Raw genomic sequence first — 115,343 nt, 5'->3', positions numbered from 1 at the left:
GCGATCCCGCTCGGCGCGGCCAGTGGTCTCGCCTGGCTTCTCGCCGTCGTCGCGCTGGTCGTCACCGTCCGCGCGTTGCTCGTGCGCACCGCGCTGCGGCAGGCCCGCTCCCAGCGAGTCCTGCGTTCGCTGCAACCCCAGATGGACGCCATTCGCCGCACCCACCGCGACGATCCGCGCGCCCAGGCCGAGAAGATCCGGCTGCTCCAGCGCGAGCACAACGTCAGCATGTTCGCCGGGTTCGTACCGCTGATCGCGCAGGGGCTGGTCTTCCTCGGTCTGTTCCACGTCTTGCGCTCGTTCGACCGGACCGGCGCCTACGCGGTCGGCCCGTTCACCTCGACGGACAGCCCGCTGTCGGTCGAGGTGAACAACGCGACCGCCAACTACCTGTTCGGCGCACCCGAGGTCCGCGCGTTCCTCGACGCCAGATTGTTCGGCGCACCGCTGTCGGCGACCCTGTCCGGCGCGGGTGAAGTTGTCGTCGCGGTCGCCGCGCTCGCCATCCCGCTGGTACTGATCGCCGCCCTCGCCACGCACTTCACGGCCCGGCTCACCCCGGCGGTCGGCGACAACAGCACAGCCGCGATCATGCGCACCTTGTCGCTGTGGGTGTTCCCGGCGGGTGCGCTCGTCAGCGGCGCCATCCTGCCTGTCGTCGTGCTCACCTATTTCGCCACCAACGCCCTGTGGACCTGCGGCCAGCAGTATCTGATCCAGCGCACCCTCGCCGCCGAGGAATCGGCGAAGAAGGCGCTGGTCACCACGGCAGCCAGAGCCGCCGCTCCGCGACCGGGGGTGAAGCCCCAGCGCCGGAAACGGTGAATCACGGGCCGAGATGCGGGGACCGTGATGCCCCGCACTCGCGGCCGATGACCGCGCGCCGGTCAGCGCTCCCGGCGGATACCCTCGGGCAGTGTCAGCGAATCCGGAAGACGAACTGCTCGCCGTCTACGACGCCGAGGGGCTGGTGATCGGCGAGGCCGATCGGGGCACCGTGTACCGCGAGGGCCTGTGGCACGCGAGCGCGGGCGTTCTCGTGCGATCGTCCGACGGAACCCGCGTGTACGTCCACCGGCGCACCGACACCAAACTCGTCTTCGCGGGCATGCACGACTGCCTCGCGGGCGGGGTGGTCGACGCGGGTGAGACACCGTCCGACACCGCGATCCGCGAACTCCGCGAGGAGCTCGGCATCGTCGTCCCCGTCGGCACGGTACTTCCGTTGCGCGCCACCGCGTCCTGGGACGGTGAGTGGGCGGGGCGCGCCTTGCGTTGCCACCTGTTCGGTTACGAGTACCGCTCCGACGGTCCGTTCGTCCACCAGCCGTCCGAGATCGCGGACGGCTGGTGGTGGACCGATGCCGAACTGCGTGCGCACCTGCGTGATCCGGCATGGCCGTTCGTTCCCGACACGCGGGCAGTCCTGGACGGCCTGCTCATCGGCGACGACGGCTCGCGACCCTGACTCAGTCGAGCGCGCGCAGCGATTGCTCGTCGCGCGCCACCACCGCACCGCCGTCGGCGGTGAGCACGATGGGCCGCTGGATCAGCTTCGGATGCTGCGCCAGAGCATTCAGCCACCGGTCCCGATCCGCCTCGGTGCGCCCCCATTGCGCCATTCCGAGATCCTTGGCGATCTGCTCGCCGGTGCGGGTGATCTCCCACGGCTGCGCACCCAGCCGCGTGAGCACCGCCCGCAGCTCCTCGACGGTCGGCGGATCATCGAGGTAGCGGCGCACGGTGTACTCCACGCCGGCCGCGTCGAGGTGCGCGGTGGCGTTGCGGCTCTTCGTGCAGCGTGGGTTGTGCCAGATCTCGGTCTGCCCGGATGTCATCTTCGCAGCGTAGGTCACCCGCACTGCGGGCACGCTCGCACGTGGCGATACTGGGACCATGAGCGATTCCGCGTCTCCCGAAAACCCTTACGGCACACCGACGACCACCGGCCCCGAGCCGATCCGCTCCTTTCAGTCCCCGCTCAATACCGTCATCCGCGGCCTGCTGAAGGTGCCGGTGCTGTCCGGCATCGTCGGCAAACGACTGGCCACCCTGCATGTCGTCGGCCGCAAATCCGGTGCCGTCTACGACGTCCCGGTGGCCTACACCGTGCACGGCGGCGACTTGCTGATCGGCACGGCGCTGCGGCCGTGGGTGAAGAATCTCCAGGGCGGCGCGCAGGTGCGCCTGTCACGTGGCGGCGCACCCGAAACCTTCACCGCCACCGTGTACACCGACGAACAACACGTCCTGGAGCTGTTCGCGGTGATCGCGCGCGACAACAAGCAGAACGCGAAGTTCAACGGCATCGGCTACCTCCCCGACGGCGAACCGTCCAAGGCCGACATCTACCAGACCTGGCAGCAGGGCGGTGTGGTCATCGGCCTGACTCCGCGCTGAACGCACGGCGACGGTCCATCGGCCGTGCGATGGACCGTCGCGCGTGGGTGACTACTTACCGCCTTCGGTCGGGGTGACCTGCGTGGGCTGGTAGTTCGCGCCCGTCACGTCCACGCCCGCGGCCTTCAACCGGTCGAGCGCCTTGGTGACGTACTCGCTGGTGTAGGCGTCGGCATCGGGGTCTTTGGTGAGAACCGTCGCGCCTTCGGCGTTCTTGGTGTTCTTGGCGATCGTCACTGTGCGGTCCCATGCGGACTTGTCGATGGTGCCGATGCCCGCGGGTGAGGGCCAGATCAGCTTGTTCACCTCGTTGATCTGCCACTGCTGGTGCCCGGCGCCGAGCGTGGCGCCCGCGGCGACGGTGATGTCGCGGCACTTGTCGAGGTTGTCGCGGCAGAACGCCCAGCCCTGGAGCGAGGCGGTCAGGAACTTCACTGTCTGATCCTGGTACTCGCTGTCCTTCAGCTTCTCGGTGTTGGCCCACAGCGCGTCCTGCAGCATGGCCACACCTTCGTCGTTCCAGTCGATGGTGTTGAAATCGTCTGCGGTGTAGAGCTTTCCGGTGGCCGGGTTCTCGGTTTCGAGCAGCTGGGCGTACTCGTTGTAGGACATGGCCTGGGCGGCGGCGATGTCCTTGGCGAGGAAGGCGTTCATGTCGAACTGCTGCTGGACCAGTTTCACGTCCTTGGCCGGATCTATGCCTGCCTTGGTCATCCCGGCGAAGAGCTCGAATTCGTTGCCGTAGCCCCAGTTTCCGACGGTCTTGCCGCGCAGCGCGGCGGGCCCGGCGATGTTCTCGGACTTGAACGAGACCTGTTTGGTGCCCGATTTCTGGAAGATCTGGGCGATCTCGGTGATCCCGGCACCCGCCTCCCGCGATGCGAGGGCCTTGGGCACCCAGGCGACCGCGTAGTCGGCCTGGCCCTGGGCGAGCACCGTCTGCGGCACGATGTCGGTGCCTCCGTCGAGGATCTCCACCGACAGGCCCTGTTCCTTGTAGAACCCCTGGTCCACCGCGGCCAGGTAGCCCGCGAACTGCCCCTGTTTGAACCATTGCAGCTGCAGGGTCACCTTGGTGAGGCCGTCGGCGGTGGTCTCGGAGCCGCTGTCGGTGGTACTACAGCCGGTCAACGCGGCGGCGGCCACGGCGGCCAGCGCCACCGCGGTACGCAACCGGAGTGCGGTCTTGGTCATGGAGATCTCCCTCATCGGATCGTGGACAGCAGTGGGGTTCGGGGTCGGCGGGTGAGTTGTTCGAGCAGCAGCACAGCGGCCAGGAACACCAGGCCCACGCACATCGCACCGACGACGTAGGCCCAGGCCCGCGGATAGGCGGTGTTGGCGGCGGCGGAGGTGATCCGGCTGCCGAGTCCGTTCTGCAGGCCGCCGAAGTATTCGGCGATGATGGCCGCGATGACCGCGCCGGGTGCGGCGATCCGCAGTCCGGTGAACAGGTGCGGCAGTGCGGCGGGCAAGCGCACGGTGCGGGTGATCTGCCACCCCGACGCGGCGTAGGAGGTCATCAGGTCGGCCTGCACCTTCGGCACCTGCCGCAGTCCGCGTGCGGTGCTGACGAAGACCGGGAAGAACACGACGATGGTGACGACGAGCCGTCGCGGCGTCTCGGTGGTCGTGGAGTACATCGAGTTCAGCAGTGGTGCCAGCGCCACGATCGGTACCGCGGCGGCCGCCGCGGCCAACGGTGTGAGCAGCCCGTCGATCAGCTGGAACCGCACCGCGAGTACGGCGGCGGTCAGGCCCAGGATCGTGCCCGCGACGAAGCCGATCAGCGCGTTCGCGCCAGTGGCGAGGGAGGCATCCAGGATGCGGCCCGCGTTCTCGGCGAACTGAGCGGCTATCGCGCTCGGTGCCGGCAGCAGGAACGACGGCACGCCGGCCACCACGGTGAGCACCTGCCACAACGCCAGGACGACGACACCCACCACCAGCGGTGGCAGCCAGGTCTTCATCGCAGATCCTGTCCGGCCGCGGCCGTCTCGTCGTGCTCGCCGCGCAGTGCCGCGCGCACCGCGGCGACGGCGGCGAAGAACTCGCCGGAGGCACGAACATCGGTGCCCGCCTCGCGATCCCAGCCGCCGGTCGCCACGACGTCACTGATCCGGCCCGGCCGTGCGGACAGCACCACCACCCGGTCCGACAGGTACACCGCCTCCGGAATCGAGTGGGTGACGAACACGACGGCGGCGCCGGTCTCCCCCGCGATGCGCAGCAACTCGCCCTGCATGTGTTCCCTGGTCATCTCGTCGAGCGCACCGAACGGTTCGTCCATCAGCAGCAGCGACGGTTTGCGCGCCAGCGCGCGGGCGATCGCGACGCGCTGTTGCATGCCGCCGGACAGTTCGGCCGGATACCGGTCGGCGAACTCGCTGAGCCCGGCCATGGCGAGCAGTTCGGCACTGCGTGCCTTGCGCTGCGCCTTCGACACCTTGTGCAATTCCAGGGGCAGTTCGACATTGGCTGCGACCGTGCGCCAGTCGAGCAGACCGGCCTGCTGGAACGCGATGCCGTAGTCCTGGTCGATCCGTGCCTGTCGCGCGGGCTTGCCGTGCACGGTGACAGTGCCGCTGCTGGGTGTCTCGAGGTCGGCGACGATCCGCAGCAGGGTGGACTTGCCGCAGCCGGAAGGTCCGATGAGCGAGACGAATTCGCCCGCCGCGACGGTGAGCGAGACATCCGACAGTGCCGTCACCGCACCGGCGGCGAAGGTCTTGCCGAGGCGGCTCAGCTCGACCGCAGCCGAGACCGGCGGCACCGGGCTGCCGGGTTCGGCGGCTGAGGTGGTCATGGGTACTTCTTCCTGGAACGTTGTCGTGGAGAGTGTTTCGGCGGCGCTCATCGGCCCTCGCTCGCTGTGCCGGTGCCCGGCGGGTGGCTGTAGCGGCGCAGCGCCAGCTCCACCAGACCGACCAGCGCGGTGAGGACGACGCCGAGCAGCGCGGCGGCCAGCACGGCGGCGTACAGCCGGGCCGAATCGCCGGTGGCCTGCTGGGAGAACACGATGATCTGTCGCCCGATCCCGCCGGCGGTACCGGTGGAGATCTCGGCGACGACCGCGCCGATCACCGCGGCGGCGGCGGCCAGCCGTAGCGCCGGAATCAACGAGGGAACGGCGGCGGGAAACCGCAAGCGTGTCAACGTCGCCCACCACCCGGCCGAGCAGCTACGCATCAATTCGACCGAGGCCGCCGACGGCGCCTGTAGCCCGCGCAGCATTCCGATGGCGATCGGGAAGAAGGCGAGATAGGCCGCGATCACCACGATGCTCATCCACGGCCGCCACGGCTCACCGCCGATGGACAGTTTGCCGCCCCATGCCGCCACCAGCGGGGCGAGCGCGATCAGCGGAACCGTCTGCGACAGCACCACATACGGCAGCAGTCCGCGTTCCAGCCAGCCGAACCGCTGCATCGCTACCGCCAGCGCCACGCCGACCACGGCGCCGAGCAGTAACGCGAGCAGCGACAGACCCAACGTGAACATCGCCGTGCGCAGCAGTGTCTCGCCGACGGTGCCCTTGCCGTCCGCGTCGCCGAGCACGGTGAACACCGCCCAGACGTGCGGGAGCGCGCCGTCGCCGGTGCGCGGAAGTACTCGGGTGCCCGCGATGCTCACACCGTCGGCGGGCACCAGCTCCTTCACCAGTTCCCAGATCACCGCCACGAGCACGAACGCGCTCACCGCGTAGACCGCGCGCAGCACCCGGGTCCGACCGGGTGTGGAGGCTCGGATCTTCTGCGGGACAACAGCTGTCGCCGGATCGATGGTCACCGTGGTCACCGGCGCTCTCCCACCCGCCGCTGCCCGGCGATCATGACAGACCGGCCGCTCGGATCGCGGTGACCTGCCGATTCAGCCGCGGCAACACCTGCTCGCCATAGGCCTCGAGCGTGGCCGTTTTGGCATCGTGCTGCAGATACACCGCGAACTGGGCGACGCCGAGCTGCTCGAGCTCCCACAACCGGGCCAGCTGCTCGTCGGGGGTCCCGATCAGGCAGAACCGGTCCACGATCTCGTCGGGCACGAAATCGGCGTGCGTGTTGCCCGCGCGCCCGTGCTGGTTGTAGTCGTAGCCCTGCCTACCGGCGATGTAGTCGGTCAGCGCCGCCGGAACATCGCCGCCCGTACCGTATTTCGCGACGATGTCGGCGACGTGGTTGCCGACCATGCCGCCGAACCAGCGACACTGGTCCCGGGCGTGTTCCAACCCGGCCTGCGATCCATCGGTGACGTAGGCGGGCGCGGCGACACAGATCTTCACCGACAGCGGATCTCGGCCCGCCGCCTCCGCCGACGCACGCACCTTGCCGATGGTCCATGCGGTGATGTCGGGGTCGGCGAGTTGCAGGATGAACCCGTCGGCGACCTGTCCGGTGAGCTCGAGGGCCTTGGGCCCGTATCCGGCCACCCACACCTCGAGCCGCGAATCGGCGGCCCACGGGAACCGCACCTCGATGTCACCGACCCGGGCGCTGCGACCGTTGCCCAGTTCCCTGATCACCTCGACCGATTCGCGCAGGGTGGCCAACGTCGTCGGCTTGTCCCCGACTGTGCGGACCGCCGAGTCACCCCGCCCGATGCCGCAGATCGTGCGGTTGCCGAACATCTCGTTGAGCGTGGCGAACACGGACGCGGTCACCGTCTGGTCCCGGGTGGCCGGGTTGGTGACCATGGGCCCCACGGTCACCTTCCGGGTCGCGGCCAGGATCTGGCTGTAGATCACATAGGGCTCCTGCCAGAGCAGGTGCGAGTCGAAGGTCCACACGTGCGAGAACCCGTGGGTTTCGGCCACTCTGGCCAGTTCGATCACCCGCGACGAGGGTGGCGTGCACTGCAGGACGACTCCGATGTCCATCGGCACTCTCCGTTTCGACAGTTGGTTTCTACAGAAGGTTCTGTGACAGGCCGCGCCGGATGAACCGGCCGTGCCCGGCGCGCCCGTGGTAAGCGCCGTCGTCGACGATCACCCGGCCGCGCGACAGGACCGTGTCGACATGACCGTCGATCTCGAAGCCCTCCCACGCGGAGTGATCCATGTTCATGTGATGGGTCTTGCCGAGACCGATGCTGGTGTGCCCGTCGGGGTCATAGATCACGATGTCGGCGTCGGCGCCCGGGCTGATCACGCCCTTACGCGGGTACATGCCGAACATCCGGGCCGGCGTGGTGCAGCAGACCTCCACCCACCGTTCGAGCGAGATCCGCCCGTCCTTGACGCCCTGGAACAGCAGATCCATCCGGTGCTCGACTCCGCCGATCCCGTTCGGGATCTTGCTGAAATCGCCCACGCCGAGCTCTTTCTGGTCCTTCATGCAGAACGGGCAGTGGTCGGTGCTCACCGCGGTGACGTCACCGGTGCGGATGAAGCGCCACAGCTCGTCCTGATGGCCCTCGGCGCGCGAGCGCAGCGGTGTCGAGCAGACCCACTTGGCGCCCTCGAAACCCGGTGCGCCCAGCTGTTCTTCGAGCGAGAGGTACAGGTACTGCGGACAGGTCTCGGCGAACACGTTCTGCCCGTTGTCCCGCGCTGTCACGATCTGCTGCATCGCCTGTTTCGCCGAGACGTGCACCACGTACAGCGGGGCACCGGTCAACTGCGCCAGCATGATCGCGCGATGGGTGGCCTCCTCTTCCATCTGCCACGGACGGCTGGTGCCGTGGAAGTAGGGCGAAGTGTCACCGCGGGCGAGAGACTGTTCGACGAGGACGTCGATGGCGATGCCGTTCTCCGCGTGCATCATCATCAGCGCGCCCAGGTCTCCCGCGGACTGCATGGCGCGCAGGATCTGGCCGTCGTCGGAGTAGAAGACGCCCGGGTAGGCCATGAACAGTTTGAAGCTGGTGACGCCTTCGCTGACGAGTTCGCTCATCCCTTTGAGGGATTCGTCGTTGACGTCGCCGATGATCTGATGGAACCCGTAGTCGATCGCGCACAGTCCGGAGGCCTTGCCGTGCCATTCGGCGAGGGTGTCCTGCACCCGCTGGCCCGGTTTCTGCACCGCGAAGTCGACGATGGTGGTGGTGCCGCCCCAGGCCGCGGCCCTGGTCCCGGTTTCGAAGGTGTCGCTGGCCTCGGTGCCGCCGAACGGCAGCTGCATGTGCGTGTGCCCGTCGACACCGCCGGGGATCACGTACTTGCCGGTCGCGTCGATCACCGTCTCGGCGTCGGCGGCCAGATCGGCGCCGAGCGCGGTCGAACCCGGTTGCAGGACAGCGACGATCGTCTCGTCGTCGATCAGCACGTCGAGCAGCTGGGACCCGGTGGCGCTCACCACCGTCCCGCCGTGGATGAAGGTGCGCATCAGGGGTTCACCAACGGTCCGTAGGCCTCCGGGCGACGGTCGCGATAGAACGCCCATCTCTCGCGCACGATCTTGATCAGATCCATATCGAGATCACGAACAACCAATTCCGGCGAAGTGTCGGAGGCGACCTCACCGACGAACTTCCCCTCGGGGTCGACGAAATAGCTCGTACCGTAGAAGTCGTCGTCGCCGTATTCGCTCTCGATACCGACCCGGTTGATCGCACCGACGTAATACTCGTTGGCCACCGCCGAGGCCGGCTGCTCGAGTTTCCACAAATAGCTGGAAAGCCCCCTCGACGTCGCCGACGGATTGAACACGATTTCCGCGCCCGCGAGGCCCAGCGCCCGCCAGCCCTCCGGGAAATGGCGGTCGTAACAGATATAGACGCCGACTTTGCCGACCGCGGTATCGAATACCGGCCAGCCGAGATTGCCCGGCCGGAAGTAGAACTTCTCCCAGAAGCCGGTCACCTGCGGGATGTGGTGTTTGCGGTATTTGCCGAGGTAGGAGCCGTCGGCGTCGATCACCGCCGCCGTGTTGTAGAGCAGCCCGTCCATCTCGCGCTCGTACACCGGCAACACCATCACCATGTTCAGCTCGGCGGCCAGAGCGGCGAACCGTTCGGTCGTCGGGCCCGGTACCGATTCGGCGTACTCGTAGAACTTGGTGTCCTGTAGCTGGCAGAAATACGGGCCATAGAACAACTCCTGGAAGCAGATCACCTGCGCACCCTGCGCCGCCGCCTCCCGTGCGTAGTCCTCGTGCGCCTCGGTCATTGATTCTTTGTCACCGGTCCAGGTGGTCTGGACGAGCGCCGCTCTGACGATTCCCATGCTTTGTTATACTGCACCTACAACTGATTCTGTTGTGTTACAAGAGTGCGGAAACAGTTTCGGTGCCGTAAACCCTGGCGGTGCACCCCGGATCGGCCGCGCACGACCCCGCAGAATGAGTCAATGACCGAAGCCTCGCCGACCGCACTGCCCGCGGACTTCGCCGGGGACCTCGACGAACGAACCGCCGCCGGGATCGCCGCCGCGATCGGTCGCCGCATCCGCTCGGGCGCACTCGCTCCCGGCACCCGGCTGCCCACCGTGCGCGAGGTGGCCCGCGAACTCCGGGTCTCCCCCGCCACCGTCAGCCAGGCCTGGCGCGCGCTGGCCGCGACCGGCGCGATCACCGCGCGCGGACGGGCGGGCACCTTCGTCGGGGAGAGACCCGAGGCTCCGATCGGCCGGTATCAGCGCCTGCACTCGCACTCCGACAACGCCTTTCGCGTCGACCTGTCGCACGGCACCCCCGATCCGGCGCTGCTGCCCGACCTGGCCGCCGCACTGCACGCGCTCTCGCGCGATACCGCGCCGGGCGATCTCTCGGCCCACTATCTCGGCGAGGCGGTGCTGCCCGCGCTCGCCGAGGCGCTGCGCGCCGACTGGCCGTGGCCGTGCGAACGGCTGACCGTCCTCGACGGCGCTCTGGACGCGGTGGACCGGCTCCTCGCCGCCCACGTGCGCTTCGGCGACCCGGTGATCGTCGAGGATCCGTGTTTCCCGCCGTTCCTCGACCTGCTGGCCCGCCTCGGCGCGCGCCCGGTCGCCGTCCGCCTCGACGAATCCGGTTTCCGGCCCGAGGAATTCGCGCGCGCGTTCGACGGACCCGCACCGCGCGTGGTGATCCTGCAGCCGCGCGCCAACAACCCGACCGGCGCCTCCCTCGGCGCGGCCAGAGTCCGCGAACTGGCCGCGATACTGGGCTCGCACCCGGCGCTGATCATCGAGGACGACCACTCCGCGGGCATCGCGACCACCCCGCTGCGCTCCCTGGCCGCGCGCTTCCCCGATCGCGGTGTCTACATCCGCTCCTACTCCAAGTCCCACGGCGCCGATCTGCGGCTGGCCGTCGCGGGTGGGCCCGCGGCACTGCTGGATCCGGTGGTCGAACGCCGGATGCTCGGGCCGGGGTGGTCCAGCCGACTACTGCAGCGCGTGCTGCTGACAATGCTCCACGACGCCGGGGCCCGAGCCACCGTCGCGGGCGCGCGCCTCGAATACCGTAGGCGCGCCACCGTTCTGCGCCGCGCGCTGGCCCGCCACGATGTCGTCGTGGCCGCGGGCGACGGCATCAATCTCTGGCTCCCGGTCTCCGACGAGAACGCCGCGATGATCAGCCTCGCCGCCGCGGGTATCAAGGCCGCGCCGGGCGGCCCGTTCGAAGCGGGCGAGCGGCCGCCCAGCGACCATCTGCGTCTGACGCTGGGCGCCCTCGGCGACACCGATATCGCCTGGCTCGCCGCCGAACTCGCCGCCGCGGCCACCGCCACCCCGACCTACCGGCGCATCCGCAGATCCTGACGTACGGCTGTGCGCGGTCGCGCTACATCGCACGCAGGTCGGTCCACATCTGCGACCACGGCCGCGCCGGCTGTTCGCAGCGCCAGATCGTCACATCACGGGTGGCGCCCTCGTAGCCCAGCCGGGCGTCGGCCCGGCCGATCGGCGTCACCGCTGCGAAGTGCGCGCGCAACTCCTCGTATTGCGCCCCGACATAGACCACCGTGGTCGCCGAATCCGGTGGAATGCCGAGATAGCCGTACCCACGACTCGGGCTGTACACCGCGGGCCAGCCGTACTGCTGCCGATAGGTGTCGAGAGCCCCTGCCTGCCAATAGGATTCGGCGACGATCACCGCGTTGGCGCGCTCAGCAGGTGACAGGGTGCGGTACGCGAGGTCGGTCGACGCGGCCAGGTCGGACCAGCCGAACTTGCCGTGCAGCAGCAGGTCCGCGCCACCGGTGCTCGGCGGGATCGAGGACTCCGGCTGCCAGGGCAGCGACCACGCGGCGAGCGCGACCGACAGCGCGATCACCGGAACCGCGGCGATCCGCTGCCAGGTGGCCTTCGCCTCGACCAACCCGATCGCCCCGGCCGCCATCGCGACCGGATAGATGCCGACGGCGTAGTAGGGCCGTCCGCCGGTCGCCACGAACGCGACCACGAGCAGCACGACCACCAGCCCGAAGAACCGGTAGGGGCGAAGCGATTCCGCGCGGAACAACCGGATCGTGCCGTAGACCAGCAGGATCGCGCCGAGCAGTCCCGCCGCGAGCAGCGCGACCGGCACGAAGATCAACCGCCCGCCGATCATCTCCTGCTCGGCACTGACCACACCGCCCATCGCGAGCTGCGGCCATCCGTTCGCCGACTGCCACAGCAGGCTGGGCACCATCGCGACCGCGGTGATCGCGGCGCCGATCCACAGCGCGGGCCTGCGCAACAGCTCACGGGGTCCGTAGACGAGCACGCTGATTCCGACGCAGATCCAGAAGAACGGGATGAGCCATTTGACCTGCATGTCGATCGCGGTGACGACCCCGGCCATGATCAGCAGCACATCGGCGCGAGTCCGGACCCAGCGCACGAGCAGCCAGGTGATGAGCACCCACAGCGGTCCGTCGATCGCATTGGTGGAGAGCTGGCTGCCCTGCACGAACAGGAACGGTGACGTCGCGTAGGCGAGCGCGCTGATCAGCTGCGCGCCGCGTCCGCCGCCGAATTCCCGCGCGATCGCCGCGGCGAGCACGATGCCGGCCACCGTGATCAGCAGGGCCGGAAGTCGCAGCGCCACCAGCGAACCGGGTGCGACCGAATCCATCAGGCGAGCGATCAGCGGCAGTAGCGGGCCCTGGTCGGCGTAGCTGACCGCCAGGTGGTGCCCGCCCGCCGCGAGGAAGTACAACTCGTCGCCGAAGAAGCCGTACTGCCCGAGCACGGCGAACAGTCCGACCGCGGCCACCAGCGCGATCGCGCCGACGCCGAGCACCGCGAACGGCGGAACCTCCCGTGTCGCATCGGGTTGGGTTGATTCCGTCGTCGTTGTCATCGGTCGTCGTCCTTCCTCGTCACCGCGTCGTACATCTCGATGAGATGCGTGCGGTAGTGGCGCACATCGAAATCGGTTTCCCGCACCGCCCGGTTCGCGATTCCGTCGATCGAGTCCCGGATCAGACGCGCCAGCACGGTCGGGTCGAAATCGCCGAACTCGCCGGCGCGCTGCCCCTCGGCCAGCGCCGAGACCAGCGGCGCGATGATCTCCCGGTCACCGTCGGGGGTGTCGAATCGCAGCGAACCGTCCGGGCCGCGCAGGTTGAGCACGATGTCGCCGACGGCGGCGACGTAGCTCTTGTTGTCGTCGATGAATTGCAGATTCGACGACAGGTAGGCGTGCAGGACGGCGCGGTAGCCGTCGGCGATCGCGGCGGTGAGGATCGGCGACATGAACTCGGCACCGGAGACGAACAGCTGCGTCACGACCTGTGACATCAGCTCGTCTTTGCCGTCGAAATGGTAGGAGATCACGCCCTTGGAGATACCGGCGTGCTCGGCGATCCGGGCCAGCGACGCGTTGCCGTACCCGACCTCGGAGATCACTTCGACGGTGGCCGCGATGATCTGGCGCCGTCGCGCTTCCTCGATGAACGAGCGCTGTTGTCCATCCGGCTTGTTTTCTGGCCGCATGGTCAGAATTTAGCACGATCGGCCTGTAACCGCGCCCTAGATGACGTCAGCCTGGGCCGATACGGCAGAATGAGGGACCCCTCCCCCGGAAAGGCAGCAGTGGTGACGCTCGACATGGCACTCGGCGACGCGGTCGCGCGCATTCCGACGCCGTAGCGACCGACCGAGAATCGGCCGTCGCGTCCGGCGTCGGCGTATTCGAGTCACCAGTACCGTCGATCACCGGGAGCAGCCCGTGTCCACCATCGCCTGGACCGAAGACCACAGTCAACACTCCGCCGTCTGGCATTCGGAGAACGGCGCGCCCGCACCGCGCACCGTCTCCACCGCCGATGACCGGCTCTCGGCCGATCACGCGTTTCGCCGCATCAGGGCCGGTGAGGCGCTGCTGTGGCAGGGCGATTACAACAATGGTCGCCAACTGTTACAGGCGCTGGGCCGACGCGCCGATCGCAAGCCGGCGAAGAAGCCCGCCACCGGTGATCTCGGCGCGCTCTACGAGCACGAGCGAATCCGAAGACGTACGCGGGCGGGCATTCTCGGCAGTCTCCTGATCCGGCTGGGCAAGGGCTACGAGCTCGAGCTGCGCCGGGCTCCCGATGTGGCGGCGGCGTGCGAGGCGGCGTACGGTCCGGCGAACGCCGAACGCGTGGTCACCTTCACCGAACTGCTCGGTGTGGTGAGTGCCTATCGCTGGCAGCAGCAGGGTGTCGAAGTACCCGCGCTCGGAGCGCGCGTGTACCCCGGCTACGGCGTGTTCTCCCCCACCCGAAGTGAATACGTCGATCTCGTCGCCGACGCGCCGCTGGATCCCGAGATCCGCACCGCGTTCGATCTCGGCACCGGCACGGGCGTGCTGGCCGCGCTGCTCGCCACCCGCGGCGTCCCCGAGATCGTCGCCACCGACATCAACCCGCGGGCGTTGCGGTGCGCCAAGGACAACGCCGAACGGCTCGGCTTCGGCCGGATGATCGCCGTGACCGGACCCGCCCTGTACCCACCCGGCCGCGCCGATCTCGTGGTGTGCAATCCGCCCTGGCTGCCCGGCGTGCCGACCTCGGACCTGGAACGTGGTGTCTACGACCAGGACCAGTCGATGCTCACCGAGTTCGCCCGCGACCTGCGCGCACACCTCACCCCCCACGGAGAGGGCTGGCTGGTGCTGTCCGACCTCGCCGAACTACTCGGCCTGCGCCCGGCCGACCACATTCCGCGCCTGCTCGACGACTCGGGTCTCTACGTGCTCGGCAAGCTCACCACACGTCCACGTCACCCCCGCGCGACCGATCGCGACGACCCGCTCGCCGCGGCGCGCACCGCCGAGACGACCACGCTGTGGCGTTTGCGGGCTCGCTAGCCCCGAATGCACGGAATTCTGTGTCGATCACACGACGAGCGGACCGGATCCGGTGGTCTCTCCCCACGCGGACGGGTGCGGCTGGCAGGATGCGCGGTACATCGTCCGGCAGCACCCGCTCTCGAGGAGATCCCGCCAAGGTGACCAGCATTTCGCAGGACCGACCCTTCATTCGCGCGCTCGTCGGCGTCGGCATCGCCGCGGCCGCCCTGGTGGCACTCGCCCCCGCCGCGCAGACCGCACCGATGCGTCAGGCAGTGATCCCCGGCTGCACACCCGCCGTCGCGGGCCAGCCCAACGGCAAGCAGTGGCCCACCGAGCCCGCGATCACCATCGACACCGCGGCGAGCCACACCGCCACCCTCGAAACCACCTGCGGGACAGTCACGATCGCGCTCGACGCCGCCGCGGCCCCGCGCACGGTGAACTCGTTCGCTTTCCTGGCGGGCGAGGGCTACTTCGACCACACCCGCTGCCACCGGCTCACCACCCAGGGCATCTTCGTGCTCCAGTGCGGCGACCCCACCGCCACCGGCATGGGCGGCCCCGGCTACAAGTTCACCGACGAGAACCTCGCGGGCGCGGTCTACCCGGCGGGCACCGTGGCGATGGCCAACGCGGGCCCCGGCACCAACGGCAGCCAGTTCTTCCTGGTCTACCGCGACACCCAGCTGCCCCCGAACTACACCCCCTTCGGCACCATCACCGAGGGCCTCGACGCCCTGACCAACATCGCCAACGCCGGCGTTGCGGGTGGCGGCGCCGACGGCACCCCGGTGGCCGATGTGGTCTTCAACGCCGTGACCACCACACAGGGCTGATCAACCACGGGCTGATCGACGACGAGGGCCGCGCCTCCCGTTTCGGGAGACGCGGCCCTCGTCGCAGCAGGGCTGGTTCGATCAGCCGGCGCTGATCGAACTGAACAGGTTCTGGATGGTCTGCAGGATGATCTCGGTCAGCAATTCAGCGGCGGAACCGGCCATGACAACGCTCCTCGTAAGTCCTCATCAGGTGAAACGAACAAGTGAAGCGTGCCCTATTCACTTGCCACCGCGCAGCGTTTCGGTGAAAAAAAGTGAACAGAAACGCGAAGGCCGCGCCCCACCGGGACGCGGCCTTCGCAGATCGTGACTACAGGTACTGACCGGTGTTGGACTCGGTGTCGATCGCCCGGCTGGCCGAGGCGTTCTTGCCCGTGACGAGCGTGCGGATGTAGACGATCCGCTCGCCCTTCTTGCCCGAGATCCGTGCCCAGTCATCGGGATTGGTGGTGTTGGGCAGATCTTCGTTCTCGGCGAACTCGTCGACGATCGAGTCGAACAGGTGCTGGATCCGCAGACCCGGGTTACCCGTGTCGAGCACCGACTTGATCGCGTACTTCTTCGCCCGGTCCACGATGTTCTGGATCATCGCGCCGGAGTTGAAGTCCTTGAAGTACAGGACTTCCTTGTCACCGTTGGCGTAGGTGACCTCCAGGAACCGGTTGTCGTCGCTCTCGGCGTACATCCGCTCGACGACCTTCTCGATCATCGCCTCGACGCACGCCTGCTTGTCGCCGTCGAACTCGCGCAGATCGCTCTCGTGCAGCGGCAGCGTCTCGGTGAGGTACTTCGAGAAGATGTCCTGCGCCGACTCCGCGTCGGGGCGCTCGATCTTGATCTTCACATCGAGACGGCCCGGCCGCAGGATCGCGGGGTCGATCATGTCCTCACGGTTGGAGGCACCGATCACGATGACGTTCTCGAGGCCCTCCACACCGTCGATCTCCGAAAGCAGCTGCGGCACAACGGTGGTCTCCACATCGGAGGAGACGCCGGAACCACGGGTGCGGAAGATCGAGTCCATCTCGTCGAAGAACACGATCACCGGGGTGCCCTCGGAAGCCTTCTCGCGTGCGCGCTGGAAGATGATCCGAATGTGGCGCTCGGTCTCGCCGACGAACTTGTTGAGCAGCTCGGGGCCCTTGATGTTGAGGAAGAACGACTTGGCTTCCTTGGCATCCTGACCACGCGATTCGGCGATCTTCTTGGCGAGGGAGTTGGCCACCGCCTTGGCGATCAGCGTCTTACCGCAGCCGGGCGGACCGTAGAGCAGCACGCCCTTGGGCGGGCGGAGCGCGTACTCACGGAACAGATCCTTGTGCAGGAACGGCAGTTCCACCGCGTCGCGGATCTGCTCGATCTGACGGCCGAGGCCACCGATGTCGGTGTAGTCGACGTCGGGAACCTCTTCCAGCACAAGGTCTTCGACCTCGGCCTTGGGAACGCGCTCGAACGCGAAGCCCGCCTTGGTGTCGACCAGCAGCGAATCACCCGGGCGCAGTTTGCGAATCGGCGAATCGGGGTCTGCCATGTCGTCGTATTCGGCGATCTTGGACAGCGGACCCGACAGCCATACCACCCGCTCTTCGTCGGCGTGACCGACCACGAGGGCGCGCCTGCCGTCGTCGAGAATCTCACGCAGCGTGCCGATTTCGCCGATGGCGTCGAAATTTCCGGCCTCGACGACGGTGAGTGCCTCGTTGAGGCGCACGGTCTGGCCGTATTCCAGTGCGTCGGCGTCGATGTTGGGCGAGCAGGTGAGGCGCATCTTGCGACCGGAGGTGAAGACGTCGACCGTCTGATCCTCGTAGGCGTGGATGACGATGCCGTACCCGCTCGGCGGTTGGCCGAGGCGATCGACTTCCTCGCGCAACGCGATCAGCTGTTGGCGCGCTTCTTTGAGCGTGTCCATCAACTTGCCGTTGCGGATGGTCAGCGAATCGATCCTGGCTTCCAATTCGCGTGCGCGATCCGGCGAATCGGCGAGTTGCCTGCGAAGAGCAGCCGACTCGGCGCGTACCGCCTCGAGCTCTCGCCAGGCCGCCGAATCCGAATTCTCGTTGGGGCTCATGATGCTGCTCCTCCCAGTCCCGGTCTATCAACGCTACCGGGCGCGGTCCGTTCTCGCTTTCCGACATGGTTTCGTCGTGATCACATCTTGTACGGTCGGTACGACATCAACCACACATTTGCACCTGTTAGGCTCCCCTAACACCCCGTACGGGGCACTCGCCCAACGAGTCGAAAGGTTGCTGTCCATGCTCCTTCCTCCCCGCACGATCCGTGTCACCGTCGCCGCCGCCGCTGCGGCGCTCGCCGTCACCGTCGGACTGACCGGTTGCGGCGATTCCGACGATTCCTCGACGAATGCCACCACGAGCAGTACCAGTATCGCGGCCGCTCCGTCCAGCGTTTCGGCAACTCCGGCACCTTCGGGTGACAACGCCGCTGCCCCCACCGCTGATTCCCTGAAGGCGACGCTGATCAAGTTCGCCGATCCCGGGGTATCCACCGACGACAAGGCGAAACTGATCGTCAACGGCGACGCGCACAAGTCCAACATCGATCAGATGAACGGCATGCTCGCCGGCTACACCCTGACCTTCGCCGTCGACAACGTCGCGACCAGTGGTGACACCGCCACCGCCGATGTGACGATCACCTCGCCGCACGGCACGGCGCCCGCGTTCCCGGTCACCTGGCAGCAGGAGGGCGGCACGTGGAAGCTCTCCGACGCCAGCGGCTGCCTGCTGCTCGGCTTCGCCCAGGCCCCCTGCACGCCCGCCTGACCGATCGGCACGGCCCGGATGGTCCGCCGGTACCACCCCGGCCGTGCGGTCGCTGTGCACCGCACGTAGGCCACAAGATCACCCGGGCTGGATCGATGGTCGCCGACCACCGGCGCGACCAGCGGTCCACACCGCGTAGTTCCACTCAGCGACCGGGGTAGTTCCGCGCTGTGCCCATGGCGCGAATTCTGCGATGGTCTCCGGCATGAGCGTTGTTCCCAGTGTCGCGGTGGTCGCCGCGAACACCCCGGCCGATCGTGACCGGTTTCTGGATCTGCTGCGGATCTCGTCGCTGGTGGTGGTCGTCGCCGGTCACTGCCTGATGCTGACCGTGACGGTGTCGGGCACCGAGGTGCGTTTCGGCAATGTGCTCGCCGATCTGGCGATGCTGCGCCCGCTCACCTGGGTTCTGCAGGTGCTTCCGCTGTTCTTCTTCGCGGGCGTGGCCGCGGGTGCGCGCAGCATCGGGCCCGGGACATCGTGGGGCGCTTGGCTTTTCCGGCGCACCCAGCGGCTGGTCCGACCGCTCGGCTACTTCGTGGCCGCCTCGGTGGCGCTGCTGGTGGTGGCCGATCTGGTGCTCGCGCCGGGGTGGCATCGTCCGCTCGCGGTGACGAGCGTGCAGCTGCTGTGGTTTCTCGGCACGTACCTGGCGGTGCTGACGTTCGTGCCGCTGCTCGCGGCGCGGATCACCAGCGGTCGCCGGATGTTCGCCGCGGTCGCGGTGATCGTGGCCGGCACGGCGATCGTCGACGCGGTGCGGTTCAGCCGCGGGCCGATGGAGCTCGGCTACCTGAACATGTTCGTCTGGCTGGTGCCCGCGGTGCTCGGGATCGGGTACCTGCGTGGTCTGCTGCACCGGTGGACCGCGGCGGTGCTGGCCGGTGTGGTTCTCGCCGTCGACGTGCTCTTGGTCCTGATCGGCCCCTACGAGGTGAGCATGGTCACCGTGCCGGGCCAACGGCTGTCGAACCTGGCGCCGCCCTCGCTGCTGCTGGCCGGGCACGCGGTGATGCTGTGCTGCGCCGCCGTCGCCGTGGCGCCCTGGCTGCGTCGTCTCGCCGCCCGCCCGCGGGTCTGGTGGTTGACCGTCATCGGCAACACCGGCGCCATGACGCTGTATCTGTGGCACATGCCCGCCCTGCTCACCGTGCTGGTGCTCAGTCATCTGGCGGGCGCCGACCGCACCGCACCCACCGAGTCCGGGTTCTGGCTGCTCACGGCGGTACAGCTCACCGCGACCACCGCGCTCACCGTCCTGCTGTTCCTCGGCCTGCGTGGCCTCGAGAACACACCGCTGCGCTGGTGGGACGGGCCGGTCGCGGCGGTGCGCGGCGTCCGCTCGGCCGCCACCGTGCTTGCCGGGATCGCCGCCGGGATCGCGATCCTGCAAGCCACCCGATGGGGCCTCACCGTGGACGGTGCAATCTGGTTCGCAGGCGCGGCGGCGGCGTTGCTCGCCGCCCGCCTGCTCACCCGTGCGTGATCAGCCCTTGGACGGACGGCGCTGCGGCTTGGGCGTGACGGTGCCCTCGGCCAGCCGCCGCGCGCTCACCAGGAACGCGGTATGGCCCTGCATGCGATGCTCCGGGCGCACGGCCAGACCGACGACGTGCCAGCCACGCACCATCGACTCCCACGAGCGCGGTTCGGTCCAGCATTCCTGCTCACGCAGCGCCTCGACCACCTTGGACAGCTGGGTGACGGTGGCGACGTACACCACCAGCACCCCACCGGGAACCAGCGCCTTCGACACCGCGGGCAACGCGTCCCACGGCGCCAGCATGTCGAGCACGACGCGATCGACCTGCGGGCCCTCGTACTGCGCCACGTCGGCGATCGTGATCGACCAGTTCGCCGGCCGCTCGCCGAAGAAGGTCTCCACATTGCGAACGGCGTGCTCGGCGTGGTCGTCGCGGATCTCGTAGGAGATCACCTCGCCCTCGGGCCCGACCGCGCGCAGCAGCGAACAGGTCAGCGCACCCGAACCGGCGCCGGCTTCCAGTACCCGCGCGCCCGGGAACACATCGCCCTCGTGCACGATCTGGGCGGCGTCCTTGGGGTAGATCACCGCGGCGCCACGCGGCATCGACAGCACATAGTCGGTGAGCAGCGGGCGAAGGGCCAGATACGGGGTGCCGTTGACCGACTTCACCACGGTGCCCTCGTCGTTGCCGATGAGGTCGTCGTGCTTGATGCCGCCGCGATGGGTATGGAATTCCTTACCCTCCTCGAGCACCACGGTGAAGAGGCGTCCCTTACCGTCGGTCAGCTGCACGCGGTCCCCGATAGCGAATGGACCGGTTCGTCTGGCCGTCATTGATCTCCCGTTCTTCGAATGGACCTGTCAGCCTGCCAGGCGCGGCGATCCACGCGATCGACGGGTCAGCTATTTCGCGGCGGCCGCGCGATCGTGTCGGTGTGTGCGGTTAACCTGCGAAACATGTCAGTGCCCTTGTCCGTACCCCTGACCGACGACACCGCCGACGCGCCGGTACATCGGTCGCGTCCGGCGTTGTCTCCTTCGCGGGCAAGCGATTTCAAGCAGTGTCCGCTGAAGTACCGGTTGCGGGCGATCGATCGGGTGCCCGAACCGCCGTCGCGAGCGGCGGTGCGCGGGACCGTGGTGCACGCGGTGCTGGAGGATCTGTTCGGATTGCCCGCGGCCGAGCGTCAGCCGGCACGGGCCGCCGAGTTGGTACCGGGGGCGTGGGAGCGTGTGCGCGCGGAGCGCGACGGGGTGGACGAACTGGTCGCCGAGGGTGGCCCGGAGGCGCTGTTCGACGAGGTGCGCAAGCTGGTCGCGAGCTACTACGAGCTCGAGGACCCGCGCCGATTCGAGCCACACGCGCTGGAGGAACGGGTCGAGGTCGACCTCGACGGCGATATTCCGCTGCGCGGTTTCGTCGACCGAATCGACGTGGCGCCCAACGGCCTGCTGCGCGTTGTCGACTACAAGACCGGTCGCTCCCCCGGCCCCCTGCACGAGGCGCGAGCGCTGTTCCAGCTCAAGTTCTACGCGCTGATGATCCTGCGCACCCGCGACATCGTCCCGGCCCAGCTGCGCCTGATCTATCTGGCCGACAAGAACATTCTCACCTACACACCCGAGCGCGAGGAACTGGACCGCTTTCAGCGCATCCTCACCGCGCTCTGGCAAGCCATCATCGACGCGGGCCGAACCGGGGACTTCCCGCCCACACGCAATTCGATGTGCAAGTTCTGCGACTTCAAACCCCTGTGCCCCGAATACGGCGGCACACCGCCGCCGTACCCGGGGTGGCCGGTCCAGGCCCCGGTCCCTGCCGACCTGGTGACCGAACGTCTCCCCGAAGACGTGTGACGACTGAACTGCCCGCATCGGCACATCGGCGCGGTTGTCCGGGCTAGGCTGCGAACACCCTATGCAACTCGTTGAATATGAGAGGAGCTGACCGATGCATCCTTTCCGCACCGCGGTCGAGGCGCGCGACGAAGCGGCCATCGAGGCATTGCTGGCCGAGAATGTGGTCTTCACCAGCCCCGTCGCCTTCCAGCCCTACCCCGGCAAGGCCATCACCGCGGCCATCTTGCGCGCGGTGATCCGCGTCTTCGAAGACTTCCGCTATGTGCGCGAGATCGGCGAGGGGCGCGATCACGCCCTGGTGTTCGAGGCCACCGTGGACGGCAAGCAACTCACCGGGTGCGATTTCGTCCACCTCGATGAGAACGGCAAGATCGACGAATTGATGGTGATGGTCCGTCCGCTCTCGGCCGCGACCGCCCTGGCCGCGCGGATGGGCGCGCAGTTCGAACAGATCAAGGCCGAGGCGACCGCGAGCAGCCGGGCTGATTCCTGAGGCTGCCCGCGGCAGGTACTCAGACCGCGAAGTCGCGGAACAGCAGCACCGAAAGACCCAGGCCCACAGCGAGATTCACGACCGCCGCCGATCCGAAGACCACGATCGGCCGCCAGCCGGCTTCGCGCAACCCGCGCAGCGAGAACTCCAGGCCGATGGAGACGAAGGCCAGGATCAGGAACCAGGTCCGCAGGTCGTTGATGACGGCGATGTGCGCGGCGCCCGTCAACTTGTCGACCGACTGCAGATACAGCGTGCCGATGATCGAGGCGGCGATGAATCCGAGCACGAATTTCGGGAACCTGGCCCAGAATTCGCCGATGCTCGGACGGGCGGCGCCCTCGGTGCGATCCACGCGGAACGCGAACCAGGCGGTGAGAGCGATCGCTACGAGACCGATGAGCGCGTTCTGCGTGGTCTTGACGATCGTCGCGATCTGCAACGACTGCTCACCCGCCAGCGCACCCGCGGCAGCCACCGCGGCGGTGGTGTCGATATTGCCACCGATCCACGCGCCTGCCACCGCATCGGAGAGCCCGAAAACGTCAGCGAGCCAGGGCAACAGGAAGATCGAGGGCAACGCGAAGATGATCACCAGCGACGCCGCGTAGGCGATCTGCTCGCGTCGCGCCTGCACCGCACCCGCGGCCGCGATGGCCGCGCTCACCCCGCAGATCGATACCGCCGACGACAGCAGCGCCCGCAACTTGTCGTCGAGACCGAGCACCCCGCCCAGCCACCAGGTGAACCCGAAGACGATGGTGATCAACGCCAGCGCCTGCACGATCGACGGAGCGGCCGCCGTGACCAGGATCTTCAGATTGATCGAGGCGCCGAGCAGCACCACCCCGGTCTTGATGAAGAACTCGGTCCGGAACCCCGCCGACAGCCGGTCCCGCAGGCCGATCTTGCTCAGCACCACATTGCCGATCAACCCGATCGCGATCGCGTACACCGGATACTCGACCGTCTTCGCGACCCGCTTGAAGGGTGTCTCCGCGGCCCACTGCGGAACATGAGTGTCGAAGAACCGGGTCAACGCGCCCAGCGCTAGCACCAGCAGGATCCCGGCCACGATGTCGCGCACCGCGGGCCGCGAATTCGCCTGCAACGCCGCGGTTTCCGACGTGGTCCTGGTCTCCCCCATCACGGCACCAGCCAATCCGGGATCGCTCCGACCAGCACCAGGCCGATCAGGACGAGCCCGACGACGGTCGCCAACCAGTCTTCGTTCCAGCTGAATGCGCTGCCCGGCCGCGGCTCGGGCCCTGTCTGCGACACGGTGACTCCTTGCTGTTCCTCATCGAGAAAACGCAAGGTAGCAACGGAATCGCGAAGGCACACCGATTGTGTTCAGCCTGAGCGGATCTCGCCGCTGACCGCATAATCGGTTGCATGATGAAAGAGGGGCAGGCGGCCTACTGCAGGCGGCGTTCCTCTTCTTCTTGCAGGCGACGGCGCTCTTCTTCGCGCTCCACCTGCTCCTTCTCGATCTTTTCCTCGTGCTCGTTCTTGTTCGACATGTTCGCCCCGATCACTGATTGTCCGGACAAATCTGCCGTCCAGTTTACGCTCGGCGGGTTCGGCGACGGCGGTCGTGGCCGAGCGCGCAGTAGCGGTCTGCCCATGTACGCGGCCCATGCCGCGAGCATGGACAGCGCGGCGGCAGGCATCGATACCAGACCGATCTCGCTCATCTGCTCGAGCCACTCGGGCGCCGCACTGCCCTCGCTGTCGACCCCGAGAATCTTCGACACCGGGGATTGCCATGCGGCACTGTCGCCGCCATCGGCCAGGAACCAGCAGAACAACGTCAGACTCAGCAGGTGCGCCCAGAGCGCGACCACCACCAATCCCTGTCGAACGCGGGAGGCAGACAGGAATCGCGCGTCGACGACGAGCCCCTTCGCGATCCACCAGCCCGCGCCGAGACACCCCAACCACACCGGCGCCCCGAAGAAGATGAAGAACGCGAACATCCACCCGACTGGCCCATATCCCCGCACGATCCAGTCGACAACGACCATAGAACCCGGCATCCGAGGAGAAGAAATGATCCGCGCTTTGTCCACAGTTGTTGCCACCGCAGCGATCACGCTGGCGATGGCAGGTTGTCCCACCATCGCCTCGGCCGACTCGATCGAAGGGCCTGCCGTGGCCCAGCCCGTGATCGGCGGCGCGCCGACGCCTCCGTTCGACCCGGTGTGCCCCCTGTGCTTCATCCGCGAGGCGCTCGAAAGCTTCTCCGCGAAGTAAACAGTCGGCGTACAGCTGCCCCGACTTCCGTGGCTTTCCGATGACAGAATCATGCCCGTAGGATGTCTGTCGCGGATGAAAGCGATTGCGGCACAGCGGGGGAGGTTGACATGATGTCCGACGGCGACGGCCGCGACCGGCTACGCGCTGAAATCGCCGCGTTCTATGCGGGATTCGGGCAGCCGGCGGCCCTGCTCGCCGCGTTCCGACAGGCCGCGCTCCTCGTTCCCTTGACCGCAGATGATCGCGTCTTCTTCTCTCAGGTAGGCGGCGTCGACTGGTTGTGCGCCTTCACCAGCATCGAGGAGTACGCCCGATTCATGGTGACTCGCGGTCGTCTGCAGGACGACGGCATCGACGCGAACCAGGAATACCGCCACCACTGGCTGTTCGGCCGTCGACTACAGGAATACGTCGACTCCCGCACCGAACCCGCCGGAATCGCGGTCGACATCGTGGGTTCGGCGCCGATGGCGTTTCCGCCGGATGTCGCCGGATAGTCGACGAATGGGGAGGGTTGTGCGATGACGAAGCTCGAGATCGATCCCGCGGTGCTGCAGCAGGCCGCGAAAGGTATCGAGGACACCATCGGTCAGCTGTCGGAATTGGGGATCGGCGAGACGGGCAATATGGGCCGAGGCTTCGCGCTGCTGACGCTCTCGACCCTCGAAGCAGGCAAACACACGGTGCAGAAGACCTTCGAGGAGTTCACCGAACGGTGGTCCTGGGGTGTGCGCGCACTGGTCCAAGGGGGCAACTCGATCGCCCGGACACTCGGTTTGGCCGCGGGCCGGTACGACGAAATGGATTCCAAGGCCGAGGGCACACTCAAGAAGATGTGGACGCACCTGGCAGGCAACCCGCATCTTTCCGACGAGGAGATCACCAAGCGTTCCTGGGGCGATACCTTCGCCGACAACTCCTTCAACCACATCCGCAACGCGGACTACAGCACGAAGTCGTTTCAGGACGCCAACCAGACCATTCAGAACAACATGAAGGTGGTCGAGACGGTCGGTCCGCAGGCGCTGGCGAATGTCAGCCCGGTGAGCGGCCTCGTCACCGGTGAATCGCCCGGCTGGAACACCGGTGCCGCCCAACAGGCAGCCGACATCATGAAAGAGCAGCAAGGAGGGCAATAGTCCGTGGGACTCGGCGATTTCATCGACAAAGTCGGAAGCGCGATCGAGGACGGTGTCGAGGATCTCGTCGAGGGTGCGGGGCAGGTCATCGACGACGGCCTCGACGTGGTCGGCGACGCGGCCGGGTATGTCGGACTGGACAGCGTCGACGACGCACTCGACGATCTGGGCGACAACATCGCCTCCGCGACCGGCGGCGATGTCGAAGAGGAAGAACTCGGGCAGACCGATGACCCCAAAGAACTGATCCTGGGCGAACCATCTGAAATCGGTTCCACCGCGGAGACATTGAAGAAGATGGCCGCGGCGATCGAGTCGACCGGTCAGGCGCTGCAGAAGATCGACGCTGCCGATTGGACCGGCAAGGGCGCGGACGCGTTCAACGAGGTCTACGACAAACAGCCGAAACTCTGGTTCGACGGCGGCGATGCCATGACCGCGGCGGCCGACGCGATGGAGGCGTGGCAGAACGAGGTCAAAACCGCACAGGACAAGGCGGGCAACGCCATCGAACGATGGAAGGCCGCCCACGCCGAGGAAGTCCGGCAGAAGAACTGGTGGAACTCGCTGACCGGCGAGCAGCAAGCGCAGAATCCGCTGGTCGACACCTGGACATCCCTGCGCAACGAAGCGCGAGAGATCCTGCGTGGCGCTCGAATTCAGCGCGACAACGGAGCGTCGATCGCGGACGGTGCGTTGGCAGCGGCCACCGAGAAGGCACCGAAGGAACCCCCTTTCAGCGAACGATGGATCGCCAATATCTCCGATCTCGGTGGTGTGCTCGAGCACGGAGCGCTGAATTTCTACGCCGGCTTGCTGACCAGCCTGACCGGGCTCGTGCAGTTCGTGCGCCAGGTGAACCCGACCGACATCTACAACATCACCCACCCGGCTGACTACGTCGAAGGGTTGTCCAATCTCGGCACCGGACTCGTTGTCGCCGTGGCGGATCCCGGCGCGACCGTCGACGCGATCCTGAAGGATGCCAGGGCCAACCCGTTCGAGTTCGTCGGTGCGCTCACCGGCGATGCCCTGCTCACCGCCGCCACCGGTGGTGGGGGTAGTGCGAAAGTCGCCATCAATGCCTTGAAGAAGGTCACCAATGCGGGCCGACGACTTCCCGACGGCGGTTCCGGTCCGAGCCCGCACAACCCGAGCGCGCCCCGTCAGAACCCGGCCGACGAAAGCGCCCCGACCCGGCAGAACGACCCGGCGGGCCAGACCGACCAACGGCAAGGCGCCGGCCTTCCGACGTCCGATCGGGGGCCGGCACCGGAAGGACGTCCGGTCGAAGGGGCACCGCAACGAGAAGCACCGACCCAGCGCACCGAGGACACCGGAGACGGTTACTCGCCGACACCGGAACACTCCGAACCGCGGCACTCCGAACCGCCGGCCCGGACCGACCGCGACCAGCCGTCACCCACTACCGAACCCACCAGCAGCACACCCGATCCCGAACCGACCCGACAGCCCGAACCCACTCAGGCGCCGGACCGCACTCCCGACGCCGACCCGCAAACGAGTCGACCGGAACCGCGCCCGGAAGCGGCAGGCACATCGACCCCCGACTCGACGCCCTCCCAACGCGCGGATCAAACACCCACCCAACAGACCGACCACACATCAACCCAACGCACCGACCCGACCCCCACCCAACAAACCGACCACACACCGACGCAGCGCACCGATCCGACGCCCGATCAGCACACCGATCGCACCCCGACTCAACACACGGATCCAACGCCGACTCAACAGACCGACCACACACCGACCCAACGCACCGACCCAACGTCGACTAACCACACGAATCCGGATTCACCCGCGACAACGCACGGGGACTCGCCCCGCTCGCAAGCGGATCCCGACACGACCTCGCACAGGGATCAGGACACCGCACCGACTCAGCACACCGATCCCGACCGAACATCCCGCGAGGACGGCTCGGCGTCGGACAACCGGGTGAACCCGACCGCTGATCGAGCGCCGCACACGAACGACGCCCCGTCCGACGTCGACTCCCGACCGACGGTGCGCACGGATCCGACGCCACAGACCTCGAGCCCCACGCCGCCTGCCGCAGGCTGGCAACCCGGCCACAGCACCAACCCCGACAACGGCCCCGCACCCCGACCGACTCCCGACGCACACCCAGCGCGCACCCATCCCGGCGCGACCCCGGCCGGGCCGTCCCATACGCCGCAATCACCCCGCGTCGATTCGACACCACAACGGCCACACCACGATCCAGGCACCGAACCCCACAAGACGCCCGACTCTCCGCGTGCAGGCACAGCGCCCGACCCGGCCGGACGCGCGAACGGGCATTCGCCATTGACCGCCGGACCCCACCCGGATTCTCCGACCAGGTCGACACCAGGGCACACGCCAACACGCGCAGATGCCGAATCGCCGTCCCGTGCGCACCCCGATTCCGACGGCCGAGGACCGGACCACGACCCGGACAAACCCCGCGACCGCGCTGACGGACGCTCCCCCGAGCAGGAACCGGCGCCGAAAGATCGCACGCCCGACCGTGATCCGACCGAACACACCGACCGCACGCCCGACCGAGGGCCGAACGATCCGGCCACTCCCCGTGACCGCACCCCTGACCGCGATTCCGACACGCACACCGACCGCGACTCCCCCAGAGATCGCACCCCCGACCGTGATCACGAAACGGACCGCGACGCGGATCCTGACCGCCGGACGGCGCAGGATCGCGCCGATGCCGATCGCAACGCGCACGAGCACGCGCGGGAGTCCGGTGCGGAATCCGATCGAACACCGGACCAGAAGACCTGTTCCGAAGACCCCGTCGACATCGGCACCGGCGAGTTCCTGCTTCCTGAAACAGATCTCGATCTACCTGCTGTCCTGCCGATGACGCTGCGGCGGGCACACCATTCGAACTACCGGTTCGGTCGCTGGTTCGGCCCGTCTTGGTCCAGCACATTGGACGCGCGGATCGTCGTCGAGGACGCCGGTGTCACCTTCATCGGCGAGAACGCGATGATGCTCGCCTACCCACACTCCGAGGTCGGCGTCGCGACACAGCCGCTCACCGAAGGGCAACAGTGGTCGTTGACCCGCACCGACACCGGCGGCTATCGCGTGTGGGATCAGCGGCGAGAGGTGATCTGGCACTTCGCACCGGAACCGGGACACGACGGTCTCGAAGCTCGACATGGCAACTACGCGATCTCGGCCATCACCGACCGGCACCACAACCGTCTTCGTTTCCACTACGACGCCGACGGGGTACCGGTCGAGGTCACACACTCGGGCGGATATCGGGTCCGCATCGACTCGGACCGTACGCGGATCACCGGACTCGCGCTGATCTCGGACGATCCCGATCTGGGCGAGTTCGCTACGCCGGTACTGGAATTCACCTACGCAGACGCGGATCTGATCGCCGTCACCGACGCCGTGGGAGCACGACCCGCTACACCTACGACGCCGAACACCGGATGACGTCGTGGACCGACTCCAACGGCAATCAGATGGTCAATTCCTACGATGAGTTCGGTCGAGTCGTCTTCCAGCGCGGCACCGCGGGAATGCTGAACTGCGACTACATCTATCGGCAGCTTCCTGACGGCGCCGGCCGCCTCACCGCCGTCACCGATTCGCTCGGCGCCACCACTTCCCACGGTTTCGACCGCGAACTGCAACTGCGCGATCTCGTCGACCCCGCCGGCGGCCATACTCACATCGATTACAACGCCGACCGCAGGCCGCTGACCATCACCGGACCGGATGGAGCAACCACCCGATACCGATACAACGGCGCGGGTGACCCGACGACAATCATTCGACCCGACGGATATTCCACCGAGATCGACTATCTCTGGCGCAACCGTCCCACCACGATCACCTCCCCCGACGGTTCGATCTCGCGCCAGGAATGGTCGGCCACCGGCGACCTCACTGCCATCGTCGGCGCCACCGACGACGATCGCACCGAATTCACCTACCACCCGAATGGCGCGCTGGCCACCGTTGTCGAACCCAACGGCGCCCGAACCACCATCGAGGTGGACGCCGCCGGTCTCGTCGCCCAGGTCACCGAACCGGACGGCGCGGTAACCCGCTTCCGGCGCGACGCCGCCGGTCGACCTACCCAGATCACCGATTCCCTCGGTGCGGTGACCCGCTACGACTGGACTCCCACCGGAAATCTGCTCCGCAGAACAGATCCCGACGGCCACGGCGAAACGTGGACCTATGACGGCGAAGGCAACACACTCACACATACCGACCGCGTCGGTGGCCTCACCCGATTCTCCTACGGGACTTTCGATCTCCTGCACTCCCGTATCGATCCCGACGGCTCGATCACCCGGTACACCTGGGACACCGAACGCCGCCTGATCGCCGTTCACAACCCGATCGGCCAACGCTGGACCTACGAATACGACAGCGCCGGAAGACTTGTCGCGGAAACCGACTACAACGAGGCGACCACCCGATACACCCTCGACCGTGCCGGACGACTCGCCGCGATCACTGCCGCCACCGGCACGACTCGCCATTTCCGCCACGACCTTCTCGGCCGCGTCACCGAGATCACCACCGACGACGACTGGATCCGCTACACCCACGATCCCGCGGGACGTGTCCTGTCCGCCGTCAACGGGGTCGGTGCGACCGCCACCCACGCACTCGAATTCGCCTACGATGCAGCGGGAAGTCTCGCCTCGCAGCGACTCGACGATCAACCGCCGATGCTGTTCGAACACGATGACCGCGGTCATCGGACCCGCCGAACCACGCCCTCGGGCGCGGTGTCGAGGTGGCACCACGATTTCGTCGGTCGCATGGACCGTCTCAGTGCCGACGGCCACGACATCACCTTCGGCTACGACCCCCTGGGGCGCCTGACCAGCTGGCGGATCGGCGAACTGGCGATAACCCGCGGACACTCCGGCCTCGGCCAGTTGGCCGACCAGGAGGTTACCGCGTTTCCGGCGCAGGCGGTTTCGCTCGATTCGGGCTCGACCACCAGGCCCGCACCGCACCGGCTCCGCCGCGACGAATTCACCTATCGCCCGGACGGCTACCTCACCACCCACACCATCGCCCGTGCACAGACCGACCTCGTCCACCGCGACTACAGCCTCGACGCGGTCGGCCGAATCACCACTGTGTCCACCGACGGCGCCCCCACCGAACGCTATGCCTACGACGCACTCAGCAATATCGTCAGCTCGTCCACTCCTGCGGCCGGGACTTCGCCGGCGTCTGCGTCGCGTACCCCACCTGCCGACGACGACCGGCGCGAATATCGCGACAACCTCCTCGTCCGCGACGGCCGAACGCGGTTCCACTACGACCCCGCCGGACGCCTGATTCGCAAGACCACCGTCCGGCTTTCTCGCAAACCCGATGTCTGGCACTACCGATACAACGCTTTCGACCAGCTCACCGACGTGTGGACCCCTGACCATCAGTGGTGGCACTACACCTACGACGCCCTCGGCCGCCGCACCACCAAACAGCAGCTGACGACCGGCGGTGCCGTCCTCGAACGCGTCGACTACGTGTGGGACGGTGTACATCTCATCGAGCAGGCCACCCGCGCCGCTACCACTCGCTGGCACTATCAGCCCGGTTCGCACGCCCCACTCACGCAGTCGACCGACGGGGCCGCGATCGACCGCGAGTTCTACGCGATCATCACCGACCTGGTCGGCGCCCCGACCGAACTGATCGATCCCGGCACCGCTCACCCCGCGGCCACCGCGGGTGCCGACCTCTGGGGCCGAACCACCTGGCGCGGAAAGGCGAGCTCACCGCTGCGCTTTCCCGGACAGATCCACGACCCCGAAACCGGGTTGCACTACAACATGTTCCGGTACTACAACCCGGACACCGGCCAATACCTCACAGCGGACCCGCTGGGTCTGGCCCCAGCACCCAATCCCTACGCCTACACCACCAACCCGCTCCGGTTCGTCGACCCACTCGGGCTGACACCGGCCGCGTGCGAACGGTTCGAGAATTTCCGTAGACAGGTCACGCCCGACGAGCTCTCCGACGCGCCTGCCCCGTACGAGGGCGGCCGACCCGGGCACGCCTGGGACAAGCACATGGTCAGCCGCGAGGTTCAGGCATCCATCCTCAACAACCCGGATCGGATCTTCAGCGGGACCTACCACGGAACGAACCATATAACCGGTGAGCCCTATACCCGCCAGGTCGACATCTACTTCCGTGCGGGCCAGCGGGATACGACGAACAGTTTGGGTTCGGTGGTGATCACGGAAGCGGGCAACAAGAGCTCGGTCGTCACCGCCTATGGTTTGATCGACGGGCGTCCCGGGATTCGGAAGCGACCTGTCAACGCGGACAAGAATTGGGCGAACGACCCGGACTACGTCGAGATCCGCCTCCGGGACGATATCGACGAAGTGGTATTTCCCGACCGGGCGAGCTGGGAAGGAAACAACTGGCAGTGACGACCGACAGCGGCCAAGAGCACGATTCCCCCTCCGGCGGAGGAGACTCGACCATCGATCTCCTCGCTGCGTCCTTTGCCGCGCATCTCGGCCAGCAGGTCACCATCGTCGACTCCAGCGGGATGACACCGGATGGGTTCGCGTGCTTCATCCGAAGCCCTGCACCCACTGGGCCGACCCTCCAGGTGGCGTGGGAGGGAGTTCTCGGGATGAAGTACATCGACGGACGACCCGACATCAGCGTGTCGCTGTTCCTGTTCAGCCGGGGCCGGCGTCTGCGACTCGACGATCATCACCCCGGCAGCTATCTGGAGATCGTCTACGAGGGCCCGCTCGACGGCTCGGGCACCTGGCGTGACCTGGGCTGGCTGCACGACGGTTTCGGCGAGTTCGAAGCATACGACCGCTACGGCGAATAGGTACGCGGCCCCGATCGCGACGCAGAAAAGGGCGGGCCCTGGAGGGGCCCGCCCTTCACCTCTGAAGGCTCAGAAGGCTCGGCAGGAGCGGATGTCGGTGGCGAGGATGGCCTTGGCGCCGAGGTCGGCCAGCTGGTCCATCAGTTCGTTGCCCTGCTTGCGCGGAACGAGCGCACGCACGGCGACCCAGTCGGGGTCGGTGAGGGGCGAAACGGTCGGCGACTCGAGGCCAGGGGTGATGGCGACGGCCTGGTCGAACAGCGACTTGGGGCAGTCGTAGTCGAGCATCAGGTACTGCTGGGCGAAGACGACGCCCTGGATGCGGTTGATGAGCTGGTTGCGGGCGCGGTCGTCGCGGTCGGACCCGGTGCGTTCGATGAGAACGCCTTCGGAGTCGCACAGGGACTCGCCGAACGCGACCAGGTTGTGCTGACGCAGGGTGCGCCCGGAACCGACGACGTCGGCGATGGCGTCGGCGACACCGAGCTGGATCGAGATCTCGACCGCGCCGTCGAGGCGGATCACCTCGGCTTCGATGCCGAAGCGGGCGAGGTCGGCGCGGACCAGGTTGGGGTAGGAGGTGGCGATGCGCTTGCCCGCCAGATCCTCGACCTTCCAGTCCTCGCCCGCGGGGGCCGCGTAGCGGAAGCTGGAGCGGCCGAAGCCGAGCGAGAGCCGCTCGCTGACCGGGGAACCGGAGTCCAGCGCCAGGTCGCGGCCGGTGATGCCGAGGTCGAGCTCACCGGAGCCGACATAGATGGCGATGTCCTTGGGGCGCAGGAAGAAGAACTCGACCTGATTCGCGAGGTCGAGAACGGTCAACTCGCGGGAGTCGGTGCGTTTGCGGTAACCGGCCTCGCTCAGGAACGAGACGGCGGCTTCCGACAGCGAACCCTTGTTGGGAACTGCGACGCGCAACATGGGAATGGGGTCCTTTCGGGGAAGTGGAACGTGTCGATCGGGACGGATCAGCCGTCACAGATGTCGGTACACGTCCTCGAGCTTCAGCCCGCGACCCAGCATCATCACCTGGAGCCAGTACAGCAGCTGGGAGATCTCCTCGGCGAGCGCTTCATCGCTCTCGTGCTCGGCGGCCAGCCAGATCTCGCCTGCCTCCTCCAGGACCTTCTTGCCCTGGAAATGAACGCCTGCGTCCAGCGCGGCCACGGTGCCAGAGCCCTCGGGACGGGTCTGGGCACGCTCGGTCAGCTCGGCGAACAGGGATTCGAAGTTCTTCACGAGTAGAGATTGTTTCATACCCGGCCCAGCGGTTTTCCCGGCGCACCGCGCGGTGCGGCACGCCGGGAAACGATCACGCCGGTTGAGCGAGCAATTCGCGCAGGTCGGCTACGGCGGTGCGCAGGTGGTCGGCGAAGGCGTACATCTGGTCGGACACCGATTTGGGGGTGGCCAGGTAGATGTTCCACCGATCCGGCAGCAGCACGTAGGCGATGCCGATGCAGCGCGGGCTGGTCGAGCCGAAACCGAAGTAGCGGATGTACTTCGACGGGGCCGAGCTGGTCGAGAGGTAGTCGTCGCGCATGGTCGTCCAGCCGGGGCTGTCGAACAGCGCGATCCGCTCCTCGGCGACGCCGAGCTGTTCGCCGCGGCGGCGCTGGATCCACTCCAGTTCCCACAGGTGCTGCTCGGGCGCCTGCCCGGCTTGGCATTCCTTGGCCCGCGCGACGTGGGCGGACGCTGCGGTGCGCGCCGCGGCCAGCTTGGTCTCGGGGTCGGCGTCGTCGGAGACCATCGCGTCGACGAACGCCACCATCTCCGGGGTCACCACGCGCATGGCCTCGGTGCGGCCGTTGCGGAACTGCCGGGTGGCGATGGATTCGTAGGTGGCGCCGGTGAGCCCCTTGCTGCGCCGGTGGGCGAGCTGGTAGCTGAGCTGAGCGAAGGCATCGGGTGAGATGCCCAGCTTCTTGGCCTCGCCGGTGCCGAAGTCGTCGAACGACACCAGCGAGGTGGCCGTGTCGGCGGCGAAGCGGGCGAAGTCGGCGCCCGCCGCGGCGATGTCGGCGCGGGCGGCGGAGTCGAGCACGAACTCGATCGGTTCCACCGAGGGCAGCCCCTGCGACTGCGCGCCGCTGGTCGCCGCGTGATCCTGGGCGGTCCGCTCGAGCAGCGCGTCGACGAACGACAGCACGGTGGTGCCGTCGAGTCCGCAGTGCTCGATATTGATGCCGGCTTGACCGTCGGCGAAGACGATGAACGACACCGACTTGTCGAAGTAGCGGTTGCCGCTGTCACCGTGGAGCAGCTGATCGCAGGCGTGCAGTTCGTCGCGCGGGGCGAAGTCTTCCAGGCACACCGAGAACAGCGCCGTCTCCACCGCGTCGAAGGCCTCGACATTGGCGGGCTCGGAGCGCAGTACTTCCCGGCTCCGCGCCCATGCCGCACGAGCTTTCGTGGTGAGATGGCCGACCGAGGTGTCGGTCGCGGCGGGCTTGGTGCCGCCCTTGATGACCGCGCGCAGCCCGTCGACCACGTCGTCGAACGCGTACGGCGCGCCGTCGGGTCCGACGACGTCCATCCGGAAGATGTTGCCGCGGTAGAAGACCGCGATGTGCCGGGCATCCGAGGGGCCGGGCCATTCCGGGCTGTAGGGCTTGCGGACGCTGTCCTGGATCTCGCCGGGAATCCGGGTCTCGGAGAACAGGTACTTGTTCTGCCACATCGACAGGGCCTGCCCGCGCTGGGTCGCCGGCGCGATCTTCTCCGCGTCCAGCGCCAGCTTGTAGTCGACAGCCGCCCCGATGATCGCGGCGGCGCGCTCGGTCTGCCCGGCGATGGTCGACGCCGCCAGCGGGGTGTCGTCACGGAACAGGAACACGAAGTTGGCGTTGATCGCGATCCGGTCCCGACGGCCCAGATACCGCGACGGCCAGAATTCGTCGAGCCAGCTCCCGACGCCGGGGGTGGCGTCGTAGTCGGCCAGGGCGGCGTGCAGGGCGCGCCCCGCCCCACCGGGGCGCAGCAGCTCGGCTACCGCGCCCTCGGTGGTGGCGTAATCTTCGGCGCCGAGCAGGGGCTGACACCACTGCAGGAACCGCGCGCAACTGTCGTCCAGACTCGGCAGCGGTACCCGGGGCAGCGTGTCTTCGGCGGCGAACGTGGGTTGGTTCAATCCAAGTCCTCAGGTCTCGATGGGATGCGGGCGGGACAGGAACAGGTTGGCGTAGAGCCAGCCTTCGGCTTCGTGGTCGGTGGTGTCGATTCCCTTGGCCGCCAACGCATCCAGCACTTGTTCACGTTCCTGCGACGAGGCGAACCTCCGCTGCTGGAACATACCGGGACGTTGCTCGCTGCGGTAGCCGAGCGCGGCCAGTTCCTCGGCGATGGGACCGAAATCGAACATCCGCAACACGAAATGCGCCATCCACGGTCGCTTGCGCGGATCTGCTTGGGCGACCCTGGACAGGGTTTTCTCGGTGATGTAGCCGACGCATCCGGTGGAGATCACCAGATCGGCGGAGGCGAGCACACGGCGCTGCGCCTCGGTGGGCTCGGTGGCCTCGAGGTCGGCGTGCACGTAGTCGTGCAGGAGTCCGGCGGCGTGGGCGTAGGTCAGCGCCGGGCGTGCGGCGTCCATCCCGATGAAGCGTACGTCGGGCATCAGATCCCCGCGCAACCGCTCCCGGTCGGCGGCGATCAGCCCGATCTTGTCGGTGTCGGCGTGATCGCGGTAGTGCCCGGCCAATTCGTCGACAGTGGTGTCGCTGCGCAGCAGTGCCGCGTTCACCCCGTAGGAGCACCCGAGGTCGAGCACCGTCGGGATCCGGTCCGGCCGAGCGGCCCGCAGCTGGCGCAGTTGCTCGGCGAAGTGCGGCTTCGCCAGCTCCGGGATCCGGTAGTCCAGCTCGTTCATCCGCGCGAAATACGCACGGGGATCGGGACTTTCGTAGATGTCGTCGAAGGATGCTTTGCCGGTGGTGTGCAACGGAACGGACATGGGCGGTTCCTCTCAGTCGAGCAGTCGGTCACCTCGGACGGCGTCGGCCGCGGCGGCCACATGGTCGGGCAGGACACGGCCGAACAACTGCCTGGTGCGTTCGACCGTGCCGATCACCCCTGGACGGTCCGTGTAGGCGAAAATCGCCGAATGTCGTTGTCCCGCACCGGCCACCTCGGTGACGCGATGCAGGGAGAAGCGGCCCTTGAACAGCTGCAGATCGCCGGGGCGCAGTTCCAGCGCGCGAATGAACCGGGTGCCGTCACCGGTGAGCACGGCGCGCACGTCGTCGAGGTGCTCGGCGTGCGGGTCGCGGATATTGGGGCAGTACTCGAACACGCCGCCGGCATCGGGCTTGCGCGTGAGCATGCTGACGGTGAATTCATTGGTGTCGAAATGCCACGGATGCGACATCCCCGGCTCGACCACGTTCAGGCACAAACCCGCCAGCGGGTCGGCGAATTCGTGCAGGTCCTCGAGTTCGAAGCAGTCGGCGACGAAGCGCTGGAACACCGGGTCGGTGTAGAGGCGCTGGATCAGCGCCTCGGCCGGGATCCGGTCGCGGGCCACGAACGCGTTACCGCGGTCGAGCACGATCCGCGCCGGATGGTCGGCGGGCAGGTCGGCGTCGAGGGGAATGTTGTAGGCGTTGACCCGCTCAACCTTGTAGTGGGCGTGCGGTGCGATCGCCTCCCCCTCGGCGCGCAGCGTGTCGAGCAGCTGCGGACGGATGAACTCGCGCAGTACCGTACAGCCGTCCTCGGCCAGCTCGGCGCGGGCGGCGTCGATAGCCGCCTGCCTGCCCGAACCACCGAGATCGGTGAGTGGATACCGTGCGATGTCGACGATTTCGTCAAGCCCCCGCGTGCCCGTCATGTACCCAGTTTGCGGGAATATTCGGGCGAGCGCCCGTGTTTCGACAAATCGGGCATATCCCGGGCAGATCACAATCGGGCGAAATCAACTGTGCGGCAACAGTTTTCGTAGATTCAACCTGGGTTTCGGTACTATCACGGTAGGCTATTACGCCCTATCACGCGCCGCTGCCGAAAGATTCACACGTGCGTCGAGTGCGACTCGCAGATCGTCGACCGACAAACCGATCAGCGACTCCCGGAATACCCGCCCCGGCGCCTCGGGAACCGCGATCTCGCACGGAATCACGATCAGACCGCAGCCCGCGCCCTGTGCCGCGAGCGAACCGGTCGGCGAGTCCTCGATCGCGACACAGTCACCCGGGTCGACCCCGAGCAGTTCCGCGGCGCGGCGGTAGATGGCCGGATCGGGCTTGCCGTGCGCCACCTCGTCACCGCACACGGAGGTGTCGAAGAAGTCGCGGCCGAGGGTGTCGAGGCCGTATTCGGTGAGCGAGCGCTTGGTGTTGGTCACCAGCGCGGACTTCATGCCCGCCTCGCGCACCATCGCCAGCGCGTCCTTGGCGCCGGGACGCCACGGGATCGGGCCGAGCATCAACTCGGTGACCCGGCGTTCCAGGAACTCCCCCGCCTCGGCGATCGTCTGCGGCGACGGGTCGAGGCCGATACCGTCGAAGAGCATGCGCAGCGCGTTCGGACCGGAGGCACCGATCAGGGCGTGCCGGACTTCGTCGGTCAGCTCGCGACCGTGCTCACGGGCCAGTTCGCGAACCGCGATGTCCCACAGCTTCTCCGAATCGAGCAGCGTGCCGTCCATGTCCCACAGCACCGCGGCCGGTCGCGCGCTCACCTGTTACTCGCCTCGTTCTCGTCACACATCGCCGAAGTGCCCGGCGCTCGCCGGACCCCGTTCAGGGTAACGGGTCCGCCTCAGACGCCCGATCCCGCGATCTGCAGGTTGCCCGCGTCGCCGGAGACCTGGATCCAGCGATTCTCCGAGGTCACGGTGCCATTGGCGAGCTGATAGGTGAGCGTCACGACCGCGCGGTTCTGCCCGCTGGGGGTGATCGAGCCGACAGTCACCGACCGCACCGACGACCAGAACGACGAGTACTGCCCGAACCCGCCGGTCTGTGCCTGGTAGCCGGGGGCGAGCTGCGCCCACGCCCCGCCGATGTTGCCGGGCAGCATGCCGTAGTACCCGGCGATGAACTGGTTGATCCGGTCCGGGGTCGGCGGTCCGAACGGCGTGGTGGTGATGGTCGTGCTGGTCGGTTTCGCGGTGGTGGGGGTGGGCTTGGCGGACGTGCTGGTCGGGGTCGCACCGGTGCTCGTCGCACCGCTCGGCAGGGCCTCGGGCGGGGCCGACACGGTGATCGTTTCCTGTTCGGGCACGATGACGACCGTGCTCACCTTGCCGTCGACCACGGTCGTGACGGTGACCGGCGATGCCGGGACCTGCGCCTGCTGATCGGAGTCACCGCCCCGGTCGCGGGTGACCACCAGCACCACCAGCATGACCGTGAAGGCGGCGACGGCCGCGGCCAACAGCAGCACCGCGCGGCTGTTGTTCGCGCGGTCGGTGCGCGAGGGCGGGGCGGGGAACGCGGGATGCAGGCCGGAGCCGTCCGTCGGCCCGGCCGCGGCCTCGGCGCGCAGCTGCGCCTGAGCGCCGGCGCGTTCGACACCGTCCGAGGACTCGGCGTCGCGCGGCCGAACGAGGCCGGGATCGCCCGCCGCAGCCTGCCGCACAGCGCCTGCCTGCCCGACCCCGCCTGCCGCCGCTCGGCCGACGGCCCCGTCCGGTCGGTCCGCCGCGTTGCCGAGCGCGGCCGACGCCGCACTTGCGCTCACGTCCGAGGCCTGCGGGGCGCCCGAGGACGCGCCGGTCGAATTTCGACCCGAGATGGCCGAGCGGGCAGCCTTGGCCCGCGCGAGACCGCTGCCGAACAACGCCGCCGCGCCCGACTTCGCCGTCGCTCCCGCGTTCGCGGGTGCGCCGGCCGACCGAAGCTGCGTCGTGGCCGCCTCGCTCATCGGCAGAATCTTGGTAGCCGAGGCGGGCAGTGCCGGAACACGGCCCGCCGCAACGTCTTCCAGCGCCACACGGGCCTGCGCCATCGTCGGCCGGTCATCGGCCGACGCGGTCAGCAGCCACATCAGGACCGGGGCGAGCGGGCCCGCGTTCTTCGGCTCGGGCACCACACCGCGCGCGACGGCGTGCAGCACGGCCAGGGGGTTGTCGCCCTCACCGAACGGCGGAGCGCCTTCGGAGGCGGCGTACAGCGTGGAGCCGAGGGCGAATACGTCGGCGGCGGGTTTCGGGTTGTCGCCGCGCGCGATCTCGGGCGCCAGGTAGGCGGGGGTGCCCGCCAGGAAGCCCGTGGCGGTGACGGTGACGTCACCGGTCGCGTGCGAGATGCCGAAGTCGGTGAGTTTGACCGTGCCGTCGTCGCCGACGAGCAGATTGGCCGGTTTCACATCACGGTGCATGATCCCGGCGTCGTGCGCGGCGGACAGCGCCGCGGCGGCCTGGGCACCGATCCCCGCCACCTCGATCGGCGGCAACGTCACCCCGCCCGCCAGCTTCACCGCGAGGCTCGGCGCGTTCATGTATTCCATGACCAGCCACGGCTGGCCGTCCTCTTCGGCGACATCGAAGACGGTGATGGCGTTGGGATGGTGCAGACGGGCCGCGATCCGGCCCTCCCGCATCGCGCGCAGCTTTCCTTCGAGTGCTTGCGTACCGGTGAGACCGGGTGCGAGCAGCACTTGCTTCACCGCGACGGTGCGCCGCAACCGCACATCGGTGGCGCGCCACACGACTCCCATCGCGCCCGTGCCGATCGGGTCGGTGAGTCGATAGCGTCCCGCGATCAACCGATCCGATGTCATAGTGTGCCCCTCCTGCTTACCGCTGAGTCGTCTCGCCCTCCGCGCCACAGCGGGATGAAACTTTCGAAAATCCTACGTGCTGAACTGCTTCGATCCTGTTGCGGGACAGCCCGGTCCATGGACCCAGCGCCGCATCGTGACCAGACTCACATGCGCCGCAACGGCAATCGGACCGGTCCGCGGGACCGGTCCGATCTGCCGACGCGTGCATTTGTTGTGCCTGCAGTGTCTCAGGCGTTGAAGTATTTCGCCTCCGGATGCAGCAGCACGAACGCGTCCGTCGACTGTTCGGGGTGCAACTGCAGTTCCTCCGACAACGTCACCCCGACCCGGCCCGCGTCGAGCAGATCGACCAGCTTGGCACGATCTTCCAGGTCAGGGCAGGCACCGTAACCGAAGGAGTAGCGAGCGCCCCGGTAGCCGAGCTTGAAGTAGTCCTGGATGTCGGCGGGATCGTCGGCGGCGACGGACTTGCCGTCGACGGTCAGTTCTTCGCGCACCCGGCGATGCCAGTACTCGGCCAGCGCCTCGGTGAGCTGCACGCCGATTCCGTGCACCTCGAGGTAGTCGCGGTAGTTGTCGGCGGCGAACAACGCGTTCGCGAAGTCGGCGATCGGCTGACCCATCGTCACCAGCTGGAACGGCAACACGTCGACCTGCCCGGTCGCACGGGCCTGCTCGCGCGAGCGGATGAAGTCGGAGATGCACAGGAACCGGTCGCGCTGCTGACGCGGGAAGGTGAACCGATACCGTTCCGGCGCATCAGGATTCGGCTCGGTCAACACGATGACCTCATCGCCCTCCGACACCGCGGGGAAGTACCCGTAGACCAGGGCCGCGTGCTGGAGCACACCCTCGGTGGCGAGCCGGTCGAGCCAGGCGCGCAACCGCGGCCGGCCCTCGGTCTCCACCAGATCCTCATAGGTCGGCCCGTCCCCGGCACGCTGACCGCGCAGACCCCACTGACCGAGGAACAGCGCCCGCTCGTCGAGCAAACCCGAATACTCCGCCAGCGGCAGACCCTTGATCACCCGGGTGCCCCAGAACGGCGGCGTCGGCACGGGCAGATCCGTGGCCACATCAGAGCGTTCGGGCACCACGATCGGCGCCTCGGCGGCCTTGCGCTCGGCCGCGATTCGCTTGGACCGCTCATGCCGCGCCTTGCGCTCGGCGGCCTTCTCCTTGGCGGCGACCGCCGCCGGGCTGTCCGGGTCGAGCCCGCCGCCACGCTTGACGGTCATGATCTCGTCCATCAACCGCAGACCCTCGAAGGCGTCACGGGCGTAGTACACGTCGCCGTCGTAGACCGCGGTGAGGTCGTTCTCCACGTAGGACCGAGTCAGCGCGGCGCCGCCGAGCAGCACCGGGAACTGTTCGGCGACACCCTTGGAGTTGAGTTCGCCGAGGTTCTCCTTCATCACCACGGTCGACTTCACCAGCAGCCCGGACATGCCGATTACATCGGCCTTCTTGTCCTGCGCGGCGTCGAGAATGGTCGCGATGGGCTGCTTGATGCCGAGGTTCACCACCTCGTAGCCGTTGTTGGACAAGATGATGTCGACCAGGTTCTTGCCGATGTCGTGGACATCGCCCTTCACCGTGGCCAGCACGATCCGGCCCTTACCCGCGTCGTCGGTGGCTTCCATGTGCGGTTCCAGGTGCGCGACAGCGGTTTTCATCACCTCGGCCGACTGCAACACGAACGGCAGCTGCATCTGGCCCGAACCGAACAGCTCACCGACGGTCTTCATGCCCGAGAGCAGGGTCTCGTTGATGATCTGCAGCGGCGGCACGGTCTGCATCGCCTCGTCGAGATCGTCACCGAGACCGTTGCGTTCGCCGTCGACGATGCGCCGCTCGAGACGCTCGAACAACGGCAGCAGAGCCATTTCCTCGGCGCGCGAGGCCTTCGACGAGGCCGTCGAGACACCCTCGAACAACGCCATCAGCTTCTGCAGCGGGTCGTAGTCCTCGGTGCGGCGGTCATAGATCAGGTCGAGGGCGACCTGCTGGTGCTCGTCGGGGATCCGGCTCATCGGCAGGATCTTCGACGCGTGCACGATCGCCGAATCCAGTCCCGCTTCGACACATTCGTGCATGAACACCGAGTTCAGCACCTGCCGGGCGGCCGGGTTCAGACCGAAGGAGATATTCGACAGGCCCAGGGTGGTCTGCACCTGCGGGCGGCGGCGCTTGAGCTCGCGGATGGCCTTGATCGTCTCCTCGCCGTCCTTGCGCGACTCCTCCTGCCCGGTGCCGAGGGTGAAGGTCAGGGTGTCGATGATGATGTCGGACTCGGCCAGGCCCCAGTTGCCGGTGATGTCGTCGATGAGGCGCTCGGCGATCGCGACCTTGTGATCGGCGGTGCGAGCCTGACCCTCTTCGTCGATGGTCAGCGCGACGACGGCGGCACCGTGCTCGGAGACCAGCCGCATGATCTGCTGGAACCGCGAGTCCGGGCCCGCGCCGTCCTCGTAGTTCACCGAGTTCACCGCGCACCGGCCACCCAGGTGCTGCAGACCTGCCTGCAACACCGGCACTTCGGTGGAGTCGAGCATGATCGGCAGCGTCGAGGCGGTGGCCAGTCGTGAGGCCAGCTCGTTCATGTCGTCGGCACCGTCGCGGCCCACGTAGTCGACGCACAGGTCGAGCATGTGCGCGCCGTCGCGGGTCTGGTCCTTGGCGATCTCGAGGCAGCGCTGCCAGTCGGCGGCCAGCATCGCGTCACGGAAAGCCTTGGAGCCGTTGGCATTGGTGCGCTCGCCGATCATCATGATCGACGCGTCCTGCTCGAACGGCACCGCGGTGTACATGCTCGAGACGGCGGGCTCGTGCTCCGGGTGACGACGGTCTTCGATCGCGGGCAGCGTCTTCTCGACCTCGCGCACCGCCTCGGCGACCTGGCGAATGTGCTCCGGGGTGGTGCCACAGCAGCCACCGACCAGCGAGAGCCCGAACTCGGACACGAACCCGCTCATCGCGACGGCGAGCTCTTCGGGGGTGAGCGGGTACTCGGCGCCGTTGGCGCCGAGTACGGGCAGACCGGCGTTCGGCATCACCGACACCGGGATGTTCGCGTGGCGCGACAGGTGCCGCAGGTGCTCGCTCATCTCCGCGGGCCCGGTCGCGCAGTTCAGCCCGATCATGTCGATGCCGAGCGGTTCCAGCGCGGTCAGCGCCGCGCCGATCTCACTGCCGACCAGCATGGTGCCGGTGGTCTCCACGGTGACATGGGTGATGATCGGGATCCGGCGGCCCGCCGCGATCATGGCCCGGCGGCTGCCGGTGATCGCCGCCTTGACCTGGAGCAGGTCCTGGCAGGTCTCGATGAGGATGGCGTCGGCGCCGCCGTCGAGCATGCCGAGCGCGGCTTCGGTGTAGGCGTCGCGCAGCGAGACGAACGGCGCGTGGCCCAGGGTCGGCAGCTTCGTGCCGGGGCCCATCGAGCCGAGGACATAGCGCGGGGTGCCGTCGGCGGACGGACCCATCTCGTCGGCGACATCGCGGGCGATGCGGGTGCCGCGCTCGGACAGATCGCGAATCCGGTCCTGGATGTCGTAATCGGCGAGGTTGGGCAGGTTGCAGCCGAAGGTGTTGGTCTCCACCGCATCCGCGCCCGCGGCGAAGTAGGCGCGGTGGATCTCGGCGAGCACATCCGGGCGGGTGTCGTTGAGGATCTCGTTGCACCCCTCGAGGCCGCGGAAGTCGTCGAGCGACAGATCCGCGGCCTGCAACATCGTGCCCATCGCGCCGTCGCCGATGACGACACGCCGCCGCAGCGTGTCGAGGAGCGTGGTATCGAACCCGGTGGGCAAGGACGCAGACATGATTCAAGACTAGAGGGCGCCCCCGACGAACAAGACCACTGTGGGTGAATCGAGTGGCCTGCGCCACTGTTCCCGGTGGAAACACGCAACACCGTCGGTCACCGCAAAACAATTCGCACGAGACACTAGGCTGACCGGGTGGATGCCAGTGAGACCCCCGAGACGGAACTGCCGACCTTGCGCAATCCCGTCATGGTTGCCGCCTTCGAGGGCTGGAACGACGCCGGCGATGCCGCCAGTGGCGCCATCGAACATCTGGAGTTGATCTGGGATGCCGAGCCGCTGGCCGAACTCGATTCCGAGGACTATTACGACTACCAGGTGAACCGGCCGACAGTCCGTCAGGTCGACGGGGTGACCAGGGAGATCCAGTGGCCCTCGACGATGCTGTCGGTGTGTTCCCCGCCCGGTAGCGACCGCGATGTGGTGTTGCTGCGTGGCATCGAACCGAACATGAAATGGCGCAGTTTCTGCGACGACCTGCTCGAGTTCATCGAGCAACTCGGCGTGGAGACGGTCGTCATCCTCGGCGCGCTGCTGGCCGATACCCCCCACACCCGGCCGGTGCCGGTGACCGGTTCGGCCTACAGTCCCGAGGCCGCCGAGCGTTTCAGTCTGGAACAGACCAGGTACGAGGGTCCGACCGGGATCACCGGGGTGCTGCAGGACCAGTGTGTGAAGGCCGGGGTGCCCGCGGTGTCGTTCTGGGCGGCAGTCCCGCACTATGTGTCGCAGCCGCCGAACCCGAAGGCGACGATCGCGCTGCTGCACCGGGTCGAAGACGTCCTCGATATCGAGGTTCCGCTCGGTGAGCTGCCGAAACAGGCCGAGGAGTGGGAAGCCGCGGTCAACGAGATGACCCTCGGCGACGAGGAGATCAGCGAGTACGTGCGCTCGCTCGAGGAGCGCGGCGACGCGGCGATCGACCTCAACGAGACCATGTCCAAGATCGACGGCGACGCCATCGCGGCGGAGTTCGAGAAGTACCTGCGCAGACGCGGGCCGGGCAGCTTCGGCCTCTAGTCCTCGTTCACCCGGAGTTCGCCGCACCGGCGCCTCCCGGCCGCCCTCGGCACGCCGCCTAGACTTCTGCGCGTGCCGACCCTGCCGATCGTCGCCCATCTGCGTGGTTTCGACGACCGCGTCGCGGTGCTGCACCCGGCCGGACCCGCATCCGCCGACACCATGACATCGGTGACCTACGCCCAGCTCGCCGACCGTGTGGCGCAGTTCTCGGCCGGGCTGGGACCGGTCCGGCGGCTCGTCGCCCTCACCGCGGGCAACGACCTCGACTCCCTCGTCGCCTACCTCGGTGCACTCGACGCGGGGTGCGCGGTGTTGCTCACCGGCGAGCTCACCGGCGAGCTGGCCGCGACCTACGACCCGGATGTGATCATCGACCGCGGTCGCGTCATCGCCAATCGCGCGCGGTCGGCGCACCGGCTGCATCCGGAGTTGGCGCTGTTGCTCAGCACCTCCGGGTCGACCGGGTCGCCGAAGCTGGTGCGGCTGTCGGCGCACAATCTGATCGCCAACGCCGAATCCATCGCCGAGTACCTCGCGATCGGCCCGGACGACCGCGCGGCGACGACCCTGCCGCTGTTCTACTGCTACGGCCTGTCGGTGGTCCACAGTCATCTGTTGCGCGGTGCGAGCCTGCTGCTCACCGAGCGCTCCGTGCTCGAGCCGGAGTTCTGGGACGAGTTCCGCGCGCACCGGGCCACCTCGTTCGCCACCGTGCCCTACACCGTCGATCTCCTGGACCGGATCGGGTTCGCGCGGATGTCCCTGCCTGATCTGCGGTACGTGACCCAGGCGGGCGGCAGGCTCGAACCGGCCAGGGTGCGGACCTACGCGCGGCTCGGCGCGAGCGCGGGCTGGCGGTTCTTCGTGATGTACGGCCAGACCGAGGCCACCGCTCGAATGGCGTATCTCCCACCGGAATCGGCGGACGAGCACCCCGATTGCATCGGAATCCCGGTCCCGGGCGGGCATTTCACCTTGGCACCGGTCGACGACGGCGCCGCCGAGGAACTCGTCTACCACGGCCCGAACGTGATGCTCGGCTATGCCCGCTGCTCGGCCGACCTGGCACTGGGCCGCACGGTCGACGCGCTGCGCACCGGCGATCTGGCCCGGCGCACCCCCGACGGGCTGTTCCAGGTCGTCGGCAGGCGCAGTCGCTTCGCCAAGCTGTTCGGTCTGCGCATCGATCTGGGCCGCGTCGAATCAGAGCTGGCCGTAGCCGGTTTCGTCGCCGCCTGCACCGACGACGGTAGTCGGGTGATCGCGGCGATACTCCCCCGCCCGGCAGCGTCCGCGACCTCGCGTCGAGTGCACGGTGTGGCGGCCGCGCGACTGATCACCGAGGTGTCGGGGCTGCCCGCCACCGCGATCAGCGTGACCGTCGTCGACGAACTGCCTCGGCTGGCCACCGGCAAAATCGACTATCCGGCGGTGCGCGCGCTCGCGATGACACCGGCGAGCCCGGGCGACGATGTCGGCGCGATCTACGCCGACGCCCTCGGCCTGCCGCTCGAGACGATCTCGCCCGCACACAGTTTCGCGGACCTGGGTGGCAGTTCGCTGAGTTACGTCACCGTGGCGGCACGCCTGGAGCGTGTGCTCGGCACACTGCCCACCGACTGGCCACAGCGCTCGATCGCCGACCTGGGACGATCGCCGCGCACCCGCCCCCGCTTCGGCCGGGCCCTCGACTCCTCGACGGCATTGCGCGCGATCGGCATCGTGCTGATCCTCGGCTCGCACATCCAGCTGTTCGAACTCTGGGGCGCCGCGCATGTGCTGCTCGCCGTGGCGGGCTACAACTTCGCCCGGTTCGCGGTGAGTTCGGCCCCACGCGCCCGGCGACTGCGACTCACCGGGCGGGCCGTGGCGATGATCGCGGTGCCGACCGCACTCTGGGTCCTGATCACGATGGCCTGGCAGCCCGGCTATTACGGCTGGCAGAACGTAGTGCTGCTCAACAAGATTCTCGGCCCCCGCAATGACACGGCGGGACATCTGTGGTTCCTGGAAGTACTCGTGTACTGCACCGTGGCCTGCGCGCTGCTGATCCGGATCCCCCGGATCGACAGGTGGGAGCGGCGGGCACCGTTCTGGTTCGCCCTCGGCCTGCTCGGACTCACCCTGGTCTTGCGCTGGCATTCGTTCGGGCTCTATCCCGAACGCGATATCGCGTTGTCACCGCTGGCCTGTTGGTACTTCGTTCTCGGCTGGGCCGGAGCGAAGGCGACGGCGGTCCGGCAGCGGCTGATCGTCAGCGCCGTGCTGCTGGCTTGTGTGCCCGGATATTTCGGCGTCACCGAGCGGGAACGCCTTGTCATGGCAGGCATTCTGATCTTGATCTGGCTGCCCGCGCTGCGCGTGCCCGCCGTCGTCGCCGTGGTGGCGGTGGCGGTGGCCGACAGCTCGTTGTTCGCGTATCTGCTGCACTGGCAGGTGTACCCGGTGTTCGGCGACCAGCGATTGCTCGCACTGGTGGCCTGCCTGGCCGCCGGAGCGGCGGCTACCGAGATGGTGGATCGGTGCAGGCATCGGATCCCATGGCTAACGCTCCAGGGTCAGCACTTGAGCGGCCGCCTCGTGCGCCAGCTTCGCGATCAGCAGGTCACGCGGAATCGTCTGGCCGGTAAGGTGATCGAGTGACGGCACCACCACGTGGTGCGCGTCGGCCCGCTTCAATTCCTGGGTGAGTTCGGCGAACGCCGCACCGTCACCCGCGGGTGCTTCGTGGAACGTCGCGGCGAAACACATGCCCGCGGTCCGCGCGAGGCTGCGTAGCGCATCCTCCAATTGGTCGCTCTGACCATCAGCCAGATCGTCCCGCAAGTATCCATAGATCAACGCTTCCACCCGAACCTCCGTTGGATTGGGATCGCTGTTCTGTTGTCGGACTTGTTGTGTACCGATCCCCCCGCGTCGCGCGGCGCGCCACGCGGGGGTACTGCGTTGCCCTGCAAGCTCTCCTGCAGAGCCGGCATCCGGTTGTCGAGCCGAGCACCTGCTTACATCATGAACAATCATGGCCTCCGGCAGCAGATGTCAATCCGATGACATCTACATGCCCTATCCGGGACGCCGAACGTTAACTGGTGGAATACTACCGCCGTGACCGCAACTGATGATCGACCCGTCTGGGCTGTTCGGATGCGCTCGGAACGTGACGCGAGGGGGTGGTCGCAAGCCGATGCCGTTCGCGCGATGCGTGCCAAGTCCTCCCACAACCTGCCGACGGACAGTACCCTGCTGCGCAACTGGCGCCGCTGGGAATCCGGGGAATCGCGACCTGACGAGTTCTACGCGCCGATCATCGCGGCCGCGTTCGACACCGTCCCCGCCGCGTTCTTCCCGAAGTCCCGTCCCAACCGGGATGACGAGCTGTTATCGGCAACCGGTATGGACACACTGGAGTTCATCGGACGACTCAGAATGTCCGACGTCAACAGCGCCACCCTGGACGCGGTGCGGATCACCGCCGAAAGACTGTGCTGCGAATACGCCTACGCCGACCCCTACGCACTGCACACCGAGGGGACCGCGTGGCTGCGCCGGATCACCTCTCTGCTCGACGGCAGACTGACGCTGAGCCAGCATCGGGAAATCCTCGTCCTGGCAGGCTGGGTCGCGTTGCTGGTCGGTTGCGTCGACTACGATCTCGGCCGCCGGGGTGGCGCCGAAGCCACCCGCCGGGCCGCCGATTCGCTGGGCCGCGAGGCAGGCAATACCGAGATCGTCGGGTGGGCCGCGGAGATGTCGGCGTGGTTCGCGTTGACGCAGGGCAACTTCCGTGGCGCGATCGATGTCTCGGAGAAGGCGATGGCGGGTACCACGTCGTCGAGTGTGGGGGTGCAGTTGGCGGCGCAGCGCGCCAAGGGCTGGGCCCGGCTCGGTGATCGCCGCAATGTGCAGACCGCCCTCGACGAGGGCAGGGCGATCCTGTCGCGGATGGGTCATCCGGCCGATCTGGACAACCACTTCGTCGTCGACGCCACGAAATTCGACTTCTACGCGATGGACTGCTGCCGGGTGGCGGGCCAGGATCGACTGGCCGAGCGCTACGCCCAGCAGGTGATCAGCGATTCGACCCGACCTGACGGTTCGGTCCGCAATCCCATGCGGGTCTCGGAGGCGCGGCTCACCCTGGCTGTCGTGGCCGTGCGCGATCGCGATCTCGAGCGCGCGGTCGAGGAGGGTGTCGCGGCGTTCTCCGCGGGGCGCAAGTCGCTGCCGTCGCTGGCCTGGATCGCGGGCGAGGCGGCCAGGGAGATCATCGAACGATACCCAGGAGATCATCGCACCCAAACGTTCCTCGAGCAGCTGCGATCGCTCAATGTCGGGTGAGCTCGCGCGGCGATGCCACGCCGATCGGGGACGGGTCCGGCGGAGCACGGGAAGGCCACCACTAACCTGTCTACGGTGACCGACTCCGCCGACGGCCTGCCCAGCGCCGTACCCGCCCTGTGGGACGAGCGTCTGCGGTTGTTCTCGTTCGCGACCGCCGAGAAGCGCGCCGACTACCTGCGGGTGCTGCGCGCCTTCGACAGCGCTCGTGCCGCCTACGTGGTGTTGTTGCACGCCGACGACGTCGCCGAGTGGATAGCGAGAGCCGAGGCGGGCGGTCGGGCCGAGGCGGCCGCGGGCGTCCCACTGCCCGCGGTCGAGATCGGTCCCCTGCTCGAGCAGCTGCATCGCTGGGGTGTGCTCGAACGCAGCTACGACGGCACCCGCGCGGCCACCCTGGCCGAGTACCGCAACCGGCACTACGTCTACCAGTTCGCGCAGGCCGGGTTCCAGGCCTACCGGGCGGTGGCCGGGGTGCTCGCGGCCCGGATGGAGGACGCGTCACTGTCGCGGCTGGTGCTGCCCGAGCTGCTCGCCGACCTGCACACCCTCTCCGCCGCCAACCGCGACGGCGATGCCGAGCGGGTCTACACCACCTTGCGCAGGCTCGACGCCGCGCTCACCGACATGGCCGCGCGCGCCGCGCATTTCTACCTGTCACTGGGCGATCTGGTGCGCACCACCGAGATCACGCCGGAATCCTTCCTCGCGCACAAGGACGCGTTGCTGGCGCACATGCGCGAGTTCAGCATGGATCTGGCTCGGTTCGCCCCGCGGCTGGCGGCGGCGATCGGCGACGTCGAGGAGACCGGGGTCGAGCAGTTGATCGGTCGCGCGGCCGGGTGCGACGAGCGGGTGTTGCTGAGTTTCGCCGAGCGCGAGGCGGATTGGCGTTCCCGCTGGGACGGGTTGCGCACCTGGTTCGTCGCCGCGGGCACCGAGTCGTCGGAAACCTGTGAGGCCGATCGGCTCCGCGAGGCGACGATGAGCGCGATCGCGGCGGTGCTGTCGCTGTTGCGCCGGGTCACCGAGACCCGCCGCGGCGGCGTCAGCCGGGAATCGGCGTTGCGTCACCTGGCCGAATGGTTCGTCGCCACCCCCAGCGCGGGCAGTGCGCACGCGCTCTACGACGCGGTGTTCGGGCTGGGCAGGCCGCGCCATCTGTCGCTCGAACATCCCGACGCGGAGCTGATCCCCACCAGCCGATCCTGGTGGGAAGCACCGCCTTTGGAGATCTCGCGCACGCTCGCCGAAACCGGTCGCGCACCCACGGCGGGCGCCCCGGCCCGGATCGCACGCAACGACGCTGGCGTGCGTCGGCTGCGGGAGGCCCAACTGGCGGCACAGCGCGAACGGGCCGCGGCCGCCGCCTCGCTGTCCCAGGGCAATGTGCACGAACGCGTGCTCGATCAGCGTGAGACCGAGGTGCTGTTGCGCCTGATCGACGCCGCCTCGACTGCATGGGTTCCGGTGAGCGGAAAGGTCGACGGCACAACAGGTTCCGACAACGGTGTCACGTTGACGGTGCGCCCCTGCGATGGGTCGACGGTCATCCGCACCGCGGCCGGGCTGCTCCATCTGAACAACCGTCGCCTCGAAGTACGCGAGTCGAGCCGACGCGGGGTTTCGCGATGACACTGCGCATCGACTCGCTCGATTCCGGCGTCCACCGCTCGGTGCGACTCCGGTCGGCACGACCGACGTCGGCACGAGGGGCGAAACAATGAAGCGACAGCGGATCGATGCGCTCGCCCTCGACAGTTATCAGCGAGCGGCGCGAGTGATGCTGGCCAATCACCTGGTCACCCGGGTGTACCCCGACCGGATCGCGCTGCCGTTGATCCGGCGGTGGGCGACGGAATTGCGCGAGGATCTGGCCGAGTTGTTCGGTTACCGCTTGGAGGTCACCGAGACCACGGCCCGGCTGTACCCGGTGCACGACCGGCTCGACGACGCCCGGCCCGCTCGCAGCGTCAACGATCGCGTCTTCGACCGCCGCCGCTACGCCTATCTGTCGCTGGCGCTCGCCGCGCTCGGCCGGGCCGGCGACCAGATCACCTTGTCGGAATTGGCCGAGCACGTCGCCGATTACGCGAGCCGGATCGAGGGCCTCGACCTGTCGACCGAGCGGGCCGCCGATCGCGACGCGTTCGTCGATGCCGTCGGCTGGCTGGGCGCGCGGGGTGCGCTGACCCTGGCCGACGGTGACGCGGGCGGCTGGGCCAGCGACCCGGAGGCGGGCGAGGCGCTCTACGACATCGACCGGCCGGTGGTGTTCGCGCTGTTCCGGCCCCCGCGAGCGCTGCAACACCTGCACAGCGTGCGCGGTCTGCTGGCCGAGGACGCCGAACAGGCACCGCCGGATCAGGCCCGCCGGGTTCGCCGGGCGCTGGTGGAGCGCCCGGTCGTCTATCTCGACGAGCTGTCGCCAGCCGAGCGAACGCTGCTGGGCCAGGACCGGCTGATCGGCGAGGTCGAGTACTGCACCGGCTTGCGAGTCGAGCGCCGGGCCGAGGGGGTCGCGTTGATCGACACCTCGGGTCGGCTGTCCGACACCCGCTTTCCCGGCACCGGGACCCTGGCACAGGTGGCGCTGTTGCTGATCGGCGAGATCGCGGACGTGGTGCTCGACATCGACAACCCGATCCCCCGGCGGCCCGGCGCGCTCACCGCCGATGACGCGCTGCTCGACCAGCTCGACGCGTCCATCCCGACGGCCGGCGTGTTCGCACCACTCGCCGACAACATCGAAACCGTCACTGCCACCACAGCTTTCGTCGACGACGAGGACGAGACCAGCGAACCGGTCACCTACCCGTTCCTGGACCACACCTGGGTGCGGACAACGGTCACCGCACTCACCGACCGCTACGGCGCGACCTTCGCCGCCCAGTGGCAGGCCGATGTCGGCGGGCTCACCACCGAGGTACTCGCGCTGCTCACCAAGCTGCGGCTGATCCGGCCGGTCGAGGACGGGCTGCTGGTCCTGCCCGCGCTGGCCAGATATCGCGGCGCGGTGGTCACCGTGCGCGTGCGCAAGACCGAGGAATTGTTCGTCACCGCCGCCGATACCGACGGCAGCACCGGAGAGGGAGGGGTCTGAGCATGTCACTCATCCACGGCGGAGTGCGGTTCGTCCCGACCCGTGCCGGCATCGTCAACCTGTGGGACTACCGCGACCAGGAGTTCAGTTTCGCCGACGGGCGCCTGGTGCTGCGCGGGCCCAACGGCTCCGGCAAGACCAAGGCCCTGGAAGTGCTGTTCCCGTTCGTGCTGGACGGGCGGATCGAACCGCGCAGGCTGAACCCGTTCGCCGGTGAAGAACGCACCATGAAGTCGAATCTGCTCTATCGCAAGCAGGAATCGGCCTACTCGTACGTGTGGATGGAGTTCGCGCGCGGCAGCTGGGACGACCCGGAGACCGTCACCGTCGGCATCGGCATGCGCGCCACCCGCTCCTCCGACAAGGTGACCCGCTGGTACTTCGTCGCCGACGGCCGCGCCGGGGTCGACTTCTCCCTCATCGGTCCCGACGACCGCCCGCTCACCCGCAAGCAGTTGGCCGAGCAGATCGGCAGCGACGCCATCGTGGACCGGCCCGTGGAGTACCGGGCGGCGATCGACGCGCGCATGTTCGGGCTCGGGGTGCAGCGCTACGACCAGCTGATCAATCTGATCCTCACCCTGCGCAGGCCCCAGCTCGCCAAGAACCTCGACCCGCGCGGCCTCTCCCAGGCACTCACCGACGGTCTTCGTCCCCTCGACGAGCAGTTGATCCTCGACGCCGCACGCTCGTTCAGCGATATGGAGGAGGTCGGCCGCACCCTCGACGGGCTCGTCCAAGCCGACACCGCCACCCGCCGATTCGTCGACGTGTACCGCAAATACCTTGCGGTACAGGCGAAAACGGACGTCGACCAGCTCCGCACTCGGCTCGACGCCGTCACCAACGCCTCCACCGCGCTCTTCGCCGCGACCGCCCTGCGCACCCGCCGCGAAACCGACCGCACCGAAGCCGAGACCAGGGCCGAAAACGCCGACCAGGCCTACGAACAGGCCATCGCCGACCGCGAGAACCTCCAGCGCTCCAGCGCTTACGAGGGCAAACAGCAACTCGACGACCTGGCCGACGCTGTCCGCCGCCTCGAAACCTCCGCCGCGGCCCACCGCGACAAGGCCGCCGAAGCCTCGCACACGCTGCAACGCCGCGCCGAAGAAGCCTCCCGCGCCACCGAAGCGGTCCGCACAGCGGCCGCCGCCCTCGTCCGCGGCGAAGACGCGGTCCGTGCCGCCGCCGAAGAGGCGGGCATCGAATGGACCCCGCCGAGCGCCGAGGGCCGCGGTGACCAGTTCACCGCGGCGGTGCGCGGCCACGCGGAGGAACGTGACGCCGACGTCCGTGCCGTGCGACAAGCAGTGGGCAAGTGGGAAACCGCCGCCGCCGACCGCACCCGCTCCGAACGACTGGCCGAACGCGCCATCGAACTGCGCGACTCGGCCGCCGCCGAAGTCGCCCACGCCGAAGCCGCGGTCGCCCTGGCCCGCAGCGAATCCGCCGCCGCCCTGCGCACCTGGTGGAACGCGCACAGCGAGATCTTCGGGGCCGTCGCCGAACCGGGGGCGCACGGTGACCACCCGGACGCGCATCCCGACCGTGCACGAAAGGTGGCATCCGACACCACCGTCGGCTTGTTCGCAGCGCTCGACGCTGCCATGGCCGGCGCGGGCGTGGAGGACATTCCCTCCGCCTCCGAGGTTTTGGCCGAGTGGTGCGAGCCGCTGCAGGAGCAGATCCGCACCCGCCGCCAGGAGGCGCGCTCGCGTGCCGCCGCCGCTGCCGAGCGCCGCGACGCCCTGGTCGCCGAGCGTGCACAGATCGCCGCCCAGCGTGACGATGCTCCCCCGGCACATCCCGCCAGAACCGGTGTCCGTGAAGGACTTCCGGGTGCGCCGCTGTGGCAACTGGTGCGGTTCGCCGACTCGGTGTCCCCGCAGGACGCGGCCGGTATCGAGGCGGCACTGCAGTCCAGCGGTCTCCTCGACAGCTGGATCTGCGGCCCGACTCTGCCCGCCGGCATCTACTCCGACCACTTCCTGCTCCCCCTGCCGGTCGATCAGCGCCCGTCCGGCCGCACTCTCGCCGATGTCCTTGTCGTCGAAGACGATTCGGCTGATCTCACCGTGCCTACCGAGACCGTTGCCGCGGTGCTGGCCTCCATCGCCCTCCACGACACGTCCGCACAGCCGCGTACGACGACCGATGACACGGCGACCCCGGACGCAGACCGATCCGTGTCCGGCGATGCCACTGGGCTGGTCACCGGCGCCACCCTCAGCGCGCTGACCACTGCCGCCGCGCCGCAGGTCGCGGTCGGCCTCGCCGGAACTTTCCGGCAGGGCGTTCTTGTCGGCCACCACCGCAAGCCCGAAGCCGAGTTCATCGGGACCACCGCGCGAGCGCGCAGGCGCGAATCCCGGCTCGCCGAGATCGAGGCGGCGATCGAGGCCGCCGCTGCCGAGCACGAGGCGGCGAGGGACGAAGACGGTTCCGCCACTGCCGAATTGGCCACGCTGTCGGCCGGCGCCAAGGCACTGCCGCGCCCGTCGGCGGTGACATCTGCCCTGCGCTCCGTGTCCGAGGCCGCCGGTCTGATGCGGTCGCGGGTGGAGGCCGCCACCCAGTCCGAGCGCGAACTCGACCAGGCCGTCGCCGACGTCGCGACCCTGGACAAGAAGGTGCGCGCCGCCGCCCAGGCGCACCGAACCCCGCGCGAGGCACGCGAACTCGACGCGCTGGCCGCCGCGATCCGCCATTTCGAGAACACCGGTACGGGTCTGCTCCGCCTGCGCGCCGAACACGAGCGGGAGCGCGAACGCGAGCGCGAGGGCGCCGATCGGCACGACGAGGCGCGGGCACTGGCCGAGGCGTTCGCCGAAGAGGCCGAGGCTGCCCGACTGGGCTATACCGAGCAGCAGCGCAAACTCGAAACGCTGCGCGAAGCGTTGGGCGCCAGTGCCGCCGACATCGACCGCGATCTCGACCTGGCCCGCGGCGCCATCGAGGCGGCCAAGGCGGAGCAGCGGGCCGCACGCAAGGCCGCCAATGCCGCGATCGAGGCGGTCGGCGATGCCGAGGCGGCCTATCGCACCGCCAACGAAGCGCTCGCCACCGCGCTCACCGAGGTGCTGGCCGAGGTGCGTTCGCTGGCGCCGTACGCCCGACCCGACCTGTTGAGTCTGCTCGGCGCCTCGGTGGAACACCGTTGGCCCAGTAGCGATGCCGCGTGGTCCACCCCGGAGCAACTGCAGTACCGCATCGTGGCCGCGGGGCCCGAATCCGAACCGGTGGTGCTGCCCGACGAGGTGGCCGCGTTGTTCGCCGACCTCGACACCGCCACCAGCCAGGTCCGTGCCACCGAGGCGGGCCGCAAGTCCACCCGGTCCGCGGTCACCACCGCTCTCCAGGAATTCGACGCCGCGCTCACCGCGTCCGGCCGTGACTACCGGCTGAACTGGGACGCCGCCGACGGACTCACCGTCGTCGCCGTCCACGACGAGAACGGCCAGGCCGCACTCGCCGACTTCGCCGCCCGCATCGACGCCGCCCGCCGCGACCAGGAACTGCTGCTCACCGATGCCGAGCGACGCATCCTCGAGGACGCGCTGCTCACCGGTCTGGCCCAGCAGATCCACGAACGCACCACCGACGCTCGCGAACTCATCTCGCGCATGGGTGCGGAGATGAAGCAGCGGCGGATGTCATCGGGCAACACCATCGGTGTGCACTGGATCCTCGCCGACGGCCTGTCGGAGTCCGCGCGCTCCATGTGCAAGTTGCTCGACCGCGACACCACCGCCCTGAGCCAGGAAGACCTCAGCTCGGTGCGCGCCCACTTCGCCGCCGAGATCCGCGCCGCCCGCACCGCGCACCCGGAACGTTCCTACCCCGAGATCCTCGCCGCCACCCTCGATTACCGCACCTGGCGCGTGTTCTCGTTCACGCTCATCTCCGGCGACGGCACCGAGGACAAACTCACCGTCGCCCGTCACAGCGCCCTGTCCGGTGGCGAGCAGTCCGTCTCCCTGCACCTGCCTCTGTTCGCCGCCGCCCACGTGATGCTCGACTCCGCCGACCCGCAGGCCCCTCGCCTGCTGGCGCTCGACGAGGCCTTCGCCGGTGTGGACGACAACGGGCGCAGCGAATTGCTCGGTCTCAGTGTGCAATTCGATCTCGACCTGTTCATGACCGGCTACGACCTGTGGATCACCTACGCCCATGTCCCCGGCTGCGCGCACTACGACCTGGCCCACTCCACCGCCGAGAACACCGTCAGCGCGACCCTGCTGGTCTGGGACAGCGGTGAGCTCCTCGCCGAACACGACGGCGGCGACCTCACCACGGCGCTGGGCTCCCCCAACCGCCGCCGGGTTCCCAACACCATCGAGGGCGGATTGACGCTGGAGGGCATGCCCGGCGAACCCGCATCGGTCGGCTGAACTGCCGATTGCCGGTGACCGGACCCACTGTCTGTCCCGCGACCCGTCACTCGGACGAGGGGCCATAGCGGGCGACGATAGCGGCGGCGCGGTCGCGCAAGGTGGTGCGCAGCCACTGCGGGTCCAGTACTTGCGCGCTCGTGGCGAGCTGCCACATTGCCCATTCGGCGTGTCTCCGATCCTGGAAGGTGACCTCCAGCCGCAGTCGGCCGTCGTGGTCCGCTTCCTCGCTGTGGACAGCCAGCGCGGTGCCGACCAACTCCTCCCGCCGCACCGGGTCGACCAGAACCCGCACGGTGACCACGTCGCCGCCGTCGCGGAACCGGGCGCTGCGTTCCTGCCAGGCCTGGTCCAGGTCGACCCGATCCGGTCGCTGGGCCGGTTCGGACAGCTCCTCGGCGGCCACGACCCGCGACAGCCGGTAGGTGCGGTCCGCGCCGGATCTCGTGGCGAGCAAGTAGCCCTGGCCCCGGACGGTCACCAAGCCGATCGGGTCCACCGTGCGCCACTCGGGGCTCTGGTCGACGGCTGCGTAGTGGATGCGCAGCTTGTGTCCGGCGAGCACCGCGCGCCGGACCTCGGTGAGGATCGTGTCGGACAGTTCCTCGGCGTCGAGCCGACGCGACAGCAGGTCGGTCTCGGGATCGATGAGCAATCGCTCGGCCGCGTCGCTCGCGGTCTCCCGATAGCTTTCCGGCAGCGCGTCGACCACCTTGAGCATGGCCGAGGCGAGCGCGGAGCCGAGCCCGAATGCCTGTGCGCCACGCCGTGACCCGGCGATCAGCAAGGCGAGCGCCTCCTCGTGGTTCAGGCCGGTCAGCTCGGTCCGGAACCCGGGCAGCAACGCGAACCCGCCGTGCCTGCCCCGTTCGGCATAGACCGGAACGCCCGCCGTGGACAGCGCCTCGATGTCGCGCAGCACGGTCCGGGTGGACACCTCCAACTCGCGGGCCAGGGTGTCCGCCGACAGCTGACCGTGCCGCCGCAACAGCAGCACCAGGGAGACCAACCGGTCAGCTCGCATACGCAAAAACTATCCCAGGAATACACGACACAGGATGTCGTGTATTCCTGGGAGGTTCATAGCCATGACAAACACCGACCAGGCGCCCCACACCATCGTCAACCCCGAGGGCCTGCACGACCCGACCCCCTTCGGCTACAGCCACACCGCCGTCATCCCCGCCGGTACCGAACTGGTTCTCGTCTCCGGACAGTACGGGTCCCGACCTGACGGCGCGGTCGTCTCCCCCGACTTCACCGAGCAGGTGAACCAGACCTTCCGCAACATCGCCACCGCCGTGGCCGCCCACGACCTCGACCTCCGCCACGTCGTCCAACTCCGGACCTACGTCGTCGATCACGACGTCAGCAAACTCGGCCCCATCGCCGGTGCCGTACAAGCGAACTGGGGCACAACCCCACCCACCCAAACCCTCATCGGCGTCGCGAGCCTGGCAACACCCGACGTCCTCTTCGAGGTCGAGGCCGTCGCCGCCCGCCCCTGATCGTCCTCCCCACCTGCATCGGGCTGTCGAACCGGATGCAGGTGGGTCCAAACCCCGCCGGGTCGCTGCCCAGACGCGGCAAATGGCCGGTAGCCGCAACCTCGCCGGTGACGATCCGAGACACTCGAACGAGCACGACCGGTCGCTCAATCACCCAGGGCGGCGTGCAGTCGATGCGTGAGGGCACGCAATGCCGCGGTCAGCTCTGGTGAATCGTGGACGTGGAACGGCACTCCCAGGGACGTCAGTTGTGCGGCGAGCCAGGTGGGGTCGTCGTCTCGGGTGGCGGTGAGGCGGCACGTGGTGTCCCGGTCGGAGCGCAGGGTGCTCGGTTGCTCGCCGAGGCGCCCTGCGATTCGGCCCTGCGGCGCGTCGATCGTGACGTCGACGTGGTATTCGGGTGTGGCCCAGTCGGTTCGGCGGCCTGCGACGTAGTCGGCCGGGTCGGCGGCGGGGAGGTCGCGGCGAGTGACGCGGGCGCCGGTGGGGTGGGGAATTTCGATGCGGTCGGCGCGGAAGCTGCGCCAGTCGTCGCGGTCGAGGTCGTAGGCGACGAGGTACCAGCGGCGGCCTGCGGCGGCGACGCCCGCGGGTTCGGTGTGGCGGCGGGACTCGGCGCCGGTGGCGTCGCGGTAGGTGAAGCGGAGGCGTTCTCGGTTGGTGACGGCGGCGGCGAGGGTGGTGAGGACCTCCGGGTCTACGGTGGGACCCTCGCCCGCTCGGACCGTGACCGCCGCGCCGACCACGCGCACTCGTCTGCGCAATGTCGCGGGCAGGACTTGCTCGAGTTTGGTCAAGGCTCGCACCGACGCGTCCTCGATGCCCGCGACCGCCTGTCCCGCGGCGACTCTCAGCCCCACAGCGACGGCGACTGCCTCGTCCGCGTCGAGGATCAGCGGCGGGAGCGCCGAACCCGCGGTGAGCCGGTAGCCGCCGGCCGCACCCATCGCGGCGACTACCGGATAGCCCAGGTCACGCAGGCGGTCGATGTCGCGCCGCACGGTCCGATCGGTGACGCCGAGCCGGTCGGCCAGTTCACTGCCCGGCCACTCCCGTGGCATCTGCAGCAAAGAGAGCAATCGGAGCAGGCGGGCGGCGGTGTCGGTCATGTTGTCGATTCTCTCGCATATCTAGGACCAGAACTGTCCTAGATGGCCGATAGCGTCGGAATCACACCGACAACGAGGAGTCCCGATGACCACCATCCGCCCGTTCCGCATCGACATCCCCCAGGCCGACCTCGACGATCTGCACGACCGGCTGAGCAGGGCGCGCTGGGCGGCTCAACTGCCGGGCGAGGGCTGGGAACGCGGCATCCCCGCCGAGTACCTGCGCGAGCTCGCCCGGTACTGGGTGAACGAATTCGATTGGCGTGCGCAAGAAGCCGCGCTGAACGCGTTTCCCCAGTTCATCACCGAGATCGACGGCCTCGACGTCCATTTCGTGCACGTTCGCTCTCCCGAGCCCGACGCGGTGCCGCTGCTGCTGACCCACGGCTGGCCCAACTCGTTCGTCGAGTTCACCCGCACCATCGGCCCACTCACCGATCCGCGCGCCCACGGCCTCGACCCCGCACTCGCCTTCGACGTGGTGATCCCGTCCGTCCCCGGCTTCGCTTTCTCGGCGGCGCCGCGCGAACCCGGAATGACCACCGCACGGGTCGCCGCGATGTGGGCCACCCTGATGGACCGCCTCGGCTACGACCGCTACGGCACGCAGGGCGGCGACCTCGGCGCCTACGTCGCGCCGGAAATGGCGCTCGCCGCACCGGAACACGTGATCGGCGTGCATCTCGACGGCGGGATCGGCATGCCGACCGAGGCCGACGTGCCCGCGATGTCGGCCGAGGATCGCGCGCAGTGGGCGGAGATGCAGCAGTGGATGACCGGGGGCGTCGACCACCACGCCCTGTTGCGGGCGGCGCCGCAAACGTTCGCCCTCGGCTGGAACGATTCGCCGGTCGCGCTGCTGGCGTGGATGATGCAGAAGTTCCAGGAGTTCGCCTACATGGCCGACCGCGCCGAAGACGTGATCGAGCGCGACCACCTGCTGACCAATATCGCCCTGTACTGGTTCACCCAGACCACCGGCACCTCGTCCTGGCCGATGTACGACGGACTGCGCGACGGCGGCGGATTCGGTTGGCCCACCGATCAGAACCTGGTGCCGACCGGCGTCTACGGTGGCGGTTCACCGCTCATGCGCACACTGGCCGACCGCGGCAACAAGATCACCCACTGGCCGTCGGGCAATCCGGGCAACCATTTCGTCGCGATGGAGGAACCCACCGCGCACGTCGCCGACATCCGGACCTTCTTCGCCGGGCTGCGCTGAGCCGTCGTGGCAGTGCACACGGGTGCACTGCCACGACGGGGTTCAGCTCTGGCGTTGACTCGCGTCCGGCACCCGCGGCGGGCACGGCGCACCGGGCGCGGTCACCAGCTCGAAATGCCACCACTCGTTGTCGAAGGTCCGGCACAGTCCCCACCGGTTGCCGTTGTCCTCGAGCCACTGCGCCCCCACCTGCGGGCCCACATCGACGGCATGGCCGGAGACATGGGTGGATTCCTCCGGCGGCAGCACCCAGCGTCGCGCCTCCTCGGGGCTGCCGTAGGTGGCCAGGCCGTCCTGCCAGAGCCACAACTGCTGCTCGTAGGTGCGATGGCCGGAGGTGATCGACAGCGGCACGTTCTCGGCGTGCGCCTGCTGTTCGGCAAGGGTGTAGGCGGCGGCGAGCGGCGGGTCGAGGCCCTCGGTGCCCGCCGCCGATTGGAACTGTTCGCGCGGCTCGGGTTGGGCCTGGGCGGCGCCGATGCCGACGGCGGTCACGGCCGCGGCGGCCGTCACGGTCACCAGGATCCGGTCGGCCACGCGGCCGAGCACAGTATTCATAGGCGGATTCTATCGACCGGGCTGGTCATCGAGACCACGGCGCCACTGCTCGATCGCCCGGCCGATCTCGGTCTGCGGTGGTTCGTCGTAGAGCCATTCGCGGGCGAGCTGATGCCAGTTGGCGGTGACGCGCAGCTGACCGAGGGTGGCGAAGGTGAACAGGTCGGCCCGGCGGGAGAACACGTGCTCCGGCGGCAGCAGCTGTTTGTGCATGCCCTGGAAGTCCGACGCGCGCGGGTCGACGGCGAGAAGTAGTGCGCCGGTGGCCAGTTCGGGGGTGATCGTGACTTCCTCATCGAGCAGGTGCCAGCCGGTGGCGGCCCAGACGTAGGCCAGACTCTCCTCCACGGTGACCTCGGAATCGGGGTCGATGATCCCCCGGCCCAGCCAAGCGGCGTACAGATCGTCGCCCCGGCCCTCCGCGGCGGCCCGCAGGACCGAGCGCTCGAACTCGACGTGTGCCGGATCCATCTCCTTGTAGAGGCCGAAGTCGACGAAAGCGAGCTTGCCGTCGGCGGCCAACAGCACATTGCCCGGATGTGGGTCGCCGCAGAACTCGTTGTCGGCGAACAGGCCGGCGATGTAGAAGCGGTAGATCAGCTCGCCGAGCCGGTCGCGCTCGGCGGCGGGCAGCGTCTGGATGTGCGAGAAGGGATGCCCTTCAACGAATTCCGTAACCAGCACATTGTGCGTGCAGAATTCCTCGATGCTGTCGGGCACGGTGATGAAGGGATGGCCACGATAGCGCTGCGCGACCCGATGCTGGGTCCGAGCCTCGCGCTCGTAGTCGAGTTCGCTGCGCAGATTGCTGGCGACCTCCTCCAGCACACCCGTATCGGCCATGCTCGGCAGCACCGTTCTGGCCATCTTGCCGAGGAACTCGAGATTGCTGATGTCGGCGTGGACGGCCCGCTCCACCCCGGGGTACTTCACCTTGACCGCGACGACGCGTCCGTCGTGCAGTCGCGCCCGGTGTACCTGCCCGATCGACGCCGCCGCGATCGAGGTCTCACCGAACTCGGCGAAGGTCCGCGCCAGTGGGCCGAGATCGTCCTCGATCACCTGCCGCATCGTCGAGAACGGCATCGCGGGAGCCCGGTCCTGCAGGGCCGCGAGCTGGGCCCGGAACTGCTCGCGATGCGGTTCGGGAACGAAGTCGAGGTCGAGCACCGAGCCCATCTGCCCGAGCTTCATCGCCGAGCCCTTCATGCTCCCCAGCACCGCGACGATCTGCTGCGCCTTCATCATCGCCGACCGCTCGGCCAGCACCTCCCGCGCCTCGTCGGTGCGCCCGATCATCGACAGCCGACGCCCGACCTCCCGCATCGCCTGCCCGGCGGCGAACTGCCCCAGCTTCGCGCTTCGCGTCGCCCGCCCCCGGGGAACTGCACCGCTCGCCAATCCGCACCCCTGTCAGGCCTGTACACCGTATGTCGTGCGTCACACTACACCGGGGTGACGGTCGGCGCCGGGCCCGCCGGACAGACGAAAACCCCGGCGCCCACCGCAGCGGACACCGGGGTATCGGAGCCGGATGACTACACGCGTTCCTTGGAGCGGGTGCGCACGCGCAGGGCGATCGGCTTGGAGGTCTCGGCGAAGAAGTCGTTGCCCTTGTCGTCGACGACGATGAACGCGGGGAAGTCCTCGACGTCGATCTTCCAGACGGCTTCCATGCCGAGTTCGGCGTATTCCAGGACCTCGACGTTCTTGATGCAGTCCAGGGCGAGGCGGGCGGCGGGGCCACCGATGGAGCCGAGGTAGAAGCCGCCGTGTTCGTCGCAGGCCTTGGTGACCTGGGCCGAGCGGTTGCCCTTGGCGAGCATCACCATCGAGCCGCCCGCGGCCTGGAACTGGTCGACGTAGGAGTCCATGCGACCCGCGGTCGTGGGGCCGAAGGAGCCCGACGCGTAACCCTCGGGGGTCTTGGCCGGACCGGCGTAGTAGACGGCCATGTCGCGCAGGTACTGCGGCATGGGTTCGCCGGCGTCGAGCCGTTCCTTGATCTTGGCGTGCGCGATGTCACGGGCAACGACCAGGGGGCCGGTCAGCGAAAGACGTGTCTTCACCGGGTATTTCGACAACTCGGCGCGGATCTCGTCCATCGGGCGGTTCAGGTCGATCTTCACCACGTCGCCGCCGAGGATGTCGGCGGTCTGCTCCGGAAGGTACTGGGCCGGTTCGGTTTCCAGCTGCTCCAGGAAGATGCCGTCCTTGGTGATCTTCGCCAGGGCCTGGCGGTCGGCCGAGCAGGATACGGCGATCGCGACGGGGCAGGAGGCGCCGTGGCGGGGCAGGCGGACCACGCGCACGTCGTGGCAGAAGTACTTGCCGCCGAACTGCGCGCCGATGCCGAACTCACGGGTGAGCTGGAAGACCTCTTCCTCGAGCTCGACGTCGCGGAACGCGTGACCGGTGATCGAGCCCTCGGTGGGCAGATTGTCGAGGTAGTGCGCGGATGCGTATTTCGCTGTCTTCAAAGCGAATTCGGCGCTGGTGCCACCGATGACCACCGCGAGGTGGTACGGCGGGCAGGCCGCGGTGCCGAGCGAGCGGATCTTCTCGTCGAGGAACTCGAGCATGCGCTCGGGGTTCAGGACGGCCTTGGTCTCCTGGTACAGGAACGACTTGTTGGCCGAACCGCCGCCCTTGGCCATGAACAGGAACTTGTACACCGGGTTGTCGGCGTCGCCCTCGGTCGAGTACAGCTCGATCTGGGCGGGCAGGTTGGTGCCGGTGTTCTTCTCGTCCCACATGGTGATCGGGGCGAGCTGGGAGTAGCGCAGGTTCAGCTTGGTGTAGGCGTCGAAGATGCCGCGGCTGAGCCATTCGGCGTCGTCGACACCGGTGAGCACACCCTCGCTCTTCTTGCCCATCACGATCGCGGTGCCGGTGTCCTGACACATCGGCAGCACGCCACCGGCGGAGATGTTGAGGTTTTTGAGCAGGTCGAGCGCGACGAAGCGGTCGTTGCCCGAGGACTCGGGGTCGTCGATGATCTTGCGCAGCTGCCGCAGGTGCGCGGGGCGCAGGTAGTGGCTGATGTCGTGGATCGCCGTCTCGGTCAGCAGCCGCAGCGCCTCGGGCTCGACCTGCAAGAAGGTGCGCCCGTTGTGCTCGAAGGTGCTGACCCCCTCGGTGGTGAGCAGGCGGTAGGGCGTCTCGTCGGCGCCGATGGGCAGCAGATCGGAATAGCGGAACTCCGGCGCGGTCACGGATCGCACTCCTTCGGGCAGGGCGGGCACCGCAACACTGCGGAGCACCAGGCAGGGCTGGTCACAAAGCAATCCGCAGCCTATCGACCCCTGCACACTGAGCCTCTTGTTAGGCAACCCTATTTTCGCGATCGTACCGGGCAAACGGCTATCTCAACCATTATCGAGGTTGCACGTTCAACACAAACGGTGCTACCCATTCTCCGGGCGGTGGCGGGAGTGCACCGTTCAATCCGAAGCCTGCACCTTCAGAATCTGGAGCTCGATCGTGACCGATCCACAGTGGCTCGATGATGTCGAAATGCGTGCCTGGCTGGGCTATGTCCGGACCCGCGACCTGATCGCCGCGGCGATCGGGCGCGACGCCGGCCGGGCAGCCAACCTGAGCTATGTCGAGTATTCCGTGCTGGCCTACCTAGCCGACGCGCCAGGTCAGCGGCTCACCTTCGCCGACCTGGCCTGCGCGCTCGAGTGGTCGCAGAGCCGGCTCTCACACCAGATCACCCGCATGCAGAAGCGCGGCCTGGTCTCTCGCGAGACGATGCCGCACGACCAGCGCCGGACCGTGGCCAAGCTGACCCCGACCGGCGGGCAACTGCTCACCACCGCCGCGCCCGCCCATGTGCGCAGCGTGCGCAAGCACATGATCGATGTACTCGATCGCGACCAGCTCGCGACACTCGCGGAGATCTACGACGTGCTCGTCGATCATCACCGCGACGCGAAGTCGGCCGAACCGATCGGCCGGCTGCAGACCGCCGCGCCCGGCGAGGACTAGGACCCGCCGCTGCCGCCCCCGCCGGAGGAGTCGGGACGGGCCTTGCCCAACCCGCCGCGCGCTACCGAGCCGCCCTTGGTGGGTGCGCCGCGGTCGAAGACGTCGCCGCTGGTCGGACGCAGGAAACTGCCCGCCGCCAGGGCGACAGCGACGCCGATCGCCGGGTACACGAAGGTGTCGGTGTGCTGATACCAGAAGCGCGAGTACGTGGTATCGCTGGTGTCGCACCGGTCGTCGGCCACGCGGACGTTGGTCGTCTTGTCCACGCACACACCGACCGACGCCGGCGTGGCGGCGGTCGGGGTCGTGGTGCTCACCCGCGATGTCGTCGGCGGCGGCTTCGAGGTGGTCGTGAGGGTGGTCGAGGCCGCGCGCGGTGCCGGTTTCGGGGTGGCGGTGCCACATCCGGCCGAGACCAGCGCCACCGCCACCACGGCGGGCAGCGTGTAGGACACGCTGCGCGACATCATGATTCGCCTGCGCGAACCCTCGATTTCCGAAACCACACTCACGAATTCCCCCTCGGGCGGTGATGACCAACCGCCGATACTATCCAGCAGCGGCGCCGCTCACGACTGTTCCGTTGGTAGCGAAATCCTCTTTGCCGGAATCCTTTCGACCCGAAACGACGCCCAACGCGCGTTCGAAACCGGCGGGAACGATGATGTCGTCGCGGGTCAGGTCGGTGACCGAGGTCTTGCGCAGACCCAGCAACGCCGAATCGATACCGCCACGCAGGATGTCGAGAACGTTCTCGACACCGGCCTGACCGTTGGCCGCCAGGCCCCACAGGGAGGCGCGCCCGATCAGCACCGCGCGCGCACCGAGCGCCACGGCCTTGACGACATCGCTGCCGCGCCGGATACCGCCGTCGAGGAGCACTTCGATCTGGTCGCCGACCGCGTCGGCGAGCACCGGCAGGGCGCGGATGGCGGCGGGGGTGCCGTCGAGATTGTTGCCGCCGTGGTTGGACACCGAGATGCCCGCGACGCCCGCGTCGACGGCGCGCAGGGCGTCGTCGACCCGCATCACGCCCTTGAGCAGCACCGGGCCGTCCCACTGCGCGCAGATCCAGGCGACATCGTCCCAATCGGGTGCCGGTGTCTGCATCCATTCGCCGTAGGCGCCGAAGAACCCGGGAGCCGCGCCGCCGCCGATCGCCATATTGGGCGCGGTGAGGTCGGGGATGCTGCCCGAACGCAGGTAGGTCGCGAGCCAGCGGGGGCGCGCGAGGGTCTGCGGCGCGAACTTCATCATCGTGCGCAGGTTCAGCGATTCCGGGATGACCGGGCTGCCCCAGTCGCGACCGTGTGAGAACGACCAGTCCAGGGTGAGGATCAGGCCCACCGCACCGGCCTTCTTCGCTCTGGCCATCCGCTCGAGGATCTGATCCTTGTTGCCACACCAGTACAGCTGGAACAGGGTCGCCGGGTTGGCCGCGATGACGTCCTCGACGGGCTTGCTCGCGAAGGAGCTGAGCCCCATGGCGATTCCGCGTGCCGCCGCGGCGCGGGCGACGGCGACCTCACCGTCGGGGTGCACCGCCTGCACGCCGGTCGGCGAGATCAGCACCGGCATGGACACCTGCTGACCGAGCACCGTGGTCGATTGGTCACGGTCGCCGATCGGGCCCGCGCAGTGCGGGGCGAAACCGAGTTCGGTGAACGCGGTCTGGTTGTCTTCGATGGTCTGTCCGCGTTCCGATCCGGCGATCAGCGCGCCGTACACCGACTTCGGCAGGCGCTTGCGGGCGCGCCGCTGCGCCTCGGCAACGGTCTCGAACCAGGGATTCATCGGGGTCCTTCCTCATGATCCTGCGGCCACCATCGGCGCAGGTCTTCCAGTAGTGCGGTAGTGGCGATCGCCAGCAGGCCGACGCCTTCGTCGGCGCTCGATCCGGTGGGGTCGCCGAGGATTCCATTGGGACTGCACGCCCGCACACCGCCCGCGCGCAGCAGCGGCAGCAGTTCGGCCAGCGGGCGGCGGTCTCCCGGTTCGGCCAGTTCGGTGCGCACCAGGTCGGGGCGCAGCGCGAGCTGGATCGAGGTCTCGGTGCGCCCGGCGTGCGGGTCGCCGCCGTAGCCGGGCGAGAACAGACGCACGTCGCGCGACTCCGACCGCAGCAGCGTGACGGCCCGGCGCAGCGCTTCCACGTTGCCGCCGTGCCCGTTGACCAGCACGATCCGCGAGAACGTGTCCGTGGCGGAGCGACACAGTTCGACGACGAGCAGTTCCAGCGCCGCCTGTCCGATCGACAGGGTGCCCGCGAACCCCGCGTGCTCGCCGCTGGCCCCGTAGGCCACGGCAGGTGCGAGGAGCAGATCGGTTCGCTCGGCCGCGGCCCGGCGGCTCACCGCCGACGCGATATCGCTGTCGGTCGACAGCGGCAGATGCGGGCCGTGCTGCTCGGTCGCGCCGAGTGGGATGACCAGGATCACTCCCTCGGCGGCGCGCACACCTGCCTCGGGCGATGTGAGGTGCGCCACGAACATGGCGCCAACATTAACGTCAGTCACTGACATAATCAAGAGCACGTGCAGGTCGAAAGCTAGTCCCTATCCTGTATCCATGTCCGCCCCGCCGCCGCGCGCACCGATGTCGATTCCGAAGCAGTCGGGGCACCGCGGGCGTCCGCCACGCACCACGCGCCGCGAGCTCGAGGTGATCGCGATGAAGCTGTTCGCCGAACACGGGTTCGACGACGTCACCGTCGAACGCATCGCCGCCGAGGCCGGGGTGAGCGAACGCACGTTCTTCCGCTACTTCCCCACCAAGGCCGAAGTGTTGTGGCACCAGTTCGACAACGAGGTCGACGACCTGCGCGCCGCGTTCGCCGCGGTCCCCGACGACGAGCCGATGATGGCGGCTGTGCGCCGAATTGTGGTAACGGCCAACAGATATCGTCCCGAGGACATCCCTGAACTGCGCACCAGAATGCGGCTCGTCTCCGGAGTTCCGGCCCTCTCGGCAGGCGCGGGGGCGCATTACGACGCGTGGGAGCACGCCGTCGGAGAGTTCGCGGCGAGCCGCCTCGGCGCCGACGCGGGCGACCTGATTCCCCTCGCCATCGGGCGCACCACCCTGGCCGCCGCACGGGCCGCGTTCGATGCCTGGCTCGAACGCGGTGACACCGATCTCACCGTCTATCTGAATCAGGCGCTGCGCGCGCTGGAACGCGGGTTCGCCCCGGAATAGCCGGGCGCGCCACGTTTGGGCAGCACCACAGAGGGGGTATGAGTAGGCTCAGGCTCAACGCGCACTGTGCGCACCGAAAACATCCGTCGTCGAAAGGGGCAGGGGTTTCCATGTCCGAGGTGTCCACGAGTCTTTCGGCGGATTCGCTGCCGGCGCAACCGCTCGACAACCTGCTCCCGCAGCTGGTCGAGCACCTGCGGCAGAACCGCACCGGGCTGCGGGAAGAGTGGGCACGGCGCATCACCGAAGCCGAACTGCTGACCGCGATGACCCCGGAGGAGATCTTCTCCGAGGCGACGTCGATGTACGACAACTACGTCGAGGTGCTCGTCACCGGTAGCGTCGAGGCACTGCAGGCCTACGCCCGCGACCTGTCCGAGCGCATCATTCCGCGAGGCGTCGAGACCGACGAGGTCATCGGCATCGTCCTGCTGCTGCGCGACGTGCTGGCACGCAGCCTCTTCGAGAAGTACCAGTCCAACTTCGAGCTGCTCAATCGCGTGCTCGACGCCTACGAACCGGCCGCCAACCGCATCGCCAACACCGTGGCCGTGTCGTTCGTGCAGGAGCGCGAGCGCGTCATCAGCCGCCAGCAAGAGGCCATCCGCGAGCTGTCGACCCCGGTTCTGCAGGTTCGCGAGCAGCTGCTCATCCTGCCGATCATCGGTGTGCTCGACTCCCAGCGCGCCCGCCAGCTCACCGAGCAGCTGCTGCGCGCCATCCGCGCCAATCGCGCCAAGGTGGTCGTCATCGACATCACCGGTGTGCCCGCGATCGACTCCGTGGTGGCCAACCACCTCGTGCAGACCGTCGACGCGTCCGGCCTGATGGGCGCGAGCGTGATCATCACCGGCCTGTCCTCGGAGATCGCGCTGACCCTGGTGACCATCGGCCTCGATCTGTCCAAGATGAACGCGGTCGGCGACCTCCAGGGCGGTATCGAAGAGGCCGAGCGTCTCCTCGGATACGAGGTCTCCCGAGTGACCGAGCGCTTGAGCGAGCGGGACGGGCGCTGACCAAGCCACCATGCCGGTACCTATTCTCAAGCAGGGCACGTACCTGATCGCCTCGGTACAGTCGGCCCTGACCGACGCCGACACCGAGCGGCTACAGGACGACCTGATGAAGCAGGTCAGTCGCTATCGCGCGACCGGCATCATCGTCGACGTCACCGCCATCGATGTGATGGACTCCTTCGCCGCGCGCTCGTTGCGCACCATCGCGCACATGACCCAGTTGCGCGGCGCCGAAACCGTCATCGTCGGGCTGCAACCCGAAGTCGCCTTCGCCATGGTGCAACTGGGCCTTACATTCGAAGACATGCACACCGCGCTGGATCTCGAGGAAGGCCTCTCCTGGCTGAATCGGCACCCGCGGCGACGAGACGGTCGCGACAGTGGCCGCTGAGCAGGTGGCGATCGCGGTCAAGGTGTCCGAGGACATCGTCACGGCCCGGCAGGCCGGGAGCGAGTTGGCCGGTGACCTCGGGTTCACCCTCACCGACCGCACCATGATCTCCACTGCCATCTCCGAAATCGCCCGCAACATCACCAGTTACGCGGGAAGCGGCGAGATCAGGCTGCTCATCGACTTGCGCGAGGGTCGCCGCGCGCTCGTCATCCAAGCCGAGGATCAGGGTCCCGGCATCCGCGACATTCCCCGCGCGCTGGAAGACGGCTATTCCACCGGCCGCGGACTCGGACTCGGACTGCCCGGCGCGCGCAGGCTGATGGACCGCCTCACCATCGATTCCGCCCCGGGCCGCGGGACGTTGATCGAGATGTGGAAGTGGGTACCCGACGTTGCATGAGGACGGGATCATCGGGCGCATGGAGTGGTCGACGGCCGGTCGGGCACTGCCCGGCCAGGACGTCTCCGGTGACCGCGCGCTCGTGCTCGACACCGGCGCCGGTGTGCTGTTCGCGGTGCTCGACGGGCTCGGTCACGGTGCGCCCGCGGCCGAGGCCGCTGATCGCGCGACGGTCATCCTCACCGAGAACTGTGGCGAACCGCTGGATGTGCTGATGGTGCTCTGTCATCGCGCGATGGTCGAAACTCGCGGCGCCGCGGTGTCGTTGGCATTGATCGAGCCGGGTGAGACGCTGCAGTGGCTCGGTGTGGGCAACGTCGATTCGCGACTGCTCACCCTCGGCCCTGCCGGTCCGGAGCTGCGGGCCACGATGCTGCTCACCGGCGGCATCGTCGGGTACCGGCTGCCCTCGCACCTGCAGCCGCAGACGCTGCCGATCCGCCCCGGCGATCTGCTGCTGATGGCTACCGACGGGATCGTCGCGGTCGGCCCGGAATCGCTGGACCTGGCCAAACCGGCCACTGCCATCGCGGGCGATCTGCTCGCCCGCGACGCGAAGGACACCGACGACGCGCTGGTGCTGGCGGCGCGTTTCCGTGGGCCGTGCCCGTGAGGCCCCGAGACCGCGGCCCGATCGCACCGACCCGGCCGATGAGAGGTTGCCGATGAGCGCTGTCCTGGTCGCATTTCTCGACGACTATTCGGCGGCCATGCGCCGCCACGTCGCCGCACCAGGCCAGGCCGGCCTCTCGGAGGGATACGACCTCGGCAGGCGGGCCCTCGTGGAAGGCATCAGCCTGCTCGATCTCACCGAGCATCACTTCCGGGCCGTCGCCGAGGACGCCGACACCCAGGCCGATCCGCGCCGCGCCGAAGTGGCCCTGGAGTTCCTGTTGCAGACGATGGCGGCGCTCGATATCGCCACCCGCGGCTATCTCGACGGCACCCGCCGCTACGAGCAACAGCGTTCCCGCGCGGAGGATCTCGAAGGCCGCGACGCGTTTCGCACCGCGCTCGTCGAGTCGTTGCAGGACGGGTTCTTCGTCGCCGACGACCACGGCACCATCGTCGAGGTGAACTCCGCGTTCGGGGTACTCACCGGCTACGGCGCCACCGAGGTGCCGTTCTCGCTACCGCACCCCTGGGCACTGAGCGATCGCACCGGCTACCCCCAGATCGGCACGGAGGCAGCGCGATTCGTGATGCCGGTGCGGCATCGCGACGGCCGGGAACGCTGGCTGGCGGTGAGCGCGAGCTCGCTGGTGAAGCAGGAGAACGACGAGCGGATCTTCGTCGGCACCGTGCGCGATGTGACCGCCGAGCACGACGCGCAGGCCCGCGACCAGGCCGCCTCGCGCCTGGCCACCGCCGTCGGCGCGGCGACGAGCATGGTCGAGGTCCTCGCGGTCGGACTCGACGAGCTGCGCCGGACCATGGGCGCCGAGACCGCGCTGGTCGCGATCTGGCCGAGCCGGACCGGACGCCCCGATGTCTATTCCTGCGGCGTGACGCCTTCGAACAGCGAAGAAGCGGAGCCCGCTCCCGAAACTATCAGCGCCGCATCACAATTCATCGCGACGCCGATGCGGCAGAGTGGCCCGCGCGCCGACGGCCCCGTCGTGCTCGACGACGACACCCAGGCCCTGCTCGATCGCTCGCGCAGGCAATCCGCCCGTGGCCTGTCGGCCATCACCGGTGACGAGGGCGGGGTCGACGCGGTCGTCGCGCCGCTCGGCGAGACCGGTGACGCGGCGCTGTGGGTGCGTTTCGGCGCGCCGCGCGCGGTGAGCGCCGCCGACTGGGCCCTGTACTCGCTGCTCGTCGGCCATCTCAGCGTGGCACTGCAGCGCGCCCGCAACTTCGATCAGGCGCGTGCCACCTCGCTCACCCTGCAGCGGGCGATGCTCGGACCGATCGAACTGCCGCCCCGGTTCTCGGTGCACTACGAACCCGCCCTGCCACCGCTGGAGATCGGCGGCGACTGGTACGACGTGGTGCCGTTGCGTGACGGCACCATCGGCGTCGTCGTCGGCGACTGCGTCGGCCGTGGTCTGTCGGCCGCCGTGGTGATGGGCCAATTGCGTACCGCGGCACGGGCTCTGCTGCTGCGTGGGGCCGGACCGGCACAGCTGCTCGCCGAACTCGACGCCGTGGCCTCCCGGATCCCGGGCGCCATGTGTACGACGGTGTGCGCGGCGGTGCTCGACCCGGAGCGCGGGATGGTGCGGTACTCGAACGCGGGCCACATGCCGCCCGTCCTCGCGCCACCTGGTGGACCGGGCCGGATCCTCGAAGGCGGACGCGCGGTCCCCCTGGCCACCTTCGACACGCCGCGCAGGCCGGAGGCCACGACGGCGCTCCCGCCGGGCGCCACCCTGGTGCTGTTCACCGACGGCCTGGTCGAACAGCGCGGGTACGACATCGCCGAGGGCTTCGTCAAGATCGCCGAAGTGCTCAGCGAAACCGGCGCCGCACTCCCCCGCGACGTCGCCGACGCGGTGCTGTCGCGGCTGTGCCCGCCCGCGGGGTACGACGACGACGTCGCCATGGTCGTCTACCGCCAGCCCCCGGAGCCGCTGAGCCTCGACTTTCCCGCTGCCGCGACCGAACTGGCCGGGGTGCGCCGTGGTCTCTACCGCTGGTTCGCCACCGCCGCGGTTCCGCACGACCTGGCCGCCGACCTCGTCGCGGCCGCCAACGAGGCCTGCAGCAACAGCGTCGAACACGCCTACCGTGACACCGAACCGGGCCGCGTGAACCTCACGGCCCGCTGCGACGGTGACCGGGTGGTCCTGGAGATCGCCGACAACGGCAACTGGATCCCCACTCCCACCGACCCCGGCTACCGCGGTCGCGGCGTGGAGATGATGCGGGTACTCACCGAGGATCTCACCTTCGACCACGACGAGACCGGCACCCGGGTGCGCATGTGGGTGACCCTGCCCTCGATCACCTTCCCCACCGCGAACCCGCTGCGGGCCTCCTCGCGGCCGCCGACTGTCAGCTCGCGGCAGAATTCATTCTGACCGGGTCGTCTCGTAGGCCTCGACGTCGAAGGTCTTCAGCATCCGATGGAACCGGAAGCTGAAATCCGGCCACAGGGTGGCGTTGTGGCCGTTCTCGTCGACGAACCAGCTGGTGCAGTCGCCCGCGTTCCACACGGTGCCGTCGAATTTCTTCTGCAGGTCCCGGTTGTAACCGGCCTGCGCGTCCGCCTTGACCTCGACCGTGCGCAGCCCACCGGCCGCCATCGTGGTGATGGCGTCGCTGATGTAGTTGATCTGGGATTCGATGGTGAAGATCGCCGAGGTGTAGCTCAGCGCGGCGTTCGGGCCGATCATCAGGAACATGTTGGGGAAGTTCGCGATGGTCGTACCCTTGTACCCGCTCATCCCTTCGGCACCGAAAACCTCGGACAGCGTGCGGCCGTCCCGCCCGCTGATCAGGTCGTAGGTCGGCGAGTCGGCGATCCGGAAGCCCGTCGCCAGCACGATGGCGTCGACTTCACGCTCGGTGCCGTCGTTCGCGACGATCGACTGCTCGCGGATCTCGGCGATGCCGTCGGCGACGACCTCGACGTTGTCGCGGGCCAGCGCGGGGTAGTACACGTTCGAGACCAGCATTCGCTTGCACCCGAGACGGTAGCCGGGCGTGACGGTGCGACGCAGTTCCCGGTCCCGGATCACCGACCACATCTTCAATCGCGCACCGCGCGAGAAGAAGTCGGCGAACGGTGGGTACTTGGACTGCCAGAGCACGAACGACTCACGCACCCAGTACACGCCGACGCGCGCCAACCGCTGCGCACCCGGAACACGCCGGTAGTAGAGGCGTTCCAGCCACGAGTACTTGCGTCCCATCCGCGGCAACACCCACGGCGCGCTGCGCTGATACAGGTCGAGCTTGGCGACCTCACCCGCGATGGACGGCACGATCTGGATCGCGGACGCACCGGTGCCGACGACCGCGACCCGCTTGCCCGCGAGCTCGAACTCGTGATCCCAGCGCGCGGAGTGGAACATCGCGCCACGAAACGTGGTGATGCCCTTGATGTCGGGCAGCTTCGGGGTACTCAGCGGGCCTGCCGCCGACACCATGATGTCGGCGGTGTAGGAGCCGTCGCTGGTCTGGATCTCCCAGCGCGCGGTGTCGTTGTTCCAGCGCGCGCCGATGACCTCGCAGTCGAGGACGATCGAGTCGCGCACCCCGTGCCGGTCGACTACGTCCTGGACATACCGCTGGATCTGCGGCTGCGTCGAGAACGAATGCGTCCAGTGCGGATTGCGGGCGAACGAGTACGAATACAGCTGCGACGGGACATCGCACCCGGCGCCGGGATAGGTGTTGTCGCGCCACGTACCGCCGATATCGCCGGCCCGCTCGAAGACGACGAAGTCGGCGATCCCCAACTGGCGCAGTCGAACAGCCACACCCAGCCCGGCGAAGCCGGCGCCGATGATCGCGACGCGGGTGTGGCGCGTCGACGGTGCGGTCATCGTGTCTTCGTCGTGGTGTCGTAGGCGTCGATGTCGAACGTGCGCACCATTCGGCGGTATTTGAAGCTGAAGTCCGGCCACAGCGCCGAGTTGTTGCCGTGCTTGTCGAGGAACCAGCTGGTGCAGCCGCCGTTGACCCACACGGTGCGGGCCATCTTCGGCTGGAGCTTCTCGTTGTATTCGACCTGCGCGTCCAGGCGGACCTCGAAGGACTGCAGGTTGCGCTGCTCCATCGTGGTGATCGCGTCGACGATGTAGTTGATCTGGGACTCGATGATGTAGATCAGCGAGGTGTAGTTCAACCCCGAGTTCGCCCCGAGCATGAAGAAGATGTTCGGGAAATTGGCGACCGTGGTGCCCTTGTACATCTGGTAGCCCTCGGCATCGGCTGCCTCCGACACCGTCCGGCCGTCGCGACCGGTGTACAGGTTGAACGTCGGCGAATCGGCGACGTGGAAACCGGTGGCCAGCACGATCGCGTCCACCTCCCGCTCCGTGCCGTCCTCGGACACGATCGAACCGCTGCGGACCTCGGCGATGCCGTCGGTGACGACGTCGACGTTGTCACGATCGAGCGCACCGTAGAACTTGTTCGACACGAGCATGCGCTTGCAACCGATCCGGTGCTGGGGCAGCACTTTTCGGCGGAGCTCCGGGTCACGGATCTCGAAGCGCATCTTGAATCGCCCGACCGTCTCGAGCACGATGCCGGTCCACGGATACTTCACCTGCGTGATCACGAACAGCTCGCGCGTGATGTAGATCAGCGCCCGGATGAACCGTTGCAGGCCCGGAACGCGTTTGAAGGCAAAGCGTTCCAGCCCGAGGTACGGCCGCGAGATCTGCGGCATCACCCAGGTGGCGGTGCGCTGGTACACGTCGAGGTGCTCCACCTCGGGTGCGATCGACGGAACGATCTGCACCGCCGAGGAACCGGTGCCGATGACGGCGACCTTCTTGCCGGCCAGGGTGGCGTCGTGGTTCCACCGCGCGGAGTGGAAGATCTCGCCCTCGAAGCTCGAGATGCCCTTGATATCGGGCAGATTCGGCTCGGCGAGCACACCCGCCGCCGAGACGATGAAATCGGCGGTGAAGGCGCCCTTGCCGGTCTCGATGTCCCACCGGCCGTCGGCGTCGTTCCAGCGGGCCGAGGTCAGCGCGCAGTCGAAGATGTGCTTGTCACGAACGCCGTAGCGTTCGGACACAGTGCGCAGGTACTGCTCGATCTCCGGCTGAGGCGAGAACGACCGGGACCAATCAGGATTGAGCGCGAACGAATACGAGTACAGGTGCGAGGGCACATCGCAGCCCGCACCCGGGTAGGTGTTGTCGCGCCAGGTCCCGCCGACATCGGGGCCGCGTTCGATGACCACGAAGTCGGACAGGCCACGCTGGCTCAGCCGGATGGCGGTGCCGAGGCCGGACAGCCCACTGCCCACGATCATGACCTGGACGTGGCGTGTGTCGTTACTGCTCATGGGGCGACCTCAGCGGGATTCGTAGATGCGTTTGTGACCGGAGACGGCGGCCAGCCGGAACGGGCGGCGAGTCTCCTCGACCATGGCGTGGTAGGCGCCGTCGCTGGGCGAGGTGGCCTCGTGCAGGTCCCGGTAGCGCTCGTAACCGAGCAGCTCACGCGAGCTGATCGCCGCCAGGTTCGCCTCGGTGCGCAGGTGCTCGCGGTAGCCGGGCTGCACGGTGCCACTGAAGAATTCGGCGACGCTGCCCGACCCGTAACTGATCATCGCCAGCGCCTTGTCGGTGAGGTCCCCCGAATGGTCGAGCAGCGAGGCCAAGCCGAGATAGAGCGAGGCGGTGTAGCTGTTGCCGACCGTGCGGTTGTAGGTGGTCGTGGCGCCGATCGCGGCCTCGATGGCGTCGGCATCGGCGGTGTGGCCCTGGCTCTCGAGCAGGTGGCGGTGTGCCTTGTAGGCCATCTTGGTGAAGGGCTGGTGGTAGCAGAACGCGGCGAACTCACCGAGCTCACGACCGCCCTGGCGGCGGTAGTCGGTCCACGCCTCCTGGGCGGCCTTCTGGTAGGCGTTGACCGAGGTCTTGCCGTCCACGATGGCTTCGGTGCGGTAGTTCGGGCGCCAGAAGTCCATGATGTCGGCGCTGTAGAGACCCGAGACCGGGTCCAAAGCCAGGATCGCCGGGTCCGCGGTGACCAGCATCGCGACGGCGGCGGCGCCCTGGGTCGGCTCACCCGGGGTGTCGAGCTCGTACTTCGCGATGTCGGCGGCGATGACCAGCACACGCTGCGACGGGTCGCGAGCGATCAGCCCCGCCGCGAACTGCAGCCCGGCGGTACCGCCGTAGCACGCCTGCTTGAGCTCGACGACACGGGCGGCGTTGGGCAGCCCGATCAGCGAATGCAGGTACAGCGCAGCGGCTTTGGACTGGTCGACACCGGTCTCGGTGGCCAGCAGCACGGTGCGGATGTTGTCGGTGCCGTGCCGTTCCAGGATCGGCTTGGCGGCGGCCGCGGCGATGGTGACGATGTCCTCGTCGGCGGCGGCGACACTCATCTTCTCCTGGCCGATGCCGAGGTAGAACTTGTCACGATCCACGCCGAGTCGCTCGGCGAGGACGGCGTGATCGAGAGCGTAGTGGGTGGTGGCGAACGAGAGGTCGTGGATACCGACCGGTGTAGTTGTCATCGTGGGCTTCCGTTGCTCGTGGTGGACCGCTCGAATTGGGTATGGGCACGCATCAATTCACCGCGATTGGTCTGTGCCGCCATCAGCGACAGCTCCCCGCACAACACGGTGGCCGCCCCGATCACCGCGAGGCGTCGGGCGTTCTCGCCGGGCTGCCGATCTTCGCGGCAGCCGAGGCGTTCCAGGTTCTCGTCGACGAAACTCGCGTGCTTGCCGTTGCCGACCGTGCCCACGATCAGGTTGGGCAGGGTGCACGAGAAGTAGAGGTCGCCGTCGCGATCCTCGGCATGGGTGATGCCCTGGGATCCTTCGACGATATTGGCGGCGTCCTGGCCGGTCGCCAGGTAGTACGCGAGCAGCATGTTGGCGTAATGCGCGTTGGCGGAACGGATTCCACCCGCCAGCAGGGTACCGATCAGGTTCTTGCGGATATTGAGCTGCACCACCTGCGCCGCGGTGGTGTGCAGGCGCTGTTCGACCACCTCGCGCGGGATGAGCAGTTCGGTGATCACGTTCTTACCGCGACCGAGAATGCCGTTGACCGCGGTGGCCTTCTTGTCGGTGCAGTAGTTGCCCGAGATCGAGCCGTAGCGCACCCCGGGCATGGTCGACAGGATGTGATCCATCAGGTGGTCACTGGCCAGGGTCGCCATGTTGTGGCCCGACGCGTCACCGGTGGTGAACTCGAAGCGCAGGAACAGCAGGTTGCCGGTGATCTGATGGTGCAGGTCGATGAGCCGGGCGAAACGGCTACTGCCCGCGACCACCTCCTGGAGCTCGGCCATGCGGCCTTCCAACTGCTGGACCGTGGTGTACGCGGTGTACGCGTCGTCGGCTTCGAGCAGGATCGAGCGCGTCATCCGCTCGTCGATCAGCGTCGCGACGATGCCCTTTTCGGCCAGGGTGCTGATCCGCGCGCCGCGCCCGACCGAGGGCCACAGCGGGGTTTCGTAGGTGGCGAGGGGAACGTCGACGGCGTCGTCGACGACATTTCCGGTAATGCGGACAGGCCCCACCCACTGCAGCGGCACCGCCGCGTACGACATGTCATTCATGGGTGACTCCTTCTCGATTTTCGGATTCACGCCACCAGGGGCTCCGGTGGGCAAGTGCTGCGGCGTCGATACCGCGAAGCCGGCAGAAGCTCGCGACGTCGCCGGTGATGAGCAGGTCGGCGCCGACCAGATCCGCCGGGGTGCGGGCGCCGAGAACGGTGAGGATGGTGCGCAGCTGGTCGAGCCAGGTCCCGATCTGGTCGACCAGGGCGGCGGTGTCGTGGCTCACCAGCGTTTCCAGGAACGCGCCCGCGACACCGGTCGCGTCGGCGCCCAGCGCGAGCGCGCGCGCGATGTCCAGCGGCGAGCGGATGCCACCGGTGGCGGCGATGTCGATGCCGGGGATGCCGGCGCAGTCGAGCAGGCAGTTCGGGGTGGACTGGCCCCAGCTCTCGATGAACCCGAAGTCGCCGCCGACGCGCCGATCGTTCTCGATGCGAGCGAAGTTGGTGCCGCCGCGGCCACCCACGTCGGCCACGGACACGCCCGCCTCGCGCAACCAGGTGACGGTCTGTCTGCTCAGGCCGAACCCGACTTCCTTGACGAAGACCGGCACCGCGGTATCGGCGACGATACGTTCGATCTGGCGCGGCCATGCCCCGAACGAGCGGTCGCCCTCGGGCATGACCACTTCCTGCACGGCGTTGAGATGGATCTGCAACGCATCGGCTTCGAGCAGATCGATGGCGCTGCGCACCTGGTCGACGGTCGCGTTCGCATTGACGTTGGCCATCACGAATCCGTGCGGATTCTCCTCGCGCAGCACACGATAGGTGCCCGCGACCGACGGATCACGGAAGTAGGCGCTCATCGAACCGGAGGCGATGGGGATGCCGGTCTCGCGCGCGGCGATGGCGAGCTGGCGGTTGATCTCGCCGGTCTTGGTGCTGCCGCCGGTCATCGCGTTGACGAACAGCGGGGTGTTCCACTGCTTCCCGGCGACTTCGACGGCCAGGGAGACGTCCTCGGCATCGATGCCGGCGAGGGCGTGGTGGACAAAGGTGACCGAATCGAAGTCACTGACCCCGGTGGCCTGGCGTTGGTGGTTCACCGCGTGGCGAACGTGGTCGTCCTTGCGATCGGCGATCATCGTGGGTCCCCTTCGACAAGGTGGGTTCGCAGGGGCAGCGGGCGGATTCCGGCGGTGATCCAGCGCCCGGTGAGTTCGGCGATCGCCGCGGGGCGGGTGCGTTCGATGAGCGCGATACCGCAGTCACCGCCACCGGCGCCCGAGGGCTTCGCCGCCGCGCCCACCGCGGCGCCCGCGTCGCACAGTGCGTGCAGACGCGGCGTCATGATGCCGAGGCCCGACATCGCGTCGAGATCGACGAGCAGTGTTCGCGCGCTGTCGATTTCGATGCGCATGGCGCGGGAGTCGTCGGCCTCGATCGCGGCAACGAGCCGTTCGACACACTCGTCGCTGTGCGCCCGGAAGGTGGTGCGGTCACCGTCGAGTCCGGCGACCAGCGCCGGTGTGGAGGCGGGGTTCCCGGTCCAGCCGACCTGCAGGGTGAGCTCGGTCGGGGTGGGCAGCGGGCGCACCGACAGGCCAGGCCACGGTGAACGCAGGGCCGCGTCGACGCCGTCGCGGGCGAGCGAGGCCGCCACCTGTGCGCGGTCCGGGGATCGGTAGGCGAGCCAGCCACCCCAGGTACTCACGGCGACATCGCCGCCCGAGGCACGGGGATTGACCGCGATCGTGGCGAGCATGGCCAGCCGGTACCGATCCATGGGATCGAGCCCGAGGGCGAAGTGCTGCCCGAGAGCGGCGACGGTGGCCACCGTGACGGCCGCGCTCGACCCCAAGCCGAACTTGCGACCGTCGGCGTCGCCGAGGTCGGCGGTGACGCTCAGCCGGAAGGCGGAGACAGGGACGGCCCGTTCCAGGAGCAGCCGGTGAACTACCGAAACGGCCGCGAAGACATACGAAAAAGCCGCTGGCACAACAGCATCGGAGGTAGGCGCCAATTCGTCACCGTGACGCACGCACGACAGTGTGCGGCCGCCGTCCAGATCCGAGTGCAGGGTGATCCCTTCGTCGGGATCCGCCGCCGTGACCGTGGCGGTCGCGTAGCGGTCGACCGCCGTGAGCACCGCGAGGTGTCCCGGCTCGACCACGGCGTATTCCCCGGCGATGAAGAGCTTTCCCGGTGCGCGACAACTGGTCATCGATCGCCACCCGCCGCCGGTGCACCGGCCGTCGTCAGCGACGCGCCGGGACCGATGTGCGCGGTCCGGGTGGTGACGAAATCGCCGAGTCCGTCCAGGGTGGCGTCGACCAGTGGCGCGTCCGCACGCGAGCACAACACTTTGACGTTCGGACCCGCGTCGATCGTGGCGTACGCCATGATCCCGTCGGCGCGCAGCGCGAGGACCGCGTCGAGGATGGCGAGCGAATGCGGTGACAGGTAGCGGATTCCCGGGCGTGCGGTGAGCATGGTGGCGTGCATGCCGAGGGCGTTGCGCTCGGCGATCTCGCCGATCGCGGGAAGGTCTCGTCGCGCGACGGCTTTGCGCATCTCCGCCAGATCGAGCACCGACGATTCGGCCCACGGGCGATAGAACGGCGAGGTGGCGGTGGTCTCGCGCATGGCGACACGGCTCGAGACCGCCTTCGCGCCCTGGTTCACCACGGCGACCACCAGAGCCGGGTCCAGGTCGTCGCCGCCGATCGGCTCCGCGAACGAACTCAGGTCCCCCGCTTCGCCTTCGCCCTCACCGGCGTGCCAGACGACGAATCCACCGAAGATGGAGCGCGAGGCGGAGCCGGAGCCGCGCCGGGCCAGTCGCGACAGGGCGCGACCGTCGAGGTCGAGCTCATAGGCGGCCGCGGCGGCGGTGGCCAGGGCCGCGAAGCCGCTCGCCGAGGAGGCCAGACCGGCGCCGGTGGGCCCGGCGTTGGACGTCACCACCATCGCACGGTCGGCCCGACCGGCCTTGGCGCGCACCAGATCCAGGAACGTCTCGATGCGGGTACGCGCGGCACCGGTCGCCGCGACGCCGTTGAACTCGACGACATCGGCCGGTCCCTCGATCACCCGCACCGACGTGGTGGTCGGGAAGATGTCGAGGGTCATCGACAGGCTGCCGGTGACAGGCAGGAACAGGTCCTCGTCCCGCTTGCCCCAGTACTTCACCAGGGCGATGTTCGGGTACGCGACCGACTCGGCGGACGGCCCGGTCACGGCGCCGCGCTCGGCGACCGCGGGTGATGCGGGAGTGAAAGTCATGGATTGACACCGTGTTCCGAGGTCGAGACGGATAAGGACTCCGCGCCTGAACGCAGGCTGCGGGTGGGGACCGTCCAGGTCTGTACCGCGCCGGCGCGGCGCAACGCGGCGCTGACCGTACGCGCGTCCCCGGTCTCGGTGAGCGCGAGGACACAGCCGCCGAGCCCGGCGCCGGTGAGCTTGGCGCCGTACGCGCCCGCGTCGAGCGCCGCGGCGACCAGCGTGTCGATGTGCGGGGTACTGACGCCGAGTCCGGCGAGCAGGTCCTGGAAGTCGAGCATCGCCCGGCCCAGCGACGCGGCGTCCCCGGACGAGAGGTCTGCCGCGGCACCGCTGATCAGCTCGCCCGCCCTGGTCAGCACCCGGCGCGCGGACCGCGGATCGCGGTCGAGTGTGCGGCGCACCCCGGCGACCGCGTGCTGGGTGGACCCGGGTACCCCGGTATCGGCGATCACCAGCGCGGCGTCGAGACCGATATCGAGTGCGGTGGCGGCGCCCTCGTGGAACAGGATCGGGCCGTCGGCCAGTACCGCGCTCGCATCGATGCCGCTGGCTCGGCCGTGCGCGATCTGTTCACCGCACTGCACGAGTTCGTAGAGCGTGGCGGCATCGACGGTCCGGCCGTGCAGGTCGGCGACCGCACGCACCGCCGCGCCGGCGCAGGCCGCGCTCGATCCGAGCCCGCGAGCGAGCGGAATGTCGCACTCCATCACCACATCGGCGATATGACCGGTCAGGCCCCAGCGCCGCAACGCCTCCTCGACCGCGACGCGCGGTCCGGACAACGTGTTCTCCACGGCATTCGGATTGCCCGCGACGAACCCGAAGTGTCCTTCGGGAACCTCGATGACGCCGCCGGGGGCGCCGGGACGCGCGATCGCCCGCACCGACAGGGTCGGCAGCGGAAACGCGATGGCGGGCGTCCCGTGCACCACGGTGTGCTCACCCAGCAGGATCGCCTTGGCGTGGGCTCGGCCCACGCCACGGACCGGGCCGGTCGCTGTGGAGCTGTGTTCAGTACGTTCTCGAACGGGACTGTTCACGACGATTCCTCTCCAGACTCGGCCCGGCCGTGCCGGTTACCGAGACGATCGACCGAAAATGGCGCGCACGGACGGGAAGAACGCGGGCACCTGCGCGGCGTACGCGCGGTAGGACGCACCGAAACGAGCGATGAGATCGCGCTCCTCCAGGTAGGTTCCGAGCAGGATGTACCCGGTCAGCCCGAGCGCCCACACCAGGTGTCCGACGGTGAACTCACTGGCGAACCAGAACGACACCAGCAGACCGGTCATCAGCGGATGGCGAACCAGCTTGTAGACGCCGTTCACCTGCAGCCGGTCGACCGTCGCGTCCGGTACCTGGATCACATACTGGCGGTAGGCCTGACTGATGCCGAGCAGGTGGAAGTGGTTGAGCAGCAGGGTAGCCGCGTAGACCAGCACGAAACCGATCCAGAACCCGGTGTCGAGCACCACCCCGAGCGCGCCGTCGGCCGACCACAGCACGTGCGGCACCGGCTGCCACGCCAGCATGATCACCCACATCACCAGGCACACGCCGATGATGTAGACGGTGCGCTCGAGCGCCTCGGGCACCCAGCGGGTGATGAACGCCTTGAACGAGGGCCGGGCCATTCCCGAGTGCTGCAGCGCGAACAGCGCGAGCAGCACCAGGTCGATCGCGATCGCGGGGACCGCGGACAGGTGCGGTCCCTTGTCCACCGTCTTGGGCAGCCACCAGCCGCCGGCGAACAGCAGCATCAGCGGCACCGTGATACCGGCGAACCCGTAGACGGCGAAGGAGAACAGGAACGGGACGAGACGCGACGGGCTCTTCACCACGCCCCGAACCTGTTGCGGTGACATCAGATCCATGCGAACCACGGCAGGTAGCGTGAGCGAACGGTGCCCGCTTCCAGACGCGATTCCAGGCGCGCCTTCCACTTGTTGCCGTACCCCTCGTTGAGGAAGCCGCCGGGCACGACCAGACGCCAACCCGACTGCGCCACCATCCAATACGGCACGATGACGCCGGGGTTCACGTCACGCATGTAGTCGAGCTTGTCGGGGATCTGGCTCCAGTGGATGCCGGGGTAGCGGTGGTGCACGCTGTGGTAGCCCTGGTTGAAGATCAGGAAGTTGAGGATGTTGCCCGCGTTGTTCAGCGAGGTGCTCGGCTCATCGGTGAATCCGCGCGCGGGGGCGTGGCTCAGCCAGGCGAAGTAGCCGGCGTTGACCTGGGTGATCAGGAACGGCACCCAGTAGAACAGCACGAACTTCTCGAAGCCGGCGACGTACCACACAGAGCCGATCACGGCGGCGTACACCGCGAGGTCGAAGATGAACTGGTGGCGCGTCTTACGACGGCGCGGCGCCGGATTCGCGGCGAAAACCGTACGCACCGTGTGGATCTTGACGACCATGCCGTAGCGGACCCAGTACCAGAGGGCGCCGATGCCCTTGTCCAGGCCGGTGGTCGCGGTGACATCGCCCGGGCCGTCGTTGAACCGGTGATGGTTGAGGACGTGCACCTCGCGCATCTCGGCCGCGGTCAGGTTGCCGGGCAGGCAGCACAGGATGTCGACCACCCGGTTGGGGAACTTGGACACGAACAGCGGCCGATGGGTGTGCATGTGCATCACGCCGATGGTCAGCGAGAGGTTCAGCAGCGAGAGCACGATGATCAGCGGCACCGCGATGTACCAGGTGGAGGTGCCTGGAATGAACAGCGCGGCGGAGGTCATGCCGATCCACAACGCGATGTGGAGCAGCGGGCCGACGTTGGATGCGTGCTCGAGTTTGAACACGCGCCGGCTGAACGGCGGTTTCTCTGTGGGCGCGACGGGCGTTCCGGTGCTCATAGGAGAGCTCCTTCGCTAGTAGTGACGATCATCGAGGAGGTGTTCCTCGACTACTGGTGGCTGCTGTTGTCGAGAGCGGCGAGCTGCAGCCGTGTGGCCAGCGCCCGGATCGCGTCGGGTTCGTGACTCGGCACCCGCTCCATGGCACCGAAAGCCAGGTGATCGGCGATCATCATGGTGCGGATTGCCGAGTCGGAGAGTTCGCCGGTCAGGCGGCCTTCGGGCAGGGTTTGCACCAGCGCGAAGGTGGTGTCGACGATCAGCGGCATCAACGAGGTTTCCGTCGAAGCGAGGTCGCCCGCACCGAGCACCTGCGAGGCCGACGCCGAACCGGTGGTGAAATCCGGTGAGGCGTCGAGCATTTGATGGATCGCGGCGTCGCCACTGCGGCGCACACGCTCGAGCATCCTGGTCCAGTAGGCCGGCGAGGCGGCGGCCAGTGTGGCCGCGGCGACCGGGCGCCGGAAGGGCGCGGGGGCCCCGACGGCGCCGCACAGGAACGCCGAGGTCGTGATCGTCATGTACGCCATCGCCGCCCGCGCGCCCAGGCTCGGCGTGCCGGGACCGAGCTTGGCCAGCAGCGCGAAGCCACCGAGGGCGGGGGTGAGCTGGCGCAGCATCACCATCCGGGTGAGTTCCTCACGGTCGGCGGCGCCGTAGATCGCGAGCTCGTTGTCGCGCAGGTCGTTGGCCGACTGGGCGATCACGGCGACACAACCGGTCAGCTCCCGCAGATCCGCTTCGGGCAGCACATCTTCGGCGACCAGGGCGCACGCGTAGTGGGTGATCCGGCCGAGGACGCCCTCGCTGTAGGCGACGCGGGTCAGCGGTGCGTCGATATTGCGCGCCATGACCCGGCCGACATCGGTGAGCACAAGCCCGACCCGCTCACGACCCTGCTCGGACAACGCCGCGAGCAATGCCCTGATGTCGGCGATGCGCTCGGCGAGCACCCGGTCGACGGCTTCGCTGTCGCGGATCTTGCCCTCGAGCGCGGGCAGCGGTGTCGGGAGGGTGTCCCCGGCACCGTTGAGGTAATCCACCGCCGCCAGCACGGCAGCGCTGGCTACCGCGCGGTCGCTGAGATCTTCGAAAGCGTCGAGCACGCGACAGGCCAGCAGCGCGGCGGTGGCCTCGGCGCGCAAGGCCGCAGGCAGCAGACCGACGGCGATGCCCAGGTTGCGGCCCGCGGGGATCAGCGCGAGCGCGGCCAGTTCCTGCGGTGACCGCGCGGCGCGCAACGCGTCCAGATCCGGTGCGCGGCGAAGGTTGCGCAGTCCGCGGATCAGGAGGGGAAATCGTGCTGTGCTCATCGGGAGATCACCTGCTCGAGAAGTTCGCGCAGGTCGTCGCGCGCGAGGGAAGGAGGAAAGACGTCCAGTGCGCGGGTGGCCTTCTCGGTGGCGTCCATCGCGACCAGGCGGGCGGCTTTGGTCGCGCCGCTCTCGACCAGGTCTTCTTGCAGGGTCGCGCTGGAAATCTCTGCGTCCAGCCACATTTCACGGGCGCCGGGGCGCGAGCCGAGCCATTCGATGACCGGCCAGGTCGGCACCCGGCGTTCGAGGTCACCGCCGGCGTCCTTGCCGAGGCCGGGTCCGCCCTCGATGTCGCGGACGTCGTCCATGATCTGGAAGGCGAGCGCGAGCTGGTCGGCGTACTCCATCAGGGCGTAGAGCCGGTCGAGGTCGACTCCACCCGCGGTGCCGCCGTAGGAGCACGACAGCCGGAACAGGGTGCCGGTCTTGGCCCCGGCCACGAGTTCGTAGTGGCGGCGCAGCGCGACCTCGTCGATCGAGGGCGGCAGGGTCTCGATGAGCTGACCGTAGGACAGGTCGGAGAGCCGGTCGGCGTAGGTGATGCCGGGCGCCTCACCGACCCGCGCGAACACCTCGGGGTTGTCGGTCAGCACCCGGGCGACGACCTGCATCGACGCACCGGCCAGGTGGAATCCGGCGCGGGCACTGGTACGCACGCCGAACGCGGCGGGCACCGACGGTGCGTCGCGACGCAGCAGCGATCCGTCGCAGATGTCGTCGTGGACCAGCGAGGATTCGTGCAGCATCTCCATCGCGCAGGCCAGGTCGACGGCGTCGGCCAGCGGTGCGGCGGTGTCGACGGCGTCGGGGAGCAACCCGGCACAGGCCAGGACGAGCCGGGCCCGCACACGCTTGCCGGGAGCGGCCAGGATGTGGGTGTAGATCGCGTCGAAATCCTCACCGGTGATGAGCAGTTCCCGCAGTCGTGCGGTGACCAGCGCCAGTTGCTCGGCCGGCCCGGCCGGTCTGGGCAGGACCACCACTCGGTCGCCCGAGTGCTGGTCACCCGAGTGCTGTGCTGCGGGTAGCGCGGGATTATCCATAGCGCTGAGCTCCTTTGGTGTGGTCACGATGCGGAGAGGTTCACCGGCGACTGCCGGACACGGGTTTATGGAGTTTCCGGGCGGGGCAGTCGTAGGGAGTCACCTCTCGCAGCCGACGGGGTCGAGCGTCCCGTTCGCTGGCTACCGACGGGTAGTTTTGTAGAGGAAGCTCGAGATGTCAAGCATTCCAACATGTTCCAAGTTTGAAACCGACAATTGTGCTGTACCACAATGGTTTACGTAGATACTGGGCCGGGAACACAGCAGCGGTGGCCGTCTGCCGATTCCAGCTGTGCGGCGTAATCGCCTGCACGACAATGGCTTCCGCGTCATCGCGGGAATCAGGGGGCGAACTCACGAGTCGCCGAGCTGCCCGAGGTAGACACCTCGAGAGTCATCCGGCGATGCGTGGGGGTCGACCGCGAGGCGGTCGAGTCGGAGCTCGCAACGTCAATGTTGTTGGCACACACACGATTCGGAACCAGAGTGACACGAACTGTCCGTTCGTCAACAGCTCCGGTGACGGGGTCAGCCCTGCTTGAACCATACAATCCGATTCGCGTTACCGCGAGCCGAGGCGCGATAGAGAACCGACCAGAAGGTCCGCAACGATCCGATGACACGCTCTACGCAACTATGAAATCTTATGCAGCACTGTTAGTTTCGCGAGCCACGTAGCGGGCGGCCGAGCGGCGAAGCGAAAAGGCGCGACCGGGCTCGGTCAGCGGGCGGCGGTACTGCCGAGACTGCCGAGGACCAGGAGGTCCGGCGTCGGATGGTCGACGAGCGGGGCCGTGGAACGGGCAGGGGGGCGCATGATCGTGCAGCGCCGGGCCAGGACGGTGCCACAGGCCTGGACGGTGGTGGTGATCAAGTCCTCGGCCAGCGGCAGGTCGTCTTCGCGGTAGGCGTAGACCGAGAAGCGCACCGTGCGGCGGTCGCTGTTCGGGTCGGCCTGCTGAACCGCTTCGGCGGGGCAGCTCGACAGGAGCATGATCGCGGCGGCCAGGTCCGCGCAGGGATCACCGCCGACCAGCGAGCCGGAGGCGAAGGCGGCGAAAAGTGTGCGCAGGCAAGGCTGTTCGGGTCGCTGCTGGGAGTCCTGGATCTGCGACCAACGACGCAAGGCCGGGTGGTCGGCGATATCGGGCCTGCCCTGCCACCGTCGGCGCGCGCAGTCGAGCAGCCGGGCGGCAGTCGAGTCCCACACGTGGGGCGCCTCGATCCGGGCGACGATCCGCAGCAGGCGGCATTCGTCGGCAGCGGTGGCCACGGGCGGCTCGATGAGCGGCGCCGGCGCCTGTCGGTGCGTCTGCATTGTCGACCTCCTACCGCGCGAGAGAAGAACCGAACGGGTGCCGCGCGGCGCGGGAACCGCGCCGCCATGCCAGGCGGAATGCCCACGCCGAGGCCAGCACCGACATGACGACGACGGTGGCGATCACTCCGAAGACCACCCCGCCGGACCACCCGACACCGTCGTATCGCGCGATCAACGCCGACGCGAGAATCGGGCCCGCGGTGATGAACACGGGAATCAGCAAGATCAACCCGAGAGTCACCAGACTCGACGGCGCCATCACTGTTTTCGCTGCGGAGAAATCACGTCGAGAGATCATTGCGTGCGGCCCCGACGGCTGCGTGACTGTAGCCATTTCCGCCCTCTCCGTTACCTGAATGGAACCCAGCGAAACTATCGAGTCCCAAACGTACAGCCCCGATCCGGCCTACCGCCTACTTCGTCACGAAACAGTGATAACTCGAAATTGAACCCAAACCGACCATGGAACATATACCCAGCTCAGGCGCTATTTCTTCGATTGCTGTCAATTTGCCGATGGCATTTTTCATTCAGATCGGATAACAATTTCAGAGGTCGATCGTGTACACGTCACCCTTCTCGCGAGGAGGTCGCATCCACTGCGGAATGAACAGTTCGACCATCTCCCTGATCAGAATGTCATCACGCAATTGCCAAGCGGCTACTGCCGTTTCGAGCCGTTGGGCAGGATATTCGGCGCGTGCGACGCGGAATCAGCTCGGTTCGCTACCGAAGCTGCCTTCGAGCCGATTACGTGAGCCCGGATGCACGAGCCGCGCCACGCTGACCAGCCCGCCCGACGACCAGGTGCGACGCCGGATCAGCAGGCACGGCTCGTCGGCGTCGATGCCGAGCAGCACGCACTCCTCCCGGGCCGCCCGCACCGCCTCGACGACATGCTCACCGCGCAGCAGTGGCGCGACCTCGCTGAGGTAGATGTTCGGGGTGACGGCGGTGAAGTCCTGGGCGAGGTAGTCGGGAGCCTGCGCCGGGTTGACATAGCGGTCCTCGAGCTGGATCGCCACGCCGTCCTCGAAGTGCACCAGCCGGGAATGGAATACCGTGCCGCCCATGGCATTCGCCAGCTCCACGTCGCCCGGCACCTCGGACCGCACGAACACCACCTCGGTGCGATGACGATGCCCGCGACCGGTGATCTCGTCGGCGATGTTGCGGACCTCGAACAGCGGTGAGGTGGCCTTGCTCGCGGCGACGAAGGTGCCGACACCCATCACCCGGGTGAGCGCGCCGTCGGCGGTCAGGTCACGCAGGGCGCGATTGATCGTCATCCGGGACAGGCCGAGCGCGGCGACGAACTGGTTCTCCGAGGGGATCTGCTCCCCCGCGTTCCACCGGCGCGCCTTGATCTGCGCCATGATCAGCTGCTTGACCCGCTCATACGCCGCGAATTCGCTGCCGAGCTCGCCGTACAGCGCGGCCAGCTCCGCATCGACTACCTCGATCGCCACCACCGAAAATCTCCTCGCCTCGCCCAGAGAATACGTTGCGCCCGAACCTCGCCGTCACTTGTATATACAGGACTATACTGGTCCCATGAACGACGTGACACTGCCTGTCTCCGGCCCCCGTCCCGTGTCCGCTCCGCGCGGCACCGAGCTGCACACCCTCGGTTGGCAGCAGGAGGGCGCCTTGCGGATGCTGATGAACAATCTCGATCCCGAGGTCGCCGAACGCCCCGATGACCTGGTCGTCTACGGCGGGACCGGGCGGGCGGTGCGCAGCTGGGCGGCATTCGACGCGATCGTGCGAACGCTGGAGACCCTCGCCGCGGACGAGACGTTGCTGGTGCAGTCGGGCAAGCCGGTGGGGGTGTTCCGCACCAACGAGTGGGCGCCGCGGGTGCTGCTGGCGAATTCGAATCTGGTCGGCGACTGGGCCAACTGGGCGGAGTTCCGCAAGCTCGAGCAGCTGGGGCTGATGATGTACGGGCAGATGACGGCCGGGTCGTGGATCTACATCGGCAGCCAGGGCATTCTGCAGGGCACCTACGAGACCTTCGGCGCGGTGGCACGCAAGCGATTCGGCGGCACCCTCGCAGGCACCATCACCCTCACAGCGGGCGTCGGCGGGATGGGTGGCGCGCAACCGCTCGCGGTGACGATGAACGACGGCGTCGCGCTGTGTGTGGACTGCGACCCGGCGCGCATCGACCGGCGGATCGCGCACGGCTACCTCGACACGAAGGCCGAGACCTTGCGGGAGGCACTGGATCTGGCCATCGCCGCGCGTGACGAGCGCAGGCCGCTCTCGATCGGCCTGGTCGGCAATGCGGCCGAGGTCTTTCCCGAACTGCTGGCCATGGGCGCACCGATGGATATCGTCACCGATCAGACCTCGGCCCATGATCCGTTGTCCTACTTGCCGATCGGCGTCGCGCTCGAGGACTGGCACACCCTCGCCGAGAAGGATCCGGTCCGGTTCACCACCGAGGCGCAGGCGTCGATGGCCGCGCACGTCGAGGCGATGGTCGGATTCATGGACGCGGGCGCCGAGGTGTTCGACTACGGGAACTCGATTCGCGACGAGGCCCGCAAGGGCGGCTACGACCGGGCTTTCGCCTTTCCCGGCTTCGTTCCCGCCTACATCCGCCCGCTCTTCGAAGAGGGCCTCGGTCCGTTCCGCTGGGCCGCACTCTCGGGTGATCCGGCCGATATCGCCGCCACCGACCGCGCGATCCTGGAACTGTTCCCCGACAACGACCATCTGCGCCGCTGGATCACCATGGCGGGCGAGAAGGTGAAGTTCGAAGGTCTGCCCGCGCGGATCTGCTGGCTCGGCTACGGCGAACGCCATCGCGCGGGCCTGAAATTCAACGAGATGGTCGCCTCGGGCGAGCTGTCGGCTCCCCTGGCCATCGGCCGCGACCACCTCGACTCCGGCTCGGTGGCCTCCCCCTACCGCGAAACCGAGGCGATGGCCGACGGCTCCGACGCGATCGCGGACTGGCCGCTGCTCAACGCACTGCTCAATACCGCGTCCGGGGCGAGCTGGGTATCGATCCATCACGGTGGCGGAGTCGGGATGGGCCGATCGATCCACGCCGGCCAGGTGTGTATCGCCGACGGCACCGAGCTGGCCGCGCGGAAGCTGGAGCGGGTGCTGACCAATGACCCCGGCACCGGTGTGATGCGGCACGTCGACGCGGGTTACGAGCACGCGGCCGAGGTGGCTCGCGAACGCGGTGTCCGTATTCCGATGCAAGAGGGCTGACGGGCCCGGAAAAAGACGAGAGCCCCGGCATCGCCGGGGCTCTTTCCACTGTCAATATATAGCGTAAACAGGGACTTGCGGCAAGGCCCCGGGGTTGCTGCACAATCATCCGGTCGCACCGGAAAAAGTACAGTTAGGGGCCTATGTCAGCGCACGGGTACGAAGAGGAACGCCGGTCCGAGCAAAGCTATGTCGCCGAGTTGTACTCGCGCCTCGATGACGAGCGGGCACGGGTGAAGGGCCGCTACAGCGCGGCGCTGCGCACCAAGGGCGACTCCCCCATGGAGCGCGACAACGAGGTGCGGGCGCTGGGCAAGGAAGTACAGCGCCTCGATGTGGCCGACAACGGGCTGTGTTTCGGCCGGCTCGACGCGGCGTCGGGCGAGCGGTCCTATATCGGCCGGATCGGGCTGTTCGACGAGTCGAAGGACCTCGAACAGCTGCTCCTGGACTGGCGGGCCCCCGCGGCACGCGCGTTCTATGTCGCCACCGCGGCCAACCCGGAGGGCATGCGCCGGCGTCGCCAGTTCCATACCCGCGGCCGCCAGGTGGTCGATTTCACCGATGAGGTGCTCGGCCGCCCGGACGGGAGCGAGGGCGGAGCGGACGCCGCGCTGCTCGCCGCCGTCGACGCGCCGCGCGGGGACGGGATGCGCGACATCGTCGCGACGATCCAGGCCGAACAGGACGAGATCATCCGCCTGGAGCACCCGGGCGTGACCGTGATCGAGGGCGGCCCTGGCACCGGGAAGACCGTGGTGGCACTGCACCGCGTCGCGTACCTGCTCTACACCCAGCGCAGGCGGATGGAACGCCAGGGCGTGCTCGTGGTCGGCCCCAACCCGGCCTTCTTGCACCACATCGCCCATGTACTGCCCTCGCTCGGCGAGACGAATGTCGTGTTCGCCACCACCGCCGATCTGGTGCCCGGTCTGCGCGCGAGCGCCGAGGACACCCCGGAGGCCGCCCGGCACAAGGGTTCGCTGCGGATCCTCGACGTCCTCGCGGCGACGATCGCGGACCGCCAGCGCCTGCCCGAGGCGCCGCTGACGATCGCGCTGACCGATGTGACGGTGCGGATCGATGCCGCGACCGCGGAGTGGGCCAGGCAGGAAGCGCGGGAGAGCGGGCGCCCGCACAACGAGGCGCGCGCGGTGTTCACCGAGATCATCACCTACGTCCTCACCGAGCGCGCGATCGCCCGGATCGGCGAGGGCTGGCTGACTCGCGACGACACCGAGGCGTGGGAACAACTGCGCGCCGACCTGGTCCGCGAACTCGCCGACAACGACGAGTTCACCGCGGCGCTGGATCAGTGCTGGCCGATCCTGCGGCCGGAAACCGTGCTGTCCCAGCTATATTCGTCACACGATCGGTTGCGGGCGGCAGGTGCGGACGAGGCACTGTGGCGGGCCGACGGTGGCGGGTGGACCGTCTCGGACGTGCCGCTGCTCGACGAACTCGTCGACCTGCTCGGCCGCGACAAGGCCGCCGACGACTCCGCCGAGCGAGAGCGCAAGGCCGAGGCCGAGTACGCGGCAGGCGTGCTGGACACCCTCATCAGCCGCGAGGACCTGATGGACGACGAGGACCACCTGCTCGCGCAGGACATGCTCTACGGCGAAGACCTGGCCGAACGTTTCCTCGAGCGCGACACCCGCGAACTCGCCGAACGTGCCGCGGCGGACCGTGAGTGGACCTACGGACACGTGGTGGTCGACGAGGCCCAGGAGTTGTCGGAGATGGACTGGCGGGTGCTGATGCGGCGCTGCCCGAGCCGCTCCTTCACGATCGTCGGCGATCTCGCGCAGCGCCGGTCGGCGGCGGGCGCGACCTCCTGGGCCACGATGCTGGAGCCCTATGTCCCCGGCCGCTGGATCTACCGTTCCCTGACGGTGAACTATCGCACCCCGGCGGAGATCATGGCCGTGGCCGCCGATGTGCTCGCCGAGTTCGCGCCCGACGTCCGACCGCCGGATTCGGTCCGGTCCTGCGGTGTCGCCCCCTGGTCGCACCGGATCACCGCCGACGAATTGTCCTGCGCGATCGAGGAATTCGTTCGGGACGAGGCCGGTCGTGAGGGGACGAGTGTCGTGATCGGCCCGCCGGGCGTGCCGGGCACGGTGCCCGCGTCGGAGACGAAAGGCCTCGAGTTCGACGCGGTACTGGTCGTGGATCCGCAGCGGATTCTCGCCGACGGGCCACGCGGGGCCGCCGAACTCTACGTCGCGCTGACCCGGGCCACTCAGCGTCTCGGCGTCCTGCACCAGAGCCCGTTGCCCGACTCGCTCCGCGGACTCACCGAGGTCCGACCGGCACAACAGCTGCAAGCGTAGCGATTCCCGAGACCGCTGCCTCGACTTCGCGGGCGAGGCAGCGGTCCACGCGGGATCTCGGGCACGCGGGGCCGCGGTCGCCGAGCACGCCGTCAGCCGAGGGGGCCGGTCACCGATTCGGCGGCGGCCAGCAACGCACCCGATGTCGCCAGCCGAACCGCTGCCTCGATATCCGGGGCGAGGTAGCGGTCCGGGCCCGGGCCGGGGACTTCGGTGCGCAGCCTCGCCACGACGGCAGCGGTGGCGGGTGCCGGAGCGAGGGGTGCTCGAAGGTCCAATCCGCGTGCTGCCGTGAGGGCCTCGATGGCCAGGACGCGGGTGAGCCCGTCGAGGGCGCGGCGGAGTTTGCGGGCGGCGGACCAGCCCATCGAGACGTGGTCCTCCTGCATCGCCGAGGAGGGGATCGAGTCGACCGAGGCCGGGGCGGCCAGGCGTTTGAGGTCGGAGACGATGGCGGCCTGGGTGTACTGGGCGATCATGTGGCCGCTGTCGACGCCGGGATCGTCGGCCAGGAACGGGGAGAGGCCGTGGTTGCGGGCCTTGTCGAGGAAGCGGTCGGTGCGGCGTTCGCTCATCGAGGCGACGTCGGCGATCACGATGGCCAGGAAGTCGAGGACATACGCGACGGGGGCGCCGTGGAAGTTGCCGTTGGACTCGACCCGGCCGTCGAGGGTGACGACGGGATTGTCCACGGCACTGGCCAATTCGTAGCCGGCGACGCGTTCGGCGTGGTCGAGGGTGTCGCGGGCGGCGCCGGCGACCTGGGGTGCGCAGCGCAACGAGTAGGCGTCCTGGACGACGGTGCAGTCCGGGGTGGCGTGGCTGGCCACGATCGGCGAATCCGCCAGCACGCGCACCATATTGGCGGCCGCGATCGCCTGGCCCGGTTGCGGGCGCAGTGCTTGCAGGTCGGCGGCGAAGACCTTGTCGGTGCCGAGCAGCCCCTCCACGCTCATCGACGCGGTCACATCGGCCAGGCGCAGCAGGGCCCGCAGGTCGTGGCAGGCGAGCACCAGCATGCCGAGCATGCCGTCGGTGCCGTTGATCAGCGCCAGGCCTTCCTTCTCCGCGAGCTCGACCGGGGCGATGCCGGCGTCGGCCATGGCCTCGGCGGCAGGTCGCAGCTCGCCGGTCGCGTCCCGGACGGTGCCCTCCCCCATCACCGCCAGGGCGACGTGGGCCAGCGGCGCGAGATCACCGGAACAGCCCAGGCTGCCGTACTCGTAGACCACCGGGGTGATGCCCGCCGACAGCAGCGCGGCATAGGTCCGCGCGACCACCGGACGCACCCCGGTCCGGCCGGTGGCCAGGGTCGACAGGCGCAGCAGCAGCAAGGCGCGCACCACCTCCCGCTCCACTTCGGCGCCCGATCCGGCCGCGTGCGAGCGGATCAGGCTCCGCTGCAGCTGCTTGCGTGACTCCGGCGGAATATGACGGACGGCGAGCGCACCGAATCCGGTCGACACCCCGTACACCGGCCTCGGGTCCGCGGCCAGCGCTTCGATCCGCGCACGACTCGCCTCGACGGCGGCGACGGCCTCCTCCGAGACCACCACCGCGACGCCGTCCCTGGCCACCCGGACCAGATCCCGCGCCGATACCGGACCCGTGCCGACGACGACCGGTCCGGACCGATCCGAGTCGATGCTCACGATGCTTCTCCCATCACTGCGGGCTACCCCTTGACGTTCTTGTCTATACAGGTCTATACCTATCGTACGTGACCTGGCGCACATCCGCCGGGCCCGCGCTCCACGGCGTCACCGCAGAAAGACAGGCCGCAATTGACAGCGAACGGCACACCCGAGGATCTCCTCACCCCTGAACGCCGAACCATCGACGTCGTCCCCGACGACGAACGCCACGGCACACCCAGGAGCCAGTTCACCCTGTGGTTCGGGGCGAACATGCAGATCACGGCGGTCGTCGACGGCGCACTCGCGGTGGTGTTCGGCGCCGACGCGCTGTGGGCCATCATCGGCCTGCTGCTCGGCAACGTCTTCGGCGGCACGGTGATGGCACTGCACTCCGCGCAGGGACCACGCATGGGCTTGCCACAGATGATCTCGAGCCGCGCCCAGTTCGGCGTCAAAGGGGCCGTGATCCCGCTGGTGCTGGTGATCCTGATGTATCTCGGGTTCGCGGCCACCGGCACCGTGCTCGCCGGGCAGGCGGTGAACAACATGCTCCACGTCGACAACCCGGTGATCGGCATCCTCGTGTTCGGTGCCCTCACCGCGTTCGTCGCGATCACCGGCTATCGCCTGATCCATGTGGTGGGCCGGGTGGCCACGGTGGTCGGCATCGTCGGCTTCACGTATCTGACGATCCGGCTGTTCACGCAGTATCCCGTCGGCGACTTCGTCGGCGTGCGGGGATTCGACACGGTGACCTTCCTGCTCGCGATCTCGCTCAGCGCGGGCTGGCAGTTGACGTTCGGCCCCTACGTCGCCGACTACTCCCGCTACCTGCCGCGCAGCACCAGCGAGCGCACCACCTTCTGGTCGACGTTCCTGGGCAGCGTGCTCGGCTCGCAGTGGTCGATGACTCTCGGCGCACTCGTCGCGGCCGTCGCGGGCAAGGCGTTCCTCGCCGATCAGGTCGGGTTCCTGGGCACACTCGCCGGGCCCGCGCTGCTCGCGTTCGGGGTGTATCTGGTGATCGTGGTCGGCAAGCTGACCGTCAACTGCCTCAATGCCTACGGCGGGTTCATGTCGATCCTGACGACCGTCACCGCGTTCGACGGGCGCTCGCAGATCTCCACGCGCGCCCGCTCGCTCTACATCGTCGGCTTCGTCGGGGTCTCGATGGTGATCGCGCTCGCGGCGAGCGCGGACTTCCTGAACAACTTCAAGAACTTCGTGCTGGTGCTGCTCATGGTGTTCACGCCGTGGAGCGCGATCAATCTGATCGACTACTACCTGATCTCGAAGGAACGCGTCGACCTGCCCGCGCTCTACGATCCGAAGGGCCGCTACGGTGCGTGGAACGTGCCCGCGCTGCTCTGCTACGGGCTCGGCGTGGCAGCCCAGGTGCCGTTCCTCGCGCAGAAGCTCTACACCGGTCCGATCACGGGCCTGCTCGGCGGCGCGGATATCTCGTGGATCGTCGGCATCGTCTTCACCGGCGCGATCTACTACCCGATCGCGCGACGCACCAGCCGTCCACCCGCGCACATGATCTACCCCGCGCACACCGCCATGCTCGACACCCGCGCCCAGGAGGACTCCCCGTGCCCACCACCGTCCTGAGCGATATCGGCACTCTCGTCACCAACGACCCGGCGCTGGGCGAGGGCCCGCTGGGGCTGCGGCGCGACGCCGCGCTCGTCATCGACGACGGGCGGGTGGTGTGGGTCGGTGACAGTGCCGCCGCACCGGCCGCCGACACCGCGTTCGATCTCGGCGGACGCGCGGTGCTGCCGGGGTTCGTCGAATCGCATTCGCATCTGGTGTTCGCGGGCGATCGCGCCGAGGAGTTCGCGGCGAGAATGGCGGGGCGGCCCTACGGGGCGGGTGGCATCCGCACGACCATCGCGGCGACACGGGCGGCGAGTGACGAGCAGCTCACGGCGACGGTGCGACGGTTGCTGGACGAGTCGTTGCGGGCGGGCAGCACCACGGTCGAGTGCAAGAGCGGTTACGGGCAGACCGTGGCGGACGAGCTGCGCAGCGTCCGGATCGCGGCGCGCTGCACCGACGAGGTGACGCTGCTCGCCGCGCACGTGCCGCCACCCGAATACGCCGGGCGCGCCGACGACTACGTGACGATGGTGTGCGAGCAGATGATTCCGCGGTGTGCGCCGTATGCCCGGTGGATCGATGTGTTCTGCGAGCAGGGCGCGTTCGATCGCGATCAGGCGCATGCCGTGTTGACCGCGGGGATCGCGCACGGGCTGGTGCCGCGGGTCCACGGCAACCAGCTGCATCAGGGACCAGGGGTGCGGTTGGCCGTCGAGCTCGGCGCCGCGTCGGTCGATCATGTATCGCACGTGAATCGTGCCGATATCGAGGCGCTCGCGGGCAGCGACACGGTGGCCACGCTGCTGCCCGGCGCCGACTTCTGCACGCGCAACAGCTATCCCGATGCCAGAGCGCTGCTGGACGCGGGGGTCACCGTCGCGCTCGGCGCGGACTGCAATCCGGGCACCAGCTACACCACCAGCCTGCCGTTCTGTATCGCCCTGGCGGTGCGGGAGATGCACATGACGCCCGAGGAAGCGGTCTGGGCGGCGACCGCCGGTGGCGCGAAGGCGTTGCGACGCGGCGATATCGGCGCCCTCTCCCCTGGTTACCGTGCCGATGTCATCGCGCTCGACGCCCCCTCGTACCTGCATCTCGCCTACCGCCCCGGCGTTGCGCTGGTCGACCAGGTGTGGCGCGAAGGCGTACTCGTCGTCACGAATCGAGGTGGGGCGCGATGACTGCCGAATCCGCCTGGACCGGTCGCGTCGACGGCACGACGCCGCGACATCTGCGCTGGCATCAGGCCGTCACGCCGTACGAACCGGGCACCGATCCCGGCGCGTGTGTGTTCGTCGGCTTCGCCTGCGAGGAAGGAGTGCGCCGGAACAAGGGCCGCCTCGGCGCGGCGGCGGGTCCGGACGCGCTCCGTCGCGCGCTGTCGCCGATGGCGCTCGCCACGGAACTGCGGGCCTTCGACGCGGGCACGATCGCCGTCACCGACGACCGGCTCGAGGACGGTCAGCGACGACTGGGCGAGACGGTGTCCGCGCTGCTGGACGACGGCGCCTTCCCGGTCGTTCTCGGCGGCGGCCACGAGGTCGCCTACGGCACCTACCTCGGGCTGGCCGGTTCGGCGCGCCGCGTCCCCGGCAGCGTCATCGGAATCCTCAACCTCGACGCGCATTTCGACCTGCGCCCCGATCCCGTGCCCAGTTCCGGCACCCCGTTCCGGCAGATCCTCGAGACCGACGCCGACGTCCGGTACGCGGTGATCGGGATCAGCCAGCCCAGCAACACCCGGGTCCTGTTCGACACCGCGGACAGATTCGGGGTGCGCTATCTCCTCGACGACGACTGCGAGCCGACCCGGGTCGCCGCCTTCGTCGACGTCTTCCTGGCCGGGATCGACCTGCTGTATCTGACGATCGATCTCGACGTCCTCCCGGCCGCGGTGGCTCCCGGCGTGAGCGCCCCCGCGGCCTACGGTGTCGCGCTGTCCACGATCCAGGCCGTGTGCGACCGCGTCACCGCCAGCGGCAGACTCGCGGTTGTCGATGTCGCCGAACTGAATCCGCGGCTCGACATCGACCACCGCACTGCCCGCACCGCCGCCCGGCTGATCCACCGGATCGTCACCCGGCACGTCGGGTGAGCACCGTCGTGGGACTCAGAAGTACCGGATCCACACATAGATCCAGGCGATGACACTGCTGAGCATCGTGACCGACATGCCGTACTTGGTGAACTGCCAGAAGGTGATCCGCTGCCCCGCGCGGGCGGCGATCCCGAGGGCGACCACATTGGCGCTGGCCGCCACCGCCGTGCCGTTCCCACCGAAGTCGGCGCCCAACGCGAACGCCCACCACAGTGCTTGCCCGGTAGCCGGATCCGGTGCGCCCGCGACGATGTCCTCCACCACCGGCGCCATGGTCGCGGTGTAGGGAATGTTGTCGACGAACGCGCCGAGGATCGCCGACCCGAACACCAGCGCGGTCGCGGCCAGGAAATAGTTGTCCCCGACCCAGCCGATCGCGGCGTCACCGATCGTGGCGATCACCCCGGTGTGCACCAGGCCCGCGACCATCACGAACAGGCCCATGAAGAACACCAGCGTCGACCATTCCACCTCGTGCAGGACATCGCCGATGTCGAGGCCGGAGACCAGCACCATGATGCCCGCGCCGACCAGCGCGATCACCGACGGCGCGACGTGCAGCACGCTGTGCAGGCAGAAGCCGACGACCACACCGGTCAGCACGATCATCGAGCGCACCAGTAGTTTCGGATCGCGGATCGCGCGCCGTTCCTGCAGCGCCATCACCGCGTCGACCGAAGTGGGATCGGTGCGCAGCGCGGAGCGGAACAGCACCCGGGTCAGCGCGACGAACAGCACGAAGGTGATCACCACGATCGGCGCCATGTGCACGAGGAAGTCGTTGAACGTCAACCCGGCCCGGCTGGCGATGATGATGTTGGGCGGGTCACCGATCAGCGTCGCCGCGCCGCCGATATTGGACGCGAGGACCTCGGCGATCAGGAACGGTTGCGCGGCGAGGCCGAGACGTCGGCACACCACCAGTGTCACCGGGGCGACCAGCATGATGATCGTGACGTTGTCGAGAAACGGCGACGCGATCGCGGTGATCAACATCAGCATCACCATCAGGCGATACGGGTTGCCCCGCGAACGTTTGGCCGACCAGATCGCCAGATAGTCGAACAGGCCGGTCTGCTTGATGACGCCGACGATGATCATCATCCCGAGCAGCAGGAAGATGACGTTCCAGTCGATGCCTTCGTGGGCGGAATAGAAGACCTCGTCGCCGGGGATCAGGCCGAGCAGAGCCATCGCCCCCGCGGCGATCAGGACGGTTCTGACCTTGTCGGCTTTCTCCGTGGCGATGAAGAAGAAGGCGACCACGAAGATGATGACGGCAAGCGCTGCGGCCATGCGCGGCGGCCGTTCAGTCGCCGGGGCCGACGACAGCGAGGCTGGTCAGCAACCGTTCCAGGGTGATCGCGCCGCGCAGGGTGCGCGAACGGTCGACCACGGCGATGAGCGGACTGTGCTTGCGCGCCATCAGGATCGCGATTTCGAGCAGGGTCGCGTCGGGGGTGACGGTGGCCGGCTTGCTCGCACCGTCGGGCAGACAGTCGCCCACGGTGAGGCTGCCGGGTTCCTGCCAGAACAGGTCGGCGTGCACCTCGTCGATCGTGCGGACCAGTGTCGGGTCGTCGTGGTAGGAGGCGGGAATCGCCAGGCGCAGCACCTGGGTTCCCGGCAGGACCGCCACCGGCCGGTCGAGCTCGTCGACGACGATCAGACCGGGCAACCGGTTGACGACCATCAGCCGCACCGCACGAGCGACGGGGTCGCCGGTGCGAACGGTCGGCAGGTTCATCGCGATATCGCGTGCGCGCATGGCATGGCTCCGGGGGGATTCGACGGTGCTCACGGGTGGGCCTGCCGTCCGGTCAGGTGGTCCAGGCGTTGTTCCAGGCGAGCGAGCCGGTCGCCGAACGGCCGCGAATGCATCAGCTCGGCGACCTGGTCGGCTTCGTCGGGTTCCAGCTCGATGTCGACCGTGGGTTCGTCGCTGCCCCCCGCGTAGGCGAGCAGGCGGCGCGCACCCGACGAGTGCGTCAGCAGGGCGAATCGGATGCCGTGGCGGGTGTGGAAGCTGTGCAGCACACCGGCTCCCGGGATCGTCGTCCGGTCGATATCCATGGCCGGCGGTCCTTCCTCGGATCGTCGAAAGCGTCTGATCGAAGTCTGGTTCGCGCAGGTGGCGGGCACTATCGGCCGTGACACCCATTTCCTGGACCCCGTGGCGCCGGTAACCGGGTGCGGGATGGGTGCTGGGCACCATGGACAGAACGTGGGGGCGCCAGCATGCTGGTGTCATGAACCGTCTCGCAGCGCTGCGAGCAGGACGCTCGCGGCGAATCCGAACGCCGGTGACGGCGTTGTTCTGGCGGATCTGCTTGCTCAACGGCGTGATCTTCACCCTCGGCACGCTGGTCTTGGCCTTCTCCCCGGCCACGGTGTCGGCCCGGCTGCGTCTGACCGAGGTGCCGGTGCTGGTGATCGGGCTCGCGGTGATCCTGACGGCGAACGCCGTGGCGCTGCGCACCTCGCTGGCTCCGCTCGACGAGCTGGTCGCCTCCATGCGCCGCGTCGATCCGCCCCGGCGCGCGGTCCGCCTCGAACGCGGCGCGAGCGGGGACTTCCATCAGCTGATCGAGACCTTCAACGCGATGCTCGACCGCTTGGAGGCCGAACGTTCGGTGGCCGGTGGGACCGCGCTGGCCGCCCAGGAAGGTGAGCGGCGGCGCATCGCCCGCGAACTGCACGACGAGATCGGCCAGAGCCTGACGGTGGCGCTGTTGCGGCTCAAACGGGTCGTCGACCGGGCGCCCGCCGACCTGCGCGAGGAAGTCGAGCAGGCGCAGGAAACGGTGCGCGGTTGTCTGGACGAGGTGCGCGGGATCGCCGCGCGGCTGCGACCCGACGTGCTCGAAGAACTCGGCCTGCACAGCGCGATCACCGCGCTGTGTCACGAATTCGGCCGCACCGCGGGCATTTCCGTGCGGCGCGAGGTCGACCCGGCGATCAGCCGCCTCGACCCCGACATCGAACTCGTCTGCTACCGGGTCGCCCAGGAGAGTTTGACGAACGTGTTGCGCCACGCCGACGCCGACGAGGTGACCTTGCTGATCGCACCGAGAGCCGACACCGTGCTGCTGCGGGTGAGCGACAACGGTCGCGGCGGCGCGGTCGAGGACGGTGCGGGCATCCGCGGGATGCGCGAGCGCGCGATGCTGATCGACGCCACGCTGACCATCACGTCCCCGGCCGCGGGCGGCACCGCGGTCGAACTGATCGTCCCGGTCGCCGCACGCGAAGGAGTGCCCGCATGAGCGCGCCGACCCGGATTCTGCTGGCCGACGACCACGCCCTGGTGCGCAGCGGGTTGCGGATGATCCTGGACAACGAACCGGACCTGCTCGTGGTCGCCGAGGCCGCCAACGGGCTGGACGCGGTCACCGCCCTCGCCGACGACAGCATCGACCTGGTGATCCTCGACATCGCCATGCCGCGGATGACCGGTATCCAGGCTGCCCGCGAGATCACCAGGAACAACCATCCGGTACGCATCCTGATGCTGTCGATGTACGACAACGAGCAGTACTTCTTCGAGTCGCTGAAGGCGGGCGCCTCGGGCTACGTGCTGAAGTCGGTGGCCGATCGCGACCTCATCGAGGCGTGCCGGGCCACGATGCGCGGGGAATCGTTCCTCTACCCGGGCGCGGTCACCGCACTCGTGCGCGACTACCTGCAACTCGCCCGGCAGGGCTCCGCGCTGCCGGAAACGATCCTCACCCCGCGCGAAGAAGAGGTGCTCAAGCTGATCGCCGAGGGGTACTCGGCGCGCGAGATCGCCGCCGAGCTGGTGATCAGCGCGAAGACCGTCGACCGGCATCGCGCCAACATCCTGGGGAAACTCGGCCTGCGCGACCGGCTCGATTTGACCAGATACGCCATCCGCGCCGGATTGATCGAGCCGTGAGAACGCCGAGGGCCCCCGCACCGAACGATCGCGCGGGGGCCCGGACACGAGTGGTCATTCCGCGTGCGGGTCGACCTTCACCCGCTGCTTGCGACCGACCACCAGCCGCATCACCGGTTCCACGATGCGGGCGCCGATCGGGCCGATGATGGCCATCAGCAGCACGTACGTGGTGGCGAGAGCGGCGAATTCGGCGGGCACCGCGCCCGCGGCCACCGCCAGACCGGCGATGACGATCGAGAACTCACCGCGCGCGACCAACGCGGTACCCGCGCGGGCGCGGCCCAGTTGCGAGGCCCCCGCCCGTTTGGCCGCCCACCACCCCGTGGCGATCTTGGTGACCGTCGTGACCACCGCCAACAGCACCGCCCAGCCCAGCACCGGCGGAATACTCGCCGGATCGGTACTCAAACCGAACAGCACGAAGAACATCGCCGCGAACAGATCACGCAACGGTTCGAGGATCTTGGTGGCATCGTGCGCGGTCGAATCCGAGATCGCGATACCGAGCAGGAACGCGCCGACCGCCGCAGACACCTGCACCGCCGAGGCGATACCCGCCACCAGCAGCGCCGAGCCGAGCAGCTTGAGCAGGAAGATCTCCCGATCCTCACTCGCCACGATCGCCGAGACGTACCGGCCGTAGCGCAGCGCGACGATGAGCACCAGGGTCACCGCGACCAGCGCGATACCGACCGTGGTCATCCCCGCCACGAATCCGACACCGGCCAGCACCGCGGTGAGCACCGGCAGGTACACCGCCATCGCCAGGTCCTCGAACACCAGGATCGACAGAACCGTCGGCGTCTCCCGGTTGCCGAGACGGCCGAGGTCGTTGAGCACCTTGGCGACGATCCCGGAGGAGGAGATATAGGTGACGCCGGCCATCGCGATCGCCCCCGTCGGCCCGAGGCCGAGCATCAGCGCCACGATCACGCCGGGAGTCGCGTTGAGTACCAGGTCGAGCAGACCGGCGGGCCATGATTTACGCATGCCGGTGACCAGTTCACCGGCGGTGTATTCCAAACCGAGCAACAACAGCAGCAGCACGACGCCGATCTCGCTGGCGATGTGGATGAAATCCTCCACCTCGTGCAGCTCGATCAGCCCGCCCGTGCCGAAGACCAGCCCCCCGAGCAGGTAGAGCGGGATGGGCGAGAGGCCGATGCGGGCAGCGATCCGCCCGAGCACTCCCAACCCGAAGAACACAGCCCCCAGCTGGATCAATGCCAGCGCGGTTCCACTGATCTGCACCGGCTCAGCCGTCGGTCAGGATCGAAGCGGCGGCGTCGAGTCCGGCATTCGTGCCGACCACGACGACCATATCGCCGCCGGCGAACACGAACTCGGGTCCCGGCGATGCCAGGACCTGGCCCGCCCGCAGCACCGCCACGATCGAGGCGCGGGTCTTGGTCCGCAACTCGGTGTCGCCCAATCGTCGTGACGCGTAGGGCGAGTTCGGCGGTACCAGCATCGACCGCGTGCTCACTCCATCGAGTTCGCGATGTTCCTCGCGCAGTTGCGCGACCAACTGCGGTGCGCCGAGCAGACTCGCCAGCGTGCGGGCTTCGACAGCGGACAGTGGAATCTGGACGGTGGAATCCGGGTCGCCGACCTTCGTGAAAATCAGGTCGGTACCACCGTCGCGGTGGTCGACGATGCCGATCCGGCGGTCCACCTTCGACAGTGAAAACTCTTTGCGGACACCGATTCCCGGCAGGGACGTCACTTCTACATTCATGGGATCACCTAACCTCAGCTAGGGATACCTTACCTGCCCTTTACTATCCGCATGGATTGTCAGCCGGCGTCGAGAAGCCGTCCTGCCGCGTCCAGACCCTCGTCGGTGCCGACCACAACGACCAGATCACCGGGGATGAAGGTGAAATCGGTTCCCGGTGAAGGAGTCACCTCACCCGCGCGCACCACCGCGACGACCGAGGCCTTGGTGCGCGTCCGCATCTCGGTGTCGCGCAACGGACGACCGTCGAACGGGCTGCCACGATCGATCGCGAACTGCCTGGTCGACAGCTCGCCCGCACTGTGGGTCTCGCGCGTCTTCTGCACCACCTGCGGTGCACCGAGCAAGCCGGCCAGCACACCGATCTCGGTGTCGGACAGGGGAATCGAGGTGGTCGAGTCGTAGTCGCCCGCTCGCGAGACGACCAGGTCGACGGTGCCGTCGCGATGTTCGATCACGCCGATCCGGCGGCGCGCCTCCGCCAGCGGAAAGTCCTTGCACACGCCGATTCCCGGTAAAGGCGTCACATCGATGTTCACGCCCTCACAGTACGACCAGATGGGAATAACACCACCCCCTACCCTGCGCACCGGGCATACCAGGCGAAACCCTGACCTCACGCGAAGTCGAGGTTGTCGACTGCCGGACCCCCGGCCTCTAGCGGAACGGAGTTCGGGATGGCCGTGTCGGCGCCGCGACCGTGCTGCTCGCGGGGGTGTTCCAGGTGGTGTTGAGCGTGGTCGGTGTGGCCAGGCTGATGCGGTTCATTCCGCGCAGCGTGATGGTCGGGTTCGTCAACGCGCTGGCCATCATGATCTTTCTGACGCAGCTGCCGCATCTGATCGGGGTGCCGTGGCTGGTGTATCCGATGCTGGTGGCGAGCCCGGCGATTCTGTACTTCCTGCCGAACCTCACCACGGTGGTGCCCGCGCCGCTCGTCGCGCGGGTTCTTCGGCGGGATGGGCGGGTGCGCGATGATCGGCCAGACCATGATCAACGTCAAGGTCTCCGGCGCGCGTACCCGGATCTCCACATTCCTGGCCGGGGTGTTCCTGCTCGGCTCGGTTGTCGGGCTCGGCGGACTCGTGGCGCAGATCCCGATGGCGGTGCTGGTGGCGGTGATGATCATGGTGTCGGTGGGACCCTGGATCGGCACTCCCTCGCACCGAAGACGTTGCGGCGCATGCCGATCGCCGAGACCACGGGTGATGCTGGTGACCGTGGTCGTCATCGTTGTCACGCACAACCTGGCGTACGGCGTGATCGTGGGGGTGCTGGTCGCGATGGTGGCCTTCGCCCATCGGGTCGCGCACTTCACCGAGGTCGTGCCGGTGCGCACCGCCGACGACATCCGGGTGTACAAGGTGCGCGGCGAGCTGTTCTTCGCCTCCAGCAACGATCTCGTCTACCAGTTCGACTACGTCGACGGGCTCAACGCCGCCTCCGAAGCCAGGCACGAACGCCTGTCCGGCCTCGGCGGCGAGGAGAACTAGCACCGCCACAACCGAGGCCGACCATGGCGATCCCGTGGCGAGCAAGCGCTGTGGCTTGCGTATTCGGGCAAAGTTGTGTGTTGTTGAACAGTGACCAACTCTTCCGGAGACGCGTATCCACTCACGGACACGATGACCACCACGACGGCGGTACACGACGGCGTCACGGTGCTGACGGTGACCGGCGAGGTCGACCTGGCGACCGCACCCGCCCTCGATGCCACCATCGAGGCCATCCTGGCCGAGAAACCGGCGGCGCTGGTGATCGACCTGACCGCGGTCGGGTTCCTGGCGTCGGCGGGCATGGCGACGCTGGTCGCCGCGCATCAGCGGGCAGGCGAGACCACCTCGATCGCGGTCGTGGCGGACGGACCCGCCACCAGTCGTCAGCTGAAGATGACGAGCCTGGACCAGGTGTTCGCCATGCACACCACCCTGGATGCCGCCTTGGCGTCGTTCACGTCCTGACACAACACAACGCGCCGCCGCCCGGGAATGTCCGGACGGCGGCGCGTTTGTCGTCGGTGGGTGTCAGCAGAGCGAGCGCAGCTGCTCGATCAGCTTGACGCGGCCCGCGGCGTTCTCGGCGATCGGCGTGACGTTGAGCGTGGTGACGCCCGCCTCGGCCATCGCCGCGATGCGCTCCTTCACGAAGCTCTCCGGACCGATCAGCGACACGTCGCGCACCAGCTCGTCGGGCACGGCCTGGGTCGCGGCCTGCTTGTCGCCTGCCAGGTACAGCTCCTGGATGCGGTCGGCGGCCTCGCCGTAACCGTACTTGGTGGCGAGGGTGTGATAGAAGTTCTTGCCCTTGGCGCCCATGCCGCCGATGTAGAGCGCCAGGTGCGGCTTCACGAACTCGAGCAGTCCGGTGACGTTCTCACCGATCGCCAGTGCGGGACCGGCGAAGATGTCGAGCTCGCCCAGCGCCGGATCACGCTTGGCCTTGCCCGCGGCGAGCGATTCGCCCCACACGTCCTTCGCCTTCTCCGGCAGGAAGAAGATCGGCTGCCAGCCGTTGGCGACCTCGGCGGCCAGCTCCACGTTCTTCGGACCGAGCGCGGCCAGCAGCACCGGAATGTCCGCGCGCACCGGGTGATTGATCAGCTTGAGCTCTTTGCCCAGGCCGGTGCCACGCTCGGCGGGCAGCGGGATCTGGTAGTACTTGCCCTGGTAGTTGAGCTTCTCGCGGCGCCACACCGTGCGGCAGATTTCGAGGAGTTCGCGGGTGCGGCCGATCGGGGCGTCGTAGGGAACGCCGTGGAAGCCTTCGATGACCTGCGGGCCCGAGGCGCCGATGCCGAGGATGAACCGGCCGTCGGAGACGTAGTCCAGGCCCGCCGCGGTCATCGCGGTGAGGCTGGGGGTCCGGGTGTAGAGCTGCAGGATGCCCGAGGCCAGCTGCACCCGCTCGGTGCGGGCGGCCAGGAAGCCCAGCGCGCTCACCGCGTCGAACGAGTACGCCTCCGGCACGAAGACGATGTCGAGGCCGGCGCGTTCCAGGTCGGCGACCTCGGCCGCCGTCTCCTTGAAACCGTCCGTGTAGTTGATGCTCAATCCGATCCGCATGCACCCAACATAGCCCCGGACAACGCGCGCACCCCGACCGGTCGGTCTGTCGGCACAGGTGCTGGTCGAGCGGGGTGCGCGGGCGGGCACGCGGTAGCGTTGGGAGAAGATTCCACGCAATTCTCGCCGCATCGAAAGGCCACCCCGTCGTGTCGCAGCCCACCGTGTCGCCGCAGCAGATCGCCCCCTCCTTCGGTTCGGTGACCTTGGAGCACTACCTGTCGGAGCTGGCCGCGAAAGTGCCAGCCCCCGGTGGCGGGGCCGTGGCCGCGCTGCACGCCGCGCAGGCCGCCGCGCTGGTGGCGATGGTGGCGCGCTACACCACCCGTGCCAAGGACGCGCAGAACCGGCCGGTGATCGACCAGATCATCGTGGCCGCCGACGCCGCGCTGGCCAGGTCGCTCGAGCTCGCCGACGCCGACGCCGCCGCGTTCACCGCCGTCGGCGCCGCCTACAAGCTGCCCAAGGACACCGACGCCGAGATCGCCGCTCGCACCGCGGCGATCAACGCGGCACTGGTCGAGGCCGCGCGCGTGCCCGCCGCCGTGGTCGACGAGGCCGACGAAATCCTCTCGCTGGCCGCCGAACTGCTGCCGATCGGCAATCCGAACGTGGTCACCGACATCGGCGCCGCCGCCGACGCCGCCCGCGCCGCGGCGATGAGTTCGCAACTCAATATCGAGATCAACGTCGGCTCGCTGCCCGCCGACCTGGGCGACCCGTTCGCCGCCGCGCTGTTGCGCGTCGACACCGTCGCCGCCCGCGCCGACGCCCTGCACGGCGACGTGCTGCACGCCGTCCGCGGCTGAGTCAGCGGTCCGCGGTGAGCACGATCTTGCCGCGGACCCGACCGGATTCGCTGCGCCGATGCGCGGCGGCGAGTTCGGTGATCGGCAGGATCTGCGCGATGTCGACGGTCAGCTCCCCGCGGTCCACCGTCGCCGCGAGCTCGTCGAGCGCGGCCGTCGTCGGATCGACATAGAGTCGGCGCACGCGCGAATCCGGGTGTGTCGCCGGGCCTTCGGCGGCGACCACCTGCCCGGTGTCGCTCAGGACGGTCAATGATCGATCCGTGTAGTCGCCGCCGATCAGGTCCACCACGAGGTCGACCTCGCGCACCGCGGTGGTGAAATCGATGGTCTGGTAGTCGATCGGTTCGGTGACGCCGAGTTCGCGCAGATAGGCGTGATTGCCGGTCCGCGCGGTGGCGGCGATCCACGCGCCGCGCCGCGCCGCGATCTGCACCGCCAGATGCCCGACGCCACCGGCCGCCGCGTGCACCAGGACCCGCTCGCCCGGCCGCACCGAGGCCAGTGCCTGCCAGGCGGTGACCCCGGCCACCGGCAGCGCGGCCGCGTGCACCGGGTCGATCGAGGCGGGCACGCGAGCCAGCCGATTCTCCTGCGCCACTACGTATTCCGCGTTGGCGCCACCGAACACCATGCCGTACACCGCGTCTCCCGGCGCGAAACGTGTCGCCTCGTCACCCACCGCCGCGACGACCCCGGACACATCGAGCCCGAGCACCAGCGGCGGCTCACCCAGCCGCCGGATCAGGCCGCTGCGCACCTTCCAGTCCGCGGCGTTGACGCTGGTGGCCACGACGCGCACCAACACCTCCCCCGGACCCGGTGTAGGCCGCGGCACCTCTGCCCTTTCGAAGACGTCCGGACCGCCGAAAGATCTCTGCACCATCTGCCACATACCGTCGAGTCTGCGCCGACCGGTATCCCCGCGGTAGTAGGCACCTTTCGGATACCGTGGTACCTCATGGATACCGTCAGCGGCGAACAGAGTTCGGTCGAAGCGTTCCTGCGGGACTGCCCCGCGCGGCAACTGCTGTCGGTACTCGCCGACAAATGGGTCCTGCTGGTTCTCGGCAGCTTGCGCGAGGCGGGCGGGCCGGTGCGTTTCAACGCCTTGCGCAGACGCCTGGACGGCATCACCCAGAAGGTGCTCACCCGAACGCTGCGCGACCTGGAACGCGACGGCCTGGTCCGGCGCGAGGTGTTCCCCACGATGCCGCCCCGGGTGGAGTACAGCATCACCGCGCTCGGGGCGGATCTGGGGCGGATCAGCCAGGCGATGGGTGCCTGGGTAGTCGAACACCACGCGCAGATCACCGCCGCCAGAGCCGAATTCGATGCCGCGCGCACCGCCGAACCGGCCGCGCTGCCGCAACCGGGGCGCCCGCTGTCGCCGGTCTCGAAGTGAGAACGCTTTATCGGGGCCTCGACCTGCGTGAACGCAAGACGACACACCGTCGGACCCGTCGGCCGTTACCACTTCGATAGGTCGAGTTGATCATGGCGGCCTAGACTTGGAATCCGCCTACGAGTGAGTGAAGGGGTGGCGTTTATGAGGAGCGCATTTCGTGTCCTGTTCGTCGCGATCATGGCGGCAATACTGGCCGCAGCCTGGTCGGGAGCCGCGTCCGCGGACCTGATCGGAGGCCAGCGCACCCAATACGGCGGTGGCACCTACGCCGAGGCGAACCTGTCGACGCACACCTTCACTGTCAGCCAGGGTGGACAGGTTGTGCGGGTGATGCCCGCGTCGATGGGCAAGCCCGGTTTCGAGACTCCCACCGGTACCTTCAGCGTGCTGGAGAAGGATCGGTCGGTGGTGTTCGACTCGCGGACCATCGGCATCCCGCTCGACGACCCCGAGGGCTACATCATCGACGGTGAATACGCCGTGCGCCTCACCTGGGGTGGCGTGATGGTGCACTCGGCACCGTGGTCGGTGGACTCGCAGGGCAACGCCAATGTGAGCCACGGCTGCATCAACCTCGCACCCGACGACGCCGCCTGGTACTACGAGAATGTCGGCATCGGCGATGAGGTCTATATCCACTGGTAAACATTTTCCCTCGTGGCATTCGGCGAACGCGCCGTCAGGGCAGTATCGTGCCCGTAACGAAATCGTTGCGGGACATACCCTGACGGCGACGAGCCTGATGAAGGTGGGGCGATGGATCGACCGGAAGCGCACAGACCGATCGGGGCTCGACAGCACGACCCGGGATCGGCCGGTGCTCCGCTCGCGGCTGTCACCCCGATTCGGCGGTCCCGCGATCTGAGCGCGCCACGGCCCCGCCGGGTCAGCGATCAGCCCGCCGGCGGCGCCCGCCACCGGATCGAAGGTGGACCGACGACACCGGCCGGTATTCCGGTCATCTCGGTGGCCCGGCTTCGCGACGCCGAACACGACGAGGTCGTTCCCGTCGTTCCGGCGGACGCCACCGTCACCGATCGGCTGCCCGTGGTCGGCGGGAAATTCGATCCCGGTGCGCGCCACCGCCTCCCGGACACCGCGTTCTCGATCGACGACAACGGTCCCGACACCGATCAACTGCCGATCGTCACCGCCCCCGGCCCCGCGTGGGCGGCCCTCGAACATCCGAGGCCCGGCTACGACGCCGCGGCGACCTGGCATTCGCGTCCCACCCCCGAGTACCCCGGTGCGGACACCTTCCCACCGCGCCCGGCGGCCGTGCCGACCAGCGGCGCGGACACGTTCCCACGGCGCCCCGCACCCGAGAACCGTGCGCATACTTTCCCGCCACTCCCCGCACCCGAGAACCGTGCGGATACCTTCCCGCCACGCCCGGCGGCGGACTACCGAGGTCCGGATACCTTCCCGCCGCACCCGGCGCCCGAGTACCTCGGCGCGGACACCTTCCCACCACGCTTCGCACCCGGCTACCCGGAGACGGACGCCCTGTCATCACACGACACCGACGACGGCGCCGACGACGAATCTTCGCGTGCCGCACCCGATTACAGCGGTGACGACGAAGTCTTCGCGCGGATGATCGACCGCTCCAAGCGACGGCGTGTGCCCCGCTGGGTCGCACCACTGGTCGCCTCGGTGGCAGGCGCTGTGCTCCTCGGCGGCACCTACGTCCAACTGCGCGGGCCCGCACCGGCTTCCACGGCGGCGAGCACCCCGCTCATCCCGAGTTCGGTGAGCCCGGTGACGGCCGAGTGCCCCACCGAACAGATCGGCGCGATGGTGCGGGGCAACGGCGCGGGCGGCACCGAGTCCGGCATCGCGGCGATCATGGCCTTTCAGTACGCGTACTACGTCGCGCGCTCCGGCGACCAGGCACGGACCCTCGTGGCCTCGGACGCGGTCGCGCCGTCGGCGGCCGCCATCCAGGCCGGGATCGACTCCACTCCGGTGGGGACCACGCACTGCGTGGAGATCACTCCGGGCGCCTACGCCGGGCAGTACCTGGTCAAGATCACCGCGTTCCGACCGGATTCGGCCCCCAGCACCTACACGCCACAGCTGGTGGGGACCGCCGCGGTCGGCAACAAGACGCTGATCACTTCATTCGGAGCGGCACCCCGCTAGCTCCTGAACGCGGGCCGGTCTCGACTACGGCCGCCCCGGCACCGACCATGGTCCGCACTCGATCAGCACGCGGCCGCTGGCCTACCGCCGTTGACGGGTCTCGCCGCGATGTCGCGCCGAGACCACACGGTACCGACTTCGCCCGCGGGTAGATCCCGCGGCTGAATCGCGAAAGATGCTCAGGCGCGTGCTTTTTCGGCCGCGACGACCACATGGCGCATGAGCAACGCGGTGGTCACCGGGCCGACACCGCCGGGCACAGGGCTCAGCGCCGCGACCTTGCCGGTGACCGACGCCGCGTCGACATCGCCCACGATCTTGCCGTCCGCGGCCTCGTTGGTACCCACATCGATCACCACGGCGCCGTCACCGATGTGCTGACCGGTGACCAGGCCGATCCGGCCCGCCGCGGCGACCACGATATCGGCGGGAGTCGTCACCGCAGCCAGGTCGGCGGTGCGTGAATGCGCGACGGTGACGGTCGCGTTCTCGGCAAGCAGCAGCTGAGCGAGGGGCTTTCCGACGATGTTGGAGCGGCCGACCACGGTGACCAGACGCCCCTGCAGCGCGATCCCGTGATGCTTCAGCAGTTCGACGACGGCTTCGGAGGTGGCGGGGACGAAACCGTCGAGGCCGGAGGCGAGCAGGCCGAGCGAGAGCGGGCTGACACCGTCGACGTCCTTGGTCGCGGCGATCGCCGAACTCACGTCGTCGAGGTTCACGCCCGCGGGCAGCGGGGTCTGCAGCATGATCGCGTCGGTCGCCGGGTCGGCGCTGCGCGCGCTCAGCTCGGCGCGGATTGCCTCGGCGCTCGCGTCCGCGCCGAGATCGATGCGCTCGCAGGCTATTCCGAGTCGTTCGGCCGCCTTGCGCAGGGAGTTCACGTACCAGGCGCTGGCCGGGTCGTCGTTGGCGACGATCAGCGCCAGCGTCGGCGCGGTGCCCGCGGCGGTGAGCGCGGCCGCGCGCTCCTTCGAGTCGGCGTTGATGGCGGCGGCGAGTTCCTTGCCGGTCAGCGAAGCGGTATCCACGGTGTGACACCTTATCCGCCGCCGGACCGACGGCGTGGCGCCGGGCCGCGACGCGCGCAAGCTGGTCGAGGTCCACCGCGCTCCGGTCGGGCGGTCGTAGGGTGTCGGCAGCTCTGCTCTGCCAGCACGTACCGAACCGTTCGCGGGAAGGGTTGCGACTGTCGTGAAGATCTCGAGGCACTGGAAACACCTGGCCGCCGCCGCGGTGGCGACCGCCGCGCTGACCGGCACCACGATCGGCCCGGCCGCCGCGGAAGCCGATGTGGCCGCGCTCTACAACTCGGCACAGCGGCACTTCACCGACGGTGACGACGCCGCGGGACGCGCCGACCTGCGGGCCCTCATCGCCGCCGATCCCCACGATGCCGATGCGCTCGCGCTGCAGGCGATCTGGTCGCACTACGCGGGTGACGGAGCCGCGGTCGGCGACGCCCTGGCCCGGCTCGGCGGAATCGACGCGGGCATGGCGGCGGGCACCAACCACGTGCTGCACGCGGTGACCGCGGCGGCCGCCACCCTGCCCAACCCGCTGCCCGCGCTCGTCGGTCCACAGACCGGCATCGTGGTCCTGGGCTACGGGCTGCTGCCCGACGGCGCGTTGCGCCCCGAGCTGGAGAACCGGCTCACCGCGGCGTGGTTGCAGGCGATCGCCGCCCCGTTCTCCCCGGTGATCGTGACCGGCGGCAATCCGCAGAACGGCATCTCCGAGGCCGAGGCGATGCGGCGCTGGCTGGTCGCGCGCGGGCTGCCGGGCGATCGGATCCACGTGGAGGATCGGGCCGGGTCGACGGTGCAGAACGCGCTGTTCAGCACGCGACTGCTGCGCGATCTCGGCGCGACCAGCGCGGTGGTGGTGACCTCGCCGAATCACATTCGGCGCGCGGTCGCCGACTTCATCGTCGCGGGGACGACCGTGGTCGGCGCGATGACCTCGCTCGAACAGCTGGTTTCCCAATTGCCCCCGCCCCCGCGCAACGCCCAGCGCGGGATCTATCTGGACGCGACCCGCACCTTCGAACTGGACACCTCGCGCTGATTCGTCGCGCCGTCACCGCCACCGGCGACGATAATTCGGTTGCCCGGTCAGGAACAATCGGCGCATGAGTGGTTCCGGTTTTCCCGAGGTGGTCGTCGAGTTGCGGCGCGCGGGATGTGTGTTCGCCGAGGACGAGGCCACGCTGCTGATCGAAGCGGCGGCCGGCGATCCTGGGCGCCTGAATGCGTTGGTGCGGCAGCGGGTCTCGGGGACGCCGCTCGAATATCTGCTCGGCTGGGTGGAATTCCGGGGGCTGCGGGTCGGGGTGCGGCCCGGGGTTTTCGTGCCGCGTCAGCGCACGGCGTTCCTGGTGGAGCAGGCGGTCGACGGCGTCGCGCCGCACGCCACGCGAGCCTGCGTGGTCGACCTGTGTTGTGGCTGTGGGGCCCTCGGGCTGAGCGCGGCGACCGAGCTCACCGCACGCGGGTGCGACATCGAGCTCGTCGCCGCTGATATCGACCCCGTCGCCGTCGCCTGCGCGCGCGAGAATCTCGCGCCGATGAGCGCACCGGTGTTCGGTGGCGACCTGTTCGACGCGCTGCCGGGTGACCTGCGCGGGCGCATCGACATCCTGCTCGCGAACACACCGTATGTGCCCAGTGCCCGAGTCGCGGATCTGCCGCCGGAGGCGCGCGAGCACGAGCCGCTCGCCGCGCTGGACGGTGGGGCGGACGGGCTCGACGTGTTCCGGCGGGTCGCCGAAGGGGCGGCCACCTGGCTGGCGCCGGGCGGCACGGTCTTGGTGGAAACCGGGGCGGGGCAGGTCGATACCGCGTGTTCGGTGCTCATCGCGCACGGTCTCGAGCCTCGCGTCGCGGAGTCCGAGGAGTACTACGCCACGGTGGTTCTCGGCACCCGGGATCGCTGATCGCGCGGACACGACCGTCGAGACCGCCCGTACTGCCGTCGGACACGACAGTGCCCCCGTCGAACGATCGCCTGCGCGACCCGTCGGCGGGGGCACCCCGCACCGAATGCCTACTTGCGTCCGGTGAACTGATCCATCGAGTGGTACACGCCCACCGCGTTCAGGTAGAAGTCGCGAACCTTGATCGGCAGCAGACCGGTCAGTGCCCGGTTCATCCGCGAGGTCCACGGGAGCACCACCAGGGCGCCGCCCTTCTTCATCTCCGACCACGAGGTGTCGACGACCTCGT

At 68.3% G+C, this 115,343-nt stretch carries 101 protein-coding genes and 2 pseudogenes (2 of these 103 cut by a window edge); 45 read left to right on the top strand and 58 right to left on the bottom strand.

Going from position 1 to position 115,343, the window contains the following annotated elements:
* Window positions 1-825, top strand: partial view of a membrane protein insertase YidC gene (gene yidC, locus ACFVJ5_RS02840; RefSeq protein WP_379218194.1) — the 3' portion only. Its footprint begins 60 nt before the window's first position; 825 of the gene's 885 nt are visible here — the last part of the coding sequence; its start codon lies beyond the left edge, outside the window; it ends in the stop codon at window positions 823-825.
* Between the two features lie 91 nt (window positions 826-916).
* On the top strand, window positions 917-1,468 hold the full coding sequence (locus ACFVJ5_RS02835; protein WP_379218193.1) for an NUDIX domain-containing protein: 552 nt from the start codon (window positions 917-919) through the stop codon (window positions 1,466-1,468).
* A 1-nt stretch (window position 1,469) separates the two neighbouring features.
* On the opposite strand, the gene ACFVJ5_RS02830 is transcribed toward ACFVJ5_RS02835, so the two are convergent.
* Window positions 1,470-1,838, bottom strand: coding sequence for an arsenate reductase family protein (locus ACFVJ5_RS02830; RefSeq protein ID WP_379218192.1), 369 nt, complete (start codon window positions 1,836-1,838; stop codon window positions 1,470-1,472).
* A gap of 58 nt (window positions 1,839-1,896) precedes the next feature.
* Between ACFVJ5_RS02830 and ACFVJ5_RS02825 the strand changes: the two genes are divergently transcribed.
* On the top strand, window positions 1,897-2,400 hold the full coding sequence (locus ACFVJ5_RS02825) for a nitroreductase/quinone reductase family protein (RefSeq protein ID WP_379218191.1): 504 nt from the start codon (window positions 1,897-1,899) through the stop codon (window positions 2,398-2,400).
* A 51-nt stretch (window positions 2,401-2,451) separates the two neighbouring features.
* Here the strand turns inward: ACFVJ5_RS02825 and ACFVJ5_RS02820 are convergent, their stop codons facing one another.
* Genes ACFVJ5_RS02820 through ACFVJ5_RS02790 form a run of 7 tightly spaced genes read right to left on the bottom strand, consistent with a single transcriptional unit; the run spans window position 2,452 to window position 9,559 of the window.
* Window positions 2,452-3,594 (bottom strand): ABC transporter substrate-binding protein, encoded by a 1,143-nt coding sequence (locus ACFVJ5_RS02820; RefSeq protein WP_379218190.1) that lies wholly within the window; start codon window positions 3,592-3,594, stop codon window positions 2,452-2,454.
* An 11-nt stretch (window positions 3,595-3,605) separates the two neighbouring features.
* Window positions 3,606-4,370, bottom strand: a complete 765-nt coding sequence (locus ACFVJ5_RS02815) for an ABC transporter permease (protein WP_379218189.1) — start codon at window positions 4,368-4,370, stop codon at window positions 3,606-3,608.
* A complete protein-coding gene (locus ACFVJ5_RS02810) occupies window positions 4,367-5,206 on the bottom strand; it encodes an ABC transporter ATP-binding protein (protein ID WP_379218188.1) in 840 nt (279 codons plus the stop codon). Before ACFVJ5_RS02810 ends, ACFVJ5_RS02815 begins: the two co-directional genes overlap by 4 nt.
* Window positions 5,207-5,253: 47 nt before the next feature.
* A complete protein-coding gene (locus tag ACFVJ5_RS02805) occupies window positions 5,254-6,198 on the bottom strand; it encodes an ABC transporter permease (RefSeq protein WP_379218187.1) in 945 nt (314 codons plus the stop codon).
* Between the two features lie 31 nt (window positions 6,199-6,229).
* The gene (locus tag ACFVJ5_RS02800; RefSeq protein WP_379218186.1) at window positions 6,230-7,273 is read right to left on the bottom strand and encodes a TIGR03842 family LLM class F420-dependent oxidoreductase; all 1,044 of its coding nucleotides are present in this window, start codon (window positions 7,271-7,273) and stop codon (window positions 6,230-6,232) included.
* A 28-nt stretch (window positions 7,274-7,301) separates the two neighbouring features.
* Complete coding sequence (hydA, locus tag ACFVJ5_RS02795; RefSeq protein ID WP_379218185.1) at window positions 7,302-8,720, bottom strand: dihydropyrimidinase; 1,419 nt, start codon at window positions 8,718-8,720, stop codon at window positions 7,302-7,304.
* Entirely contained in the window at window positions 8,720-9,559 is an 840-nt protein-coding gene (locus ACFVJ5_RS02790) for a nitrilase-related carbon-nitrogen hydrolase (protein WP_379218184.1), read from the bottom strand. The genes hydA and ACFVJ5_RS02790 overlap by 1 nt, the downstream gene beginning before the upstream one ends.
* A 123-nt stretch (window positions 9,560-9,682) precedes the next feature.
* On the opposite strand from ACFVJ5_RS02790, the gene ACFVJ5_RS02785 reads away from it, so the two are divergent.
* Entirely contained in the window at window positions 9,683-11,077 is a 1,395-nt protein-coding gene (locus ACFVJ5_RS02785) for an aminotransferase class I/II-fold pyridoxal phosphate-dependent enzyme (RefSeq protein WP_379218183.1), read from the top strand.
* Window positions 11,078-11,099: 22 nt separating this feature from the next.
* Here the strand turns inward: ACFVJ5_RS02785 and ACFVJ5_RS02780 are convergent, their stop codons facing one another.
* A complete protein-coding gene (locus tag ACFVJ5_RS02780; protein WP_379218182.1) occupies window positions 11,100-12,605 on the bottom strand; it encodes an ArnT family glycosyltransferase in 1,506 nt (501 codons plus the stop codon).
* Window positions 12,602-13,240: a TetR/AcrR family transcriptional regulator gene (locus tag ACFVJ5_RS02775; protein ID WP_378627420.1), complete on the bottom strand. Its 639-nt coding sequence runs from the start codon at window positions 13,238-13,240 to the stop codon at window positions 12,602-12,604. The genes ACFVJ5_RS02780 and ACFVJ5_RS02775 overlap by 4 nt, the downstream gene beginning before the upstream one ends.
* A 235-nt stretch (window positions 13,241-13,475) precedes the next feature.
* On the opposite strand from ACFVJ5_RS02775, the gene ACFVJ5_RS02770 reads away from it, so the two are divergent.
* Window positions 13,476-14,597 carry a methyltransferase gene (locus ACFVJ5_RS02770; protein ID WP_379218181.1) on the top strand — a complete coding sequence of 374 codons (1,122 nt, stop codon included), beginning with the start codon at window positions 13,476-13,478 and terminating at the stop codon, window positions 14,595-14,597.
* A 140-nt stretch (window positions 14,598-14,737) separates the two neighbouring features.
* Window positions 14,738-15,418: a peptidylprolyl isomerase gene (locus ACFVJ5_RS02765; RefSeq protein ID WP_379218180.1), complete on the top strand. Its 681-nt coding sequence runs from the start codon at window positions 14,738-14,740 to the stop codon at window positions 15,416-15,418.
* 313 nt (window positions 15,419-15,731) lie between these two features.
* Here ACFVJ5_RS02765 and arc read toward each other — a convergent pair whose 3' ends face one another.
* Window positions 15,732-17,492, bottom strand: a complete 1,761-nt coding sequence (gene arc / locus ACFVJ5_RS02760; RefSeq protein ID WP_056809924.1) for a proteasome ATPase — start codon at window positions 17,490-17,492, stop codon at window positions 15,732-15,734.
* Between the two features lie 187 nt (window positions 17,493-17,679).
* Here arc and ACFVJ5_RS02755 point away from each other — a divergent pair, with 187 nt between their 5' ends.
* Together ACFVJ5_RS02755 and ACFVJ5_RS02750 are read left to right on the top strand one after the other, a co-directional pair.
* Complete coding sequence (locus ACFVJ5_RS02755) at window positions 17,680-18,210, top strand: hypothetical protein (RefSeq protein WP_378627413.1); 531 nt, start codon at window positions 17,680-17,682, stop codon at window positions 18,208-18,210.
* 205 nt (window positions 18,211-18,415) lie between these two features.
* The gene (locus tag ACFVJ5_RS02750) at window positions 18,416-19,696 is read left to right on the top strand and encodes an acyltransferase family protein (protein WP_379218179.1); all 1,281 of its coding nucleotides are present in this window, start codon (window positions 18,416-18,418) and stop codon (window positions 19,694-19,696) included.
* On the opposite strand, the gene ACFVJ5_RS02745 is transcribed toward ACFVJ5_RS02750, so the two are convergent.
* On the bottom strand, window positions 19,697-20,530 hold the full coding sequence (locus tag ACFVJ5_RS02745; RefSeq protein WP_358121145.1) for a tRNA (adenine-N1)-methyltransferase: 834 nt from the start codon (window positions 20,528-20,530) through the stop codon (window positions 19,697-19,699).
* 123 nt (window positions 20,531-20,653) lie between these two features.
* On the opposite strand from ACFVJ5_RS02745, the gene ACFVJ5_RS02740 reads away from it, so the two are divergent.
* Window positions 20,654-21,553, top strand: coding sequence for a RecB family exonuclease (locus ACFVJ5_RS02740; RefSeq protein ID WP_379218178.1), 900 nt, complete (start codon window positions 20,654-20,656; stop codon window positions 21,551-21,553).
* A 94-nt stretch (window positions 21,554-21,647) separates the two neighbouring features.
* Complete coding sequence (locus ACFVJ5_RS02735) at window positions 21,648-22,049, top strand: nuclear transport factor 2 family protein (RefSeq protein WP_379218177.1); 402 nt, start codon at window positions 21,648-21,650, stop codon at window positions 22,047-22,049.
* 19 nt (window positions 22,050-22,068) lie between these two features.
* Here ACFVJ5_RS02735 and ACFVJ5_RS02730 read toward each other — a convergent pair whose 3' ends face one another.
* The 3 genes from ACFVJ5_RS02730 to ACFVJ5_RS02720 form a co-directional block, all read right to left on the bottom strand.
* Window positions 22,069-23,196 carry a YeiH family protein gene (locus ACFVJ5_RS02730; RefSeq protein WP_379218176.1) on the bottom strand — a complete coding sequence of 376 codons (1,128 nt, stop codon included), beginning with the start codon at window positions 23,194-23,196 and terminating at the stop codon, window positions 22,069-22,071.
* On the bottom strand, window positions 23,196-23,330 hold the full coding sequence (locus ACFVJ5_RS02725; protein ID WP_379218175.1) for a hypothetical protein: 135 nt from the start codon (window positions 23,328-23,330) through the stop codon (window positions 23,196-23,198). The genes ACFVJ5_RS02730 and ACFVJ5_RS02725 overlap by 1 nt, the downstream gene beginning before the upstream one ends.
* Window positions 23,331-23,467: 137 nt before the next feature.
* A complete protein-coding gene (locus ACFVJ5_RS02720; RefSeq protein WP_379218174.1) occupies window positions 23,468-24,358 on the bottom strand; it encodes a hypothetical protein in 891 nt (296 codons plus the stop codon).
* 57 nt (window positions 24,359-24,415) lie between these two features.
* Here ACFVJ5_RS02720 and ACFVJ5_RS02715 point away from each other — a divergent pair, with 57 nt between their 5' ends.
* Genes ACFVJ5_RS02715 through ACFVJ5_RS02695 form a run of 5 tightly spaced genes read left to right on the top strand, consistent with a single transcriptional unit; the run spans window position 24,416 to window position 32,333 of the window.
* Entirely contained in the window at window positions 24,416-24,805 is a 390-nt protein-coding gene (locus ACFVJ5_RS02715; protein ID WP_379218173.1) for an SseB family protein, read from the top strand.
* A gap of 24 nt (window positions 24,806-24,829) precedes the next feature.
* Window positions 24,830-25,447: a hypothetical protein gene (locus ACFVJ5_RS02710; protein WP_379218172.1), complete on the top strand. Its 618-nt coding sequence runs from the start codon at window positions 24,830-24,832 to the stop codon at window positions 25,445-25,447.
* Between the two features lie 3 nt (window positions 25,448-25,450).
* Window positions 25,451-28,927: a putative T7SS-secreted protein gene (locus ACFVJ5_RS02705; protein WP_379218171.1), complete on the top strand. Its 3,477-nt coding sequence runs from the start codon at window positions 25,451-25,453 to the stop codon at window positions 28,925-28,927.
* A complete protein-coding gene (locus ACFVJ5_RS02700; RefSeq protein WP_379219753.1) occupies window positions 28,840-31,914 on the top strand; it encodes an RHS repeat-associated core domain-containing protein in 3,075 nt (1,024 codons plus the stop codon). The genes ACFVJ5_RS02705 and ACFVJ5_RS02700 overlap by 88 nt, the downstream gene beginning before the upstream one ends.
* Window positions 31,911-32,333, top strand: coding sequence for a hypothetical protein (locus tag ACFVJ5_RS02695; protein ID WP_379218170.1), 423 nt, complete (start codon window positions 31,911-31,913; stop codon window positions 32,331-32,333). Before ACFVJ5_RS02700 ends, ACFVJ5_RS02695 begins: the two co-directional genes overlap by 4 nt.
* 69 nt (window positions 32,334-32,402) lie before the next feature.
* Here ACFVJ5_RS02695 and hisG read toward each other — a convergent pair whose 3' ends face one another.
* The 8 genes from hisG to metH form a co-directional block, all read right to left on the bottom strand.
* Complete coding sequence (gene hisG, locus ACFVJ5_RS02690; RefSeq protein ID WP_379218169.1) at window positions 32,403-33,254, bottom strand: ATP phosphoribosyltransferase; 852 nt, start codon at window positions 33,252-33,254, stop codon at window positions 32,403-32,405.
* A gap of 54 nt (window positions 33,255-33,308) precedes the next feature.
* Window positions 33,309-33,590: a phosphoribosyl-ATP diphosphatase gene (locus ACFVJ5_RS02685; protein WP_266290031.1), complete on the bottom strand. Its 282-nt coding sequence runs from the start codon at window positions 33,588-33,590 to the stop codon at window positions 33,309-33,311.
* A 55-nt stretch (window positions 33,591-33,645) separates the two neighbouring features.
* A complete protein-coding gene (locus ACFVJ5_RS02680; protein ID WP_379218168.1) occupies window positions 33,646-35,466 on the bottom strand; it encodes a choline/carnitine O-acyltransferase in 1,821 nt (606 codons plus the stop codon).
* A gap of 9 nt (window positions 35,467-35,475) precedes the next feature.
* The gene (locus tag ACFVJ5_RS02675) at window positions 35,476-36,291 is read right to left on the bottom strand and encodes a class I SAM-dependent methyltransferase (protein ID WP_379218167.1); all 816 of its coding nucleotides are present in this window, start codon (window positions 36,289-36,291) and stop codon (window positions 35,476-35,478) included.
* A gap of 12 nt (window positions 36,292-36,303) precedes the next feature.
* A complete protein-coding gene (locus ACFVJ5_RS02670) occupies window positions 36,304-37,167 on the bottom strand; it encodes an arpA protein (RefSeq protein WP_379218166.1) in 864 nt (287 codons plus the stop codon).
* 147 nt (window positions 37,168-37,314) lie between these two features.
* On the bottom strand, window positions 37,315-37,983 hold the full coding sequence (locus tag ACFVJ5_RS02665; protein WP_379219752.1) for an HAD family hydrolase: 669 nt from the start codon (window positions 37,981-37,983) through the stop codon (window positions 37,315-37,317).
* Window positions 37,984-38,096: 113 nt separating this feature from the next.
* Entirely contained in the window at window positions 38,097-40,061 is a 1,965-nt protein-coding gene (locus tag ACFVJ5_RS02660; protein ID WP_379218165.1) for a serine/threonine-protein kinase, read from the bottom strand.
* 230 nt (window positions 40,062-40,291) lie between these two features.
* A complete protein-coding gene (metH, locus tag ACFVJ5_RS02655; protein ID WP_379218164.1) occupies window positions 40,292-43,888 on the bottom strand; it encodes a methionine synthase in 3,597 nt (1,198 codons plus the stop codon).
* Between the two features lie 192 nt (window positions 43,889-44,080).
* On the opposite strand from metH, the gene ACFVJ5_RS02650 reads away from it, so the two are divergent.
* Both ACFVJ5_RS02650 and ACFVJ5_RS02645 read left to right on the top strand, forming a co-directional pair.
* Window positions 44,081-44,911, top strand: coding sequence for a PAC2 family protein (locus ACFVJ5_RS02650; RefSeq protein WP_235569430.1), 831 nt, complete (start codon window positions 44,081-44,083; stop codon window positions 44,909-44,911).
* Window positions 44,912-44,983: 72 nt separating this feature from the next.
* Window positions 44,984-47,557, top strand: coding sequence for an AMP-binding protein (locus ACFVJ5_RS02645; protein WP_379218163.1), 2,574 nt, complete (start codon window positions 44,984-44,986; stop codon window positions 47,555-47,557).
* On the opposite strand, the gene ACFVJ5_RS02640 is transcribed toward ACFVJ5_RS02645, so the two are convergent.
* A complete protein-coding gene (locus ACFVJ5_RS02640; protein WP_301901081.1) occupies window positions 47,459-47,764 on the bottom strand; it encodes a hypothetical protein in 306 nt (101 codons plus the stop codon). The two genes, ACFVJ5_RS02645 and ACFVJ5_RS02640, sit on opposite strands and share 99 nt — an antisense overlap.
* Before the next feature lie 348 nt (window positions 47,765-48,112).
* On the opposite strand from ACFVJ5_RS02640, the gene ACFVJ5_RS02635 reads away from it, so the two are divergent.
* The 4 genes from ACFVJ5_RS02635 to ACFVJ5_RS02620 all read left to right on the top strand — a co-directional run bounded on the left by ACFVJ5_RS02635 (window position 48,113) and on the right by ACFVJ5_RS02620 (window position 56,749).
* Window positions 48,113-49,252: an XRE family transcriptional regulator gene (locus ACFVJ5_RS02635; protein ID WP_379218162.1), complete on the top strand. Its 1,140-nt coding sequence runs from the start codon at window positions 48,113-48,115 to the stop codon at window positions 49,250-49,252.
* Between the two features lie 132 nt (window positions 49,253-49,384).
* The gene (locus tag ACFVJ5_RS02630; protein WP_379219751.1) at window positions 49,385-50,887 is read left to right on the top strand and encodes a TIGR02677 family protein; all 1,503 of its coding nucleotides are present in this window, start codon (window positions 49,385-49,387) and stop codon (window positions 50,885-50,887) included.
* Between the two features lie 88 nt (window positions 50,888-50,975).
* Complete coding sequence (locus tag ACFVJ5_RS02625) at window positions 50,976-52,355, top strand: TIGR02678 family protein (protein WP_379218161.1); 1,380 nt, start codon at window positions 50,976-50,978, stop codon at window positions 52,353-52,355.
* A 2-nt stretch (window positions 52,356-52,357) separates the two neighbouring features.
* Entirely contained in the window at window positions 52,358-56,749 is a 4,392-nt protein-coding gene (locus ACFVJ5_RS02620) for an SbcC/MukB-like Walker B domain-containing protein (RefSeq protein ID WP_379218160.1), read from the top strand.
* Window positions 56,750-56,795: 46 nt separating this feature from the next.
* Here ACFVJ5_RS02620 and ACFVJ5_RS02615 read toward each other — a convergent pair whose 3' ends face one another.
* Window positions 56,796-57,773, bottom strand: a complete 978-nt coding sequence (locus ACFVJ5_RS02615) for a helix-turn-helix transcriptional regulator (RefSeq protein WP_379218159.1) — start codon at window positions 57,771-57,773, stop codon at window positions 56,796-56,798.
* 64 nt (window positions 57,774-57,837) lie between these two features.
* Here ACFVJ5_RS02615 and ACFVJ5_RS02610 point away from each other — a divergent pair, with 64 nt between their 5' ends.
* Window positions 57,838-58,257: a RidA family protein gene (locus ACFVJ5_RS02610; protein ID WP_379218158.1), complete on the top strand. Its 420-nt coding sequence runs from the start codon at window positions 57,838-57,840 to the stop codon at window positions 58,255-58,257.
* A gap of 146 nt (window positions 58,258-58,403) precedes the next feature.
* On the opposite strand, the gene ACFVJ5_RS02605 is transcribed toward ACFVJ5_RS02610, so the two are convergent.
* The gene (locus ACFVJ5_RS02605) at window positions 58,404-59,366 is read right to left on the bottom strand and encodes a helix-turn-helix transcriptional regulator (RefSeq protein WP_379218157.1); all 963 of its coding nucleotides are present in this window, start codon (window positions 59,364-59,366) and stop codon (window positions 58,404-58,406) included.
* An 85-nt stretch (window positions 59,367-59,451) separates the two neighbouring features.
* Between ACFVJ5_RS02605 and ACFVJ5_RS02600 the strand changes: the two genes are divergently transcribed.
* Window positions 59,452-60,591 (top strand): epoxide hydrolase family protein, encoded by a 1,140-nt coding sequence (locus tag ACFVJ5_RS02600; RefSeq protein WP_379218156.1) that lies wholly within the window; start codon window positions 59,452-59,454, stop codon window positions 60,589-60,591.
* Window positions 60,592-60,633: 42 nt separating this feature from the next.
* Here the strand turns inward: ACFVJ5_RS02600 and ACFVJ5_RS02595 are convergent, their stop codons facing one another.
* The 3 genes from ACFVJ5_RS02595 to ACFVJ5_RS02585 form a co-directional block, all read right to left on the bottom strand.
* Window positions 60,634-61,149: a M15 family metallopeptidase gene (locus ACFVJ5_RS02595; RefSeq protein ID WP_379218155.1), complete on the bottom strand. Its 516-nt coding sequence runs from the start codon at window positions 61,147-61,149 to the stop codon at window positions 60,634-60,636.
* A 9-nt stretch (window positions 61,150-61,158) separates the two neighbouring features.
* Window positions 61,159-62,550, bottom strand: a complete 1,392-nt coding sequence (locus tag ACFVJ5_RS02590; protein WP_379218154.1) for an ABC1 kinase family protein — start codon at window positions 62,548-62,550, stop codon at window positions 61,159-61,161.
* A gap of 137 nt (window positions 62,551-62,687) precedes the next feature.
* A complete protein-coding gene (locus ACFVJ5_RS02585) occupies window positions 62,688-64,364 on the bottom strand; it encodes a fumarate hydratase (RefSeq protein WP_379218153.1) in 1,677 nt (558 codons plus the stop codon).
* Window positions 64,365-64,632: 268 nt separating this feature from the next.
* Between ACFVJ5_RS02585 and ACFVJ5_RS02580 the strand changes: the two genes are divergently transcribed.
* Entirely contained in the window at window positions 64,633-65,142 is a 510-nt protein-coding gene (locus ACFVJ5_RS02580) for a MarR family winged helix-turn-helix transcriptional regulator (RefSeq protein ID WP_379218152.1), read from the top strand.
* On the opposite strand, the gene ACFVJ5_RS02575 is transcribed toward ACFVJ5_RS02580, so the two are convergent.
* The 3 genes from ACFVJ5_RS02575 to mftE are packed head-to-tail and all read right to left on the bottom strand — an operon-like array spanning window position 65,139 to window position 67,634.
* Window positions 65,139-65,654 (bottom strand): hypothetical protein, encoded by a 516-nt coding sequence (locus tag ACFVJ5_RS02575; protein ID WP_379218151.1) that lies wholly within the window; start codon window positions 65,652-65,654, stop codon window positions 65,139-65,141. The genes ACFVJ5_RS02580 and ACFVJ5_RS02575 overlap by 4 nt on opposite strands.
* Before the next feature lie 37 nt (window positions 65,655-65,691).
* A complete protein-coding gene (gene mftD / locus ACFVJ5_RS02570) occupies window positions 65,692-66,936 on the bottom strand; it encodes a pre-mycofactocin synthase MftD (RefSeq protein WP_379218150.1) in 1,245 nt (414 codons plus the stop codon).
* Window positions 66,933-67,634, bottom strand: a complete 702-nt coding sequence (gene mftE / locus ACFVJ5_RS02565; RefSeq protein WP_379218149.1) for a mycofactocin biosynthesis peptidyl-dipeptidase MftE — start codon at window positions 67,632-67,634, stop codon at window positions 66,933-66,935. The genes mftD and mftE overlap by 4 nt, the downstream gene beginning before the upstream one ends.
* Window positions 67,635-67,710: 76 nt before the next feature.
* On the opposite strand from mftE, the gene mftR reads away from it, so the two are divergent.
* The 6 genes from mftR to ACFVJ5_RS02535 all read left to right on the top strand — a co-directional run bounded on the left by mftR (window position 67,711) and on the right by ACFVJ5_RS02535 (window position 73,173).
* Entirely contained in the window at window positions 67,711-68,337 is a 627-nt protein-coding gene (mftR, locus tag ACFVJ5_RS02560) for a mycofactocin system transcriptional regulator (protein ID WP_379218148.1), read from the top strand.
* Window positions 68,338-68,447: 110 nt separating this feature from the next.
* Complete coding sequence (locus ACFVJ5_RS02555; protein ID WP_056809988.1) at window positions 68,448-69,353, top strand: STAS domain-containing protein; 906 nt, start codon at window positions 68,448-68,450, stop codon at window positions 69,351-69,353.
* A gap of 10 nt (window positions 69,354-69,363) precedes the next feature.
* Complete coding sequence (locus ACFVJ5_RS02550) at window positions 69,364-69,744, top strand: STAS domain-containing protein (protein ID WP_056809990.1); 381 nt, start codon at window positions 69,364-69,366, stop codon at window positions 69,742-69,744.
* On the top strand, window positions 69,734-70,147 hold the full coding sequence (locus ACFVJ5_RS02545; RefSeq protein WP_056809992.1) for an ATP-binding protein: 414 nt from the start codon (window positions 69,734-69,736) through the stop codon (window positions 70,145-70,147). Before ACFVJ5_RS02550 ends, ACFVJ5_RS02545 begins: the two co-directional genes overlap by 11 nt.
* A 19-nt stretch (window positions 70,148-70,166) precedes the next feature.
* Complete coding sequence (locus ACFVJ5_RS02540) at window positions 70,167-70,760, top strand: SpoIIE family protein phosphatase (protein ID WP_170112222.1); 594 nt, start codon at window positions 70,167-70,169, stop codon at window positions 70,758-70,760.
* Window positions 70,761-70,812: 52 nt separating this feature from the next.
* Window positions 70,813-73,173: a SpoIIE family protein phosphatase gene (locus tag ACFVJ5_RS02535; protein ID WP_379218147.1), complete on the top strand. Its 2,361-nt coding sequence runs from the start codon at window positions 70,813-70,815 to the stop codon at window positions 73,171-73,173.
* Here ACFVJ5_RS02535 and ACFVJ5_RS02530 read toward each other — a convergent pair.
* From ACFVJ5_RS02530 to hutC, 15 genes are all read right to left on the bottom strand, one after another.
* Window positions 73,165-74,643 (bottom strand): flavin-containing monooxygenase, encoded by a 1,479-nt coding sequence (locus tag ACFVJ5_RS02530; RefSeq protein ID WP_379218146.1) that lies wholly within the window; start codon window positions 74,641-74,643, stop codon window positions 73,165-73,167. The genes ACFVJ5_RS02535 and ACFVJ5_RS02530 overlap by 9 nt on opposite strands.
* A complete protein-coding gene (locus ACFVJ5_RS02525) occupies window positions 74,640-76,121 on the bottom strand; it encodes a flavin-containing monooxygenase (protein ID WP_379218145.1) in 1,482 nt (493 codons plus the stop codon). The genes ACFVJ5_RS02530 and ACFVJ5_RS02525 overlap by 4 nt, the downstream gene beginning before the upstream one ends.
* A gap of 9 nt (window positions 76,122-76,130) precedes the next feature.
* A complete protein-coding gene (locus ACFVJ5_RS02520; protein WP_379218144.1) occupies window positions 76,131-77,303 on the bottom strand; it encodes a hydroxymethylglutaryl-CoA synthase in 1,173 nt (390 codons plus the stop codon).
* A complete protein-coding gene (locus tag ACFVJ5_RS02515) occupies window positions 77,300-78,358 on the bottom strand; it encodes a hydroxymethylglutaryl-CoA reductase (RefSeq protein ID WP_379218143.1) in 1,059 nt (352 codons plus the stop codon). The genes ACFVJ5_RS02520 and ACFVJ5_RS02515 overlap by 4 nt, the downstream gene beginning before the upstream one ends.
* On the bottom strand, window positions 78,351-79,448 hold the full coding sequence (gene fni, locus ACFVJ5_RS02510) for a type 2 isopentenyl-diphosphate Delta-isomerase (protein ID WP_379218142.1): 1,098 nt from the start codon (window positions 79,446-79,448) through the stop codon (window positions 78,351-78,353). The genes ACFVJ5_RS02515 and fni overlap by 8 nt, the downstream gene beginning before the upstream one ends.
* Complete coding sequence (locus ACFVJ5_RS02505; protein ID WP_379218141.1) at window positions 79,445-80,527, bottom strand: phosphomevalonate kinase; 1,083 nt, start codon at window positions 80,525-80,527, stop codon at window positions 79,445-79,447. Before ACFVJ5_RS02505 ends, fni begins: the two co-directional genes overlap by 4 nt.
* Window positions 80,524-81,588, bottom strand: coding sequence for a diphosphomevalonate decarboxylase (gene mvaD / locus ACFVJ5_RS02500; protein ID WP_379218140.1), 1,065 nt, complete (start codon window positions 81,586-81,588; stop codon window positions 80,524-80,526). The genes ACFVJ5_RS02505 and mvaD overlap by 4 nt, the downstream gene beginning before the upstream one ends.
* The gene (gene mvk, locus ACFVJ5_RS02495) at window positions 81,585-82,631 is read right to left on the bottom strand and encodes a mevalonate kinase (RefSeq protein WP_379218139.1); all 1,047 of its coding nucleotides are present in this window, start codon (window positions 82,629-82,631) and stop codon (window positions 81,585-81,587) included. Before mvk ends, mvaD begins: the two co-directional genes overlap by 4 nt.
* A gap of 36 nt (window positions 82,632-82,667) precedes the next feature.
* Entirely contained in the window at window positions 82,668-83,465 is a 798-nt protein-coding gene (locus tag ACFVJ5_RS02490) for a methyltransferase family protein (protein ID WP_379218138.1), read from the bottom strand.
* Entirely contained in the window at window positions 83,456-84,451 is a 996-nt protein-coding gene (locus ACFVJ5_RS02485) for a fatty acid desaturase (protein ID WP_379218137.1), read from the bottom strand. The genes ACFVJ5_RS02490 and ACFVJ5_RS02485 overlap by 10 nt, the downstream gene beginning before the upstream one ends.
* Before the next feature lie 50 nt (window positions 84,452-84,501).
* Window positions 84,502-85,764, bottom strand: coding sequence for a hypothetical protein (locus ACFVJ5_RS02480; RefSeq protein WP_379218136.1), 1,263 nt, complete (start codon window positions 85,762-85,764; stop codon window positions 84,502-84,504).
* Window positions 85,761-86,810, bottom strand: a complete 1,050-nt coding sequence (locus ACFVJ5_RS02475) for a polyprenyl synthetase family protein (RefSeq protein WP_379218135.1) — start codon at window positions 86,808-86,810, stop codon at window positions 85,761-85,763. Before ACFVJ5_RS02475 ends, ACFVJ5_RS02480 begins: the two co-directional genes overlap by 4 nt.
* A 721-nt stretch (window positions 86,811-87,531) precedes the next feature.
* Entirely contained in the window at window positions 87,532-88,128 is a 597-nt protein-coding gene (locus tag ACFVJ5_RS02470) for a hypothetical protein (protein ID WP_379218134.1), read from the bottom strand.
* 10 nt (window positions 88,129-88,138) lie between these two features.
* The gene (locus ACFVJ5_RS02465; protein ID WP_379218133.1) at window positions 88,139-88,465 is read right to left on the bottom strand and encodes a hypothetical protein; all 327 of its coding nucleotides are present in this window, start codon (window positions 88,463-88,465) and stop codon (window positions 88,139-88,141) included.
* Between the two features lie 379 nt (window positions 88,466-88,844).
* Entirely contained in the window at window positions 88,845-89,600 is a 756-nt protein-coding gene (hutC, locus tag ACFVJ5_RS02460) for a histidine utilization repressor (protein WP_379218132.1), read from the bottom strand.
* Between the two features lie 85 nt (window positions 89,601-89,685).
* Here hutC and hutU point away from each other — a divergent pair, with 85 nt between their 5' ends.
* Both hutU and helR read left to right on the top strand, forming a co-directional pair.
* The gene (gene hutU, locus ACFVJ5_RS02455) at window positions 89,686-91,362 is read left to right on the top strand and encodes a urocanate hydratase (RefSeq protein WP_379218131.1); all 1,677 of its coding nucleotides are present in this window, start codon (window positions 89,686-89,688) and stop codon (window positions 91,360-91,362) included.
* 143 nt (window positions 91,363-91,505) lie between these two features.
* Complete coding sequence (gene helR / locus ACFVJ5_RS02450) at window positions 91,506-93,698, top strand: RNA polymerase recycling motor ATPase HelR (RefSeq protein ID WP_379218130.1); 2,193 nt, start codon at window positions 91,506-91,508, stop codon at window positions 93,696-93,698.
* A 92-nt stretch (window positions 93,699-93,790) separates the two neighbouring features.
* Here the strand turns inward: helR and hutH are convergent, their stop codons facing one another.
* A complete protein-coding gene (hutH, locus tag ACFVJ5_RS02445; protein WP_379218129.1) occupies window positions 93,791-95,350 on the bottom strand; it encodes a histidine ammonia-lyase in 1,560 nt (519 codons plus the stop codon).
* Between the two features lie 132 nt (window positions 95,351-95,482).
* Between hutH and ACFVJ5_RS02440 the strand changes: the two genes are divergently transcribed.
* Genes ACFVJ5_RS02440 through hutG form a run of 3 tightly spaced genes read left to right on the top strand, consistent with a single transcriptional unit; the run spans window position 95,483 to window position 99,035 of the window.
* Complete coding sequence (locus tag ACFVJ5_RS02440) at window positions 95,483-96,949, top strand: purine-cytosine permease family protein (protein ID WP_379218128.1); 1,467 nt, start codon at window positions 95,483-95,485, stop codon at window positions 96,947-96,949.
* A complete protein-coding gene (gene hutI, locus ACFVJ5_RS02435; RefSeq protein ID WP_379218127.1) occupies window positions 96,931-98,121 on the top strand; it encodes an imidazolonepropionase in 1,191 nt (396 codons plus the stop codon). Before ACFVJ5_RS02440 ends, hutI begins: the two co-directional genes overlap by 19 nt.
* The gene (gene hutG, locus ACFVJ5_RS02430) at window positions 98,118-99,035 is read left to right on the top strand and encodes a formimidoylglutamase (protein WP_379218126.1); all 918 of its coding nucleotides are present in this window, start codon (window positions 98,118-98,120) and stop codon (window positions 99,033-99,035) included. Before hutI ends, hutG begins: the two co-directional genes overlap by 4 nt.
* 15 nt (window positions 99,036-99,050) lie before the next feature.
* Here hutG and ACFVJ5_RS02425 read toward each other — a convergent pair whose 3' ends face one another.
* Genes ACFVJ5_RS02425 through ACFVJ5_RS02415 form a run of 3 tightly spaced genes read right to left on the bottom strand, consistent with a single transcriptional unit; the run spans window position 99,051 to window position 101,111 of the window.
* Window positions 99,051-100,334 (bottom strand): ArsB/NhaD family transporter, encoded by a 1,284-nt coding sequence (locus tag ACFVJ5_RS02425; protein ID WP_379218125.1) that lies wholly within the window; start codon window positions 100,332-100,334, stop codon window positions 99,051-99,053.
* Window positions 100,335-100,347: 13 nt separating this feature from the next.
* The gene (locus tag ACFVJ5_RS02420) at window positions 100,348-100,806 is read right to left on the bottom strand and encodes a CBS domain-containing protein (RefSeq protein WP_379218124.1); all 459 of its coding nucleotides are present in this window, start codon (window positions 100,804-100,806) and stop codon (window positions 100,348-100,350) included.
* 29 nt (window positions 100,807-100,835) lie between these two features.
* Window positions 100,836-101,111 carry a hypothetical protein gene (locus tag ACFVJ5_RS02415; protein ID WP_379218123.1) on the bottom strand — a complete coding sequence of 92 codons (276 nt, stop codon included), beginning with the start codon at window positions 101,109-101,111 and terminating at the stop codon, window positions 100,836-100,838.
* A 176-nt stretch (window positions 101,112-101,287) separates the two neighbouring features.
* Here ACFVJ5_RS02415 and ACFVJ5_RS02410 point away from each other — a divergent pair, with 176 nt between their 5' ends.
* The gene (locus tag ACFVJ5_RS02410) at window positions 101,288-102,304 is read left to right on the top strand and encodes a histidine kinase (protein ID WP_379218122.1); all 1,017 of its coding nucleotides are present in this window, start codon (window positions 101,288-101,290) and stop codon (window positions 102,302-102,304) included.
* Window positions 102,301-102,954 (top strand): response regulator, encoded by a 654-nt coding sequence (locus tag ACFVJ5_RS02405; RefSeq protein ID WP_379218121.1) that lies wholly within the window; start codon window positions 102,301-102,303, stop codon window positions 102,952-102,954. The genes ACFVJ5_RS02410 and ACFVJ5_RS02405 overlap by 4 nt, the downstream gene beginning before the upstream one ends.
* A 54-nt stretch (window positions 102,955-103,008) precedes the next feature.
* Here the strand turns inward: ACFVJ5_RS02405 and ACFVJ5_RS02400 are convergent, their stop codons facing one another.
* The 3 genes from ACFVJ5_RS02400 to ACFVJ5_RS02390 are packed head-to-tail and all read right to left on the bottom strand — an operon-like array spanning window position 103,009 to window position 105,234.
* Window positions 103,009-104,202 (bottom strand): cation:proton antiporter, encoded by a 1,194-nt coding sequence (locus tag ACFVJ5_RS02400; RefSeq protein ID WP_378628328.1) that lies wholly within the window; start codon window positions 104,200-104,202, stop codon window positions 103,009-103,011.
* A gap of 10 nt (window positions 104,203-104,212) precedes the next feature.
* A complete protein-coding gene (locus ACFVJ5_RS02395; protein WP_378656301.1) occupies window positions 104,213-104,695 on the bottom strand; it encodes a cation:proton antiporter regulatory subunit in 483 nt (160 codons plus the stop codon).
* A 59-nt stretch (window positions 104,696-104,754) separates the two neighbouring features.
* Window positions 104,755-105,234 (bottom strand): cation:proton antiporter regulatory subunit, encoded by a 480-nt coding sequence (locus ACFVJ5_RS02390; protein WP_379218120.1) that lies wholly within the window; start codon window positions 105,232-105,234, stop codon window positions 104,755-104,757.
* A 155-nt stretch (window positions 105,235-105,389) separates the two neighbouring features.
* On the opposite strand from ACFVJ5_RS02390, the pseudogene ACFVJ5_RS02385 reads away from it, so the two are divergent.
* Together ACFVJ5_RS02385 and ACFVJ5_RS02380 are read left to right on the top strand one after the other, a co-directional pair.
* A pseudogene (locus ACFVJ5_RS02385) lies at window positions 105,390-106,188 on the top strand (SulP family inorganic anion transporter); the annotation flags it as partial.
* 132 nt (window positions 106,189-106,320) lie between these two features.
* Window positions 106,321-106,656, top strand: coding sequence for an STAS domain-containing protein (locus ACFVJ5_RS02380; protein ID WP_101468711.1), 336 nt, complete (start codon window positions 106,321-106,323; stop codon window positions 106,654-106,656).
* A gap of 63 nt (window positions 106,657-106,719) precedes the next feature.
* On the opposite strand, the gene ACFVJ5_RS02375 is transcribed toward ACFVJ5_RS02380, so the two are convergent.
* Entirely contained in the window at window positions 106,720-107,757 is a 1,038-nt protein-coding gene (locus ACFVJ5_RS02375) for an LLM class F420-dependent oxidoreductase (RefSeq protein WP_379218119.1), read from the bottom strand.
* Between the two features lie 149 nt (window positions 107,758-107,906).
* Here ACFVJ5_RS02375 and ACFVJ5_RS02370 point away from each other — a divergent pair, with 149 nt between their 5' ends.
* Window positions 107,907-108,566: a cyclodeaminase/cyclohydrolase family protein gene (locus tag ACFVJ5_RS02370; protein ID WP_379218118.1), complete on the top strand. Its 660-nt coding sequence runs from the start codon at window positions 107,907-107,909 to the stop codon at window positions 108,564-108,566.
* Window position 108,567: 1 nt separating this feature from the next.
* On the opposite strand, the gene ACFVJ5_RS02365 is transcribed toward ACFVJ5_RS02370, so the two are convergent.
* Window positions 108,568-109,452, bottom strand: coding sequence for an NADP-dependent oxidoreductase (locus ACFVJ5_RS02365; protein WP_379218117.1), 885 nt, complete (start codon window positions 109,450-109,452; stop codon window positions 108,568-108,570).
* Between the two features lie 75 nt (window positions 109,453-109,527).
* On the opposite strand from ACFVJ5_RS02365, the gene ACFVJ5_RS02360 reads away from it, so the two are divergent.
* The 3 genes and pseudogenes from ACFVJ5_RS02360 (at window position 109,528) to ACFVJ5_RS02350 (ending at window position 112,119) form a co-directional block, all read left to right on the top strand.
* The gene (locus ACFVJ5_RS02360) at window positions 109,528-109,971 is read left to right on the top strand and encodes a winged helix-turn-helix transcriptional regulator (protein WP_379218116.1); all 444 of its coding nucleotides are present in this window, start codon (window positions 109,528-109,530) and stop codon (window positions 109,969-109,971) included.
* A gap of 231 nt (window positions 109,972-110,202) precedes the next feature.
* Window positions 110,203-110,619, top strand: a pseudogene (locus ACFVJ5_RS02355) (L,D-transpeptidase); the annotation flags it as partial.
* Between the two features lie 111 nt (window positions 110,620-110,730).
* Window positions 110,731-112,119, top strand: coding sequence for a hypothetical protein (locus tag ACFVJ5_RS02350; RefSeq protein ID WP_379218115.1), 1,389 nt, complete (start codon window positions 110,731-110,733; stop codon window positions 112,117-112,119).
* 179 nt (window positions 112,120-112,298) lie between these two features.
* On the opposite strand, the gene ACFVJ5_RS02345 is transcribed toward ACFVJ5_RS02350, so the two are convergent.
* The gene (locus ACFVJ5_RS02345) at window positions 112,299-113,150 is read right to left on the bottom strand and encodes a bifunctional 5,10-methylenetetrahydrofolate dehydrogenase/5,10-methenyltetrahydrofolate cyclohydrolase (protein ID WP_379218114.1); all 852 of its coding nucleotides are present in this window, start codon (window positions 113,148-113,150) and stop codon (window positions 112,299-112,301) included.
* Between the two features lie 163 nt (window positions 113,151-113,313).
* Between ACFVJ5_RS02345 and ACFVJ5_RS02340 the strand changes: the two genes are divergently transcribed.
* On the top strand, window positions 113,314-114,186 hold the full coding sequence (locus ACFVJ5_RS02340) for a YdcF family protein (RefSeq protein WP_379218113.1): 873 nt from the start codon (window positions 113,314-113,316) through the stop codon (window positions 114,184-114,186).
* Between the two features lie 64 nt (window positions 114,187-114,250).
* Window positions 114,251-115,054 carry a putative protein N(5)-glutamine methyltransferase gene (locus tag ACFVJ5_RS02335; RefSeq protein ID WP_379218112.1) on the top strand — a complete coding sequence of 268 codons (804 nt, stop codon included), beginning with the start codon at window positions 114,251-114,253 and terminating at the stop codon, window positions 115,052-115,054.
* Between the two features lie 110 nt (window positions 115,055-115,164).
* On the opposite strand, the gene ACFVJ5_RS02330 is transcribed toward ACFVJ5_RS02335, so the two are convergent.
* On the bottom strand, window positions 115,165-115,343 hold the 3' end of the coding sequence (locus ACFVJ5_RS02330; RefSeq protein WP_379218111.1) for an SDR family NAD(P)-dependent oxidoreductase. 649 nt of this gene lie beyond the right edge of the window; the window shows 179 of its 828 coding nt (coding positions 650-828); the start codon falls outside the window, past its right edge; its stop codon occupies window positions 115,165-115,167.

Source organism: Nocardia sp. NPDC127606 (assembly GCF_042671725.1).
Classification (GTDB): Bacteria; Actinomycetota; Actinomycetes; order Mycobacteriales; family Mycobacteriaceae; genus Nocardia.
This window is presented reverse-complemented; position numbering and strand designations above follow the sequence as displayed.

Coding starts and splice junctions, on each gene's coding strand:
- mvaD (WP_379218140.1), bottom strand. CDS start 81,588: ATGACTTTCACTCCCGCATCACCCGCGGTCGCCGAGCGCGGCGCCGTG.
- ACFVJ5_RS02530 (WP_379218146.1), bottom strand. CDS start 74,643: ATGACCGCACCGTCGACGCGCCACACCCGCGTCGCGATCATCGGCGCC.
- ACFVJ5_RS02395 (WP_378656301.1), bottom strand. CDS start 104,695: ATGAATGTAGAAGTGACGTCCCTGCCGGGAATCGGTGTCCGCAAAGAG.
- metH (WP_379218164.1), bottom strand. CDS start 43,888: ATGTCTGCGTCCTTGCCCACCGGGTTCGATACCACGCTCCTCGACACG.
- mftR (WP_379218148.1), top strand. CDS start 67,711: ATGTCCGCCCCGCCGCCGCGCGCACCGATGTCGATTCCGAAGCAGTCG.
- ACFVJ5_RS02350 (WP_379218115.1), top strand. CDS start 110,731: ATGGATCGACCGGAAGCGCACAGACCGATCGGGGCTCGACAGCACGAC.
- ACFVJ5_RS02625 (WP_379218161.1), top strand. CDS start 50,976: ATGAAGCGACAGCGGATCGATGCGCTCGCCCTCGACAGTTATCAGCGA.
- ACFVJ5_RS02775 (WP_378627420.1), bottom strand. CDS start 13,240: ATGCGGCCAGAAAACAAGCCGGATGGACAACAGCGCTCGTTCATCGAG.
- ACFVJ5_RS02800 (WP_379218186.1), bottom strand. CDS start 7,273: ATGGACATCGGAGTCGTCCTGCAGTGCACGCCACCCTCGTCGCGGGTG.
- ACFVJ5_RS02515 (WP_379218143.1), bottom strand. CDS start 78,358: ATGAATGACATGTCGTACGCGGCGGTGCCGCTGCAGTGGGTGGGGCCT.
- ACFVJ5_RS02425 (WP_379218125.1), bottom strand. CDS start 100,334: ATGGCCGCAGCGCTTGCCGTCATCATCTTCGTGGTCGCCTTCTTCTTC.
- ACFVJ5_RS02420 (WP_379218124.1), bottom strand. CDS start 100,806: ATGCGCGCACGCGATATCGCGATGAACCTGCCGACCGTTCGCACCGGC.
- ACFVJ5_RS02790 (WP_379218184.1), bottom strand. CDS start 9,559: ATGGGAATCGTCAGAGCGGCGCTCGTCCAGACCACCTGGACCGGTGAC.
- ACFVJ5_RS02660 (WP_379218165.1), bottom strand. CDS start 40,061: ATGACATCGGATCGGTTGATCGCGGGACGCTATCGACTCACCGACCCG.
- ACFVJ5_RS02555 (WP_056809988.1), top strand. CDS start 68,448: ATGTCCGAGGTGTCCACGAGTCTTTCGGCGGATTCGCTGCCGGCGCAA.
- ACFVJ5_RS02615 (WP_379218159.1), bottom strand. CDS start 57,773: ATGCGAGCTGACCGGTTGGTCTCCCTGGTGCTGCTGTTGCGGCGGCAC.
- mftD (WP_379218150.1), bottom strand. CDS start 66,936: ATGAATCCCTGGTTCGAGACCGTTGCCGAGGCGCAGCGGCGCGCCCGC.
- ACFVJ5_RS02405 (WP_379218121.1), top strand. CDS start 102,301: ATGAGCGCGCCGACCCGGATTCTGCTGGCCGACGACCACGCCCTGGTG.
- ACFVJ5_RS02745 (WP_358121145.1), bottom strand. CDS start 20,530: ATGACGGCCAGACGAACCGGTCCATTCGCTATCGGGGACCGCGTGCAG.
- ACFVJ5_RS02380 (WP_101468711.1), top strand. CDS start 106,321: ATGACCACCACGACGGCGGTACACGACGGCGTCACGGTGCTGACGGTG.
- ACFVJ5_RS02785 (WP_379218183.1), top strand. CDS start 9,683: ATGACCGAAGCCTCGCCGACCGCACTGCCCGCGGACTTCGCCGGGGAC.
- ACFVJ5_RS02410 (WP_379218122.1), top strand. CDS start 101,288: ATGAACCGTCTCGCAGCGCTGCGAGCAGGACGCTCGCGGCGAATCCGA.
- ACFVJ5_RS02620 (WP_379218160.1), top strand. CDS start 52,358: ATGTCACTCATCCACGGCGGAGTGCGGTTCGTCCCGACCCGTGCCGGC.
- ACFVJ5_RS02480 (WP_379218136.1), bottom strand. CDS start 85,764: ATGAGCACAGCACGATTTCCCCTCCTGATCCGCGGACTGCGCAACCTT.
- ACFVJ5_RS02360 (WP_379218116.1), top strand. CDS start 109,528: ATGGATACCGTCAGCGGCGAACAGAGTTCGGTCGAAGCGTTCCTGCGG.
- ACFVJ5_RS02635 (WP_379218162.1), top strand. CDS start 48,113: ATGCGTGCCAAGTCCTCCCACAACCTGCCGACGGACAGTACCCTGCTG.
- ACFVJ5_RS02780 (WP_379218182.1), bottom strand. CDS start 12,605: ATGACAACGACGACGGAATCAACCCAACCCGATGCGACACGGGAGGTT.
- ACFVJ5_RS02600 (WP_379218156.1), top strand. CDS start 59,452: ATGACCACCATCCGCCCGTTCCGCATCGACATCCCCCAGGCCGACCTC.
- ACFVJ5_RS02755 (WP_378627413.1), top strand. CDS start 17,680: ATGCTCCTTCCTCCCCGCACGATCCGTGTCACCGTCGCCGCCGCCGCT.
- ACFVJ5_RS02490 (WP_379218138.1), bottom strand. CDS start 83,465: ATGGATCTGATGTCACCGCAACAGGTTCGGGGCGTGGTGAAGAGCCCG.
- ACFVJ5_RS02750 (WP_379218179.1), top strand. CDS start 18,416: ATGAGCGTTGTTCCCAGTGTCGCGGTGGTCGCCGCGAACACCCCGGCC.
- hutG (WP_379218126.1), top strand. CDS start 98,118: ATGACTGCCGAATCCGCCTGGACCGGTCGCGTCGACGGCACGACGCCG.
- hydA (WP_379218185.1), bottom strand. CDS start 8,720: ATGCGCACCTTCATCCACGGCGGGACGGTGGTGAGCGCCACCGGGTCC.
- ACFVJ5_RS02665 (WP_379219752.1), bottom strand. CDS start 37,983: ATGGACGGCACGCTGCTCGATTCGGAGAAGCTGTGGGACATCGCGGTT.
- ACFVJ5_RS02485 (WP_379218137.1), bottom strand. CDS start 84,451: ATGAGCACCGGAACGCCCGTCGCGCCCACAGAGAAACCGCCGTTCAGC.
- ACFVJ5_RS02470 (WP_379218134.1), bottom strand. CDS start 88,128: ATGCAGACGCACCGACAGGCGCCGGCGCCGCTCATCGAGCCGCCCGTG.
- ACFVJ5_RS02820 (WP_379218190.1), bottom strand. CDS start 3,594: ATGACCAAGACCGCACTCCGGTTGCGTACCGCGGTGGCGCTGGCCGCC.
- ACFVJ5_RS02830 (WP_379218192.1), bottom strand. CDS start 1,838: ATGACATCCGGGCAGACCGAGATCTGGCACAACCCACGCTGCACGAAG.
- ACFVJ5_RS02815 (WP_379218189.1), bottom strand. CDS start 4,370: ATGAAGACCTGGCTGCCACCGCTGGTGGTGGGTGTCGTCGTCCTGGCG.
- ACFVJ5_RS02375 (WP_379218119.1), bottom strand. CDS start 107,757: ATGCGGATCGGATTGAGCATCAACTACACGGACGGTTTCAAGGAGACG.
- arc (WP_056809924.1), bottom strand. CDS start 17,492: ATGAGCCCCAACGAGAATTCGGATTCGGCGGCCTGGCGAGAGCTCGAG.
- ACFVJ5_RS02740 (WP_379218178.1), top strand. CDS start 20,654: ATGTCAGTGCCCTTGTCCGTACCCCTGACCGACGACACCGCCGACGCG.
- ACFVJ5_RS02525 (WP_379218145.1), bottom strand. CDS start 76,121: ATGAGCAGTAACGACACACGCCACGTCCAGGTCATGATCGTGGGCAGT.
- hisG (WP_379218169.1), bottom strand. CDS start 33,254: ATGTTGCGCGTCGCAGTTCCCAACAAGGGTTCGCTGTCGGAAGCCGCC.
- ACFVJ5_RS02735 (WP_379218177.1), top strand. CDS start 21,648: ATGCATCCTTTCCGCACCGCGGTCGAGGCGCGCGACGAAGCGGCCATC.
- ACFVJ5_RS02685 (WP_266290031.1), bottom strand. CDS start 33,590: ATGAAACAATCTCTACTCGTGAAGAACTTCGAATCCCTGTTCGCCGAG.
- ACFVJ5_RS02715 (WP_379218173.1), top strand. CDS start 24,416: ATGATGTCCGACGGCGACGGCCGCGACCGGCTACGCGCTGAAATCGCC.
- ACFVJ5_RS02670 (WP_379218166.1), bottom strand. CDS start 37,167: ATGACGGGCACGCGGGGGCTTGACGAAATCGTCGACATCGCACGGTAT.
- ACFVJ5_RS02720 (WP_379218174.1), bottom strand. CDS start 24,358: ATGATTCTGTCATCGGAAAGCCACGGAAGTCGGGGCAGCTGTACGCCG.
- ACFVJ5_RS02650 (WP_235569430.1), top strand. CDS start 44,081: ATGGTTGCCGCCTTCGAGGGCTGGAACGACGCCGGCGATGCCGCCAGT.
- ACFVJ5_RS02730 (WP_379218176.1), bottom strand. CDS start 23,196: ATGGGGGAGACCAGGACCACGTCGGAAACCGCGGCGTTGCAGGCGAAT.
- ACFVJ5_RS02810 (WP_379218188.1), bottom strand. CDS start 5,206: ATGACCACCTCAGCCGCCGAACCCGGCAGCCCGGTGCCGCCGGTCTCG.
- ACFVJ5_RS02335 (WP_379218112.1), top strand. CDS start 114,251: ATGAGTGGTTCCGGTTTTCCCGAGGTGGTCGTCGAGTTGCGGCGCGCG.
- ACFVJ5_RS02365 (WP_379218117.1), bottom strand. CDS start 109,452: ATGGTGCAGAGATCTTTCGGCGGTCCGGACGTCTTCGAAAGGGCAGAG.
- mftE (WP_379218149.1), bottom strand. CDS start 67,634: ATGTTCGTGGCGCACCTCACATCGCCCGAGGCAGGTGTGCGCGCCGCC.
- fni (WP_379218142.1), bottom strand. CDS start 79,448: ATGATCGCCGATCGCAAGGACGACCACGTTCGCCACGCGGTGAACCAC.
- ACFVJ5_RS02825 (WP_379218191.1), top strand. CDS start 1,897: ATGAGCGATTCCGCGTCTCCCGAAAACCCTTACGGCACACCGACGACC.
- ACFVJ5_RS02595 (WP_379218155.1), bottom strand. CDS start 61,149: ATGAATACTGTGCTCGGCCGCGTGGCCGACCGGATCCTGGTGACCGTG.
- helR (WP_379218130.1), top strand. CDS start 91,506: ATGTCAGCGCACGGGTACGAAGAGGAACGCCGGTCCGAGCAAAGCTAT.
- ACFVJ5_RS02520 (WP_379218144.1), bottom strand. CDS start 77,303: ATGACAACTACACCGGTCGGTATCCACGACCTCTCGTTCGCCACCACC.
- ACFVJ5_RS02605 (WP_379218157.1), bottom strand. CDS start 59,366: ATGACCGACACCGCCGCCCGCCTGCTCCGATTGCTCTCTTTGCTGCAG.
- ACFVJ5_RS02505 (WP_379218141.1), bottom strand. CDS start 80,527: ATGACCAGTTGTCGCGCACCGGGAAAGCTCTTCATCGCCGGGGAATAC.
- ACFVJ5_RS02535 (WP_379218147.1), top strand. CDS start 70,813: ATGAGCGCTGTCCTGGTCGCATTTCTCGACGACTATTCGGCGGCCATG.
- ACFVJ5_RS02465 (WP_379218133.1), bottom strand. CDS start 88,465: ATGGCTACAGTCACGCAGCCGTCGGGGCCGCACGCAATGATCTCTCGA.
- ACFVJ5_RS02475 (WP_379218135.1), bottom strand. CDS start 86,810: ATGGATAATCCCGCGCTACCCGCAGCACAGCACTCGGGTGACCAGCAC.
- ACFVJ5_RS02550 (WP_056809990.1), top strand. CDS start 69,364: ATGCCGGTACCTATTCTCAAGCAGGGCACGTACCTGATCGCCTCGGTA.
- ACFVJ5_RS02415 (WP_379218123.1), bottom strand. CDS start 101,111: ATGGATATCGACCGGACGACGATCCCGGGAGCCGGTGTGCTGCACAGC.
- ACFVJ5_RS02540 (WP_170112222.1), top strand. CDS start 70,167: ATGGAGTGGTCGACGGCCGGTCGGGCACTGCCCGGCCAGGACGTCTCC.
- ACFVJ5_RS02675 (WP_379218167.1), bottom strand. CDS start 36,291: ATGTCCGTTCCGTTGCACACCACCGGCAAAGCATCCTTCGACGACATC.
- hutU (WP_379218131.1), top strand. CDS start 89,686: ATGAACGACGTGACACTGCCTGTCTCCGGCCCCCGTCCCGTGTCCGCT.
- ACFVJ5_RS02710 (WP_379218172.1), top strand. CDS start 24,830: ATGACGAAGCTCGAGATCGATCCCGCGGTGCTGCAGCAGGCCGCGAAA.
- ACFVJ5_RS02610 (WP_379218158.1), top strand. CDS start 57,838: ATGACAAACACCGACCAGGCGCCCCACACCATCGTCAACCCCGAGGGC.